Annotated in this window: 99 protein-coding genes and 1 pseudogene (1 of these 100 cut by a window edge); 44 read left to right on the forward strand and 56 right to left on the reverse strand. The window is 73.6% G+C overall.

Annotation, left to right across the window (positions count from 1 at the left end):
* Positions 1–168 precede the first annotated feature (168 nt).
* The 5 genes from OG989_RS02285 to OG989_RS02305 all read left to right on the forward strand — a co-directional run bounded on the left by OG989_RS02285 (position 169) and on the right by OG989_RS02305 (position 5910).
* A complete protein-coding gene (locus OG989_RS02285) occupies positions 169–1773 on the forward strand; it encodes a peptide ABC transporter substrate-binding protein (RefSeq protein WP_151456056.1) in 1605 nt (534 codons plus the stop codon).
* 85 nt (positions 1774–1858) lie between these two features.
* Positions 1859–2797, forward strand: coding sequence for an ABC transporter permease (locus OG989_RS02290; RefSeq protein ID WP_327029548.1), 939 nt, complete (start codon positions 1859–1861; stop codon positions 2795–2797).
* Positions 2798–2860: 63 nt separating this feature from the next.
* Entirely contained in the window at positions 2861–3817 is a 957-nt protein-coding gene (locus OG989_RS02295; RefSeq protein ID WP_151456058.1) for an ABC transporter permease, read from the forward strand.
* A 43-nt stretch (positions 3818–3860) separates the two neighbouring features.
* Positions 3861–4898, forward strand: coding sequence for an ABC transporter ATP-binding protein (locus tag OG989_RS02300; protein ID WP_151456059.1), 1038 nt, complete (start codon positions 3861–3863; stop codon positions 4896–4898).
* Entirely contained in the window at positions 4882–5910 is a 1029-nt protein-coding gene (locus OG989_RS02305) for an ABC transporter ATP-binding protein (protein WP_311410741.1), read from the forward strand. The genes OG989_RS02300 and OG989_RS02305 overlap by 17 nt, the downstream gene beginning before the upstream one ends.
* A 158-nt stretch (positions 5911–6068) precedes the next feature.
* On the opposite strand, the gene purH is transcribed toward OG989_RS02305, so the two are convergent.
* Together purH and purN are read right to left on the reverse strand one after the other, a co-directional pair.
* Positions 6069–7640 carry a bifunctional phosphoribosylaminoimidazolecarboxamide formyltransferase/IMP cyclohydrolase gene (gene purH / locus OG989_RS02310; protein ID WP_151457632.1) on the reverse strand — a complete coding sequence of 524 codons (1572 nt, stop codon included), beginning with the start codon at positions 7638–7640 and terminating at the stop codon, positions 6069–6071.
* Complete coding sequence (gene purN, locus OG989_RS02315; RefSeq protein WP_151457631.1) at positions 7637–8257, reverse strand: phosphoribosylglycinamide formyltransferase; 621 nt, start codon at positions 8255–8257, stop codon at positions 7637–7639. Before purN ends, purH begins: the two co-directional genes overlap by 4 nt.
* A 181-nt stretch (positions 8258–8438) precedes the next feature.
* Between purN and OG989_RS02320 the strand changes: the two genes are divergently transcribed.
* Positions 8439–8738 (forward strand): CD225/dispanin family protein, encoded by a 300-nt coding sequence (locus OG989_RS02320; RefSeq protein ID WP_151457630.1) that lies wholly within the window; start codon positions 8439–8441, stop codon positions 8736–8738.
* A gap of 20 nt (positions 8739–8758) precedes the next feature.
* A complete protein-coding gene (locus OG989_RS02325; RefSeq protein ID WP_151457629.1) occupies positions 8759–9418 on the forward strand; it encodes a DUF4190 domain-containing protein in 660 nt (219 codons plus the stop codon).
* Between the two features lie 61 nt (positions 9419–9479).
* On the opposite strand, the gene OG989_RS02330 is transcribed toward OG989_RS02325, so the two are convergent.
* Positions 9480–10754 carry a cell division protein PerM gene (locus tag OG989_RS02330; protein WP_327029549.1) on the reverse strand — a complete coding sequence of 425 codons (1275 nt, stop codon included), beginning with the start codon at positions 10752–10754 and terminating at the stop codon, positions 9480–9482.
* Positions 10755–10912: 158 nt separating this feature from the next.
* Here OG989_RS02330 and OG989_RS02335 point away from each other — a divergent pair, with 158 nt between their 5' ends.
* Positions 10913–11179 carry a DUF4190 domain-containing protein gene (locus OG989_RS02335; protein ID WP_132230991.1) on the forward strand — a complete coding sequence of 89 codons (267 nt, stop codon included), beginning with the start codon at positions 10913–10915 and terminating at the stop codon, positions 11177–11179.
* Between the two features lie 93 nt (positions 11180–11272).
* On the opposite strand, the gene sucD is transcribed toward OG989_RS02335, so the two are convergent.
* From sucD to OG989_RS02350, 3 genes are all read right to left on the reverse strand, one after another.
* Complete coding sequence (gene sucD, locus OG989_RS02340) at positions 11273–12160, reverse strand: succinate--CoA ligase subunit alpha (protein ID WP_132230990.1); 888 nt, start codon at positions 12158–12160, stop codon at positions 11273–11275.
* Positions 12161–12162: 2 nt separating this feature from the next.
* Positions 12163–13341 carry an ADP-forming succinate--CoA ligase subunit beta gene (gene sucC, locus OG989_RS02345; RefSeq protein WP_151455201.1) on the reverse strand — a complete coding sequence of 393 codons (1179 nt, stop codon included), beginning with the start codon at positions 13339–13341 and terminating at the stop codon, positions 12163–12165.
* A gap of 436 nt (positions 13342–13777) precedes the next feature.
* The gene (locus OG989_RS02350; RefSeq protein WP_132230988.1) at positions 13778–14182 is read right to left on the reverse strand and encodes a cobalamin B12-binding domain-containing protein; all 405 of its coding nucleotides are present in this window, start codon (positions 14180–14182) and stop codon (positions 13778–13780) included.
* A gap of 430 nt (positions 14183–14612) precedes the next feature.
* On the opposite strand from OG989_RS02350, the gene OG989_RS02355 reads away from it, so the two are divergent.
* Together OG989_RS02355 and OG989_RS02360 are read left to right on the forward strand one after the other, a co-directional pair.
* A complete protein-coding gene (locus tag OG989_RS02355; RefSeq protein WP_327029550.1) occupies positions 14613–15329 on the forward strand; it encodes a M23 family metallopeptidase in 717 nt (238 codons plus the stop codon).
* 274 nt (positions 15330–15603) lie between these two features.
* Positions 15604–16362 carry a M23 family metallopeptidase gene (locus OG989_RS02360; protein WP_327029551.1) on the forward strand — a complete coding sequence of 253 codons (759 nt, stop codon included), beginning with the start codon at positions 15604–15606 and terminating at the stop codon, positions 16360–16362.
* A gap of 58 nt (positions 16363–16420) precedes the next feature.
* Here the strand turns inward: OG989_RS02360 and pcrA are convergent, their stop codons facing one another.
* The gene (pcrA, locus tag OG989_RS02365; RefSeq protein WP_327029552.1) at positions 16421–18826 is read right to left on the reverse strand and encodes a DNA helicase PcrA; all 2406 of its coding nucleotides are present in this window, start codon (positions 18824–18826) and stop codon (positions 16421–16423) included.
* A gap of 265 nt (positions 18827–19091) precedes the next feature.
* Between pcrA and OG989_RS02370 the strand changes: the two genes are divergently transcribed.
* Both OG989_RS02370 and OG989_RS02375 read left to right on the forward strand, forming a co-directional pair.
* Positions 19092–20942, forward strand: a complete 1851-nt coding sequence (locus OG989_RS02370) for a bifunctional metallophosphatase/5'-nucleotidase (RefSeq protein WP_327029553.1) — start codon at positions 19092–19094, stop codon at positions 20940–20942.
* 269 nt (positions 20943–21211) lie between these two features.
* The gene (locus tag OG989_RS02375; protein ID WP_327029554.1) at positions 21212–21604 is read left to right on the forward strand and encodes a chorismate mutase; all 393 of its coding nucleotides are present in this window, start codon (positions 21212–21214) and stop codon (positions 21602–21604) included.
* A 137-nt stretch (positions 21605–21741) separates the two neighbouring features.
* Here the strand turns inward: OG989_RS02375 and OG989_RS02380 are convergent, their stop codons facing one another.
* The 5 genes from OG989_RS02380 to OG989_RS02400 all read right to left on the reverse strand — a co-directional run bounded on the left by OG989_RS02380 (position 21742) and on the right by OG989_RS02400 (position 27565).
* Positions 21742–22755 (reverse strand): ABC transporter ATP-binding protein, encoded by a 1014-nt coding sequence (locus tag OG989_RS02380; protein WP_151455195.1) that lies wholly within the window; start codon positions 22753–22755, stop codon positions 21742–21744.
* Positions 22748–23770, reverse strand: a complete 1023-nt coding sequence (locus tag OG989_RS02385; protein WP_132231341.1) for an ABC transporter ATP-binding protein — start codon at positions 23768–23770, stop codon at positions 22748–22750. The genes OG989_RS02380 and OG989_RS02385 overlap by 8 nt, the downstream gene beginning before the upstream one ends.
* A gap of 26 nt (positions 23771–23796) precedes the next feature.
* Complete coding sequence (locus OG989_RS02390; protein ID WP_151455194.1) at positions 23797–24774, reverse strand: ABC transporter permease; 978 nt, start codon at positions 24772–24774, stop codon at positions 23797–23799.
* Between the two features lie 72 nt (positions 24775–24846).
* On the reverse strand, positions 24847–25773 hold the full coding sequence (locus tag OG989_RS02395; RefSeq protein ID WP_132230980.1) for an ABC transporter permease: 927 nt from the start codon (positions 25771–25773) through the stop codon (positions 24847–24849).
* A gap of 148 nt (positions 25774–25921) precedes the next feature.
* The gene (locus OG989_RS02400) at positions 25922–27565 is read right to left on the reverse strand and encodes a peptide ABC transporter substrate-binding protein (RefSeq protein WP_327029555.1); all 1644 of its coding nucleotides are present in this window, start codon (positions 27563–27565) and stop codon (positions 25922–25924) included.
* 430 nt (positions 27566–27995) lie between these two features.
* Between OG989_RS02400 and OG989_RS02405 the strand changes: the two genes are divergently transcribed.
* Positions 27996–28205 carry a PIG-L deacetylase family protein gene (locus OG989_RS02405; RefSeq protein ID WP_327029556.1) on the forward strand — a complete coding sequence of 70 codons (210 nt, stop codon included), beginning with the start codon at positions 27996–27998 and terminating at the stop codon, positions 28203–28205.
* Positions 28206–28355: 150 nt separating this feature from the next.
* Here the strand turns inward: OG989_RS02405 and OG989_RS02410 are convergent, their stop codons facing one another.
* From OG989_RS02410 to OG989_RS02420, 3 genes are all read right to left on the reverse strand, one after another.
* Positions 28356–29516: a Cys-Gln thioester bond-forming surface protein gene (locus OG989_RS02410; RefSeq protein ID WP_327029557.1), complete on the reverse strand. Its 1161-nt coding sequence runs from the start codon at positions 29514–29516 to the stop codon at positions 28356–28358.
* 190 nt (positions 29517–29706) lie between these two features.
* A complete protein-coding gene (locus OG989_RS02415; protein ID WP_132230977.1) occupies positions 29707–30393 on the reverse strand; it encodes a response regulator in 687 nt (228 codons plus the stop codon).
* Positions 30393–31658 (reverse strand): ATP-binding protein, encoded by a 1266-nt coding sequence (locus OG989_RS02420; protein WP_151455192.1) that lies wholly within the window; start codon positions 31656–31658, stop codon positions 30393–30395. Before OG989_RS02420 ends, OG989_RS02415 begins: the two co-directional genes overlap by 1 nt.
* A gap of 171 nt (positions 31659–31829) precedes the next feature.
* On the opposite strand from OG989_RS02420, the gene OG989_RS02425 reads away from it, so the two are divergent.
* The 3 genes and pseudogenes from OG989_RS02425 (at position 31830) to OG989_RS02435 (ending at position 35773) form a co-directional block, all read left to right on the forward strand.
* On the forward strand, positions 31830–33503 hold the full coding sequence (locus OG989_RS02425; protein WP_327029558.1) for a PspC domain-containing protein: 1674 nt from the start codon (positions 31830–31832) through the stop codon (positions 33501–33503).
* A pseudogene (locus OG989_RS02430) lies at positions 33500–33733 on the forward strand (hypothetical protein); the annotation flags it as partial. The gene OG989_RS02425 and the pseudogene OG989_RS02430, both read left to right, overlap by 4 nt.
* 786 nt (positions 33734–34519) lie before the next feature.
* Positions 34520–35773 carry a phosphatidylserine decarboxylase gene (locus OG989_RS02435; RefSeq protein ID WP_151457468.1) on the forward strand — a complete coding sequence of 418 codons (1254 nt, stop codon included), beginning with the start codon at positions 34520–34522 and terminating at the stop codon, positions 35771–35773.
* Between the two features lie 66 nt (positions 35774–35839).
* Here the strand turns inward: OG989_RS02435 and OG989_RS02440 are convergent, their stop codons facing one another.
* The 3 genes from OG989_RS02440 to OG989_RS02450 form a co-directional block, all read right to left on the reverse strand.
* Complete coding sequence (locus tag OG989_RS02440) at positions 35840–36760, reverse strand: CDP-alcohol phosphatidyltransferase family protein (RefSeq protein WP_327029559.1); 921 nt, start codon at positions 36758–36760, stop codon at positions 35840–35842.
* Between the two features lie 362 nt (positions 36761–37122).
* The gene (locus OG989_RS02445; RefSeq protein ID WP_327029560.1) at positions 37123–38043 is read right to left on the reverse strand and encodes an NUDIX hydrolase; all 921 of its coding nucleotides are present in this window, start codon (positions 38041–38043) and stop codon (positions 37123–37125) included.
* Between the two features lie 114 nt (positions 38044–38157).
* Positions 38158–39105, reverse strand: coding sequence for an NUDIX hydrolase (locus OG989_RS02450; protein WP_151456081.1), 948 nt, complete (start codon positions 39103–39105; stop codon positions 38158–38160).
* Positions 39106–39249: 144 nt separating this feature from the next.
* Here OG989_RS02450 and OG989_RS02455 point away from each other — a divergent pair, with 144 nt between their 5' ends.
* A complete protein-coding gene (locus OG989_RS02455; protein ID WP_151456082.1) occupies positions 39250–39567 on the forward strand; it encodes a PspC domain-containing protein in 318 nt (105 codons plus the stop codon).
* Between the two features lie 7 nt (positions 39568–39574).
* Here the strand turns inward: OG989_RS02455 and guaA are convergent, their stop codons facing one another.
* Positions 39575–41131: a glutamine-hydrolyzing GMP synthase gene (gene guaA, locus OG989_RS02460; RefSeq protein WP_151456083.1), complete on the reverse strand. Its 1557-nt coding sequence runs from the start codon at positions 41129–41131 to the stop codon at positions 39575–39577.
* Positions 41132–41424: 293 nt separating this feature from the next.
* On the opposite strand from guaA, the gene OG989_RS02465 reads away from it, so the two are divergent.
* The gene (locus tag OG989_RS02465) at positions 41425–42123 is read left to right on the forward strand and encodes a bacteriorhodopsin (RefSeq protein WP_192581494.1); all 699 of its coding nucleotides are present in this window, start codon (positions 41425–41427) and stop codon (positions 42121–42123) included.
* Positions 42124–42148: 25 nt separating this feature from the next.
* Positions 42149–43183 (forward strand): Brp/Blh family beta-carotene 15,15'-dioxygenase, encoded by a 1035-nt coding sequence (locus tag OG989_RS02470; RefSeq protein WP_327029561.1) that lies wholly within the window; start codon positions 42149–42151, stop codon positions 43181–43183.
* A 14-nt stretch (positions 43184–43197) separates the two neighbouring features.
* Here OG989_RS02470 and OG989_RS02475 read toward each other — a convergent pair whose 3' ends face one another.
* Positions 43198–44895 carry an FAD-dependent oxidoreductase gene (locus OG989_RS02475; protein ID WP_151456086.1) on the reverse strand — a complete coding sequence of 566 codons (1698 nt, stop codon included), beginning with the start codon at positions 44893–44895 and terminating at the stop codon, positions 43198–43200.
* A 136-nt stretch (positions 44896–45031) separates the two neighbouring features.
* Here OG989_RS02475 and OG989_RS02480 point away from each other — a divergent pair, with 136 nt between their 5' ends.
* Positions 45032–46156 (forward strand): LCP family protein, encoded by a 1125-nt coding sequence (locus OG989_RS02480; protein ID WP_327029562.1) that lies wholly within the window; start codon positions 45032–45034, stop codon positions 46154–46156.
* A 6-nt stretch (positions 46157–46162) separates the two neighbouring features.
* On the opposite strand, the gene OG989_RS02485 is transcribed toward OG989_RS02480, so the two are convergent.
* The 4 genes from OG989_RS02485 to guaB all read right to left on the reverse strand — a co-directional run bounded on the left by OG989_RS02485 (position 46163) and on the right by guaB (position 51953).
* The gene (locus OG989_RS02485) at positions 46163–47620 is read right to left on the reverse strand and encodes a M1 family metallopeptidase (RefSeq protein ID WP_327029563.1); all 1458 of its coding nucleotides are present in this window, start codon (positions 47618–47620) and stop codon (positions 46163–46165) included.
* 155 nt (positions 47621–47775) lie between these two features.
* Positions 47776–49185: a M1 family metallopeptidase gene (locus OG989_RS02490; protein WP_327029564.1), complete on the reverse strand. Its 1410-nt coding sequence runs from the start codon at positions 49183–49185 to the stop codon at positions 47776–47778.
* A 49-nt stretch (positions 49186–49234) separates the two neighbouring features.
* Positions 49235–50353, reverse strand: coding sequence for a GuaB3 family IMP dehydrogenase-related protein (locus OG989_RS02495; RefSeq protein ID WP_327029565.1), 1119 nt, complete (start codon positions 50351–50353; stop codon positions 49235–49237).
* A 37-nt stretch (positions 50354–50390) separates the two neighbouring features.
* Positions 50391–51953 (reverse strand): IMP dehydrogenase, encoded by a 1563-nt coding sequence (gene guaB, locus OG989_RS02500; protein WP_327029566.1) that lies wholly within the window; start codon positions 51951–51953, stop codon positions 50391–50393.
* Between the two features lie 185 nt (positions 51954–52138).
* Between guaB and OG989_RS02505 the strand changes: the two genes are divergently transcribed.
* On the forward strand, positions 52139–52549 hold the full coding sequence (locus OG989_RS02505) for a DUF5319 domain-containing protein (RefSeq protein ID WP_132230961.1): 411 nt from the start codon (positions 52139–52141) through the stop codon (positions 52547–52549).
* A 158-nt stretch (positions 52550–52707) separates the two neighbouring features.
* On the opposite strand, the gene OG989_RS02510 is transcribed toward OG989_RS02505, so the two are convergent.
* Positions 52708–53532: a helix-turn-helix transcriptional regulator gene (locus OG989_RS02510; protein WP_327029567.1), complete on the reverse strand. Its 825-nt coding sequence runs from the start codon at positions 53530–53532 to the stop codon at positions 52708–52710.
* A 252-nt stretch (positions 53533–53784) separates the two neighbouring features.
* Here OG989_RS02510 and OG989_RS02515 point away from each other — a divergent pair, with 252 nt between their 5' ends.
* Entirely contained in the window at positions 53785–54168 is a 384-nt protein-coding gene (locus OG989_RS02515; protein WP_089003203.1) for a WhiB family transcriptional regulator, read from the forward strand.
* Positions 54169–54352: 184 nt separating this feature from the next.
* Here the strand turns inward: OG989_RS02515 and groL are convergent, their stop codons facing one another.
* Both groL and groES read right to left on the reverse strand, forming a co-directional pair.
* A complete protein-coding gene (gene groL, locus OG989_RS02520; protein WP_151456655.1) occupies positions 54353–55999 on the reverse strand; it encodes a chaperonin GroEL in 1647 nt (548 codons plus the stop codon).
* Between the two features lie 70 nt (positions 56000–56069).
* Positions 56070–56384 (reverse strand): co-chaperone GroES, encoded by a 315-nt coding sequence (gene groES, locus OG989_RS02525; RefSeq protein WP_088998427.1) that lies wholly within the window; start codon positions 56382–56384, stop codon positions 56070–56072.
* A 249-nt stretch (positions 56385–56633) separates the two neighbouring features.
* On the opposite strand from groES, the gene OG989_RS02530 reads away from it, so the two are divergent.
* The 7 genes from OG989_RS02530 (at position 56634) to OG989_RS02560 (ending at position 64100) form a co-directional block, all read left to right on the forward strand.
* Positions 56634–57857, forward strand: a complete 1224-nt coding sequence (locus OG989_RS02530; protein WP_151456654.1) for a THUMP-like domain-containing protein — start codon at positions 56634–56636, stop codon at positions 57855–57857.
* A gap of 63 nt (positions 57858–57920) precedes the next feature.
* Entirely contained in the window at positions 57921–58400 is a 480-nt protein-coding gene (gene ybaK / locus OG989_RS02535; protein WP_327029568.1) for a Cys-tRNA(Pro) deacylase, read from the forward strand.
* A gap of 193 nt (positions 58401–58593) precedes the next feature.
* Positions 58594–59691, forward strand: coding sequence for a sugar ABC transporter substrate-binding protein (locus OG989_RS02540; protein WP_151456652.1), 1098 nt, complete (start codon positions 58594–58596; stop codon positions 59689–59691).
* Positions 59692–59796: 105 nt separating this feature from the next.
* Positions 59797–60621, forward strand: a complete 825-nt coding sequence (locus OG989_RS02545) for an ATP-binding cassette domain-containing protein (RefSeq protein WP_327029569.1) — start codon at positions 59797–59799, stop codon at positions 60619–60621.
* Positions 60618–61877 (forward strand): sugar ABC transporter permease, encoded by a 1260-nt coding sequence (locus OG989_RS02550; RefSeq protein ID WP_151456650.1) that lies wholly within the window; start codon positions 60618–60620, stop codon positions 61875–61877. The genes OG989_RS02545 and OG989_RS02550 overlap by 4 nt, the downstream gene beginning before the upstream one ends.
* Before the next feature lie 28 nt (positions 61878–61905).
* Entirely contained in the window at positions 61906–63087 is a 1182-nt protein-coding gene (locus OG989_RS02555; protein WP_151456649.1) for an ROK family protein, read from the forward strand.
* 275 nt (positions 63088–63362) lie between these two features.
* Positions 63363–64100 (forward strand): DUF4142 domain-containing protein, encoded by a 738-nt coding sequence (locus tag OG989_RS02560; RefSeq protein WP_327029570.1) that lies wholly within the window; start codon positions 63363–63365, stop codon positions 64098–64100.
* A 665-nt stretch (positions 64101–64765) separates the two neighbouring features.
* On the opposite strand, the gene OG989_RS02565 is transcribed toward OG989_RS02560, so the two are convergent.
* From OG989_RS02565 to OG989_RS02630, 14 genes are all read right to left on the reverse strand, one after another.
* A complete protein-coding gene (locus tag OG989_RS02565) occupies positions 64766–66346 on the reverse strand; it encodes a Na+/H+ antiporter (protein WP_327029571.1) in 1581 nt (526 codons plus the stop codon).
* Positions 66347–66516: 170 nt separating this feature from the next.
* Positions 66517–68298 (reverse strand): ABC transporter ATP-binding protein, encoded by a 1782-nt coding sequence (locus OG989_RS02570; protein ID WP_327029572.1) that lies wholly within the window; start codon positions 68296–68298, stop codon positions 66517–66519.
* Positions 68298–69998, reverse strand: a complete 1701-nt coding sequence (locus OG989_RS02575) for an ABC transporter ATP-binding protein (RefSeq protein WP_327029573.1) — start codon at positions 69996–69998, stop codon at positions 68298–68300. The genes OG989_RS02570 and OG989_RS02575 overlap by 1 nt, the downstream gene beginning before the upstream one ends.
* 103 nt (positions 69999–70101) lie before the next feature.
* The gene (locus tag OG989_RS02580) at positions 70102–70356 is read right to left on the reverse strand and encodes a hypothetical protein (RefSeq protein ID WP_091627865.1); all 255 of its coding nucleotides are present in this window, start codon (positions 70354–70356) and stop codon (positions 70102–70104) included.
* Between the two features lie 18 nt (positions 70357–70374).
* Positions 70375–71421: a tRNA (adenosine(37)-N6)-threonylcarbamoyltransferase complex transferase subunit TsaD gene (gene tsaD / locus OG989_RS02585; RefSeq protein ID WP_327029574.1), complete on the reverse strand. Its 1047-nt coding sequence runs from the start codon at positions 71419–71421 to the stop codon at positions 70375–70377.
* Positions 71414–71869 carry a ribosomal protein S18-alanine N-acetyltransferase gene (rimI, locus tag OG989_RS02590; protein ID WP_327031099.1) on the reverse strand — a complete coding sequence of 152 codons (456 nt, stop codon included), beginning with the start codon at positions 71867–71869 and terminating at the stop codon, positions 71414–71416. The genes tsaD and rimI overlap by 8 nt, the downstream gene beginning before the upstream one ends.
* A gap of 120 nt (positions 71870–71989) precedes the next feature.
* Positions 71990–72667: a tRNA (adenosine(37)-N6)-threonylcarbamoyltransferase complex dimerization subunit type 1 TsaB gene (tsaB, locus tag OG989_RS02595; protein ID WP_327029575.1), complete on the reverse strand. Its 678-nt coding sequence runs from the start codon at positions 72665–72667 to the stop codon at positions 71990–71992.
* A gap of 151 nt (positions 72668–72818) precedes the next feature.
* On the reverse strand, positions 72819–73748 hold the full coding sequence (locus OG989_RS02600; protein WP_327029576.1) for a maleylpyruvate isomerase family mycothiol-dependent enzyme: 930 nt from the start codon (positions 73746–73748) through the stop codon (positions 72819–72821).
* Between the two features lie 49 nt (positions 73749–73797).
* Positions 73798–74499, reverse strand: a complete 702-nt coding sequence (gene ung / locus OG989_RS02605; protein WP_151455727.1) for a uracil-DNA glycosylase — start codon at positions 74497–74499, stop codon at positions 73798–73800.
* A gap of 60 nt (positions 74500–74559) precedes the next feature.
* Positions 74560–75042 carry a tRNA (adenosine(37)-N6)-threonylcarbamoyltransferase complex ATPase subunit type 1 TsaE gene (gene tsaE / locus OG989_RS02610; protein WP_151455726.1) on the reverse strand — a complete coding sequence of 161 codons (483 nt, stop codon included), beginning with the start codon at positions 75040–75042 and terminating at the stop codon, positions 74560–74562.
* Complete coding sequence (locus OG989_RS02615) at positions 75039–76130, reverse strand: alpha/beta fold hydrolase (protein WP_327029577.1); 1092 nt, start codon at positions 76128–76130, stop codon at positions 75039–75041. Before OG989_RS02615 ends, tsaE begins: the two co-directional genes overlap by 4 nt.
* Positions 76127–77245 carry an alanine racemase gene (alr, locus tag OG989_RS02620; protein WP_327029578.1) on the reverse strand — a complete coding sequence of 373 codons (1119 nt, stop codon included), beginning with the start codon at positions 77243–77245 and terminating at the stop codon, positions 76127–76129. Before alr ends, OG989_RS02615 begins: the two co-directional genes overlap by 4 nt.
* Before the next feature lie 97 nt (positions 77246–77342).
* The gene (locus tag OG989_RS02625) at positions 77343–78812 is read right to left on the reverse strand and encodes an NAD(P)H-hydrate dehydratase (RefSeq protein ID WP_151455724.1); all 1470 of its coding nucleotides are present in this window, start codon (positions 78810–78812) and stop codon (positions 77343–77345) included.
* Positions 78813–78864: 52 nt separating this feature from the next.
* Positions 78865–79233, reverse strand: a complete 369-nt coding sequence (locus OG989_RS02630) for a holo-ACP synthase (RefSeq protein ID WP_132230942.1) — start codon at positions 79231–79233, stop codon at positions 78865–78867.
* A gap of 175 nt (positions 79234–79408) precedes the next feature.
* Between OG989_RS02630 and OG989_RS02635 the strand changes: the two genes are divergently transcribed.
* Together OG989_RS02635 and OG989_RS02640 are read left to right on the forward strand one after the other, a co-directional pair.
* Positions 79409–79705, forward strand: a complete 297-nt coding sequence (locus tag OG989_RS02635) for a type VII secretion target (RefSeq protein WP_327029579.1) — start codon at positions 79409–79411, stop codon at positions 79703–79705.
* Positions 79706–79827: 122 nt separating this feature from the next.
* Positions 79828–81642 (forward strand): alpha/beta hydrolase, encoded by a 1815-nt coding sequence (locus OG989_RS02640; RefSeq protein WP_327029580.1) that lies wholly within the window; start codon positions 79828–79830, stop codon positions 81640–81642.
* 67 nt (positions 81643–81709) lie between these two features.
* Here the strand turns inward: OG989_RS02640 and glmS are convergent, their stop codons facing one another.
* Positions 81710–83623, reverse strand: coding sequence for a glutamine--fructose-6-phosphate transaminase (isomerizing) (gene glmS, locus OG989_RS02645; protein ID WP_151457587.1), 1914 nt, complete (start codon positions 83621–83623; stop codon positions 81710–81712).
* 204 nt (positions 83624–83827) lie between these two features.
* On the opposite strand from glmS, the gene OG989_RS02650 reads away from it, so the two are divergent.
* The gene (locus OG989_RS02650; protein ID WP_327029581.1) at positions 83828–85018 is read left to right on the forward strand and encodes a pyridoxal phosphate-dependent aminotransferase; all 1191 of its coding nucleotides are present in this window, start codon (positions 83828–83830) and stop codon (positions 85016–85018) included.
* Between the two features lie 59 nt (positions 85019–85077).
* On the opposite strand, the gene OG989_RS02655 is transcribed toward OG989_RS02650, so the two are convergent.
* The gene (locus OG989_RS02655) at positions 85078–85683 is read right to left on the reverse strand and encodes a PadR family transcriptional regulator (RefSeq protein WP_151454576.1); all 606 of its coding nucleotides are present in this window, start codon (positions 85681–85683) and stop codon (positions 85078–85080) included.
* Positions 85684–85780: 97 nt separating this feature from the next.
* Here OG989_RS02655 and OG989_RS02660 point away from each other — a divergent pair, with 97 nt between their 5' ends.
* Together OG989_RS02660 and OG989_RS02665 are read left to right on the forward strand one after the other, a co-directional pair.
* The gene (locus OG989_RS02660; RefSeq protein WP_327029582.1) at positions 85781–88615 is read left to right on the forward strand and encodes an FtsX-like permease family protein; all 2835 of its coding nucleotides are present in this window, start codon (positions 85781–85783) and stop codon (positions 88613–88615) included.
* A gap of 2 nt (positions 88616–88617) precedes the next feature.
* Entirely contained in the window at positions 88618–89364 is a 747-nt protein-coding gene (locus tag OG989_RS02665; protein ID WP_151454578.1) for an ABC transporter ATP-binding protein, read from the forward strand.
* Between the two features lie 217 nt (positions 89365–89581).
* Here OG989_RS02665 and glmM read toward each other — a convergent pair whose 3' ends face one another.
* The 7 genes from glmM to OG989_RS02700 all read right to left on the reverse strand — a co-directional run bounded on the left by glmM (position 89582) and on the right by OG989_RS02700 (position 94970).
* A complete protein-coding gene (glmM, locus tag OG989_RS02670) occupies positions 89582–90937 on the reverse strand; it encodes a phosphoglucosamine mutase (RefSeq protein WP_151454579.1) in 1356 nt (451 codons plus the stop codon).
* 110 nt (positions 90938–91047) lie between these two features.
* Positions 91048–91515, reverse strand: a complete 468-nt coding sequence (gene rpsI / locus OG989_RS02675) for a 30S ribosomal protein S9 (protein ID WP_121399850.1) — start codon at positions 91513–91515, stop codon at positions 91048–91050.
* Between the two features lie 20 nt (positions 91516–91535).
* Complete coding sequence (gene rplM / locus OG989_RS02680; RefSeq protein ID WP_088998398.1) at positions 91536–91979, reverse strand: 50S ribosomal protein L13; 444 nt, start codon at positions 91977–91979, stop codon at positions 91536–91538.
* Between the two features lie 192 nt (positions 91980–92171).
* The gene (locus tag OG989_RS02685) at positions 92172–93557 is read right to left on the reverse strand and encodes a nitrate/nitrite transporter (protein ID WP_327029583.1); all 1386 of its coding nucleotides are present in this window, start codon (positions 93555–93557) and stop codon (positions 92172–92174) included.
* A 125-nt stretch (positions 93558–93682) separates the two neighbouring features.
* Positions 93683–93976 (reverse strand): hypothetical protein, encoded by a 294-nt coding sequence (locus OG989_RS02690; RefSeq protein ID WP_151454581.1) that lies wholly within the window; start codon positions 93974–93976, stop codon positions 93683–93685.
* Positions 93966–94223 (reverse strand): DUF6364 family protein, encoded by a 258-nt coding sequence (locus OG989_RS02695; RefSeq protein ID WP_132230932.1) that lies wholly within the window; start codon positions 94221–94223, stop codon positions 93966–93968. Before OG989_RS02695 ends, OG989_RS02690 begins: the two co-directional genes overlap by 11 nt.
* A gap of 51 nt (positions 94224–94274) precedes the next feature.
* Complete coding sequence (locus OG989_RS02700) at positions 94275–94970, reverse strand: methyltransferase domain-containing protein (RefSeq protein WP_151454582.1); 696 nt, start codon at positions 94968–94970, stop codon at positions 94275–94277.
* Between the two features lie 233 nt (positions 94971–95203).
* Here OG989_RS02700 and OG989_RS02705 point away from each other — a divergent pair, with 233 nt between their 5' ends.
* The 5 genes from OG989_RS02705 to OG989_RS02725 all read left to right on the forward strand — a co-directional run bounded on the left by OG989_RS02705 (position 95204) and on the right by OG989_RS02725 (position 102796).
* A complete protein-coding gene (locus OG989_RS02705; protein WP_442791938.1) occupies positions 95204–97237 on the forward strand; it encodes a molybdopterin oxidoreductase family protein in 2034 nt (677 codons plus the stop codon).
* A gap of 37 nt (positions 97238–97274) precedes the next feature.
* A complete protein-coding gene (locus OG989_RS02710; protein WP_327029585.1) occupies positions 97275–98714 on the forward strand; it encodes an FAD-dependent oxidoreductase in 1440 nt (479 codons plus the stop codon).
* Between the two features lie 76 nt (positions 98715–98790).
* Positions 98791–101316, forward strand: a complete 2526-nt coding sequence (gene nirB, locus OG989_RS02715) for a nitrite reductase large subunit NirB (protein WP_151454585.1) — start codon at positions 98791–98793, stop codon at positions 101314–101316.
* Positions 101317–101362: 46 nt separating this feature from the next.
* On the forward strand, positions 101363–101707 hold the full coding sequence (gene nirD / locus OG989_RS02720) for a nitrite reductase small subunit NirD (protein ID WP_151454593.1): 345 nt from the start codon (positions 101363–101365) through the stop codon (positions 101705–101707).
* Entirely contained in the window at positions 101708–102796 is a 1089-nt protein-coding gene (locus tag OG989_RS02725; RefSeq protein WP_151454586.1) for a uroporphyrinogen-III synthase, read from the forward strand.
* Positions 102797–102824: 28 nt separating this feature from the next.
* Here OG989_RS02725 and OG989_RS02730 read toward each other — a convergent pair whose 3' ends face one another.
* The 4 genes from OG989_RS02730 to OG989_RS02745 all read right to left on the reverse strand — a co-directional run bounded on the left by OG989_RS02730 (position 102825) and on the right by OG989_RS02745 (position 107459).
* Complete coding sequence (locus OG989_RS02730; RefSeq protein WP_088998389.1) at positions 102825–103448, reverse strand: GTP-binding protein; 624 nt, start codon at positions 103446–103448, stop codon at positions 102825–102827.
* Positions 103429–103794 (reverse strand): DUF742 domain-containing protein, encoded by a 366-nt coding sequence (locus OG989_RS02735; protein WP_151454587.1) that lies wholly within the window; start codon positions 103792–103794, stop codon positions 103429–103431. The genes OG989_RS02730 and OG989_RS02735 overlap by 20 nt, the downstream gene beginning before the upstream one ends.
* Positions 103795–103881: 87 nt before the next feature.
* On the reverse strand, positions 103882–104289 hold the full coding sequence (locus OG989_RS02740; RefSeq protein ID WP_067359650.1) for a roadblock/LC7 domain-containing protein: 408 nt from the start codon (positions 104287–104289) through the stop codon (positions 103882–103884).
* Positions 104286–107459 carry a sensor histidine kinase gene (locus OG989_RS02745; RefSeq protein ID WP_327029586.1) on the reverse strand — a complete coding sequence of 1058 codons (3174 nt, stop codon included), beginning with the start codon at positions 107457–107459 and terminating at the stop codon, positions 104286–104288. Before OG989_RS02745 ends, OG989_RS02740 begins: the two co-directional genes overlap by 4 nt.
* Positions 107460–107904: 445 nt before the next feature.
* Between OG989_RS02745 and OG989_RS02750 the strand changes: the two genes are divergently transcribed.
* Entirely contained in the window at positions 107905–109086 is a 1182-nt protein-coding gene (locus OG989_RS02750) for an ABC transporter substrate-binding protein (RefSeq protein WP_151454589.1), read from the forward strand.
* A 109-nt stretch (positions 109087–109195) separates the two neighbouring features.
* Here OG989_RS02750 and OG989_RS02755 read toward each other — a convergent pair whose 3' ends face one another.
* The gene (locus OG989_RS02755) at positions 109196–110041 is read right to left on the reverse strand and encodes an ABC transporter permease (RefSeq protein ID WP_151454590.1); all 846 of its coding nucleotides are present in this window, start codon (positions 110039–110041) and stop codon (positions 109196–109198) included.
* Positions 110042–110142: 101 nt separating this feature from the next.
* A complete protein-coding gene (locus OG989_RS02760) occupies positions 110143–111174 on the reverse strand; it encodes an ABC transporter substrate-binding protein (protein ID WP_327029587.1) in 1032 nt (343 codons plus the stop codon).
* A 265-nt stretch (positions 111175–111439) separates the two neighbouring features.
* Between OG989_RS02760 and OG989_RS02765 the strand changes: the two genes are divergently transcribed.
* From OG989_RS02765 to OG989_RS02780, 4 genes are all read left to right on the forward strand, one after another.
* The gene (locus tag OG989_RS02765; RefSeq protein WP_151454592.1) at positions 111440–112225 is read left to right on the forward strand and encodes an ABC transporter ATP-binding protein; all 786 of its coding nucleotides are present in this window, start codon (positions 111440–111442) and stop codon (positions 112223–112225) included.
* A gap of 2 nt (positions 112226–112227) precedes the next feature.
* A complete protein-coding gene (locus OG989_RS02770) occupies positions 112228–113178 on the forward strand; it encodes an LLM class F420-dependent oxidoreductase (RefSeq protein ID WP_327031100.1) in 951 nt (316 codons plus the stop codon).
* Positions 113175–113477 (forward strand): cupin, encoded by a 303-nt coding sequence (locus OG989_RS02775; RefSeq protein ID WP_088998381.1) that lies wholly within the window; start codon positions 113175–113177, stop codon positions 113475–113477. The genes OG989_RS02770 and OG989_RS02775 overlap by 4 nt, the downstream gene beginning before the upstream one ends.
* 76 nt (positions 113478–113553) lie before the next feature.
* On the forward strand, positions 113554–115343 hold the 5' portion of the coding sequence (locus tag OG989_RS02780) for a hypothetical protein (protein WP_327029588.1). It continues 994 nt past the right edge of the window; 1790 of the gene's 2784 nt are visible here — the first part of the coding sequence; it begins with the start codon at positions 113554–113556; the stop codon falls past the right edge of the window.

A 115343-nucleotide genomic window follows, 5' to 3' on the forward strand; every position in this document is an offset into this window, starting at 1 on the left:
CATTAGCAGACCCGGCCCGCCGCGGCAAGGCCCGGACGGTGACTCCGTTATTCGTTCGTGACCCGCCCGTTGTCGATCGCCGGCCGACGACCTACCGTTGCCCAACGTTGCGCAGCGTAAACCCAGCGCCGGGCCTGACTGCGCAGCGTGAGGAGATGAGGAGGCTACATGCGTGTTCGTAGGCTCGCTGCCTGGACCGCCCTCCCGCTCGCGGTGACCCTGGGCCTGGTGGCCTGCGGCTCGGGCGGCGACGGTGGATCCGGCGAGAGCAACCCCGACGCGGCCGTGCGGATCGAGATCGCCGAGCCGCAGCACCTGGTGCCCACCAACACCAACGAGACGAGCGGCTCGCAGGTGCTCGCCGCCCTGTTCAGCCCGCTGGTCGACTACGACGAGGCCAACAAGCCCCACGAGGTGGCGGCCGAGTCGGTGACGTCCGAGGACAACACGACCTGGACGGTCAAGCTGAAGGACGGCTACACCTTCCACAACGGCGAGAAGGTCACCGCCGACAACTACGTCGACGCCTGGAACTACGGCGCCTACGCCCCGAACGGCCAGAACTCCAGCTACTTCTTCGAGAAGATCGCCGGCTACGAGGACATGCAGGGCGAGACCCCGAAGGCCAAGACGCTCAGCGGGCTGAAGAAGGTCGACGACCTGACCTTCACCGTGACGCTGTCGGAGCCGTACAGCGAGTTCAAGTCCGTGCTCGGCTACACCGCCTTCTACCCGATGCCGAAGGCCGCGTTCTCCGCGCCCGGCGTACTGGCCGAGGGCTACGAGCAGGCACCGGTCGGTCAGGGCCCGTTCAAGATGAAGGGCGCCTGGCAGCACGACGCCAAGGTCGAGGTCGAGAAGTACGACGCCTTCCCCGGCGAGAAGCCGAAGGTGGCCGGCGTCGAGTTCCGGATCTACCAGCAGCCGACCGCCGCGTACGCGGACGTGCTCTCGGACAACCTGGACGTCATCAAGACCATCCCGACCGAGAACCTCTCGACGGCCGGCACCGACCTCGGTGACCGGTTCAAGCAGAGCTCCGCCTCGTCGCTCCAGGTGCTGGCCTTCCCGACGTTTCAGGAGGAGTTCAGCAACCCGGACGTGCGCAAGGCCATCTCGATGGCGATCGACCGGGACGAGATCACCAAGTCGATCTTCAAGGACTCGCAGCAGCCGGCCCGCTCGTTCGTCTCGCCGGTCGTCGCGGGCTACCGCGACAGCACCATCGGCGAGGCCGGCGAGTTCGACCCGGCCAAGGCCAAGAGCCTGTACCAGGCCGCGGGCGGCCCGGCGAGGATCGAGCTGTCCTACAACGGCGACGGCGGCCACAAGGACTGGATCGACGCGACCTGCAACCAGCTCAAGACCAACCTGGGCGTGGACTGCGTGGGCACCGCCGAGCCGAAGTTCGCGGACCTGCTGACCAAGGTGAAGGCCAAGCAGCCGGTCGGCCTGTTCCGGATGGGCTGGGTCATGGACTACCCGTCCATGGAGAACTACCTGGGCCCGCTGTACAGCAGCAACGGCTCGTCGAACTACTACGGCTACAGCAACCCGGAGTTCGACAAGCTGCTCGCCGAGGGCGCCAGCGCCGCGAACGAGGACGAGGCGATCAAGAAGTACCAGGCGGCCGAGGACCTGCTGGCGGAGGACCTGCCGGTGATCCCGCTGCGGTACGGCCAGAACAACTTCGGCCACTCCACCAAGGTGACGAACGTGGAGATGGATCTCTTCGACCGGATCGACCTCGTGAAGATCGAGGCCGTCAAGTAACACCACGGCAGGACGGGTCGGGCCATCGGCGGACGGTGGCCCGACCCGCCTTCCTCTTCGCACTTTTTCCGCCAGACTGCCAAGTATGTTCCGCTTCATCCTGCGGCGTCTGCTCCAGATGGTCCTCGCGTTCTTCGGGACCACGCTGATCGTCTACGCGCTGATGTTCGCCGGCCAGGGCGATCCCATCCAGGCGCTCGCCGGCGAGCGCCCGGTCACGGCGGCCCAGCGGGCATACCTGACGGAGAAGTTCCACCTCGACCGGACCGGGGTCGGCGGCTTCTTCTACCGCTACTTCGACTACCTCAAGAACCTGCTCCAGGGTGACCTCGGGCAGTCCCTCACCGGACGCTCGATCGGCGACATCCTGGCCGCCGCCTGGCCCGTCACGGTCAAGCTGGCGCTGATCGCCATGGCGGTCACCGTCCTCTTCGGGGTCACCGCGGGCGTGCTCGCCGGCATCCGGCGGGCCAGCATCTTCGACAACTCGACCCTGCTGCTGACCCTGCTGGTGCTCGGCATCCCGACGATCGTGCTCGCGCCGCTGGCGCAGTACCTCCTCGGCGTCAGGTGGCAGCTCTTCCCGGCCACCGCCGGCGCCGACCCGGACCTGTACGCGCTCCTGCTGCCGGGCATCGTGCTCGGCTCGCTCTCGCTGGCCACCGCACTGCGGCTGACCCGGACGTCCGTGGCCGAGAACCTGCGCGCCGACTACGTCCGCACCGCCCGGTCGAAGGGGCTCGTGAGGCGGCGGATCGTCAGCGTCCACGTGCTGCGCAACTCCCTCATCCCGGTGGTCACCTTCCTCGGCGTCGAGCTGGGCAACCTGATGAGCGGCGCGATCATCACCGAGGGCGTGTTCAACATCCCCGGCGTCGGCTTCAACCTCTTCCGCGGCATCCGCACCGAGGACGGCCCGCTGGTGGTGGGCATCGTCAGCGTGCTCGTCGTGGTCTACCTCGTCTCCAACCTGGTGGTGGACGTCCTGTACGCCGTACTCGACCCGAGGATCCGCTATGAGTGAGCGCAGCGAACGAATCGGCAGCGCAGTGTTTCGTGCCGGCGCCGAGCGCAGCGAGGTGCGGGCATGAGTGACTTCGAGACCGTCGCGGCGAGCGAGAACCAGGCCGCGCGGCGGGGGCCGTCGGGTGAGCCCGGCGCGCCGAACCAGGTCGGCGTACCGCAGAAGCCCCGCAGCCTGGCCGGCGACGCCTGGCGCGACCTGCGCCGCAAGCCGATCTTCTGGATCAGCCTCGCCCTGGTGCTGCTGGTCGCCGCCATGGCCGCCGTGCCGGGGCTGTTCACCGCGAACGATCCGCGCGACTGCGTGCTGGCCCGTCAGCACGCCGGGCCGTCCGGCGGGGCGATCTTCGGGTACGACTTCCAGGGCTGCGACACGTACGCCCGGGCGGTCTACGGCGCCCGCGCGTCGCTGCTGGTCGGCGCGCTCTCCGCCCTGCTCACCGGCCTGATTGCGCTCGCCGTGGGGATGCTGGCCGGCTACTTCGGCCGCTGGGTCGACGCGGTGCTCTCCCGGGTGATCGACGTGGTCCTCGGCATCCCGCTCCTGCTCGCCGCGATCGTGCTGCTCAAGCGGGTCAACAGCGACAGCTCGGCGGTCCGGATCGGCGCGGTCATCTTCGTGCTGGCGATCCTCGGCTGGACCACCGCCGCCCGCGTCGTCCGCTCCTCGGTGATCACCGCCAAGGAGCAGGACTACGTCGCGGCGGCCCGGATGCTCGGCGCCGGCGACGGCCGGATCATGCTGCGGCACATCCTGCCCAACGCGCTCGCCCCGGCGATCGTGGTGCTGACGATCGCCCTCGGCTCGTTCATCGCCGCCGAGGCCACGCTGAGCTTCCTCGGCATCGGGCTCAGGGCGCCGACCATCTCCTGGGGCATCGACATCGACGCGGGCCGGGTGCACATGCGGGAGTCGGTCACCCCGCTGCTGGTCCCCTCGACGTTCCTGGCGCTGACCGTGCTGGCGTTCATCATGCTCGGCGACGCGATCCGCGACGCCTTCGACCCGAAGCTGCGATGACGAGCCCCGTGCGCCCCGTCGTCGCGAGCGAGAGGCAGGGACCATGAGTCAGTCCGCCGTCCGACCCACGCCGGCCTCACCCACCCCCGAGGGCGGGCACCTGCTGGACCTACGGGACCTGCACGTCGAGTTCCGCACCAGCGAGGGCGTGGCCAGGGTGATCAACGGGGTCTCGTACCACCTCGATCCCGGCGAGACGCTCGCCGTGCTCGGCGAGTCGGGCTCCGGCAAGTCGGTCACCGCCCAGGCGATCATGGGCATCCTCGACACTCCCCCGGCCGTGATCCGCTCCGGCGAGATCCTCTACCAGGGGCGGGACCTGCTGAAGCTGCCGGAGGAGCAGCGCCGGCAGGTACGCGGCAAGGAGATCGCGATGATCTTCCAGGACGCCCTCTCCGCGCTGAACCCCGTCTTCGGAGTGGGCTGGCAGATCGGCGAGACGCTGCGCCAGCGCGAGGGCATGTCGAAGGCGGACGCCCGTGCCCGCGTCGTCGAGCTGATGGACCTGGTACGGATCCCCGCCGCCGCCAGCCGGCTCGGCGACTACCCGCACCAGTTCTCCGGCGGCATGCGGCAGCGCGTCATGATCGCGATGGCGCTGGCCATGAACCCGAAGGTGCTGATCGCCGACGAGCCGACCACGGCCCTGGACGTCACCGTGCAGGCCCAGATCATGGACCTGCTGGCCGACCTGCGCCGCGACCTCGACATGGCGATGATCCTGATCACGCACGACCTGGGCGTGGTCGCCGGCGTCGCGGACCGGATCGCCGTCATGTACGCCGGCCGGATCGTCGAGCACGCCGACGTCCGCTCGCTGTACCGGGCGCCGGCCCACCCGTACACGAAGGGGTTGCTGGAGTCGATCCCTCGGATGGACGTCCGGGGCCAGGAGCTCTCCACGATCAGGGGGCTGCCGCCCAACCTGATGCGGATCCCGTCCGGCTGCCCCTTCCACCCCCGGTGCCCGTACGTGCAGCAGGTCTGCGTCGACGTGGTGCCGCACGACCTGGTCCTGGGCGACGGCCGGACCAGCGAGTGCCACTTCGCCCAGGAGGTCCGTGATGACAGCGCCCGCTAGCCCGACCAAGGTGCGCGGCGAGACGATCCTCGCCGTCGACAACGTGGTCAAGCACTTCCCGATCCGCCAGGGCGTGCTCTTCCAGCGGCAGGTCGGCGCCGTCAAGGCCGTCGACGGGGTCAGCTTCGAGCTGCGCCGGGGCGAGACCCTCGGGGTGGTCGGCGAGTCGGGCTGCGGCAAGTCGACGCTGGCCCGGCTGCTGATGCGGCTGGAGACGCCGACCGCCGGCCGGGCCACCCTGGAGGGCCGGGACCTGTTCTCCGCCTCCGGCGCCGAGTTGCGCCGGCTGCGGCGCAACATGCAGATGGTGATGCAGGACCCGTACACCTCGCTGAACCCGCGCATGACGGTCGGCGACATCATCGGCGAGCCGTTCGAGATCCACCCGGACGCCGCGCCGAAGGGCAGCCGGCGGGGCCGGGTGCGGGAGCTGCTCGACGTGGTCGGCCTCAACCCCGAGCACATCAACCGGTACCCGCACCAGTTCTCCGGGGGCCAGCGGCAGCGCATCGGCATCGCCCGCGCGCTCGCCCTGCGGCCCGAGATCATCGTCTGCGACGAGCCGGTCAGCGCCCTGGACGTGTCGATCCAGGCCCAGGTGATCAACCTGCTGGAGAAGCTCCAGGACGAGTTCGGCCTGTCGTACATCTTCATCGCGCACGACCTGTCGGTGGTCCGCCACATCTCGGACCGCGTCGCGGTCATGTACCTCGGCAAGATCGTGGAGATCGGCACCGAGGACGAGATCTACGAGCGCGCGACCCACCCGTACACCCAGGCGCTGCTCTCGGCCGTGCCGGTGCCGGACCCGGAGGCCCGCGACCGGCGCACCATGATCCGGCTCACCGGCGACGTGCCGAGCCCGGCCGACCCGCCGAGCGGCTGCCACTTCCGCACCCGCTGCTGGAAGGCCCAGGAGGTCTGCGCCACCCAGGAGCCCCACACGGTCCTCCGCGCCGCGGACCCCCACCCCTCGGCCTGCCACTTCGCCGAACTCCGCCCCACCCCCTGACCCGCCCCCCTGACCCGCCCCGCCCTCCCCGCCTCCCTTTCGCGTCGATCATGCAGTTGTGGTGGGCGGATCGCCCGCCTTCGCCCCTTTCGCAGGGCACCACAACTGCATGATCGACCCCGAAGGAGGGGGAGGGAGGGGAGGGGAAGGAGCGGGGGTTAGTGGAAGAAGTGGCGGGTGGAGGTCAGGTACATGGTGACGCCGGCCTGCTTGGCGGCGGCGATGACTTCCTCGTCGCGGATCGAGCCGCCCGGCTGCACGATCGCGCGGACGCCGGCGTCGATGAGGATCTGCGGGCCGTCGGCGAAGGGGAAGAAGGCGTCCGAGGCGCACACCGCACCACGGGCCCGGTCCGCTCCGGCCCGGGCGACCGCGAGCTGCGCCGAGTCGACCCGGTTGACCTGGCCCATCCCGACGCCGACCGTCGCGCCGTCCCTGGCCAGCAGGATCGCGTTGCTCTTCACCGCGCGTACCGCCCGCCAGGCGAAGGCCAGGTCGCGCAGGGTCGCCTCGTCCGCCGGCTCGCCGGTGGCCAGCCGCCAGTTGGCCGGGTCGTCGCCCTCGGCGTCGATCCGGTCGGCCATCTGCACCAGTACGCCGCCGGTGACCTGCCGCCACTCGGCCGGCAGCGGGGCGTAGGCCGGCGCGTGCAGCAGCCGGATGTTCTTCTTCGCCTGGAGGACCTCCACCGCGCCCTCGTCGAAGCCGGGCGCCACCAGCACCTCGGTGAAGATCTCCGACACCTGCCGGGCCAGCTCGACCGAGACCGGCCGGTTGACCGCGATCACCCCGCCGTACGCGGACACCGGGTCGCAGGCGTGCGCCTTGCGGTGCGCCTCGGCCACGTCGGCGCCCACCGCGATCCCGCACGGGTTGGCGTGCTTGATGATCGCCACCGCCGGCTGGTCGGCGAAGTCGTTGGCCGCCCGCCAGGCCGCGTCGGCGTCGACGTAGTTGTTGTAGGACATCTCCTTGCCGTGCAGCTGCTCGGCCTGGGCGAGCCCGGCCGGGCTGGACGGGTCGACGTAGAGCGCCGCCGGCTGGTGCGGGTTCTCGCCGTAGCGCAGCACCGCCTGCCGGCGCAGCGACAGCCCGGCGAAGTCCGGCCAGCCGTCCTCCTCGGGCGCCAGCGTGGCGGCGCACCACTCGGCCACCGCCACGTCGTACTCGGCGATGACGGCGAAGGCGCGGGCGGCCAGCACGCGCCGCTGGGCCAGCGTGAAGCCGCCCTCGCCGAGCGCGGCGAGCAGGGCCGGGTACGCGGCCGGGTCGGTCACCACGGCGACCGAGGCGTGGTTCTTGGCGGCCGCCCGGACCATCGCCGGACCGCCGATGTCGATCTGCTCGACGCACTCCTCGACGCCCGCGCCGGAGGCGACAGTGGCCTGGAACGGGTAGAGGTTGGACACCAGCAGGTCGATACCGGCGATGCCGTGCTCGTCGAGCTGGGCGACGTGGGAATCCTTGCGCAGGTCGGCGAGGAGTCCGCCGTGCACCTTCGGGTGCAGCGTCTTGACCCGCCCGTCGAGGATCTCCGGGAAGCCCGTCACCGTCTCGACCGGGGTCACCGGCACTCCCGCGCCGGCGATGGCCGAGGCGGTGCTGCCGGTCGAGACGATCTCCACCCCGGCCGTGTGCAGCGCCCGGGCCAGCTCGACCAGGCCGGTCTTGTCGTAGACGCTGACCAGCGCCCGCCTGATCGGGCGGCGTTCGTCCTGAGTGGAACTCACGGGACCGTGACCTTTCTTCCGGTGATCGTCCAACCTTCGCGGACCAGGCGGCCCACCTGCTCGACGAGCTGGTGCCGCTCGGCTTCCTTGATGCGCTCGGTGAGCGTCTCGACGTCGTCGCCGTCGTGCACCGGCACGGCGACCTGCGCGACGATCGGGCCGGTGTCCATGCCGGCGTCGACGAAGAAGAGCGTCGCCCCGGTGACCTTCACGCCGTAGGCGAGGGCGTCACGCGGGCCGTGGATGCCGGGGAACGCCGGCAGCAGCGTGTTGTGCGTGTTCAGGTAGCGGTCGCCGAAGGCGGCCAGGAAGCGCGGGCCGACCAGCTTGAGGAAACCCGCGGAGACGACCAGGTCGGGCCGGTGCTCGGCGACGCGGGCGGTCAGCGCGGCGTCCCAGTCCTCGCGGCCAGGGTGGTCGGCGACCCGCTCGACGAAGGTCGGCACACCTGCCGCGGCGGCCCGGTCCAGACCCGCGATGCCGTCGCGGTCGGCGCCGACGGCCACCACCCGGGCCCCGTACGCCGGATCGACGCTCGCATCGAGCAGGGCCTGGAGGTTGCTCCCGGAGCCGGAGACGAGGACGACGATGCGGGCGACGGGCGCGGGCTCGGTCACCGGGCCACCCTATCGGGCCTGCCGCCGCTTCCATCCGCTGGGCATTGCGACATTCACCGACGACGCGAATGGTCCGGACCAGGTACGCTGCCGGTCGCTCGGGCCCGGCGCGCGTCGGCCCGCACCCGTCAGTGATCCGACGCCCCGCGGGGGTGTCGAGTGGAATGAGGAGTACGCCGAGATGCAGCCCGGATACCAGCCGCAGCAGCCGCAGATCAACAACAACATGACGATGTCGATCGTCGCCATCTTCCTCTTCTGGCCGCTGGCCATCCCGGCGATCATCAACGCCTCCAAGGTGAACCCGCTGCTCCAGCAGGGCGACTACGCCGGGGCCCAGGCCGCCGCCGCCGAGTCGAAGAAGTGGTCCAAGTGGGCGCTCATCGTCGGCATCAGCTGGTACGTGATCGTGCTGGTGTGCTGCCTGCTCGGTGGGCTCGCCGGTGTGATGGGCGGCGACACCTCCACCAGCAGCTACTGACAGATCGGACGAGGAGTCGCATGCAGCCCGGTTACCCCGGACAGGATCCGTACGGCCAACAGCCGCACCAGGATCCGAACGCGCCGCACCACGACCCGTACGCCCCGCCGCCGGCGGCGCCGTACGGTCAGCAGCCCGCCTCCGGGCAGCCGAACGACCCGTACGCCGCGCCGCAGGATCCGTACGGCCAGCAGAACCCGTACGGCCAGCAGGACCCCTACGGCCAGCAGGACCCGTACGGCCAGCCGCCGACCTCGGGCCAGCCCTACGGGCAGCCGCCCACCTCGGGCCAGCCCTACGGGCAGCCGGCGCCGGGTCAGCCGTACGGGCAGCAGCCGTACCAGGACCCGTACGGCCAGCAGGCGTACTCGCAGCCGCCCATGTACCCCAACGCGGGATTCGCCGCGAAGGGGCCTGGGCAGCAGCAGAACACCCTCGGTCTGGTGTCCATGATCCTCGGCATCGCCTCGATCCCGATGGTCTGCTGCTACCTCGGCATCCCGCTGGGCATCGGTGCGCTGGTGACCGGGTGGATGGGCAAGCAGAAGGCCGCCCAGGGGCTGGCCGACAACAACGGTCAGGCCCTCGCCGGCCTGATCTGTGGCGCCATCGGCGTCGTGCTCGGCCTGCTCCAGATCATCTTCCTGGGCTTCAGTCTGACGCTGCCCAACCAGCCCTGACCGTCATGCGACAGGGGCGTCCCGGCCCGTCCGGGGCGCCCCGTCGGCGTCTTCCGGCCCCTCAGCGGGGCGCGCGGGACAGCACCCGGGTCGCGGCGGCGCCGATCAGCGCCCCGACCGTGACGACCGCGGTCGCCACCGCCGCCACCTGCCAGGCGACGGGCCCCACCTGGACCAGCCGGCCGCCGCCGAGCGATCCGGCGGAGGCGGCCGCGGCGGCGCCCAGCAGCAGACCGGCCACCGGGCCGGCGAGCGCCGCCGCCCCGAGCAGCGGCCCCCAGCGCAGCGGTGCCCGGTCGTCGGCGGCGAGCCGGAGCAGCCGGCGGGCCAGCAGCCAGCCCGCGGCCATCCCGGCGAGGACCGGCACCGCAAGCAGCCCGGCGCCGAGCCCGTCGACCGGCCCGCGCGGCAGCCCGGCCAGCAGCGGTACGGCCGGCAGCGCCCCCACGGAGACCTCGCTGGTGCGTACCGCCGTGTCGGTGCCGACGGCGAAACCCGGGCCGAGCAGGTAGCTGACCGACCAGATTGTGGCGTTGGGCGCGTAGGCGAGGCTGACCAGCGTGATCCCGGCCTGGCCGGCGACCCCGGTGCGGTAGGCCCCGATCAGGTCGGCGGCGTCCCCGCCCCCGGTGGCCACGGCGAGCCCCGCCGCGCCGGCCCCCGCGCCGAACAGCAGCAGCCCGGCGACGAGCCCGGTGCGGATTCCGTCGCGCAGCGCGTCCGGGGACCGCGCGGCGAGCAGGCCGGCCACGCGCGTCGTCCGGGCCGAGCCCACCAGGGCCCCGATCGTGCCGAGCACCAGGAGGGTCAGCCCGGCGCGCACCGGTGACGCGCCGGCCAGCACCGCGCCGAGGACCCCGAGCAGCGCGTACGCGACGCCGACCGCGCCGGCGGCGAGGAGCGCCTGCCGGGGCGACCGGCCGCCCCGCGCGCCGATGGCCCGGCTGGTGTGCACGCCCGCCCGGGTCAGCCGCCAGACGACCAGGGCGGTCAGCGCCAGCGGGGCCAGCCCGAGCGGGCCGGCGGCGGTGTCCAGCGGCACGCCGTGCCCGAGCAGCCAGCCGGCCAGCCCGGCGCGCAGCGCACCCGGCACGGAGGCGGCACCCTCACTGAGCTGGAACAGCCAGAGCACGACCACGACCGGCAGCCAGGAGGTGAGCGCCGCCCACCCGGCGGCGACCCCGGCGGCGACGACGAGCGGGGCGCGACTGCGGCGCGGCTCGCCGGCGCGCGGCGCGGGCACCCGCCGGCTCCGCCCGACGGGCGCGGCCGGCCGGGCGCCGGGGCCGACGTCGGCGCCGGGACGGCTGGGCTGATCAGGGGTGACGGAGGACATCGCGTCTACTCTGGCATGCCGGGCCGGCGGTGGCAGTCCGATACCGCCCCGCAGCGGCGACGAGTTACGTGATCCACCATCTCCGGCCCCCGATCCGGTCTAGCCTCGGCGCAGGGACGCGACCGCTGGGTCGCGGCACCGACGTCCGGAGGAGAGCCGTGAACACTCCGTATCCGCCGCCCCCGCCGGCACCGTCCGCGGCCGGTCGCGACCGCACGACGCTGTGGGGCGTGCTCGGCATCATCCTCGGCCTGCTCTGCTGCGGCATCCTGGGGATCGTCTTCGGTTACCTGTCGATCCGGGACGCCAAGCGCTTCGGCCAGTCGCCCGTGCTCGGCTACCTGGCGATCGCGTTCGGCGTGCTCAACATCATCGGCAGCGGCGTCCTCTGGGCCGGCGGCAACTACCCGCTCTACAACGACTGAGGCCGCCCGCGCCAAAACGACCGGGGCCGCCGCGACACGACGGCGGAGGGCCGACCGCGAACGGTCGGCCCTCCGGTCGTACGTCGCTCGGGCTCAGCCCGCGGACATGATCTCCCGCATGAGCTTGGCGGTCTCGGTCGGGGTCTTGCCGACCTTGACGCCGACCGCCTCCAGCGCGTCCTTCTTGGCCTCGGCGGTGCCCGCCGAGCCGGAGATGATCGCACCGGCGTGGCCCATGGTCTTGCCGGGCGGCGCGGTGAAGCCGGCGATGTAGCCGACCACCGGCTTGGTCACGTTCGCCTTGATGAACTCGGCGGCCCGCTCCTCGGCGTCGCCACCGATCTCACCGATCATGACGATCGCGTCGGTCTCCGGGTCGGCCTCGAACGCGGCGAGCGCGTCGATGTGGGTGGTGCCGATGATCGGGTCACCGCCGATGCCGACGCAGGTCGAGAATCCGATGTCACGCAGCTCGTACATCATCTGGTAGGTCAGCGTGCCGCTCTTGCTGACCAGGCCGATGCGGCCGGTGCCGGTGATGTCGGCCGGGATGATGCCGGCGTTGGAGGCGCCCGGCGAGGCGATGCCCGGGCAGTTCGGACCGATGATCCGGGTCCGCTCCCCCTTGGCGACGTTGTACGCCCAGAACGCGGCGGTGTCGTGCACCGGCACGCCCTCGGTGATCACCACGGCCAGGTCGATCCCGGCGTCGATCGCCTCGACGACCGCGCCCTTGGTGAACTGCGGCGGTACGAAGATCACGGTCACGTCCGCACCGGTCTGCGCCATCGCGTCCGCGACGCTGGCGAAGACCGGCAGCTCGGTGCCGTCGAAGTCGACCGTCTGGCCCGCCTTGCGCGGGTTGACGCCGCCGACGACGTTGGTGCCCGCGGCGAGCATCCGCCGGGTGTGCTTGGAACCCTCGGAACCGGTCATCCCCTGGACGATGACCTTCGAGTCCTTGGTCAGCCAGATAGCCATTGTCAGACCCCCGCAGCCGCCAGCTCGGCGGCCCGCTCGGCCGCGCCATCCATCGTGTCGACCCGCTGGACCAGCGGGTTGTTCGCGCCGTCGAGGATCGCCCGGCCAGCCTCGGCGTTGTTGCCGTCGAGGCGGACGACCAGCGGCTTGGTGACCTGCTCGCCGCGCTGCTCGAGCAGGGCCAGCGCCTGCACGATGCCGTTGGCGACCTCGTCGCAGGCGGTGATGCCGCCGAAGACGTTGACGAAGACGCTCTTCACCGACGGGTCGGACAGGACGATCTCCAGTCCGTTCGCCATCACGGCGGCGCTCGCGCCACCGCCGATGTCGAGGAAGTTGGCCGGCTTGACGCCGCCGTGCCGCTCACCGGCGTACGCGACCACGTCGAGGGTCGACATGACCAGGCCGGCGCCGTTGCCGATGATCCCGACCTCGCCGTCGAGCTTGACGTAGTTGAGGTCCTTCTCCTTGGCGGCCTGCTCCAGCGGGTCCACCGCGGCCTGGTCGACCAGCGCCTCGTGGTCCGGGTGCCGGAACCCGGCGTTCTCGTCGAGGGTGACCTTGGCGTCGAGCAGCAGCAGCTTGCCCTCGCGGGTCTTGGCCAGCGGGTTCACCTCGACCAGCGTGGCGTCCTCGGCGACGAAGGCCTTCCACAGCCCCACGGCGGCCTCGACGACCTGGTCGGCGACCTCGGCCGGGAAGTTGGCGGCGGTGACGATCTCGCGCGCCTTCGCCTCGTCGACGCCGGTGTTGGCGTCGATCGGGGCCTTGACGACCTTCTCCGGGGTCTCGGCGGCGACCTGCTCGATGTCCATGCCGCCGGCGACGCTGGCGATGCAGAGGAAGGTGCGGTTCGCCCGGTCGAGCAGGTAGGAGAAGTAGTACTCCTCGGCCACGTCCGCGGTCACCGTGATCATGACCTTGTGGACGGTGTGGCCCTTGATGTCCATGCCCAGGATGTCGGTGGCGCGGGCCACCGTCTCCTCGGCGCCCTCGGCCAGCTTCACGCCGCCGGCCTTGCCTCGGCCACCGACCTTCACCTGTGCCTTGACGACCACCCGACCGCCTAGGCGTTCGGCGATCGCGCGGGCCTCCTCCGGGGTCGTGGCGACGCCGCCGGCGAGCACGGGCAAGCCGTGCCGTTCGAACAGGTCCCGCCCCTGGTACTCGTACAGGTCCACGTTTGCGCGTCCCGTCCCGTCTCCGCGGCGCGCCGTCGCGCCGCCACCAGCGTTATGGAAAACAGTTTGACGCCTGTCATCACTCGAAACAGGCCATTGGGCGCAGCCTAGCGAGGTGGACACCGCCGGCAACCGAGCGGGTGCACGTTGTGTGGTAATGCACAATCGGCGGCGTCGCGCGGCCTTTCCGCGACTTCGGCCCGATGTCAGCCGTCCGGGCGATGTTGCCGGGGGCGCGTAACCCGTCCGTGGGGGCGTCGTTGAGTCAGGTGTCGGAGCGCTGATGCAGCGCGACGACGGGAGCGGCCGATGCCCTGTCGGTCGAGGGGTGGCGGCGGGGCATCGTGCATAGAGGGGCCGGACGTGTGAGGGGTGCGTCCGGCCCCTCCCCCTGCCCGGATTCGGCCGCCGAGCGGCCCCGAGCCCGCGACCGCCGTCAGGCGACCGGCTGGGCGACGTTCTGCCGGACCCACTCGACGATCGACTGGGTCGTCGCACCCGGCGTGAAGATCTTGGCGACCCCGAGCCGCTGGAGCTCCGGGATGTCGGCGTCGGGAATGATGCCGCCGCCGAACACGACGATGTCGCGGGCGTCGCGCTCACCGAGCAGCTCCACCACCCGCCGGAACAGCGTCATGTGCGCCCCGGACAGCACGGAGAGCCCGACCGCGTCGGCGTCCTCCTGGATCGCGGTCTCCACGATCTGCTCCGGGGTCTGGTGCAGGCCGGTGTAGATGACCTCCATGCCGGCATCCCGCAGGGCACGCGCGACGACCTTTGCGCCACGGTCGTGGCCGTCCAGGCCCGGCTTGGCGACGACGACCCGTACACGAGAGCTCATCAGCGCATCCCTTTCACCGGCTCCGCGGCTTCACTGAACGAACGGTAACCCGCCCGACCCTGCCCGGGAAATCCGGGCGGTGAACCTCACCCCCGCGAACCCGGCCGGACTCCCGTCGGCGCCGGTACGGCGGACCGCGCCGACCCCCGACGTCAAGCCGGACGACTCCGCCGTTCGGTCACCCTGCGCGACGAACGGGCAGTTAAGGGGGCACCGTTCGAGGGGTACGACCCATGACAATCACGGACGGAAACGGACAGAACGCGGTAGCAATTCGGCGCTTCGGCTTGTGACGGGACTGGTGGTTGGCTAACGTGTCCACGGTTGTCATCAGGTCCACGGACGGGTGACGACGCGGCCAGCCGGCGTTCACCCGAGCTTCACGGGCGTCGAGGAAGCCGCTTCGGATCCCCGACAACGGAGGGTGTGCGTGCGCCAGCGCCTGTCGTCTGAGCCCGATCGATATCGCGGTCGCCGCCGCGTACCCACCCCCCCGCGTAGCCGCTACGCAGCGGTGGTCACCACCGCGTTCGTCGGTGCCGGCATCGTCGCGATCGGCGCCGGCGCCCTGCCGGACGCCAAGAGCGTCAGCCCGTCGGTCCTCGACGAACTCAAGGCCGCCTCGGCCGTCAACCAGGACGCCGCGGCCCGTGGCGACAACGCCGACCGCGCCAGCCGCGACAGCGACCGCGCCGGAGGCGCCGAGTCCGCCGAGCCCGAGGTCTGGCTGCTCCCCCTCCAGGGCTACGAGTTCAACTCGCCCTACGGCATGCGCTGGGGCAAGCTGCACACCGGCGTCGACCTGGTCGCCCCCGAGGGCACCCCCTACGTCGCCATCCACGAGGGCACCGTCACCAAGGCCGGCTGGTTCGGCGGCTACGGCCACACCGTGATCGTCCGGCACGCCGACGGCAGCGAGGCGATCTACGGGCACTCCTCGGCGCTGAGCGTCAAGGAGGGTCAGCAGGTGAAGGCGGGCGACCAGCTCGGCCTCGTGGGCAACACCGGCCACTCCTACGGCTCCCACCTGCACCTGGAGGTGCATGTCAAGGGCGAGCCGCTCGACCCGGTGCCGTGGCTCAAGGAGCGCGGAGTGGACATCAAGCTACAAGTCGAGGTGTACTACAGCGAGGTAGCCGCGTCCTGACGCTGCGTATCGCCCGTCGACCGCCCGGATCTGCCGATCCGGGCGGTTTTTCGTGTGCCACCGGAGTCGAAAGTGAGCCGGGTCACGCCGCCGACTGTGACCGGCGCCATCGCCACACATGATCACTTTTACGGTCGAACAACCCCGAACGGGGACGCAACGGGCGGATGCGGCCGTCACCGGTCCGCCCGGCCCCCGTCCCACTACCCGTCACGCCGCGTGTCGACACCAGTATTTCGAGGTCAAGTGCCCCCTCGATCAGTGAAGGTCCGCCGTGCAGGAAGACATTCGGAACGAGAACACCCCCGACGCCCCCGTCCGGCCCCGGAGGCGGATCGGCGGCCGCACCCGCGTGATCATCGCCGCAGCGGCCCTGACCGGCCTCGGCCTCGGCGGCGCCGCCTTCGCGGCCACCGGGAACGACGAGCCCTCCGTCCCGGCCGCCGCCGTGGACACGCAGGCCCGCACGGAGGCCGCCGACCGCGCCGACCGCTCCGCCCGCGAGACGACCGCCCCGGCCACCCCCTCGGCGAGCCCGACGCCCAGCCCGACGAAGGCCAGCCCGTCGGCGAAGCCCAGCCCGAAGGCGACCACCGCCAAGCCGAAGCCGAAGAAGACCAGCAAGCCGAAGCCCAGTTGGGTCATCCCGATGAAGGGCGCGGCCATCACCTCCTGCTACGGCCCGCGCTGGGGCGCCCAGCACGCCGGCATCGACTTCGCGCTGCCCGCCGGCACCCCGGTCCGCGCGGCCTTCGGCGGCACCGTCACCAAGGCCGGCGACGTCGGCGACGGGTACGGCATCTCCGTCTTCGTCGACCACGGCAACGGCTACCTGACCCACTACGCCCACCTGAGCACCACCAAGGTGGGCGTGGGCGACAAGGTCGCCGCCGGGCAGACCATCGGCCTGGAGGGGTCCACCGGCGACTCCACCGGCCCGCACCTGCACTTCGAGGTGCACCAGGGTCAGATGTGGAACCAGATCGACCCCGCGCCGTTCCTGCGCGCCCGGGGCATCGACGTGGCCTGCTGACCCGCAGCGACCGGCGCGGCCCGGTCCGGCGTGCTGCCGGGCCGGGCCGCGCCGCCGCTCATAGCTTGTCGATCGGGGCGTGCCGGAGCACCAGCCACATCGTCTGGTCGCCGAAGTCGATCTGCGCCCGCGCTCCCGGGCCGTGCCCCTCGACGGCGAGCACCCGGCCCAGGCCGTAGCGCTGGTGGTTGACCCGGTCGCCCGCGGACACCTTCGGCCCCTGCGGCAGCTCGCTCGCCGTGGTCAGGCGGCTCGCGTCGACCCCCAGCCGCTTCGCCAACTGCGCCGCCTTGGGCGTGCCGCCGTTGAAGCCCCCACGCCCGCCGGACACCCGGTCCGCGCGGCCACCCACGCCGCCGCCCCCGCCGGCCCACGAGGTGTACGACCCCTCGGTGCGCTCCCAGCGGACCAGCTCCGGCGGCAGCTCCTCCAGGAACCGCGACGGCGGGTTGTAGGCCGGCTGCCCCCACGCCGAGCGGGTGACCGCCCGGGAGAGGTGGAGGCGCTGGCGGGCCCGGGTGATGCCGACGTACGCCAGCCGACGTTCCTCCTCCAGCTCCCGGGTGTCGCCCAGCGAACGCAGGTGCGGGAAGACGCCGTCCTCCAGGCCGGTCAGGAAGACCACCGGGAACTCCAGGCCCTTCGCGGTGTGCAGCGTCATCAGGGTGACCACGCCCTGGTGGTCGGGGTCGTCCGTGGGCACCTGGTCGGCGTCGGCGACCAGCGCGACCTGCTCCAGGAAGCCGGCCAGGGTGGCCCGCTCGCCCTCCTCGCCGACCGCCTCGATCCGCTCGGTGTACTCCCGGGCGACGCTGACGAGCTCCTGGAGGTTGTCGACCCGCCCCGCGTCCTGCGGGTCGAGGCTCTCCTCCAGCTCGGTGAGGTAGCCCGAGCGGGTCAGCAGCGCCTCCAGCACCTCCTCCGGGGTGCCCGTCTCGGCAATCTCGCGGGCGCCGTCGAGCAGGGCCACGAAGTCGGCGATGCCGTTGGCCGCCCGGCTGGAGATGCCCGGGGCGTCCTTCGCCCGCCGCAGCGCCGCCCCGAAGGAGATCCGGTCCCGGCTGGACAGCGCCTCCACGCACGCCTCGGCCCGGTCGCCGATGCCCCGGCGCGGGGTGTTGAGGATCCGGCGCAGGCTGACCGTGTCGTCGTCGTTGACCACCGCGCGCAGGTAGGCCAGCGCGTCGCGGACCTCCTTGCGCTCGTAGAAGCGCACCCCGCCGACCACCTTGTAGGGCAGGCCGACCCGGATGAACACCTCCTCGAAGACCCGGGACTGGGCGTTGGTGCGGTAGAAGACGGCCACGTCGCCGGGGCGGGTCTCGTCGGCGTCGACCAGCCGGTCGATCTCGCGGGCCACCCAGTCGGCCTCGGCGTGCTCGGTGTCGGCCACGTAGCCGACGATCGGCTCACCGGCGCCCGCCTCGCTCCACAGCCGCTTCGGCTTGCGCGACGTGTTCCGGTCGATCACCGCGTTGGCGGCGTTGAGGATGGTCTGGGTGGAGCGGTAGTTCTGCTCCAGCAGGATCGTCCGGGCGTCGCTGAAGTCGCGCTCGAACTCCAGGATGTTGCGGATCGTGGCGCCCCGGAACGCGTAGATCGACTGGTCGGCGTCACCGACCACGCAGAGCTCCGCCGGCTCGATCCCCTCCGTGCCGGAGACCAGCTCCTTGATCAGCGTGTACTGGGCGTGGTTGGTGTCCTGGTATTCGTCGACCAGCACGTGCCGGAACCGTCGGCGGTAGCTCTCCGCGACGTGCGGGTGGGACTGGAGCAGGTGCACCGTCGTCATGATCAGGTCGTCGAAGTCCAGCGCGTGCGCCTCGCGCAGCCGTCGCTGGTAGAGCGTGTAGGCCTCCGCCAGCGCCCGCTCGTTGGGGCCCTTGGCGCGGCCCGCGAACGCCTCGGGGTCGACCAGCTCGTTCTTCAGGTTGGAGACCTGGGCGGCCAGCCCGCGCGCCGGGTAGCGCTTCGGGTCGAGGTCCAGCTCCCTGGCGACCATCTGCATCAGCCGGCGGGAGTCGTCCGCGTCGTAGATCGAGAAGGTCGACTTCAGCCCGGCGTGCTCGTGCTCGGCGCGCAGGATGCGCACGCACGCGGAGTGGAACGTCGACACCCACATCAGGCGGGCCCGGGGACCCACCAGGTGGGCCACCCGCTCCTTCATCTCGCCGGCGGCCTTGTTGGTGAAGGTGATCGCGATGATCTCGCCGGGGTGCACGTCCCGGGCGGCCAGCAGGTAGGCGATCCGGTGGGTGAGCACCCGGGTCTTGCCCGAGCCGGCACCGGCCACGATCAGCAGCGGCGAGCCGGCGTGGGTGACGGCGTCGCGCTGCGGCCCGTTCAGGCCCTCGACCAGGGCCTGCGGATCGAGATGGACGGCCGCCGGCCTGGGCCGGTGCGGCGAGGTCGGGGCGGACGCCGGCGCGGGTGGGGACGCGGGGATGTCGAAGAGAGGATGCATCGCACGGCGAGTCTATGCCGCCGGGCGGACACTTCCCCCGCCGCGCGTGCCCCGGCTCGCCCGAGCCGTTCCCCGGGCCGGTCGATCCAGCCGGTCCGGGCCGCCGCCGGCCGCCCGCCGCAGCGCGTGGTGGAGGAAATCGTGCCCCGACTCGTCCGGTCGAGACGAAGATGTCACCCTGTCGTGTCTGGTGCCGCCGTCCCCCGTACAGAACGATGACGGTGAAAATCCGGCTCCTCCCCCGTACACGACTGGGAGAACGACCATGACTCAGCCGCGTTCGCGCGGTCGGGCGGCGCTGCGCCACCTCGCCGCGCCCACCCTCGCGCTGGCCGTCGTCGCCACGCTGTCCACCGCTTCCCGGCCCGCGCCGGCCCCCGCCGACGACCAGCAGGCCGGCCTCACCCCCGTCTCGGTCTCCTACGCCGCGCCCAGCGGCGGGGAGGTCAAGGGCAACTTCCTGAGCTACAACGACTTCCACGGCGCCATCGACCCGCCCGGCGGCAGCGGCGCGGCCGTCAACGGCACGCCCGCCGGCGGCGTGGAGTACCTCGCCACCTGGCTGAAGAAGCTGCGCGCCGAGGCCAGGGCCGAGGGCCGCGCCACGACCACCGTCGGGGCCGGCGACCTGATCGGCGCCACCCCGCTCGTCAGCGCCGCCTTCCACGACGAGCCGACCATCGAGCTGATGGACCAGATCGGCCTGGACGTCAGCTCCGTCGGCAACCACGAGTTCGACGAGGGCGTCGACGAGCTGATCCGGATCAACAGGGGCGGCTGCCACCCTGTCGACGGCTGCCAGGACGGGGACGGCTTCGCCGGCGCGAAGTTCACCTACCTGGCCGCCAACACCGTCAGCAGGAAGACCGGCCTGCCGATCCTGCCCCCGGTCGACGTGCGCTTCGTCGGCGGCGTCCCGGTCGGCTTCGTCGGCGTGACCCTGGAGGGCACCCCGGGCATCGTCAACCCGGCCGGCATCGCCTCCGTGCGGTTCACCGACGAGGTGCAGACCGCCAACAAGTGGGCCGGCGTGCTCAAGCTCTTCGGCGTCAAGGCGATGGTGCTGCTCGTGCACGAGGGCGGCGCCCAGTCGCCGCCGCCGGCCACGCCCGGCGTCTCGGACTGCGCCAACTTCTCCGGCCCGATCGTGGACATCGTCCGTGGCCTGCGGCCGGAGTTCGGGCTGGTCGTCTCCGGCCACACCCACCGCTTCTACTCCTGCTCCCTGCCGAACTCCTCGGGCGCGCGCAGCGTGGTCACCAGCGCCGGCAACAACGGCCAGCTGATCACGGACGTGGACTACTCGCTGGACCGGCGCACCGGCCGGTTCACCGGGATCACCGCCCGCAACGTCGTCGTCGAGAACGGCGTACGCAACCCGGACGGCACCTGGCGGGAGAGCGCGCCGGGCACGTACGTGCGCAACCCCGACCTGGTGGACCCGGGCGCGAAGGCACTGGCCGACAAGTACCGGGCGGCCGTCGCACCCATCGCCAACCGGGTGGTGGGCCGGATCTCGGCCGACATCGTCCGCGACGTCCGGCCGAACGGGGAGAGCCCGCTCGGTGACGTGATCGCCGACGCGCAGCTCGCGTACACCCGCTCCAGCGGGGCACAGATCGCGCTGATGAACCCGGGCGGCGTCCGGGCGTCCCTGTCGTACGCGGCCTCCCCCGGCGACGAGGACCCTGGCGAGATCACCTACGGCGAGGCGTTCACCGTCCAGCCGTTCAACAACCTGGTGGTCACCCAGACCCTCACCGGCGCGCAGCTGCGCAACGTGCTGGAGCAGCAGTTCGTGGGCTTCAACGGGCAGACCACCCAGCGCATCCTCCAGGTCTCCGCCGGGCTGACCTACTCCTACGACAGCACCGCCCCGGTGGGCTCGCGGGTGAGCGCCCTGGCGTTCGACGGCGCGCCGGTCGACCCGGCCGCGAGCTACCGGGTCACCACGAACGACTTCCTGGCCAACGGCGGGGACGGCTTCACCGAGCTGCGGGCCGGCACGGACCGGGCCACCGCCCCCGGCTTCGACGTCGACGCGCTGATCGCCTACCTGGGCGCCGGCGCTCCGGTCGCCCCCGGACCCGCCGACCGGATCACCCGCCTCGGCTGAGGCGCGGGCGGTCCCGGCGTCACGACGGCGCCGGGCCCGCCCGGCCGGGCACGGGTCGCGCCGAATCCTTGCGCCGGCCGGTCCGAGGTCGGCATACTCGACGACATGTTCGGGCAGCGCTTCTACTTTTACTACGGCACCGGGAGTCCGGCAGCCGTAGGTCGCGCCTGATCGATCAGACCTACGAGAAAGCCCCGGGCTCCTGGAGCCCGGGGCTTTCTTCCGTCCCGGGATCCGGGCACCGGGCACCTGACGGCGAGGGGTACCCGATGATGACAGACGTGGTGGAGTCCAGCGGCAGCGTGACGCGACCCGAGGCAGGCCGGCCCGACCCCGGTGCCCCCAGCCTCCCGGCCGACGTGCCGGGCGGTGACGACGACGCGAAGCCGGCGGCGGGAACCGGCACCCCGGAACCGGCCGCGGCCGCCCGGATCGTCGAGATCCGGGAGCGGATCGACGAGATCGACCGGGCGCTGATCGAGCTGTGGCAGGAACGGGCCCGGCTCTCCCAGGAGGTCGGCGTGACGAGGATGGCCTCCGGCGGCACCCGGCTGGTCCTGTCCCGGGAACGGGCGATCCTGGAGCGCTTCCGGGCCGCCCTGGGCGCCGACGGCACGCAACTCGCGCTGCTGCTGCTCCGCGCCGGCCGCGGCCCCCTGTGAGGCGTACGCCGGCAACGGACCCCCGCGCGGTCCACGCCCGGCCCCGGCCCCCTGCACGGGCGGGGGCCGGGCCGGGGCGGAAACGACGGAACCGCCTGCCGTCGTCGCGATGACGTCGGCAGGCGGTTCCGTGGGGGTCACGCCTCGTGCGTCTGCACGATCTCGCGCTTCTCCGCGAAGTGGCAGGCGCTCGGATGGTCCGAGCCCGAGCGGATCTCCAGCAGCGGGACCTGCTCGGCGCAGACGTCCTGCGCCTTCCAGCAGCGGGTCCGGAACCGGCAGCCCGACGGCGGGCTGACCGGCGACGGCACGTCACCGGTCAGGCGGATGATCGCCTTGTTGTCCCGCACGGTCGGGTCCGGCACCGGCACGGCCGAGAGCAGCGCCTGGGTGTACGGGTGGGTCGGCCGCTCGTAGATCTCGTCCTCGGAGCCGATCTCGGCGATCTTGCCGAGGTACATCACCGCGACCCGGTCCGACAGGTGCCGGACCACCGACAGGTCGTGCGCGATGAAGATGTACGACAGGCCGAGCTCGCCCTGGAGCTTCTCCAGCAGGTTCATCACCTGGGCCTGGATCGACACGTCCAGGGCGCTGACCGGCTCGTCGCAGACGATGATCTCGGGCCGCAGGGCGAGCGCCCGGGCGATGCCGATGCGCTGCCGCTGACCGCCGGAGAACTGGTGCGGGTACCGGTGGATGTGCTCCGGATTGAGGCCCACCAGGTCGAGCAGTTCCCTGACCTTCTCCCGGCGGCTGCCCTTCGGCGCCACCTCCGGGTGGATCTCGAACGGCTCGCCGATCAGGTCGCCGACCGTCATCCGCGGGTTCAGCGAGGTGTACGGGTCCTGCATCACCAGCTGGATCTGCCGACGCAGCCGGCGCAGCGCCGGGCCGGAGAACTTCGAGATGTCCTGGCCCTTGTAGTGGACGCTGCCACCCGTCGGCTTCTCCAGGTTCATCAGGACCCGGGCCAGCGTCGACTTGCCGCAGCCCGACTCGCCGACCACACCCAGGGTCTCGCCGGCCTTGAGCTCGAAGGAGACCCCGTCGACCGCCTTGACGTGACCGATGGTCTTCTTGAACACCACGCCCCGGGTCACGGGATAGTGCTTGACCAGGTCACGGACCTCGAGGATGTTCTCAGTCACGGTTCACCAGCTCCTCGGCGAAGTGGCAGGCGCTGGCCCGGCCGGCGCCGACCTGCAGCAGCGGCGGGACCTTCTCCCGGCAGACCGGCTGCGCCATGGGGCAGCGCGGGTTGAACGGGCAGCCCGGCGGGATGTTCATGAGGTTCGGCGGGAGCCCCTTGATCGTCCGGAGCTCCTGCCCCTTCTCGTCGAGCCGCGGGATCGAGTTGATCAGGCCGATCGTGTACGGGTGCGCCGGCTTGGCGTACAGGTCGTAGACGTTGGCTTCCTCGACGATCCGGCCCGCGTACATCACCGCGATCCGGTCCGCGACGTCGGCGACCACGCCGAGGTCGTGGGTGATCAGGATCATGCCCATCTGCCGCTCGCGCTGGAGTTCAGCGAGCAGGTCCATGATCTGCGCCTGCACCGTCACGTCGAGCGCGGTGGTCGGCTCGTCCGCGATCAGCACCTCCGGGTCCAGGGCGAGCGACATCGCGATCATCGCGCGCTGCCGCATACCGCCCGAGAACTGGTGCGGGTAGCTGCTGAACCGGCCCTTGGCGTTAGGGATCTTGACCTGGTCGAGCATCTCGATCGCACGCTTCTTGGCGTCGGAGCGGCTCATCCCGCGCCGTACCCGGAACTGCTCGGCGATCTGGAACCCGACGGTGAAGACCGGGTTCAGCGCGGAGAGCGCGTCCTGGAAGATCATCGCGATGCCCTCGCCGCGGATGCGGCGCCGCTCCTCGAAGGACATGCCGAGCATGTCCTTGCCCTGGAAGCGGACCTGACCGCCGGTGACGAAACCGGGCGGCGTGTCGAGGATGCCCATGATGGTCTGCGCGGTGACGCTCTTACCGGAGCCGGACTCGCCGAGCACGGCGAGGGTCTCCCCCGCGTCGACGTGGTACGTGACCCCGTTGATGACCTTGGCGACGCCGTCCCGGGTGCGGAACTCCACCCGGAGGTCTTCCACCTCGAGCAACCTGCCCGAGGGGCGGCCGGACGCGCCGGCCGCGGACTGCTCGGACACCAGAATGTCGGACAACTGAATCTCCCCTAGCGGAGTTTCGGATCGAGGGCCTCGCGGACCGCCTCACCGAGCATCACGAAGCTCAGTACGGCGGCGACGAGGAACGCGGCGGGGAAGAAGAGCAGGTAGGGCGCGACGCGGAGGAGGTTCTGCGCCTCGTTGATCATGATGCCCCAGGAGACCACCGGGCTCTTCAGGCCGACGCCCAGGAAGGACAGCGTCGCCTCGGCGCCGATGTACGAGCCGACCAGGATCGTCCCGTAGACCAGCAGCGGCGCGAGGCAGTTCGGCAGCAGGTGCTTGAGGATGATCCGGCCGGTGCCGGCGCCCAACGCGCGGGCGGCGACGATGTAGTCCGCCTCCTTGGTGGCCAGCACCGAGGAACGCATCAGCCGCATCACGACCGGCCAGCCCAGCACGATCAGCGAGATGCTCACCAGCGCCATGATCTCGGCCTTGCTGTTGCTCGTGCCCGACCCGTTGAAGGTCGTCAGGATGACGATGGCACCCAGCACGAACGGCAGCCCGAAGAAGACATCGGCGATGCGGGAGAGCAGTGCGTCCACCCAGCCGCCCCGGTAGCCCGCCACGATGCCCATCGCGCCGCCGAAGAGCAGCACGCCGAGCACGGAGAGCAGGGAGACCACGATCGACGCGCGGGCGCCGTAGATCACCCGGGCGAAGACGTCCCGGCCCTGGAAGTCGTAGCCGAACCAGGCGTCCGACGACGGGCCGACGAGGCTGTTCTGCAGGTTGCCGTTCTCCGGGTCGCCGGAGGTGAACAGCGAGGGGAAGGCGGTCATCAGCATGAAGAGGACGATGAACCCTGCGGAGATCCAGAACAGCGGCTTGCGGCGCAGGTCACGCCAGGCGTCGCCGAGCAGACCGCGCGGCTTCTCCTTGCGGGCGTTCTCCGGCAGGCCCGCGTTGGTCGGCGCGCCGATCTCGTCGGGAGCCTGCGCGGGCGGCGTGCTGACGATCGAGGCGGCACTCGGGTCACTCATGCCCGCACCCCACTCCGCTCGGCGCGGGCACTGGTGCCCGCGCACGCTGCAATGATGATTCGTTCGCTGCGCTCACTCATAGCGGATCCTCGGGTCCAGGGCGGCGTAGAGCAGGTCGACCAGCAGGTTCATCAGCAGGTAGACGAGCACCAGGACCACCACGATGGAGACAACGGTAGCGCTCTCCTTGGTGATGATCGCGCGGTAGACCTGTCGGCCGATCCCGTTGATCTGGAAGATGCCCTCGGTGACGATCGCGCCGCCCATCAGGGCGCCGAGGTCGGTCCCGAGCAGCGTCACCACCGGGATGAGCGAGTTGCGCAGCAGGTGGATCCCGACCACCCGGCGCATCGGCAGACCCTTGGCGATCGCCGTACGCACGTAGTCGGCCCGCCGGTTCTCCGCGATGCTCGTGCGGGCCAATCGGGCGATGTACGCCATCGAGGCGCTACCGAGCACGAAGCCGGGCACGATCAGCTCGGAGAGCCGCATCTCGCTGGAGACCGTCGGCTTGACGATGCCCCACTGCACGCCGAGCAGCCACTGGGCCACGAAGCCGATGACGAAGATCGGCAGCGCGATCAGGAAGAGGCTGGAGACCAGGACCAGGTTGTCCAGGAAGCCGTTGCGGCGCAGGCCCGTCAGCACGCCCGCGGTGAGTCCGATGACCGCCTCGATGGCCAGCGCCACCAGGGCCAGCTTCAGGGTGTTCGGGTACGCCGTGGCGATGATGTCACCGATCTCCCGGCCACCGAACGTCTGCCCGAAGTCGCCCTGGAAGAGGTTCTTCATGTAGTTGCCGTACTGCACGATGAGCGGCTCGTCGAGCTTGAACTTCTCGGTCATCATGTTGACGAAGCTGTCGGGGCAGGGACGCTCGCCACACTTGCCCGCGAACGGGTCACCGGGCACCGACCACACGAGCCAGTAGATCAGGAACGTCGTCCCGATGAAGACCGGGATGAGTTGGAGCAGCCGTCTCAACAGATAACGGCCCATGGGGTGGTCCTCCAGACAGGGGGCGCGCGTCGGACGGCCGACACGGGGATGACAGACGTGGCGAGGCGGTGTGGTGACACCACCTCACGGAACGGCCCGGGTCGGGCTCACCGGTAGGTGAGCCCGACCCGGGGTCAGACCGTTCGGATCAGAGCTCGACCGAGGTGAGGTCGAGTTCACCGACGTTGGAGAGCTCGATCTTCTTGATCTTCTCGGAGTGGCCGGACTGCTGACCACCGAAGTAGACCGGGATCGAGGGGACGTCCTGGTCGATGAGGGCGACCGCCTCGGCGTACTTGGCGTGCGACGCCTCCAGGCTCGGCGCGGAGGCGGCTTCCTTGGCCAGCGCGTCGACCTGCGGGTTGCTGTACTTGCCGTCGTTCGAGGAACCGCCGGTCACGTAGAGCGGGCCGATCCAGTTCTCCACGTCCGGGTAGTCCTGCTGCCAGCCGGCGCGGTACATGCCGGTCATCTTGCCGGCGTTGATGTTCTGGCGGAACACCGCGAAGGTCGGCACGCCCTCGGCGCGAGCGTTGATGCCGAGGTTCGTCTTGACCTGCTGCGCGACGGCCTCCATCCACTCCTTGTGGCTGGCGTCGGCGTTGTAGAACATGACCAGCTCACCGGTGAAGCCACCGGCCTCGGCGAGGAGCTTCTTGGCCTCGTCGACGTTGAACTGGCAGGCGGTGCAGTTGCCGGCCTTGGCGCCCGGGGTCAGCGGGTTGGCCCAGCTGTCGGCCGGCTTGCGCGAGCCGAAGAAGATCTTGTCGCTGATCTCCTGGCGGTTGATCGACATCGAGACCGCGCGACGCAGCTTCGGGTTCTGGAAGCGCTTGTCGTAGATCGGGAAGGCGATGATGCCGGTCGACGGGGTGGTGGAGGAGATCGCCCGCTCGCCCAGGTCGTTCTTCCACTTGTCGCCCGCGATGGCGGAGACCGGAACCTGCTGCTGGAAGTCCAGGTTGCCGGCGAGCAGGTCGTTGTAGGCCGCCGTGTCGTCCTGGTACAGCTTGATGTTGACGTCCTTGATCTTCATCTTGTCGTTCAAGGAGTAGTCATCGAAGCGCGTCAGCTTGATCTGGACGTCGTCTTCCCACGACACGAACTTGATCGGGCCGTTGCCGATCGGCTTCTTGCCGAACGCCTCGGCGCCCTGGGTGAAGAACGCGTCCGGCAGCGGCATGAAGGTGCTGTAGCCGAGCTTGGTCGGGAACACCGCGGTCGGCGCGGCCAGGGTGACCTCGAAGGTCCAGTCGTCGACGACCTTCAGGCCGGACATCTCCTTGGCGGCGGGCTCGGGGGCCTTCTTCGGGCCCTCGGCGCCGTCCGGGTCCTCGGTGTGGACCTGGTCGAAGCCCTGGATGTCGGCGAAGAAGCTGCCGTTCTGCGCGCCGTTGGGCGAGTAGGCGCCCCAGTTCCAGGCGTCCACGAAGTTCTTGGCCTTGACGACGGTGCCGTCGTGGAACTTCGTGTCCTTCTTGATCTTGACCGTGTAGACCTTGGAGTCCGACGTCTCGATCGACTCGGCGACCGCGTTGCGCGGCGCGCTGCCGTCGTTCGGGTACTCGACCAGACCGGTCCAGATCCAGTCGATGATCGCCCCACCACCGGTCTCGGTGGTGTTCGACGGGACCAGGCCGACCTCCGGCTGAGTGCCGTCGATGGTGATCGCGCCGTCGCTGCTGGCGCCGGCGTCGCCACCGTCGCTGTCGCTGCTCGAGCAGCCGGACGCGACGAGCGCGAACGCCGCGCCCAGCGCGACCGCGCTACTTGCCCGCTTCGAGACTCTCATTCCGAGGGGCCTCCTCTTTCTGAACCTGGATCCGTCGTGGGTTTCACGCACGTATGGGGGGTGACACGTCCGGCGCCCGCAGTGCGGGAGCCGGTTTCACCGCAGTGAATTCGGGACAAGATTGATGTACCGATCCGCCGGGCCACCTCGCCCGTCGCGCTCGGCACCGCGCACACGAGACCACCACGGAGCACCGTCAACAGGCGGGTCCATGGTCGTCAGGCCGTACGGAGTGCCTCACATGAGGGGTGAGGTGCTGCCACTGTGACACCCACCGGCCCGTTCCGTGAAGGTGCCGTTATCAAGCCGTTAGTTGGTCGCCACGTTGCCGATACCCGAAAAAAGATCATGATGTACGCGGGTCGTACCGCTCTGAGCAGGAAAGACACGGTTCGGAGGGGGTCCGCCCCCCGGCGCGGGGTCGGCGGCTGTGAGCTTCCCCGCGCCCCCTCCGACGCTGTCCGAGGTCGGCCGGGCGTTGGCCGTTTTTGCCCATCCGGACGATGCCGGCTTCGGCTGTGCGGGCACCATCGCCACCTGGGTGGCGGAGGGTGTCGACGCCTCGTACCTGCTCGTCACCCGGGCGACTGCGGAGAGTGCCCAGCACCCGCGCGCCAAGGTGAGCCGACCCTGGGAATGAGAGCAGCGGGCGACGTGCGGCAGGTCGGTCTCCGCGACGGCGCTGGCATCCACGCCCGGGGCGTGCGCCGGCTGGCCCGGCGGCGAACGACTCCGGCCCCGGCACCGCGCGGGGCGGTACCGGGGCCGGGGCCGTTGAAGCGGGCGTCGATCAGGCGGTGAAGCGCAGCTTGCGACGACGGAACAGCAGCACGGCGACCGCGCCGGCGGCCAGCAGCGCCACGCCGGCGGCGATCGCGGCGGCGATCGGGGAGCCGGTCAGCGGCAGGTCACCGCCGCTGCTCGCGGGCGAGGTCGACGGGGCCGGGCTGTCGACCGGGGCGCTCGGCGACGGGGACTCCGCCGGGGCGCTGGGCGACGGCGACTCCGCCGGGGCGCTCGGCGACGGCGACTCGGCCGGCGCGGCGGCGAACGCGGCCTCGGCCTTGGCGCTCACGGTGGCGCCGGTGCTGCCACCCAGGATGAGCTTCTGCGCGGCGCGCTGGCCGGTGAAGAGGAACACCCGGCCGAAGGAGACCGAGTCCTGTGCGGAAACGGTCACCTTCACCTCGCCGGCGCCGTCCGCGGCCAGCCAGAACTGGCCGCCGTTGGTGGTCTTGGTGACCGGCTTGCCCTCGGCGTCGACCGCCGAGCCGCCGTCGACCGCGACGGTGATCTCGCCCGCCGGGCCCTTGACGGTGAACGGGCCGGCCTTCTCGCCGACGGTGGCCTTGGCGCTGGCCGGGTCGACGCTCAGCTCGGCCTTCGGCTCGGGCTGGTCGGTGGCGTTGGCCACCAGGTAGTCGTGGACCTTCTTGACCACGTCGTACTGCTTCTTGCCGAGCAGCTTCGGGTTGTCGACCCAGTCACCCAGCTTGACGCCGTCGCTGAAGTTCCAGATGGCGGTCTGGGTGCCGAAGTAGAGCAGCTTGTCGGCGTCGGCCTTCGCCGGGGCGGTGGCGCCGGCGGCGGCCAGCAGCTTGGCGGCGTCGGCGTTCGGGTAGCCGTGGGTCAGCACCCACTGCACCTTGCCGAGGTTCTTCACCTGGGACTCGTCCCAGGTGCCCTCCTTGTACTTGCCGTCGATCGCCACGTTGGTGTGGTAGTCGATGCAGAAGGCGGGGACGAGCTTTCCGTCGATCTTGAGTGCCAGGGCACCGGTGCTCTTCGGCTGCCCGTTGAGCACGAGCGTGACGTTGCTGCCCTTGACCGACTTGGCGACGCCGGTCTTGTCAGCGGCGGCGGCCGGCGCCACCGCGCCGAGTGCCAGCGCGCCGCCGGCGACGGTCGCCAGGGCGATCCGCGCCCAGCGCCGTCCTCGTTGTCCGAACATCAGAATCGTGCACCTCTCCCCAGGGGTGACCCGCGCACGGCGGGTTGCGTGAAGCCGCCGTTCCCGCGGGATGTGCACCACCCGCACGCGAGAACGCGACGGGGCATTATGTGACGGGAGTTGATCGCTTGTCAGCCCCTGTGGGCCGCATTCGTCGGTTCCGTCCCATATGACGGGGAAAAGAATTGGATCACACGAGCCGACGGTCGGCCGCCCAGCGGGACAACTCGTACCTGTTGGACATCTGGAGCTTGCGAAGCACGTTGGACACGTGCGTCTCCACCGTCTTGATGGAGATGTAGAGCTCCTTGGCGATCTCCTTGTAGGCGTACCCCCGGGCGAGCAGCCGCAGCACCTCGCGCTCGCGGTTGGTGAGCTGGTCCAGCTCCGGGTCGGCCACCGGGGCGTCGGGACGGGCCGCGAACGCGTCCAGCACGAACCCCGCCAACCGGGGGCTGAACACGGCGTCGCCGTCGGCCACCCGGCGGACCGCGGCGGCCAGCTCCTCGGGAGAGATCGTCTTCGTGACGTAGCCCCGCGCGCCGGCCCGGATCAGCCCGATCACGTCCTCCGCCGCGTCCGAGACGCTCAGCGCCAAGAACCTGACCTGCGGGTGGGTACGCCGCATCGCCTCCAGCACCGCCCGGCCGCCGCCGTCGGGCATGTGCACGTCGAGCAGCACCACGTCGGGCAGCGTGGCGGCGATCCGGGTGACCGCCTCGGCGACGGTGCTCGCCTCGCCCACCACCTCGACGTGCGCGCCCAGCTCGGCGCGGACCCCCGCGCGGAACATGGCGTGGTCGTCGACGAGGAAGACCCGCAGCCGCTCGGCGCGGGCAGCCGCCCCCTCGACCGGTTCCATCGACTGCTCGGTCATCACTTGTCCCTCTCCGCCGTTGCCGGGTCGCGGGTGATCGGCAGGATCAACCGGACCTCGGTCCCTTCCCCCGGCTCGGAGCGGATCTCCGCCCGGCCGCCGTGCCGCTTCATCCGCCCGATGATCGAGCCCCGGACCCCGTGCCGGTGATCCTCCACCGTATCCGGGTCGAAGCCCTTCCCCCGGTCCCGGACGAAGACGCTGACCTGATCCGGCTCGACCTCGGCGTAGAGCGAGACGGTCTGCACCCCGGCGTGCCGGGCGGCGTTCACCAGCGCCTCGCGGGCGGCCGCCACCAGCGCGCCGACCCGCTCGTCGGTCTCCCGGTCGCCGACCACCACCGCCTCCACCGTGATCGCGAACGTGTCCTCGACCTCGGCGGCGGCCTGCTCCAGGGCGGCGGCGAACCGCTCGGTGGGCGAGCCGGTGGGCTTGTAGAGCCAGTTGCGCAGCGAGCGTTCCTGCCCCCGGGCGAGCCGCTGGACGGTCTTCACGTCGCTCGCGTTGCGCTGGATCAGGGCCAGGGTGTGCAGCACCTGGTCGTGCACCATGGCGGCCAGCTCGGCCCGTTCCTGCTCCCGGATGCGCCCCTCGCGCTCCGACCGGAGCTGGTTGTACGTCCGCCACAGCACCGGCGCGGCCACCACGCCGACCCCGGCGAGCCCGACCAGGGCGAAGATCACGCCGTTGAGCACGGCGTCGAAGTTCTGCGCCGGGGAGTACACCGCGGCGACGCCGATGATGCCCACCGCGACCAGCACCCCGCCGCCGATGAACCGGAGCACGAAGGCCCGCCGGTCGCTCTCCTCCACCACCGCGCCCAGCCAGGGCACCGGCATGGAGTCGCCCCACTGCCGCCGCCGCTCCGGCGCCGACTGGTGCCAGATCACCCCGGCGCCGACCGCGATGATCGCGACCAGCCAGCCGGCGGTGCCCGCCGCCCCGACCGAGTCAAAGACCATCACCTGCACCAGCAGCACGCCGAGGCCGATCGCCACGAACGGCAGCAGCTGGGCGACGTCCCTGCGGGCCGGTACGGCGGTGTCGCCCGGGCGCAGCGGCACGACCGCCCAGAAGGCCGCGTAGAGCAGCAGGCCGAGCCCGCTCAGCCCCAGCAGCACCATGAAGGCGACCCGTACCCGCAGCACCGAGATGCCGAGGTGGTCGGCGATGCCGGCGGCCACCCCCGCGGCCATCCGGTGCTCGGGGGCGCGGTAGAGGCGGGGTGGCTGGGTCACGGCGCTGATCGGAGACTCCCTGGTCACGGCGGGCACGGAGCGGGCGACGGTCCGTTTCCGGTGTCGGATCGATCGTCACACGACGCACCGGGGCCCGACCACGGGGACGCCCCCGACATTCGGGCCACCGGGATCTCAGGGTGGGGTCAGGGTCGGGTCCTGAGGCCGTCCGGCGGGTCGGGGCAGCAGGATCGAGGCATGACCGAGGAAGCTGCCCAGCCCGCCGACCCCGGGGCCGCTCAGCCGGGCGGGCCACCGCCGACCGCGCCACCGCCCGCCGGTTCCGCGCCACCGCCCGCCGGTTCCGCGGCGCCGCCCCCCGTGGCCGCGCCGCCCCCCGCCGGGGACGCGGGCGGGACGCCACCACCCGGCGCCGGGCCGGGCCCCGGACCGCAGCCGTCGTTCGGCGGCGCCGGCTTCACCTCGCGGTACGGCCTGGTGCGCCCCCGCGACGGCCGCTACCTGGCCGGCGTCTGCGCCGCCATCGGCCGGGCCACCAACACCGACCCGGTCCTCTGGCGGGTGCTGCTGGCGGTGCTCGGCTTCTTCGGCGGCATCGGCATCCTGGTCTACGTCACCGCCTGGCTGATCATCCCGGGCGAGGGGGACAGCGCCTCTCCCGTCGAGTCCATGCTGGGCCGGGGCCGGTCCAGCATGTCCCCGGTCACGGTGATCGTGCTGAGCATCCTGGTCGCGATCAGTTTCGGCTACATCGTCACGGACGCGTTCCGGGCGGTGCTGCTCGGCGCCGCGATCCTGATCGGCGGCGCGCTGCTGCTGAACCGCGACAACAGGGCCGCCCAGGGCGCGCCGGTCGGCCCCGTCCCGCCCGTTCCGCCCACCGCCCCGCCCGGGCCGGTGCCACCCGTCGGCCATCCCGCCCCGGTCGCGTACGCGGCCCCGCCGACCGTGGCCGTGGCCCCCGGATCGGGCCCGGTCCCGGCCCCGCCGGCGACCGTCGCCCAGCCCGCCTGGAGCGCCCCGGTCTCCCCACCGACCGCCGAGCTGCCCGCCTGGCCGCCGGCCGCCCCGGCCCCGCCCGCCCGTCCACCCGCGGGTACGCCGACCGTCGGCTGGCCCCCGGCAGCGCCCACGTCCGGCTGGCCCGCCGCGACCTCGGGCGCACCGGGACCGGGCCACCCGGTGCCCCCGCCCCGGCCCCCGGGCTACCGGCCCCCGTTCGCCCCGCACGGCCCGTACGCCGGGCAGACCGTCGTGCCGCCCGCACCGCGCAAGCCGCCGAAGCCGCCGAAGCGACCGAAGGAGCGCTCCCCGCTCGGCGCGGTGACGTTCTCGCTGATCTTCCTCGCCCTGGGCGTGGTCGCCGTCGTCGACCTGCTGGACGTCTACGCCATCGGGGCGTCGGCCTACTTCGCGGCCACGCTGGCCACCATCGGGCTCGGCCTGCTGGTCGGCACCTGGTTCGGACGGGCCCGCTGGCTCATCGCGCTCGGCGTGGTGGCCGCCGCCGCGCTCGGCGTGGCCACCGTGGCCGAGTCCTACGACCGGATCCGGGGCGTCGACGGCAACGTCACCTGGGCGCCCACCGACCACCGCGACCTCGCCCTGCGGTACGAGAACAGCTTCGGCGACACGGTCCTGGACCTGCGCGCGGTCGACTTCGACAAGAAGAACACCGAGATCACCGTCTCCGTCAACTTCGGCGAGTGCACGGTGGTGGTGCCGCCGAACGTCGACGTCACCACGGTCGCCGACGTCAACGCCGGCGACGCGGTCGTCTTCGGCAAGCACTCCGGCGGGCTGGCGGGCGAGCTGCGGGAGACGACCGACCTGGGTCCGGACGGCCCCGGCGGCGGCACGCTGCGCCTCTACATCCACGTCAACGCCGGCAACCTGGAGGTGACCCGGTGAAGGCCCACCGCACCGACATCGTGTCCTTCGCCTTCGGGCTGATCTTCCTCGGCCTCGCCGCGTGGTGGCTGCTCGCCCAGTTGCTCGGGCTCGCCCTCCCCCCGGTCGGCTGGTTCCTGGCCGGCGCGCTGATCCTGATCGGCCTGCTGGGCCTGCTGGGCGCGTTGCGCTCCGGGCGGTCCGGCGCCGCGCCCACGCCCGGCGACGCCCCCTCCGGCGACGCCCCCTCCGACGCCGCCCTCACCGACGCCACCGCCTCCGACGCGGTCGCCCCGGACACCGTCGCGCCCGTCTCCACCCCGCCGGGCGCGGAACCGGCGGGCCGGGCCACGGACCGACAGGCCACCGGGATCGACCCGACCCGCTGGGACCTCGACCGGCCCGCGCCGGCCGACGAGCCGACGGCGTGGGGCGGCCGGCGCTCCGACTGGGGCGAGCCGACCGACTGGGGCACCCGGTCCGAGTGGGACGTCTCCGCGCCGACGACCGGCGCACCGACGACGGCCGGGCTGCCGCCGAGCGGACAGCCGGCGGAGGAACCGACGACCGCCGGGCAGACGGCGGAGGTGCCGACAACCGGCGGGGCGACCACGGAGACGCCGGCGACGGTCGGGCAGACGGCGGAGGTGCCGACGACCGGCGGGGCGACCACGGATACGCCGGCGACGGTCGGGCCGACGACGGGTGGCCTGCGGACCGGGGACGAGGCCGACGAGTGGCCGACGGAGGCCGTCACCGACGTCCGGCCCGAGGCGGTCGAGGACCGCGCCGCCGACGAGGACGCCCTGTCCCGGCGGACCGACGGGCCGTCGGCCGGTGGGGAGCACCCGCGCGGCTGACCACAGCGGTGCGGCCGTCGTCGGCGGCGGCCTATGCTGGCCGTGGAGAACTCGCCTCCGCCGGCCGGCCCGCGCCGACCTGGCCGCCGCACCGACCTGGCCGCCGCGCCGGCCGGACGCGCCGCCGTGGCGGTCCCGCCGCGATTCCCGTCTCTACCCGTCAGGAGTCCGTCCGACATGACGCAGTCCCCCGCCGTGCGCACCTTCGGCCGGTCCGGTCCGGTCCGCATCGGCGAGCGAGCCGCCCGTACCCTCGTCTCCGAGCTCGCCCGGATCAACGATCCGAAGGCCGCGCTGCTGGTCGGCGCGACGCCCGAGTCCGCGGTGCTGACCGCGGCGATCGACGCGCTGCTGCCCGGCGACACCCTCACCCTGGTGCCCGCCGGGTCGGCCTCCCCGGCGGCCCTCCGGGAGCACGTCACCGCCCAGGGTCGCTGGGTGGCCGACCGGGTCCGCGTGGTCGACACCCTCGCCGAGGCCGAGCCGGCCGCGGTGGTCGTCGCCGCGGAGCCGCTCACCGGCACGGCCGACGAGACCCGCGCCGCCGTCGAGGGCCTGACGAAGTACCTCGCCGACGGCGCGGTGCTGAGCGTGGCCACGACCGCGACGCCGGGGCGTACCGCGGGCGCCGCCGCCGAACTGGACCGGCAGGGCGCGTTGTACGGCGTCGGGGTCGACCTGGTGCTGCGCAACACGCCGCCGCTGCGGGTGTACCGGCTCCGCTACACCCCGGCCGACGCCGCGTCGGCGGCCCGGCTGGCGCCGGCGTACCGCCCGTCCAGCGTCCCGCTGACCCGTGGGATGCACATCGACTCCAACGGGGTGGCCGCGGCCGGCATCGCGCTGGGCCTGGCCGCGGTGGCCCGGGCGACCCGGCCGAAGTCGAAGCTCTGGCTGCTCCCGGCCCTGGCCGCCGCTCCCGTGGCCGCCTTCTTCCGGGACCCGGAGCGCGACGTGCCGGAGGACCCGTCGGCGGTCGTCGCCTCGGCCGACGGTCGGGTGCTGTCCGTGCAGCGGCTGCACGACGAGCGTTTCGGCGAGGGCGAGTGGCTGCGGATCGCGGTCTTCCTGTCGGTGCTGGACGTGCACGTCAACCGTGCCCCGGTGGCCGGCAAGGTGGTCGACTACTTCGTCGCCGACGGTGGCTTCGCCAACGCGATGAAGCCGGCGGCGGAGCACAACGTGGCCGCGTACACGGTGCTGGACACCGCGCGCGGCACGGTGGTCGTGGCGCAGCGCACGGGCCTGATCGCCCGGCGGATCGTGCAGCGGGCGCCGATCGGCGCGCTGCTGGCCCGGGGCGAGCGCTTCGGCCTGATCCGGTTCGGCTCGCGCACCGACGTCTACCTGCCGGCGGACGCGGCGGAGCCGCTGGTCGGCCCCGGGGACAAGGTCGTCGGGGGCTCGACCGTCATCGCCCGCTGGCGCTGAGGCCCGGCCGGACGACACGAAGAAGGGGCGCCGCGAATGCGCGGCGCCCCTTCTCGCGTACGTGTGTCAGGCGGTACGACGCTGACGCAGCCAGAGCACCGGGCCGCTGACCAGGTAACCGACCACGATCAGGGCGAAGGTGAGCCGGATGTCGATCAGCGCGCCGATCACCGGGGCCAGCCACAGCCACGGCGGCAGCTTCAGCAGCCGGGCGAGCTTCGCGTAGGGGAAGCTGGAGACCATGGCGAAGGCGAGCAGCGCCACGCCGGCGACCAGGACGATGCCCGGCACCGGCAGCCCGATGGCGACGGTCAGCGCGAGCACTGCGGCGGCCATGGTGGTGGGCACGCCGCAGAAGAACCGGCCGTCCTTCGGCGAGACGTTGAACCGGGCGAGCCGGATCGCCGCGCACGCCGCCACGAGGGCGCAGGCCACCGCGGCGGCCGGCGTGGAGACCGAACCGGCCAGCGAGGCGTAGACCACCACGGGGGCGGCGAGCCCAAACGAGCACATGTCGGCCAGCGAGTCCATCTGCGCCCCGAACGGGCTGGCCACGCCGAACTTGCGGGCGAGCGCGCCGTCGAGGCCGTCGAAGACGACGCAGGCGATCAGGCAGAGCGCGGCGACGCGCACCTCGCCCTGCATGGCCAGGAAGATGGCCAGCATGCCGAGCATCAGGCTGCTGAGTGTGCAGGCGTTGACCACCGCGAACTTCATCCGGCGGGCGACCGTCCGCTCGCCCGGAAGCAGCGGGATCGACATCGCCGAGTCGTCGTCGACCGGGGTCGTGGGGCCGAGCGCGGGGCTGACCGGGACGATCGAGGCGACGTCGGCGCGCTCGACCCGGGTGAGTCCGTAGCGGCGTCGCGGCCGGTCGGCGTAGCGGTGCTCGGGCATCGAGAGGTCGCTGGTCGCGTGCAGGTCGCCGTCGCGGCGCCCCACCCGGACCAGCAGCACCTGCCGGGCGAGCGTGCTGCTGCGGCGCAACGGGCCCGCCCAACGACGCCCTGCGGGACGCGGACTGTCAGTGGTACGACGCCGGCGCCATGGGGCTCTCGGCACGTTTCCTCCATCACCGGATCGGTTTACCGTCGCGAGGGCGGCTGTCCGGCTGTCTCGTGCCGGACCTTTCTGGCCCGGCAGCCGTTTTGCGGAGTACACCATCGCATAGGGGAACGGGGATTGGCGATAGCTGCCGGCGGTACTTATATCTGGTCTAACCGCGCGTACCGCTCTCTTATTCCCATCTCGGGCTCCATCGCCCGTTTCCTCCACCAACCCCACATCGAATGTACCGGACCCCGTCTCCGTCGGCTCGGTGAGCGGGTGCCGGGGACACCGATGTCCGGTTACGGACGCTCGTCGGTAGGGGCATTGGCCAGCGCCAGTGCGGCGATCCCGCTCAGCGGCAGCCCGGCGAGCTGCTCCGGCGTGAACCAGCCCGCGCGGGCGGTGGAGCCGCCGGCGAGTTCGGTCACCCGTGGCTCCGTGGGCGCGTCCACCGCCACCCGGTAGAGCACCCGGATGCCGTGCCAGTCGAGCGGGCGCCCCTCCGGGCCCAGCGCGGCCGGGTTGTGCAGGTTGTCGACGCCGATCAGCTCGACCACCCGACCGAGCTGGCCGGACTCCTCGACCAGCTCGCGCAGCAGCGCGGCGACCGGCTGCTCGCCGTGGTCGGTCCCGCCGCCGGGCAGGTGCCACCGGCCGGCGCCCGGGTAGCCGTCGGCGATCATGGTGAGCAGCACCCGGCCGGCAGGGTCGGTGACCAGGCCGTACGCCCCGAAGCGCTGCCTCCGGTCGGACGGGGTGGCCGGACCTTCCGCCGGCGAGCGGGGCAGATCGGACGGCAGGGGCGACACGGGCACGCCGAGCAACTCGGCGGTGAACGGCATGAGCGGCACCGCCGCCGCCTCGTCGGTCGTGAACCAGCCCAGCTCGTCGGTGCCGCCGGCCGGCTCCGGCCGGGGTTCACCGGCCCGCACGGTGACGTCGAAGACCACGCGATCGGTGTGCACCGCGACGTCGGCGGCACGGAAGGTCGTGACGTCGGCGGACACCGCCCGCAGCCCCGTCACCTCGATGGTGAGGCCGGTCTCCTCGGCGAACTCGCGGACCACCGCGTGCGCCGGATGCTCGGCGTGCTCGAGGCCTCCGCCGGGCACCTGCCAGACGCCCGGGACCGGGCACAAGGCGGAACCCCGGACCAGCAACACCCGCCCGTCCGCGCCCCGACACACGCCGTACGCGCCGACCCGCCGCCGCTGTTCCACCCGCCCGCACTCCCCCGCCCGCGCCGACCCGTTCCGTCGATCATGAGGTTAGCCGCAGCGGGTCCGGCGTGCCGCCCGGTCGACCTCGTGATCAAGGAACAGGGGGCCGGGCGGTCAGGCCAGGCGGGCGGCCTGGACGGCTTCCGCCGTCACCTCGGTCAGGCGGTCGGTGGGGAGGGCGCCCAGTTCCTCGCGGCCGAACCAGCGGGCCTCACAGGTGGAGCCGCCGACGTCGGCGACGGTGGGCGGGGCCGGCTTGTCGACCACGACCCGGTAGAAGGCGCGGACGCCGTGCCAGTCGATCGGGTAGCCCTCGGGGCCGAGGGAGGCCGCGTCCCGGTGGCTGGCCACCCCGAGCAGCTCGACGAGGCGCCCGGTCTGCCCGGTCTCCTCGACCAGCTCCCGGATCAGGGCCGCGCCGGGCTGCTCGCCGTAGTCGGTGCCGCCGCCGGGCAGGTGCCAGCAGCCCGCGCCCGGGTAGCCGTCGGAGACCCGGGTGAGCAGCACCCGGTCGTCCGGGTCGGTCACCACGGCGTACGCGGCGAAGCGCTGGGCCCGGTGCAGCCCGTCGGGGCCGGGCACGGCGTAGAACGAGGGGAACTCCGGCGCCTCGTCCGGAACGATGTCGGCGGACGAGGCGGGCAGGCCCAGGGCCCGCGCGGTGAACGACCGCAGCGGCAGCTCGCGGGCCTCCGCCGGGGTGAACCAGCGAACCAGGTCGGTCGGCCGGTCGACCCGGTCGGCGAGCGTCCCGCCACGGACCGAGACCTGGTAGATCAGGCGGTCGGTGTGGATGGTGATGCCCCGCTCCGGCAGCGCCCGCATGTCGGCGAGCACGTCGTGCAGGCCGGCGACGGTGACGGAGAGGCCGGTCTCGGCGGCGGTCTCCCGGACGACGGTGTGGTGGGGATCCTCACCGTGGTCGACCGCCCCGCCGGGCAGCGACCACGTGCCGGGGGTGCCGGAGCGCTCCGATGCGCGGACCAGCAACACCCGGCCGACTGAATCAGCACAAACTGCGTATGCCGCGATCCTGCGGAGCGGCTCCAGCATGGTGGTCACGGGGGCAAATTCTCCCCGGCCCGGGTTACCTCCATCGAAAAGAGTCAGATTCCTGACTGAATGCTCGCGCCTCAGGGGCGGGTCAGGGTAGGGATCCGGGCGGTCACCGAGGACGGCCCGACGACGGGCGCGGACCGTGGAGACATGACCTACACCGCCCCTCCCCAGCCCCCGTACAAGCAGCTCCGTCGCCCCGTCACGGACCGGATGGTCGCCGGAGTGGCCAGCGGCCTCGGCCGGTACTTCGCCGTCGACCCCACCCTGGTCCGGGTGGTCTTCGCGGTCACCGGCCTGCTCACCGGCGGGCTCGCGCTGCTCGCGTACCCGATCATGTGGTTCCTGATGCCCGAGGAGCCGGCCGACGCGCCCGCCTGGCCGCACCCGGCGCAGGCCCCGCCGCCCACGGTGGCGCAGCCGACCGTGGCGCCGCCCACGCAGCCGACCTATCCGCCGGCGGCGTGAGGCGGGATCACTCCCACTCGATCGTGCCCGGCGGCTTGCTCGTGACGTCCAGCACCACGCGGTTGACCTCGGCGACCTCGTTGGTGATCCGGGTGGAGATCCGCGCCACCACCTCGTAGGGCAGCCGGGACCAGTCGGCGGTCATCGCGTCCTCGCTGGAGACGGGCCGCAGCACCACGGGATGCCCGTAGCTGCGGCCGTCGCCCTGCACGCCGACGCTGCGCACGTCGGCCAGGAGCACCACGGGGAACTGCCAGACGCCCCGGTCAAGGCCGGCGGCGGTGAGCTCCTCGCGGGCGATCAGGTCGGCCCGCCGGAGCAGGTCGAGCCGCTCCTGGTCGACCGCGCCGATGATCCGGATGGCCAGGCCCGGGCCCGGGAACGGGTGCCGCCAGACCATCGCCTCGGGCAGGCCGAGCTGGAGCCCGAGCGCCCGGACCTCGTCCTTGAACAGCGTGCGCAGCGGCTCGACCAGCGCGAACTTCAGGTCCTCCGGCAGGCCGCCGACGTTGTGGTGGCTCTTGATGTTGGCGGTGCCGGTGCCGCCGCCGGACTCCACCACGTCCGGGTAGAGGGTGCCCTGGACGAGGAACTCGACGTCGCCGTGGGCGGCGACCTCCCGCGCCGCGGCCTCGAAGACCCGGATGAACTCCCGACCGATGATCTTGCGCTTCTGCTCGGGGTCGGTGACCCCGGCCAGGGCGCCGAGGAACCGGTCGGCCGCGTCGACCACCTTGAGCTTGATGCCGGTGGCGGCGACGTAGTCCTTCTCCACCTGCTCGGCCTCGCCGGCGCGCAGCAGGCCATGGTCGACGAAGACGCAGGTGAGCTGGTCGCCGACGGCCTTGTGCACCAGCGCGGCGGCGACGGCCGAGTCGACCCCGCCGCTCAGGCCGCAGATGACCTCCTTGTCGCCGACCTGCTCGCGGATCCGGGCGACCTGCTCGTCGATGATGTTCTCGGGCGTCCAGGTCGGCGCGATGCCGGCGATGTCGTGCAGGAAGCGGCGCAGCATCTCCTGGCCGTGCGCGGTGTGCCCGACCTCCGGGTGGAACTGCACGCCGGCCCGGCGGCCGGCCACGTCCTCGAACGCGGCGACCGGCGCCCCCGCCGACTCGGCGGTGACCGTGAAGCCCGCCGGGGCCTCGGTCACGCAGTCGCCGTGGCTCATCCAGACCGGCAGGTCGGCCGGCAGGTCGCGGAGCAGCACGCCCGGGTCGAGCAGGCGGGGACGCAGCGGGGTGCCGCCGTACTCGCGGTTGCCGGTGCGGGCCACCGTGCCGCCGAGCGCCTGGGCCATCGCCTGGAAGCCGTAACAGATGCCGAAGACCGGCACCCCGGCCTCGAACATGCCGGCGTCGATCTGCGGGGCGCCCGGCGCGTAGACGCTGGACGGGCCGCCGGAGAGGATGATCGCCGCCGGGTCCTTCGCCAGCATCTCGGCGACCGGCATCGAGTGCGGCACGATCTCGGAATAGACGTTGGCCTCACGCACCCGACGCGCGATGAGCTGGGCGTACTGGGCTCCGAAGTCCACCACGAGGACGGGGCGAGGCGTGCTCATGGCAGCAAATCCTACCGACGACGCCGCCGCGCCCCCCGCCGGTCCGCCCCCACGCCGCCGTCGCGGCGGAGGTGACGTCGCCCACCGTACGGGGGATCCGGCGCGCCACCGCCCTTCCGGCGGAAGCCATTAGGCCTGTATGCCCTTTTTGACCTGTATACGGTGTTCGTACCGCCCGCCGCCTGCGCACGCACGGGACTCGACGGGTCCGGGCGGCTGCCCGGCCGTACGCCCGGGTCGTCAGCAGCGGCAGCCGGCGGGCGCGGGGTGCCGGGAGCCGGCCGGGGGTGGGCATGACCGAGTGGTGGCTGTGGATGTACGTCGCCGCCATGGCGGGCGGGGTCGTGCTGTTCAGCCGGTGGCGCGCGGACCCGCGGGGCGTTCCGCGCAGCGAGTACCGGGTCGCGATCGCCATCCCGCTCTGGTCCGGCTCCTGGTACCTGCTCATGGCGCTGGGCGGCGGGCGCACGGAGGTGGCCGGCCACACGCTCTACTGGGCGCGGTACGTCGACTGGGTGGTAACCGCCCCACTGTTGCTGGTGGCCCTGATGCTGACCGCGACGCACTCCCTGCCCGGACGCTGCTGGCGGCTGATGGGCGTCCTCGCCGGGGCGAACGTGGTGGTGATCCTCAGCGGCCTGTTCGCCGACCTCACGGCCGACGGCGCGGCCCGCTACACCCTGTACGCGATCGGGGTGCTGGCCCTGCTCGCGGTCTACGCCCTGATCTGGGGACCGCTGCGCGCCCACGCGCACCGCCAGCCGGAAGAGATCGCGGGGGTCTACACGGAGGCCGCACTGCTGCTCAGCGCGCTCTGGGCGGGCTATCCCGTGTTCTGGATCCTCGGCCCATCCGGGGTCGGCCTGTTCAGTTCCGCCACCACCAGCCTGCTCCTCGTCGTGCTGTCCATCGTGTCGAAGGTGGGCTGGAGCATCCTCGATCTCGGCCGGCTACGCGCCCTGTCAAACCGTGGTCACCTCACCGTCGTCTGACCCGGCCACCGGAGCCGGCTCCCGGGTGCCGGCGTCGGACGACCGGGCGCCCGCCCGGACCCGACGACCGCCGGCGGGCACGACAACCGGCGCGGCGGAGGGCCCGGGGCGGCCGGACCGGCTGCTGCGGCGCGCCGGGACCGCCTCGCAGCTCGCGCTCGGCGGGCTGCTGGCGATGTCGCCGCTGATCGACGCCGCCGGGCCGGGCGGCTCGCCGGCCTTCCTGGTCGCGGGACTGCTCCTCGGGCTGCCGCACGGCGCGGTCGACCATCTCGTGCCCGCTCGACTGTCGGAGCGCGCCCGGCCGCTGGCGGCGCGCGTGGCGCTGCTGGTGGTCTACACCGCCGTGGCCGGCGCCGGGCTGGCGGCCTTCCTGGCCGCGCCGGACCTGGCGCTAGTCGGTTTCCTCCTCGTGTCGGTCGTCCACTTCGGCACCGCCGACGTGGCGTTCCACGCCGAGCGGGACCGCCGGCCGGTCCGGGCGAGGGTGACCGCCGTGCTCGCGCACGGGGGACCGCCGGTGGTCGTCCCGTTGGCGCTGTGGCGGGACCAGGTCGACCCGTTGCTGGCGGCAGTGGCACCTCGGGCACCGGCGCTGCTCACCGTCGAGGTGCGGGCGCTGGCGCTGGCCACCGTGCTGGGCGCGGTCGCGGTCACCGCGATCCGGTACGCCCGCGCCGGACGCGCCCGCGACGCCGTCGAACCCGTCCTCCTCGCCGGGCTGTTCGGCACCGTGCCGCCGGCCCTGGCCGTGGGGGCGTACTTCGCGGCCTGGCACTCCTGCCGCCACGTCGCCCGGTTGCTGCGGCACGACCCGCGTAACACGGCCGACCTGGCGGCCGGACGGGTCGGGCCGCCGCTGCGGCGCTTCGCCCGGCAGGCGGCAGCTCCCACGGCGGTGGCCGTCGCCGCGTTGATCGCCCTGGTCGCCTGGCCCGGCCACCGGTCGGACCCGCTGCCCGCGACGTTCGCCGTGCTGGCCGCGCTGACCCTCCCGCACGCGGTCCTGGTCGCCTGGACGGAGCGACGCGGGCCGGAGCCGTCAGGCTGGACAAGGTGACCACCGGGCCCTGGTCAGCTGCGCAGGGCGCCGGGGGCGTCGGCCGGCACCGCCGGGAGGCGCGGTGGCACCGGCTCCAGCCGGCGGTACGGCTCACCCAGCGGCGGCCTCGGGTCCGCGTCGCCCCTGTTGGGCCAGAAGGACATCGCGCGTTCCGCCTGGGCGGTGATGGTCAGCGACGGGTTCACCCCGAGGTTCGCCGAGACCGCCGCGCCGTCGACCACGTGCAGCCCCGGGTGGCCGAACACCCGGTGCCACGGGTCGATCACGCCGTCGGCCGGGGTGGCGCCGATCACCGCTCCGCCGAGGATGTGGGCGGTCATCGGGATGTCGAACGGCTCGGTCAGGGCGCCGCCGGGCGTACCGCCGATCTCCTCGGCCAGCAGGCGGGCCGCCTGGTTGCCGGCCGGGATCCAGGTCGGGTTGGGCGCGCCGTGGCCCGGCCCGGAGACCAGGTGCCGGCCGAACGGGCCGCGCCGCAGCCGGGTGGTCAGCGAGTTGTCCACCGACTGCATGACCAGGGCGATCACCGTCCGCTCCGACCAGCCACGCACCGACAGCAGCCGGGCCGCCGTGCCGGGCTGGCGCAGCAGGATCCCCAGCCAGCGGCGGACCCGGCGCGGCCCGCCGTCGACCAGCAGCGACTGGAGCAGGCCCATCGCGTTCGAGCCCCGGCCGTAGCGGACCGGCTCGACGTGGGTCTGCGGGTCGGGGTGGAACGAGCTGGTGATCGCCACCCCCTCGGTGAAGTCGAGCCCCTGGGCGCGGGCCTGCCGGCGGGGCACCGAGGCGCCGAGGATCGCCTCCGAGTTGGTCCGGGTCAGCTCGCCGAGGCGGGGCGAGAGCGCGGGCAGGGCACCCTCCGCCTTCATCGCGTGCAGCAGCCCCTGGGTGCCGAGCGCGCCGGCCGCGAAGACCACCTGGTCGGCGTGGATCACCTGCCGCCGCGCGCGCAGCCAGGCCCCCGTGCGCACCGTGTGCACCGCGTATCCGCCGTCGCCGGCCGGGCGGACGGCCGTGACCGTCGTCAGCGGGTGCACCCGCGCGCCGAGTCGCTCAGCCAGCCAGAGGTAGTTCTTGACCAGCGTGTTCTTCGCACCCTGCCGGCAGCCGGTCATGCACGCGCCGCAGTGCGTGCAGCCGGTGCGCTCCGGCCCGGCGCCACCGAAGTAGGGGTCGGTGGCCCGCTGGCCGGGGCGGCCGATGAACACGCCGACCGGGGTGGCGTGGTGGGTGTGCCCCACCCCCATCCGGTCGGCCACCGCCCGCATCGCCCGGTCCGCGCGGGTGACGAGCGGGTACGTGGTGGCGCCGAGCATCCGCTTCGCCTGGTCGTAGTGGCCGGCCAGCTCGTCGCGCCAGTCGGTGACGTCCCGCCACTGCGGGTCCGTGTAGAAGGCGTCCAGCGGCTCGTAGAGGGTGTTGGCGTAGACCAGTGAGCCACCGCCGACCCCGGCGCCGGAGAGCACCAGGACGCCGCCGCCGGCCTTCCGGTCGGCCGGGCGCAGCAGGGTGAGCCGCTGGAGGCCGTAGCAGCCGAGGCGGGGCGCCCACAGGAAGCGCCGCAGCCGCCAGGAGGTCTGCGGGAACTCGTCGTCGGCGAAGCGACGCCCGGCCTCCAGCACCCCGACCGAGTAGCCCTTCTCGGCCAGCCGGAGCGCGGTGACGCTGCCGCCGAAGCCGGACCCGATGACGAGCACGTCGTACCGCATGACCGCATCATTACCGCTCGGTAGCCATCGCGCCAGCGCCCGATTTCGCGGGATCATGCTCCGGTCCACGATCCCGGAGGCGCCCGCCCACAACTCGGCGCCCCCGTCGAGGCGTTGTCATCACCGGGGGTGTCGCATGACTCAGCGGACAGGGGCGCCACGCCCGCGATGGGTGCTGGGGCTGGCCGCCCTGGCGGTCGTGGTCCTGGTGGCCGTGGGCGCCCTCGTGGTCACCCGGCTCGTCCGCGACGACGGGCCGCGGCGCGCGATCGGGCCGACGGGCGCCACCGGGACGCCGCAGGCGAGCCCCACCCCGAGCCCGAGCCCGACCGCGACGCCGGGCGCCGGCATCACCGGCCCGCTCAACCTCCTGCTCGTCGGGGTGGACACCCGGGTCAGCGTGCCGGGCTGGGAGCCGCACGGTGACGCCGTGCTGGTGCTGCACGTGCCGAAGGGACTCGACCGGGCGTACCTCTTCTCCCTCCCCCGCGACCTGCTGGTCGACATCCCGGCCTTCCCGAAGGCCGGCTACCGCGGCGGCAGGACCAAGCTCACCCACGCGATGAGCTACGGCAGCCGGGTGCCCGGCAGACCGAAGCAGCCGAGCACCGCCCAGGGGTACGAGCTGCTGCGCAGCACGGTCAGCGGCTACACGGGGCTGCGCTTCGACGCCGGCGCGGTGCTCACCTTCAACGGCTTCGACCGGCTGGTGGACAGCCTCGGCGGGGTGGACCTCTACGTCGACCAGCGGGTGGTCTCGCTGCACCGCCGCCCCGACGGCCGGCACCGGGAGCCCGCGCCGGGCGGTGGCGGCTACACCGGGCCGCAGATGGTCTACGAGAAGGGCGAGCGGCACCTCACCGGCTGGCAGGCGCTGGACTACGCCCGGCAGCGCTACGTCACCGGCGGCGGCTACGCCCGGCAGCGCCACCAGCAGCAGCTGGTCAAGGCGCTGGCCACGAAGATCCTCGGCGAGGACCTGGCCCGGCAGCCGGAGCGCGTCCAGCAGGTGGTCGACGCGCTCGGCGACACCCTGGTCTACGCGGGCGGGCCGCGCGTCGTGGACGTCGCGTACGCCCTCGGCGGGCTCACGCCGGAGAGGTTCGTGCTGGTCGACCTGCCCGGCGCGGGCGTCGGCAGGGGCAGCGCCTACCGGGGCGAGGAGCTCACGCAGACCGGGCGGAAGTTCCTCACCGAGCTGCGCGCCGGCCGGGCCGACGCCTACCTCGCCGCCAACCCGAAGCTGCGCGTCACGCGCTGAGCGTCGTCACACCCGCTCGGGACGGTCCGGCCGCTGCTTGCCGTACAGCCACGCCTCGAAGAGGTCGTCGAGCTGCTTGCCCGAGACCCGCTCGGCCAGCGCGACGAACTCGGCCGTGGTCGCGTTCGCGTCGCGCTTCTGCGCCGCCCAGGTCTTCAGGATCTCGAAGAACGCCTTGTCGCCGACGGCCACCCGCAGCGCGTGCACGGTCATCCCGCCACGCTGGTAGACCGACTCGCTGAACAGGTTCGCCACCCCCGGCTCGCCCGGCGGCGTCCGCCACACCTGGCCTGAGGAGCCCGCGTACCGGGCGTCGAACTCCTGCTGGGCGGTGCGCCCGCCGTCGTGCTCGGCCCACAGCCACTCGGCGTACGTGGCCAGGCCCTCGTTGAGCCAGATGTCCTGCCACCTCGCCAGCGACACGCTGTTGCCGAACCACTGGTGCGCCATCTCGTGGGCGACCACGGCCGTGTTCTCGCCGCGGGAGAAGAAGCTCGCGGAGTAGACCGGGCGGCTCTGCGTCTCCAGGGCGTACCGGATCCGGGCGTCGGAGATCACCACACCGCCGTACGCCTCGAACGGGTACGGCCCGAAGACGCTCTCCAGGTAGTCGGTCACCTTGACCGTGTCGGCGATCGACCGGTCCGCCGCGCCCGAGGGCAGGTCGGTGGTGACCGCGTGGAACACCGGCCGTCCCTTGTGCTCGCCCTCGGTGATCCGGAACTTCCCGATGACCACGGTGCTCAGGTAGCTCGCCATCGGGCTGCGCTCCGCCCACTTCCAGGTGGTCCAGTCGCCGGTCGTGCTCTTTCCCGCCGGCACACCGTTGCTGACCGCCGTAAGCCCCTTCGGCACGGTGATCTCGAAGTCGTAGGTGGCCTTGTCCGAGGGATGGTCGTTGACGGGGAACCACGTGCTCGCCGACTCGGGCTGGCCGAGCGCGATCGCCCCCTCGTCGGTGTGCAGGAAGCCGCCGCTGCCGAGGACCTCGTTGCGCAGGGGCTCCGGCTTGCCGTCGTACGCGACCTCGACGACGAAGCCGTTGCCGGCGATCAGGCCACGGGCCGGAGTCACCACCAGCTCGTCGCCCTTGCGGCCGTGCTTCGCCGGGGCCCCGTCCACCGTCACGGACCGCACGGTCAGCCCGGCCAGGTCCAGGTTGAACGCGGACAGGTCGCCGGTCGCCGCCGCCTGCACGGTGGTGGTTCCGGTCAACCGGTCCTCCGCCGGGTCGTAGCGCACCTTGACCGTGTAGCGGCTGACGTCGTACCCGCCGTTGCCGTAGGTCGGGAAGTAGGCGTCGCCGACGCCGGCCGCGCCGAGGAGGAGCTGGCGCGGCGCGGCCGGCGCGGCGGTGCTCGGGGCCGGAACCGGTTCCTCGGCCGACCCGCAGCCGGCCAGCCCCAGCATCCCGGCCAGTAGCAGGCCGGTGCCCGCGCACAGCGTCCGCCGCGACAGCGTCATCGCCTCTTCTCCTCCCTGCGTCGCCGGCTGCCCCACCGGCGAGCGTGGTGGACCCGCGCCGGCCGGTGCCGCCAGCCCCGCCGCACGGGGGCGGGCGGGCAGGCGGTGCCGCGCCGGGTCCGGCCGCAGCCTACCGATCGCCGACGCGAGCCGCGTCAGGGCAGTGCGGGGGCGCTCCCGCCGACGAGCCAGGCGTCGAAGAACGGGCGCAGGGGCTGCCCGGCGACCCGCTCGGCCAGGGCGATCAGGTCGTCGGTGGTGGCGTTGCCGTCGCGCCGCTCGGCCGTCCAGGTCCGCAGGACGCGGAAGAACGCCTCGTCGCCGACCGTGCGGCGCAACGCGTGCACGGCGAGCGCGCCACGCTTGTAGACGGCCGCGCCGAACAACCGGGACCGTCCGGGGTCGACGGACGGCCGGGACCAGTCGGTCGCGGCGTACTCCAGCTCGAAGTTGCGCTGCGCGGTACGACCGCCGTCGTGCTCCTCCCACAGCCACTCCGCGTAGCTGGCGAAGCCCTCGTTGAGCCAGATGTCGCTCCACCGGCTCAGCGCCACGCTGTTGCCGAACCACTGGTGGGCCAGCTCGTGCGCGACCACCCCCGGGTTGGGTCGCCCGCCACGGAAGAAGCCCGGCCCGTAGACCGGTCGGGACTGGGTCTCCAGCGCGTAGCCGATCCGGGCGTCGGTGACCACGACACCGCCGTAGGAGTCGAACGGGTACGGCCCGAAGCGGCTGGCCAGGAAGTCGGCGATCTCGCCGGTGCGGGCCAGCGAGGCGGCCTCCGGCCCGTTCTCCGGCAGGCTCGCCGGCACCGCCGTGACCATCGGCCTGCCGGCGTGCGTGCCGCTGCGCACCCGGTAGTCGCCGATCACCAGGGTCGTCAGGTAACTGGCCATCGGCGACCGCTCGGCCCAGCGCCAGGTGGTCCAGCCGCCGGCGCTGGTCTTCTCCCCCGGCACCCCGTTGCTCAGCGCGGCCAGCCCGTCCGGGACGGTCACCTCGATGTCGTACGTGGCCTTGTCGGACGGGTGGTCGTTGACCGGGAACCAGGTGGCCGCCGACCAGGGCTGGCCGAGGGCGATCGCGCCGTCGTCGGTGTGCAGGAAGCCGCCGCTGCCGAGCTGCCCGTCGGCCTTGGCCGCCGGCACGCCGGAGTAGTCCACCTCGACGACGAACCGGGCGCCCCGGGGAAGGCCGTCGCGCGGGGTGACCACCAGCTCGTCGCCGTCGCGGGCGGACCCGGCCGGGTGGCCGTCGACGGCCACCCGCGACACGTCCAGCCCGGCGAGGTCCAGGTTGAACCGGGACAGCCCGGTGGTCGCGGTGGCCGTCAGCGCGGCCCGCCCGGCGAGCCGGTCGGTCGCCGGGTCGTAGCGCACGGCGAGCCGGTAGCCCGCCACGTCGTAGCCGCCGTTGCCGGCCCCCGGCACGTACGGGTCGCCGAGGTCGGTCGCCCCGGGCCGGAAGCCGCCCCGCTCGTCGCCGCTCGTGCAGGCCGGGGACACCAGGGCCGCGACGACGGCGACGGCGAGCGCGGGGCGGATCCGACGGCGGGTACGACGCACCGGCCGAGCCTATCGGCGCGGCCGGTGCGGGTGGTGCTGCTTGCGCAGGTCAGCGGTCGAGGACCAGGCCGACCTTCTGGAACTCCTTCAGGTCGCGGTAGCCGCACTTGGCCATCGCGCGGCGCAGGCCACCGAAGAGGTTGAGCTGGCCGTCCGGCTCGTCGGCCGGGCCGAAGAGCAGCTGCTCCATCGAGCCGAGCGGCTCGCCGGCGGTCTCGAAGGCGCCCCGGGGCAGCGACGGGTGGCTGGCGGCGGAATGCCACCAGGCGCCACCGGCCGGCGCCTCGGCGCAGAGCGACAGCGGCTCGCCGAGCATCACCGCGTCGGCGCCGCAGCCGAGCGCCTTGGCGATGTCGCCCGAGGTCTCGATGTCGCCGTCGGCGATCAGGTGCACGTACCGGCCGCCGGTCTCGTCGAGGTAGTCCCGGCGGGCCGCCGCCGCGTCGGCGATCGCGGTCGCCATCGGCACCCGGATGCCCAGCACCGACTCGGTGGTGGACCACTCGTCGCCGCCGATGCCGACGATGACGCCGGCCGCGCCCGTACGCATCAGGTGCAGCGCGGTCTTGTAGTCGGTGCAGCCGCCGACGACGACCGGGAGGTCCAGGTCGGCGATGAACTCCTTGAGGTTGAGCGGCTCGTCGGTGGTCGAGACGTGCTCGGCGGAGACGATGGTGCCCTGGATGACGAGGATGTCGACGCCGGCGTCGAGGATCACCGGGGCCAGCGCCAGGGTGTGCTGCGGGGAGACCCGCACCGCCACCGTGCCGCCGCCGGCGCGCAGCTCGCGGACCCGCTCGGCGATCAGGTCGGGGCGGATCGGCTCCGCGTAGACCTCCTGGAGCCGCTTCGTGGTGCGGGCGTCCTCGTCGAGCCCGGACAGCTCCTCCAGGACCTTGGTCGGGTTCTCGTAGCGGGTCCACAGGCCCTCGACGTTGAGCACGCCGAGGCCGCCGAGCTGACCGAGCCGGACGGCGGAGGCCGGGCTCATCGTCGCGTCCGACGGGTGCCCGACGCAGGGGATGCCGAACTGGTACGCGTCGAGCTGCCAGGCGGTGGAGACGTCGTCGACGTCCCGGGTCCGGCGGCTCGGCACGATGGCGATGTCGTCCAGGTGGTAGCCGCGCTGCGCGGTCTTGCCCAGCCCGATCTCGACCACGTCACGCATGGGGGACTCCAGTTGTCGCAGGGGGGATGGGGGATGGTCAGCGGGAGTGGTAGTTGGGCGCCTCGACCGTCATCTGGATGTCGTGCGGGTGGCTCTCCTTGAGCCCCGCCGCGGTGATCCGGATGAGCTGACCGCGGCGGTGCAGCTCGGGGATGCTCTCCGCGCCGACGTACCCCATCGCCGCGCGCAGCCCACCGGTGAGCTGGTGGGCGACCGCGGACAGCGGGCCACGGTAGGGCACCTGGCCCTCCACGCCCTCGGGGACCAGCTTGTCCTCGGCGAGCACGTCCTGCTGGAAGTAGCGGTCCTTGGAGTAGGACTTGGCCTGGCCCCGGGACTGCATCGCGCCGAGCGAGCCCATGCCCCGGTAGGCCTTGTACTGCTTGCCGTTGATGAAGATCAGCTCGCCGGGGCTCTCCTCGCAGCCGGCCAGCAGGCTGCCGAGCATCACCGTGTCGGCGCCCGCGACGAGCGCCTTGGCGATGTCGCCCGAGTATTGGATGCCGCCGTCGCCGATGACCGGGACGCCGGCCGGCCGCGCGGCGCGCGCGGCCTCCATGATCGCGGTGATCTGCGGTACGCCCACCCCGGCGACGATCCGGGTGGTGCAGATCGCGCCCGGCCCGACGCCGACCTTCACGCCGTCGGCGCCCGCCTCGACCAGCGCCCGGGCGCCGGCGTAGGTGGCGACGTTGCCGCCGACGATGTCGATGGTGACGTCCTTCTTGAGCTGGGCGACCATCTCCAGCACCGCCCGCTGGTGGCCGTGCGCGGTGTCCACGATCAGCACGTCGACGCCCGCGTCCACCAGCGCCCGCGCCCGCTTGTAGGCGTCGTCGCCCACCCCGACGGCGGCGGCGACCCGCAGCCGGCCGGCGTCGTCCTTGGTGGCGTTCGGGTACTGCTCGCTCTTGGTGAAGTCCTTGACCGTGATCAGGCCGCGCAGCCGGCCCGAGTCGTCGACGATCGGCAGCTTCTCGACCTTGTGCTGGCGCAGCAGGTCGAGCGCGTCCTCCTTGCGCACCCCGACCGGGGCGGTGACCAGCGGGGTACGGGTCATGATCTGGTGGACCGGGGTGGCCGGGTCGGAGACGAACCGCATGTCGCGGTTGGTGACGATGCCGACGAGCTGGCCCTCGCCGTCCACGACGGGCACCCCGGAGATGCGGTAGCGACCGCAGAGGGCGTCGACGTCGCGCAGGGTGTCGTCGGGGCTGGCGGTCACCGGGTTGGTGATCATGCCGGACTCGGAGCGCTTCACCAGGTCGACCTGGAGCGCCTGGTCCTCCAGGGAGAGGTTGCGGTGCAGCACGCCGATGCCGCCCTGGCGGGCCATGGCGATCGCCATCCGGGCCTCGGTCACCGTGTCCATCGCGCTGGAGAGCAGCGGGATGCTCAGGCTGATGTTGCGGGTCAGCTTCGTCACCGTGTTGACCCGGCTGGGCACCACGTCCGACTCGCCCGGCTGGAGCAGCACGTCGTCGAAGGTCAACCCGAGTGGGACCACCCGGGCGGAGCCGGCGGGCAGCTCCGGCAGGTGGCCGCCCAGCTCGCCGTTGTCGGCGCCGGCCGGTAGATCGGTGCTGGGCGAAAATTCCACGATTGCTCCCCTGAGCTGCTCGGACGGGCTTCAGCGAGGTGGCGCGGGCGGGCACCGGCACACGCCGGGTGACGGGCGCGTCGTCCCATCGTACCCACCGGCACGGGCCGTCCCCGGGCGGTGGCAGCCCAGGTCACCGGTGGCGGGGGCGGACGCGGCCCTGGCGTTGGGTCTACGGTGAGGGGGTGCACGACGAGCCCATCGACCCCTTCAACGGCGACCCGGCAGATCCGGCCGCCGGCCTGCACGATCCGGGCGACGACGCCCCGCTCGACCCGCTGACCGACGTCGAGCGTCAGGACGTGCTGGAGGATCTCGCCGACCTGGAGATCTACCAGGCGCTGCTGGCGCCGATCGGGGTGCGCGGGCTGGTCATCGAGTGCGAGGACTGCCGGGAGCCGCACTACTTCGACTGGGACCTGCTGCGGGGCAATCTGCGCCACCTGCTCAGCTCGGGGCGTCCCCGGGTGCACGAGCCGGCCTACGACCCGGACCCGGACCACTACGTCACCTGGGACTACGCCCGTGGCTACGCCGACGGGGTGCACGACACCCTGACCGAGGGCGCCGACGAGGAACCCGACGCCGAACGCTGAGGCGGGCCGGGGCCGCACCGGCGGGGCCCGGGCCGCCCGCCCGGCTCCACGCCCCGAGGCCCCCGGCTCCACGCCCCGAGGCCCCCGGCTTCACGCCCCGAGGCCCCCCGGCTCCCGCTCCGAGGCCTTCCGGGCGGCCGGGCGGCCGGGGGTGCGGTTCAGGCCACCAGGCCGGCGCGGAAGCCGGCCGCCACCGCGTGCGCGCGGTCCCGCGCGCCGAGCTTGCGGAACAGCCGCCGCGCGTGGGTCTTCACGGTGTCCTCCGAGACGAACAACTCCCGGCCGATCTCGGCGTTGCTCTTGCCCTCCGCCATGCCCAGCAGCACCTGGAGTTCGCGTTCGGTGAGCCCGACCTGGGACCGGCCGCCGCGCGGGCCGGGCCCGGACCGCCGACCGGGGGGCGTGGCCTCGACCGGCTCGTCGGCGGGCTCGGCCGGGTCGTCGCCGCGCTGCGACGGCACCACCGTCGGGGTGCCGCCCGGGCCGTCGGGGGCCGTCGCCTGCCAGCCGGGTCCCGGTTCGGCCGGCGGCCGGCCGGCCGGGCCGGTACGGGCGGGACCGCCGACCGCCGCGGTGTCCCGGGCCGGGTCGGTGGCCGGGCGTCGGGCTGCCCGGCCGGGCGAGGAGAGCAGCAGCAGGGCCTTGGCCACCGCGCTGGTCAGGTCCTGGTCGACGCCCTGGATGAGGCCCCGGGCACCCGCGCTGATGGTGGCCGCGGCGGCCTCCGACTCCTCCGTGCCGAGCAGCAGCACGGAGGCCTGCGGCGCGCGGGCGAGCACCCGCCGGACGAAGCCCGCGCTGTCCGGCCGGGTGAGGGCCGTGTCCGCGAGCACCACGTCGGCCGGGCGCTCGGCCAGCCGCAACATCACCTCGGAATCGGAGACGGCCGTCCGCACCACGGCGGACAGCCCGAGCCGTGCCGCCGCGGACGCCAGATGCTGCGCCGCGAGCGGTGTCCGAACGCACACGAGAACCGTACGCACAGTGGTCTCCTCTCCGTCCAGAAGCAGACCATGACCGGGTCGGGTCGCGAGGGGGTTCGGGCAATCCTCCGAACTTTTCCGACAAGTGGGGCATATGCCGCTAGTTGCCGGAAGTTTTCGATCACAGGTGTGTGAGCCGGCGACGGCCCGGGTACGGAGGTCCCAGGCCGGAAACGGCGCGCCTGCGCGGACCGTCGCCCGGACGCCGATTCACCAGGATCTGCGCGGTGCCGCGCGGGAGGAGGGGTGCTGATGTCGAACGTACGCAGACTGCCCGGACCCATCGTCGACCTCTGGGACTGGCAGCGGCTCGGTGCCTGCCGGGGCCGGGACAGCGCGCAGTTCTTCCACCCGGACGGCGAGCGTGGCTCGTCCCGCCTGCGCCGGGAATCCGGCGCGAAGGCCGTCTGCCGCGCCTGCCCGGTACGGGCCGAGTGCGCCGCCCACGCCCTCGCCGTACGCGAGCCGTACGGCGTCTGGGGCGGCTTCAGCGAGTCGGAGCGGCTGCGGCTGCTCGCCGTCGGCTGGGAGGACCTGGCCGACCGCCGGCAGAGCCGGGTCGACGTGGCCCGGCTGGAGGCCCGCCTGGGCCAGCCGCACCGGTCGACCGTCCCCGCCCAGCGCAAGATCGCCTGAGCCGGCAACCTCCGCGATAGACCACACCGACGCCGCGTCCCCGCCCGGGGACGCGGCGTCGCGGCGTTCCCGGCCCGGGGGGCGTGACCACCGACCGGCCGGTGGCCACGCCCCCGGCCCGTTGAAAGGCGTCGGGGCGCACCGCCACAGGGACGGTGCGCCCCGACTGGGCGTACGGCGAGGGTCAGAAGCCCGGGCCGTGCTGGTGGCCGTGGCCGTGGCTGTGGCCGTGCCCACCGGCGGCGGCCGGCTCGGCCTTCTCCGGCTTCTCCACCACGAGGCTCTCCGTGGTGAGCAGCAGGCCGGCGATCGACGCCGCGTTGGTGACCGCGTTGCGGGTCACCTTCACCGGGTCGACGATGCCGGACTTCGCCAGGTCGACGTACTCGCCGGTGGCGGCGTCGAGGCCGTGGCCCCACTCCTTGCCGGCGACCTTCTGCACCACGACGTAGCCGTCGTGGCCGGCGTTCTGGGCGATCCAGCGCAGCGGCTCGACCAGCGACTTGCGCACGATCGAGACGCCGACCTTCTCGTCCCCGGTGAAGCCGAGGTCGTCGTCGAGCGCCGGCAGGATCTGCACCAGGGCGGCGCCGCCGCCGGGGACGGTGCCCTCCTCGACCGCGGCCTTGGTGGCGGCGATCGCGTCCTCGATGCGGTGCTTGCGCTCCTTCATCTCGACCTCGGTCGCGGCGCCGACCTTGATGACCGCGATGCCGCCGGACAGCTTGGCCAGCCGCTCGGCGAGCTTCTCCCGGTCCCAGTCGGAGTCCGAGGCCTCGATCTCCTTGCGGATCTGCGCGACCCGGTCGGCGACCTCGCTCGACTTGCCGCCGCCGTCGACGACCGTCGTGTTCTCCTTGTCGACCACCACGCGCCGGGCGGTGCCGAGCACCTCCAGGCCCACCTGGTCGAGCTTGTAGCCCAGCTCGGGCGCGACCAGCTCGGCGCCGGTGAGGATCGCCATGTCCTGGAGCATCGCCTTGCGCCGGTCACCGAAGCCGGGGGCCTTGACCGCGCAGACCTTGAGGGTCTTGCGGATCGAGTTGACCACCAGCGTCGACAGCGCCTGGCCGTCGACGTCCTCGGCGATGATCAGCAGCGGCTTGCTGTTCTGGAGGACCTTCTCCAGCAGCGGCAGCAGCTCCTCGATCGCCGAGATCTTCTGGGTCGTGATCAGGATGTACGGGTCCTCCAGGACCGACTCCTGCGACTCCATGTCGGTGACGAAGTTGGGCGAGATGAAGCCCTTGTCGAACTGGAGACCCTCGGTCACGTCCAGCTCGGTGTGCAGGGCGGAGCCCTCCTCGACGGTGATGACACCGTCGCGGCCGACCCTCTCCATCGCCTCGGCGATCAGCTCGCCGATCGTGGCGTCCTGCGCGGAGATCGTCGCGACGTGCGCGATCGACTTCTTGTCGGCGACCTCGACCGCGCGGCCGAGCAGCGCCTCGGAGACCTTGGCGGCCGCCGCGTCGATGCCCCGCTTGAGGCCGGCCGGGTTGGCGCCGGCCGTGACGTTGCGCAGGCCCTCGCGGACCATCGCCTGGGCCAGCACGGTGGCGGTGGTGGTCCCGTCGCCGGCGACGTCGTTGGTCTTGGTCGCCACCTCCTTGACCAGCTGCGCACCGAGGTTCTCGTAGGGGTTGGTGAGCTCGATCTCCTTGGCGATGGTCACGCCGTCGTTGGTGATCGTGGGCACACCGAACTTCTTGTCCAGGACGACGTTGCGCCCGCGCGGGCCGAGGGTGACCTTGACCGCGTCCGCGAGGGCGTTGACACCGTGCTCGAGCAGGTGCCGGGCGTCGTCCGAGAAGCTCAGGATCTTCGCCATGAATGTCCCTTCGAAGCGACGTCGCCCCGGCCCGGCGAGCCGGACCGGGGCGACGACACTGATCGGTTGCTTACTTCTCGATGACCGCGAGGACGTCGCGGGCGGAGAGCACCAGGTACTCCTCGCCGGCGTACTTGACCTCGGTGCCGCCGTACTTCGAGTAGAGGACGGTGTCGCCGACCTTCACGTCGACCGGCACGCGGTTGCCCTTGTCGTCGATCCGGCCCGGGCCGACAGCGAGGACGGTGCCCTCCTGCGGCTTCTCCTTGGCGGTGTCGGGGATCACGATGCCGGAGGCGGTGGTGGTCTCGGCCTCGTTCGCCTGGACCACGATGCGGTCCTCGAGCGGCTTGATCGCAACCTTGGTCGCGGTAGTCACGGGCATACCCTCCCGGGTACTTGGTTTCGTTACCGGCCGGCATGCCGACCAGCGTCAATCTGCCACATGCCACCGGGCGGGGCCGTCGTCGCGGGTGCCGGTCCGCCTGGCGTTCAGCAGCCGGACCATGGGGCCCGGAAGCTGGCACCCTCGGGGTGAGAGTGCTAATCGCAGGTTATTCCTCGGCTAGCACTCCGTCAAGGAGAGTGCCAACCCGCCGGCCGGCGCGTCGGGTCCGCCGACCACAATGAACGGGTGGATCTCGACCAACTCGCCGCCCTGCGTACGCCCGAGGGGTCGGCCGCGCTCGCCGCCGCCGCGCGGGTGGCCGGCGGTGATCCGCTGACCGCGGCGGCCGCGCTCCGCTCTACGGGGCTGCCGGCCGACCTGGCGTCGGCCGCCCTCACCCAGGCCGAGCTGCGCCGCCGGGCAGTCGGCAAGTTCGGGCCGGCGGCGGCCGGGATGTTCCTCACCCGGGCCGGGCTGGAGCAGGCCACGCGGGGCGTCGTCGCGGCACGGCGGGCCGAGCGGCTGCGGGCCGCCGGGGTGCGCGTCCTCGCCGACCTCGGCTGCGGCCTCGGCGCGGACGCGCTCGCCGCCGCCCGCGCCGGCATCCGGGTGTACGGCGTGGAGGCCGACCCGCTGACCGCCGCGATGGCCGCCGCGAACGCCGAGGCGGCCGGGCTGGCCGAGCTGTTCACGGTGGAGTGTGGCGACGCCACGGCGTTCGACGTGGACCGGGTCGACGGGGTGTTCTGCGACCCGGCGCGCCGGAAGGCGGGCACCGGGCGGCGGATCTTCGACCCGAACGCCTACTCGCCGCCCTGGGACTTCGTCGTCGGGCTGGCGGAGCGGGTGCCGCACACCGTCGTGAAGGTGGCGCCCGGCATCGACCACGCGCTGGTCCCGGCGAGCGCCGAGGCGGAGTGGGTGAGCGTCGACGGCGACCTGGTCGAGGCGGCCCTGTGGTGCGGCGAGCTGGCGCAGGTCCCCCGCCGCGCCACCCGGCTGCACGGCAAGGAAGGGCCCCCTGTCGACGCCTCCGGCAGCGGAAGGGTCCCCTGCTGGCAGTTGACGGGCTCCGGGGACGCCGAAGCACCGGTCGGCCCGGCGCGCCGCTTCCTGTACGACCCCGACCCGGCGGTGGTCCGCGCGCACCTGGTCGCGGAGCTGGCCGAGACGCTGGGCGCGACGCTGGCCGACCCGAGCATCGCCTACCTCTACGCGGACGCGCCGACGCCGACGCCGTTCGCCCGCTGCCTGGAGGTCACCGACGTGCTGCCGTTCTCGCTCAAGCGGCTGCGGGCGCTGCTGCGGGAGCGCCGGGTCGGGCGGGTGGAGATCCTCAAGCGCGGGTCCGCCCTGGAGCCGGAGAAGCTCCGCCGGGACCTGCGGCTGACCGGGGGCGAGGCGGCCAGCCTGGTGCTGACCCGGGTCGCCGGGGCGCCGACGGTGCTGGTCTGCCGGCCGGTCGGGTAGCGCGCGAGGGCGTCCGGCCTTTTCGGCTCGCGGGTCGTACGGGGCCGGGTTAGCTTGACCGTCATGGCGGGACAGGGCACTCCGGCGACCGCGCTGCTGACCAAGCGGAAGATCGCCCACAGCACCCATCCGTACGACGTCTCCCCGGACGCGCCCCACTACGGCGCGCTGGTCGCGGCGGCCCTGGGGGTGCCGCCGGAGCGGGTCTTCAAGTCGCTGGTCGCCGAGGTCGACGGCGCGCTGACGGTGGCGGTCGTGCCGGTCACCGGCGAGCTGGACCTCAAGGCGCTCGCGGCGGCGGTCGGCGGCAAGCGGGCCGCCATGGCCGACCGGGCGGTCGCCGAACGGGCCACCGGCTACGTGCGCGGCGGGATCAGCCCGCTCGGCCAGCGCCGGCGACTGCCCACGGTGCTCGACTCGTCGGCGCTCGACCATCCCACCGTCTACGTCTCGGCGGGCCGGCGCGGGCTTCAGCTCCAGCTCGACCCGCAGGATCTCGTCGCCCTCACCGGGGCGGTCACGGCCCCGCTGTCGGCCCGCTGAGCTGCACCGCTCCCGTCAGCCCCGAGAGAGCGCTCCCCGGTGGACGACGGCCGGGTGTCAGGGACGTTGCTGAATTGTTACTGCCGACAACAAACTCGCCACCTCGGCGCTCTTGTGCCCACGGCGCGAACCGGAATACGTTGCCGGACACAACAAACCAACATCATCCCCCACCCCCGAAAGGACCCTGCTGATGCGCAAGGGCTTCCTCACCTTCGCCGCCGTGGGCCTGCTGGCCGCCGGCGGCCTGACCGCCTGCGGCGACGACTCCGGTTCCGATGCCGGCGGCTCCACCGAGAAGAAGCCGAAGATCGGCGTGATCCTTCCGGACAGCAAGTCCTCCGCCCGCTGGGAGGGCGCGGACCGAAAGTTCCTGACGGAGGCGTTCCAGGCGGCCGGCGTCGACTTCGACATCCAGAACGCCCAGGGCGACAAGACGGCGTTCCAGACCATCGCCGACCAGATGATCACCAACGGCGTGACCGCCCTGATGATCGTCAACCTGGACTCCGGCACCGGCAAGGCCGTCCTCGACAAGGCGAAGTCCCAGGGCGTGGCGACCATCGACTACGACCGGCTCACGCTGGGCGGCTCGGCCACCTACTACGTCAGCTTCGACAACGAGGTCGTCGGCAAGCTCCAGGGCGAGGGCCTGAGCAAGTGCCTGACCGACAAGGGCGCCAAGAACCCGGTGGTGGCGTACCTCAACGGCTCGCCGACCGACAACAACGCCACCCTGTTCAAGAACGGGTACGACTCGGTGCTCAAGCCGAAGTTCGACTCGAAGGAGTACACCAAGGGCCCGGACCAGAACGTGCCGGAGTGGGACAACACCCAGGCGGCCACGATCTTCGAGCAGATGCTGACCCAGCAGCGGGGCAAGATCGACGGCGTGCTCGCCGCCAACGACGGCCTCGGCAACGCGGCCATCTCGGTTCTGAAGAAGAACAAGCTCAACGGCAAGGTCCCGGTGACCGGCCAGGACGCCACCCCGCAGGGCCTGCAGAACATCCTCTCCGGCGACCAGTGCATGACCGTCTACAAGGCGATCAAGGAGGAGGCTAAGGCCGCCTCGGACCTGGCCATCGCGGTCGCCAAGGGTGAGAAGAAGGAGACCGGCCAGACGGTCAAGGACCCGGAGGGCGGCCGGGACGTCCCGTCGGTCCTGCTGACCCCGAAGCTGATCTTCAAGGAGAACGTCAAGGACGTCATCGCCGACGGCTTCGTCACCAAGGACGAGGTCTGCGCCGGGGCGTACGCCAAGCTCTGCGCCGACGCCGGCATCAGCTGACCCGTACCCGATTCCACGCGCACGCCGCCCGGCACGGACCCTGTGCCGGGCGGCGGTTCGCGCCGGACGGGATCCGAGACCTCCCCTCCACCTGAAGGAGCCCCCGTGTCCGCAACCCCCCTGCTGGAACTACGCGGGATCGACAAGAGCTTCGGTCCCGTCCAGGTCCTGCGCGACGTCGCCTTCACCGCCCACCCGGGCGAGGTGACCGCGCTGGTCGGCGACAACGGCGCCGGCAAGTCGACCCTCGTCAAGTGCATCAGCGGCATCCACCCCACCGACGCCGGCGAGTTCCGCTTCGACGGCCGACCGGTGACCATCAACAGCCCCCGCGACGCCGCCGCGCTCGGCATCGAGGTCGTCTACCAGGACCTCGCGCTCTGCGACAACCTCGACATCGTGCAGAACATGTTCCTCGGCCGGGAGAAGCGCAGCGGCATCGTGCTCGACGAGCCGACCATGGAGCAGATGGCCGCCGACACCCTCGCCGGGCTCAGCGTACGGACCGTGAAGTCGCTGCGGCAGCACGTCTCCAGCCTCTCCGGCGGCCAGCGCCAGACCGTCGCGATCGCCAAGGCCGTGCTCTGGAACAGCAAGCTCGTCATCCTCGACGAGCCGACCGCCGCGCTGGGCGTCGCGCAGACCGCCCAGGTGCTCGAACTGGTCCGCCGGCTCGCCGACAACGGCCTCGCCGTGGTGCTCATCTCGCACAACATGAACGACGTCTTCGCCGTCTCCGACCGGATCGCCGCGCTCTACCTCGGCCAGATGGTCGCCCAGGTGAAGACCACCGACATCACCCACTCGCAGGTGGTCGAGCTGATCACCGCCGGTCGCTCCGGCGGGCTCGGGCTCGCCGCCGAGCCGACCAACGGCGGCAACGGGAACGGCGCAGGGCGGGCCGGCAGCAACTCAGGAGGCGTCCGATGACCACCACCGTCGTGCACAAGGACGGCCCGGCGGCCGTCACACCGCCGGCCACCCTCGCCAGCCACGTCCGCAACTACGTCGGTCGGGTCCGTGGCGGCGACATCGGGGCGCTGCCCGCCGTACTCGGCCTGGTCGTGCTCTGCACGGTCTTCTCGATCATGCAGCCGACGTTCCTCAGCGCCGGCAACTTCGCCAACCTGTTCACCCAGGGCGCCGCGGTCACGCTGATCGCCATGGGGCTGGTCTTCGTCCTGCTGCTCGGCGAGATCGACCTCTCCGCCGGCTTCGCCAGCGGCGTCTGCGCCGCCATCCTCGCCAACGTGGTCACCGTGCTCGGCTACCCGTGGTACGTGGCCGTGATCGCCGCGATCGTCACCGGCGTGGCGATCGGCACCACCCTCGGCTTCCTCGTCGCGAAGATCGGCATCCCGTCGTTCGTGGTGACCCTCGCCGGGTTCCTCGCCTTCCAGGGCATCGTGCTGATGCTGATGGAGGAGGGCGCCAACATCTCGGTGCGCGACGAGGTGCTGGTGGCCATCGCCAACCGCAACCTCCCGCCCGTCCTGGGCTGGCTGCTGGCCGCGGTGGCGGTCGCCGGCTACGCGGCCGTGCAACTGCTCCGGCACCGTACGCGGGTCGCCCGGGGTCTGGTCACCGACCCGATCGCGGTGGTCTTCGCCCGCATCGGCGGGCTGGCGCTCGTCCTCGGCGTCGCGGTCTTCATCCTCAACCTGGAGCGCAGCCGCAACGTCGTGATCAGCTCGCTCAAGGGCGTGCCGATCGTGGTGCCGATCATCGCGGTGCTGCTGGTCTTCTGGACCTTCGTGCTCCAGCGCACCAGCTACGGCCGGCACGTCTACGCGGTGGGCGGCAACAAGGAGGCGGCGCGCCGCGCCGGCATCAACGTGGACCGCATCCGCATCTCGGTCTTCGTGATCTGCTCCTCGATGGCGGCCGTCGGCGGCATCGTCGCCGCCAGCCGGGCCAACTCGGTGGACCCCAACACAGGCGGCAGTGATGTACTGCTCTACGCGGTCGGCGCGGCCGTCATCGGAGGCACCAGCCTCTTCGGCGGCAAGGGCCGGGTGCTGGACGCCGTCCTCGGTGGCGCGGTCGTCGCGGTCATCGACAACGGGATGGGCCTGATGGGATACAGCTCGGGGGTGAAGTACGTGGTCACCGGCGTGGTGCTGCTGCTCGCCGCGAGCGTGGACGCGTTCTCCCGCCGGCGTTCCACCGCCACCGGCAACCGCTGACCGCGCGGCACCGGAAGTGACGACGGCGATGCGCGCAGGACCGAGCCAGGACGAGATCCGCCGGCAGAACCTGGGCGCGTTGCTGCGGTACGTGCACGTGCACGGGGCCACCACCCGTGCCGAGCTCACCACCACGCTGGGGCTCAACCGCAGCACCATCGGCGCGCTGACCGCCGACCTGGCCGGCGCCGGGCTGGTCAGCGAGGGGACGCCGAAGGAGACCGGTCGGGCCGGGCGACCGTCGCTGGTCGTCCGGCCCGAGTCGGACCGGGTGCACGCGTACGCGTACAGCATCGAGGTGGACCGGCTGCGCGCCGCGCGGATCGGTCTCGGCGGCGCGGTGCTCGACCGCCGGGAGCTGGACCGCCCCCGGGGTCTGACCGCCGCGGAGGCCGCCCCGCTGCTGGCCGGGGCGGTCAAGGACATGCAGCAGAGCGCGCCGGCGGACGCCGTCTGCGTCGGCGCGGGCGTCGCGGTCTGCGGCATGGTCCGCCGCGACGACGGGCTGGTCCGGCTGGGCCCGACCACCGGATGGGTGGACGAGCCGATCGGCGCGGCGCTCGGCGCCGAGCTGGGCTGCGACGTGCCGGTCACGGTCGGCAACGTGGCCGACGTGGCGGCCTTCGCCGAGCACGCCCGGGGCGCGGCGGCCGGCTGCGACAACGTCATCTACCTGTACGGGGACGTGGGCGTCGGCGCCGGCATCATCGCCGGTGGGCGGCGGCTGACCGGGCACGGCGGCTACGGCGGCGAGGTCGGCCACATGGTGGTCGTCCGCGACGGCGCGCCCTGCGAGTGCGGCTCCCGGGGCTGCTGGGAGACCGAGATCGGCGAGCACGCGCTGCTGCGCGCGGCCGGCCGCTCCGACGCGCGGGGCCGCGACGCGCTGCTGGCCGTCTTCGACGCCGCCGACCGGGGCGACCTGCGGGCGCAGACGGCGGTACGCCAGGCCGGCGACTGGCTCGGCTTCGGGGTCGCCAACCTGGTGAACATCTTCAACCCGGAGATGGTCATCTTCGGCGGCGGCATGCGGGACCTCTACCTCGCGGCGGCGGCCCAGGTCCGCAGCCGGCTCAACTCGATGGCCCTGCCCGCCTGCCTGGAGCACGTCCGGCTGCGCACCCCGAAGCTCGGGGACGACGCGGCGCTGATCGGCGCCGCCGAACTGGCCTTCGAACGCCTGCTGGCGGACCCCCTCGACGTCGGCTGACCGGCCCCGCCCCGCCCGCCCCGCCACCTGCCCCGTCCCGTGCGGTGCCGTCCCACCTGCCCCGTGCCGTGCCGTGCCGTGCCGTGCCGTGCCGTGCCGTGCCGTGCCGTGCCGTGCCGTGCCGTGCCGACGAATGGTGGACGGGTGCCGGAGCCGGTGGGCCGGTCCGGTGAACCGATCGGTCGGTCCGTCCGTACCAGTGCGCGGACGGGCGAAGGCGGAGGCGTCGCCCGGCCCGGACTCGTTTCGGACCGGACCGAGGAGACAGCACGGACATGACACCGCTCAGATCCGCCCGTCGCCGACAGGGACACCGCAGCAGTCGCCTGGCGGCGCTGCTCGTCACGATCGTCGCCGGGCTCGGGGTGCTGCCCGGCGTGGCCGTCGCCGCGCCGGGCGGTCAACAGCTCAACGCGGCCGACGCCGCCCTGCTCAACGGGGTACGCCTGGCCGGTCTCTGGGAGATGCCGGCCGGGCAGCTGGCCGCCGACAAGGGGCAGAGCGCGAAGGTGCGCGAGATCGGCGCCGGCATCGCCACCGAGCACGAGGAACTGGACCGGCTCACGGTCGAGGCGGCCAACAAGCTCGGAGCGAGCATCCCGAGCGACCCGACGGCCGAGCAGAAGGGCTGGCTGACGGAGATGCAGAACGCCTCCGGCGCCCGCTTCGACCAGATCTTCGTCACCCGGCTCCGGGTCGCCCACGGCAAGATCTTCCCGGTCATCGGGGCGGTCCGCGCCAGCACCCGCGACCCGGTGATCCGCAAGCTCGCCGACGACGCCAACCGGTTCGTCCTGCACCACATGCAGATGCTGGAGAGCACCGGGCTGGTGCGCTGGCCGGAACTGCCGCCGGCCGCCCTGCCCGCCCCCGGCGACGACGGCCTGCTCGCCGCCGCCTCCGCCAACTCCGGCCCGCCGATCGGGGTCAGCAGCACGGTGGTCTGGCTGGTCTTCCTCGCCGCGCTCGGCACGGGAGGCGTCGCCACGTACCGCATCCTGCGCCGCGCCTGACCACGGCGGTCCTCCCGGCGGCCACGGGCCGGGAGGCCGTCGAACCGCAGGGAATCCTGCCGCTGGCGGCCTGGCGGCCTGGCGGTGCGGCGGCCTGGCGGTGGGCGGCCTGGCGATGTGGCGGCCTGGCGGCTGGGCGGTGTGGCGGCTGGGCGGTGTGGCTGCCTGGCTGCTCGTGGCCCTGCTTTCACGGCCCTGCCGTCCGCAGCCGCCCACCGTCGTTACTTTCGGTAATCGTCAGGGGTGTCACGCCGTCGCCACCGGGCACCCGCCTCGGTCCCTTTGCTCTGCAGCCATCCACGCACCAGCTACGGACGGTGGCTGGTGCGTCGGCGGCTGCAGAGCAAAGGGGGCGTGAGGGCATTCGGCCGGCTCGGCGATCGCGAGAAGAAACCGCTGGTCAGCCTGGCTAAGCGCTGAAACGAGGCCGCTCACGCTTGGAAGCCAGGCAAATTCGACTACCGTGCGTGACATTAGCGGCCCTCCGCAAGCATCGTCACGATGAGTTACCGGCGACGGGATCCGCTCAGCGGTCGGCTGCGTGCCGGCACGACGGCGCGGCCCGCGGGCCCACACGCCCGGCACGCCCGCGCGCCCCGCACACCCGGCAGGCCCGCGCGCCCGGCCCGCACGCACGCCCGGCCCGCCCGCACGCACGGCCACGGCTACTCGTTGACCTCCGGGCCCAGCAGGCGAATCTCCTCGATGTCGAGGACGGCCTGCAGCTCCCGCAGGACGATGTCGTCGATCTCGTTCGTGTCCCGCAGCCTGGTGATCTCGCGCCGCTTGTGTTCGAGCACGGCCAGCCGCAGTCGCCGGTCGAGGTCCCGGGCCTGCTCCGCCGACCGGCTCTCCTCGTCGGTGGAGCGGACGTCGTCGAGGTGCTGCTCGTAGTCCGCCCGGATCCGGTCGACCGCGGCCGGCGCCGCGCCGAGCCGGTCCGCGACCTCGGGCAGCACCGCCAGCGCGGCCTCGGTGGCCCGCATCCGGGCCAGCCGCAGCTCGCCGACCCGCCGGGTGTCGCCGACCAGACCCGCCCACCCGACGACGGCGGGCAGCGTGGTGCCCTGGATCAGCATCGTCAGCAGGATGACCACGGCGGTGGTGAAGATGATCAGATCACGCTCGTGCACACGGGTGCCGGCGGGCGTGGTCACCGGCACCGCGAGGGCGGCCGCGAGGGAGACCGCGCCCCGGAACCCCGCCCACCCGGCCGCCGTGCGCACCCGCCAGTCGACCCGCTCGTCCTGCTCCGCCGCCCGGCGATCGACGACGAGAAAGGCGAACGCCGCCAGGTGGACCCACAACATCCGGGTCAGCACGACCACGCCTGTCACCACCACCGCGATGACCAGCGCCCGCATCACCGACAGGCTGGTCACGTCGCGCAGGGCGCGCGGGATCTGCATCCCCAGGAGCACGAAGAGTCCGCCGTTGATCAGGAACGTGGCGAGGTCCCAGAAGCCGTACGCCAGCACCCGGGAGCGGGCCCGGATGACCCGGGGGGCGGCGTACGCCAGCACGAGGCCCGCGACCACCACCGCCAGGACGCCACTGGCGTGCACGAGCTCGGCGAGGAGGAACGCGACGAACGGCGTGAGGACGCTCAGCGCGCCCTCGCGCAGCGGGTCGTCGAGCCGCCGCCGGAGCAGGATCACCGCCCAGCCGACCAGCAGGCCGGCGGCGATGCCACCGGTCGACGCAAGGACGAACCGCTCGGTCAGCCCGAGCAACCCCGGCTCGGTGCCGCCCACGATCAGGCCCAACCCGACGGAGAAGAGCACCAGCGCGGTGCCGTCGTTGATCAGGCTCTCCGCGTGCAGGGTGGTCAGGATCCGGCGTGGCATCCGCTTGGCCAGGCCGGCGACCGCCGCCGCGTCGGTCGGCGCGAGCACCGCGCCGAGCACCCAGGCGGCGGCCGGGTCCACGCCGAACCGCTGCACGACGAGCGACACCGCGACCATCGTCGCCACCACCAGCCCCACCGCGAGCAACGCGATCGCGAGCAGGTTCGTGCGGATCTCGCGCAGGCTGGTGGTGATGCTCTCCTTGTAGAGGATCGCCGGCAGGAACAGCAGCAGCACCACGTCGGGCTCCAGCACCACGTGGGACAGCGGCGGCAGGAGCGCGAGCAGCGCGCCCATCGTGATGAGCAGGACGGGGGGCGCCACGCTGTACCGTCCGCCGAGGGTCGTGCCTACCAGCACCGTGACGCCCAGCACCACGATCAGTTCGAGACCGCCCACGTCGCACCCCCGTCACCGGCCGACGGCACGGTGACGGGTACGCGCCGGTCGCCTGCCGCTCCACCATCGTGGTACGGCGGTCCGGCGCGGCACCCACGAACCCGGAAACAGACAACATGCCCGCCGGTGTCGACGGCGGCGGCCTCGGGCACGGCACGCCGCGCGGCGCGTCAGGGGCCGGTGCCGTGCCAGGAGCGCCAGAGGGCCGCGTAGGAGCCGTCGGCCGCGACCAGTTCGTCGTGCGAGCCGATCTCGGCGATCCGGCCGTCCTCCACCACCGCCACCCGGTCGGCGTCGTGCGCCGAGAAGAGGCGGTGCGCGATGGCCACGACCGTACGGCCCTGGAGGACGGCCGCGAGGGACCGCTCCAGGTGCCGGGCGGCGCGGGGGTCGATCAGCGAGGTGGCCTCGTCCAGCACCAGGGTGTGCGGGTCGGCCAGCACCAGCCTCGCCAGCGCCAACTGCTGCGCCTGCGCGGGCGACAGCGGGTGCCCGCCGGCGCCGACCACGGTGTCCAGCCCGTCCGGCAGCCCGTCGGCCCACTCCAACGCGTCGACGGCGGTCAGCGCCGACCTCACGGCCATCTCGTCGGCGCCCGGTCGCACCATCGCCACGTTCTCCCGCAGCGTGCCGATGAAGACGTGGTGCTCCTGGGTGACCAGGGCGACGTGCGTACGCAGCTCGGACAGGGGCAGCTCGTCGAGTCGCCGGCCGGCCACCGTGACCGAGCCGGTACGGGGCGCGTGCACCCCGGCGAGCAGCCGGCCGAGCGTGGACTTGCCGGCGCCCGAGGGGCCCACCATGGCCAGCTTCTCTCCCGGCTCCGGCAGCAGGGTCACCCCGTGCAGCACGTCCCGGCCCTCCCGGTACGCGTACCGGACGTCCCTGGCGGCGAGCCGCCGCTCCCCCGGTGGCGGAGGATCGGGCGGGCCCGCAGAGCCCGCGGCGGGCCGGGTCGGGGAGCCGGCCGGCGGGTCGGCGTCGGCCACCCCGAGCAGGCGCGCCATGGAGGCGCCGCCGACCTGCAACTCGTCCAGCCAGGAGAGCAGCCGGTCGACCGGGTCGATCAACGCCTGCACGTAGAGCGTGGCGGCGGTGACCTCGCCGAGGCTCACCCAGCCCTTCAGGTGGAACCAGCCGCCGATGATCAACGTGGCCACCACCGGCAGCACGTAGCCGATCTCGGCGATCGGGAAGAACACCGTGCGCAGCCGCAGGGTGTAGCGCTCGGCCGCGTACGACCGGCGGATGTCGGCGTCGGTGCGGGCCCGGCGGCGCGCCTGCTGCCGCAGCGCCTCCGTGGTCCGCGAACCCTCGACGGTCTCGCTGATGCCGTCGGTGATGTCGGAGTAGGCGGCGTTCTCCCGCAGGTAGCCGGCAGGCGCGCGGCGCAGGTACCAGCGGGTGCCCGCCCACAGCAGCGGCACCGCGAGCAGGCAGGGCAGCGCGAACAGCGGGTCGACGAGGAGCAGCGCGCCGACGATGAAGCAGCCGGTGACGATCGCGATCAGCGTCTCCGGCACCGCGAACCGGACCGTCCGCGACAGCGCGGAGACGTCCCGGGACGTCCGGGTGAGCAGGTCGCCCGTGCCGGCCCGCTCCACGGTGGCCAGCGGCAGCGCCAGGATCCGGTCGACGAACTCCTCGCGCAGCTCGGCCAGCACCCGCTCGCCGAGCCGGGCCGACGCCAGGTGGGCGAAGCGGACCAGCACCGACTGCACCAGCACGAACCCGGCGATCAGCAGGGCGATCCGGTCCACGGTGACGCCGGACGTGCCGCGGGAGATCCCCTCGACCAGGTCGCCGAGCAGCCACGGCGCGACCAGGCCGGCGGCGGCGGCCAGCGCGTGCAGGCCGAGCGCGGCTCCGAGCGCCCTCGGATGCCGGCGGGCCAGCGTGCGGGCGTAGCGGCGCACCTGGCGCCCGTCGGCGACCGGCAGAGCGGTGGCCATCAGTCCTCCCCCCGGCTGACCGTCGCCCGGTAGCGCGGCTCGCCGTCGAGCAGTGCGGTGTGCGACCCCTCGGCCACCACCTTGCCGTCCTCCACGAAGATCACGTGGTCGGCGCGGTGCAGCACGAGCGGGCTGGTGGTGCAGACCAGGGTGGTCCGGCCCGCCCGGGCGGCGCCGAGCCGGTCCGCGATGCGGGCCTCGGTGTGCGCGTCCACGGCGCTGGTCGGCTCCACCAGCAGCAGGATCTCCGGGTCGGCGACCAGCGCCCGGGCCAGCCGCAGCCGCTGCTGCTGGCCGCCGGAGAACTCCCGGCCGCGCTCGGCGACCGCGCTGTCCAGCCCCGCCGGCAGGGCCTCGACGATGTCGGTGGCGCTCGCCGCCGTCAGCGCCGCTTCGAGCGTCGCGTCGTCGGCCCGGTCGCGCGGGTCCAGCTCCGCGCGGAGCGGGCCGGTGAACAGGTGCGCGTCGTTGTCGGCCACCAGGATCCGCTCCCGCACCGTCGCCAGCGCCACCTCCCGCAGCGGTACGCCGTGCAGCGTCGCGTCCGAGTCGACGTACCGGCCGAGGCGGTCCACGACCGCCGCCGCGTCCTCGGGGGCGGTGGCGGCGAGCGCGGTGAACCGGCCCGGCCGTACCGTCACGCCGGAGGCCACGTCGACCAGCTCGCCGGGGCCGTCCGGCAGGGCGGTCGGGCGGGCCGGGTCGAGCAGTTCCGGGGTGAGCCGCAGCAGCCGCACCACCCGCCGGGCGGCGACGTGCCCCCGGGTCAGCTTGTCCACCGCCTCGGTGAGCTGCCGCAGCGGGCTGACCAGGAACGCCGTGTAGCCGTAGAACGCCACCAGCTCACCGGCGCTGATCTCGCCGCGCAGCGCGAACCGGGCGCCCAGCCAGGTGACCAGCACCAGGAACGCCCCCGGGAGCAGCACCTGGGCCGCCTCCAGCAGCGACTCGACGCGGGCCACCCGCAGGCCGTCGGCGCGCAGCGCCTGCGACCGCGACCGGTAGCGGGCGGAGAGCACCGGCTCGCCGCCGACGCCGCGCAGCACCCGCAGCCCGGAGACGATGTCGCCGGCCCGGGCGGTCAGCGCCCCCTCCGAGTCCCGGTACGCCTGCTGCTGCCGGTGCAGCGGCCGGATGAGCAGCCCGACGACCGCCATCAGCAGCGGCACCCCGAGCACCACGACCAGTCCGAGCGGTACGGAGGCGCCGAGCAGGAGCACCCCGACGGTCACGATCGCCACGATCGCGCCGGTGCCCCGGGCGGTGATGTCGATGGCCGCACCGATCTGGCTGATGTCGGCCGTACCGATGCTCACCACCTCGCCGGCGGACACCCGCCGGGGCAGCGCGGCGCCGAGCCGGTTCGCCGCGCCCACGGTCAACTGCACCGTCCGGTACGCCCCGGCGAGGAAGTTGTGCACCGCGCAGTAGTGCCGCAGGATCCCCGCGGCCGCCTGGAACACGCCCAGCCCGAGCAGCACCAGCCCCCAGGTGAGCAGCGCCTCCTCGTCCCGGCGGGTGAGCCCGTCGACGGCCCGGCCGACGGCCGCCGGCACCAGCGCCTGGGCGACCATCCAGACGACGCCCAGCAGGATGCCGACGGTGAGCAGCGCCTTGTGCCGCCCGGCCAGCCACACGAGGTAGCGGGTCGCCGAGCGGATGTCGGGTACGCCGGGGTCACCGGCCGGTGAGAAGCGCATGGCCCACCGACGCTAGGTGGCGGGCCGGTCACCCCGCCAACCAATTACCGCCTCGGCGTGCCGTGGCTCACGTGTCCTCCGCCCTCGGCCGGCCGGCCCGGGCTCAGCGGTCGACCTGCGTGAAGTCCCAGGAGTGCGGCGGGCGGGCCAGCAGCGTCGCCGGGGGCTCCGGCAGCGGACGCGGGTTGCTGCGCCACTTGGAGATGACCACCACCCGGTGGTCGGTGGAGGAGAACACCTCGCTGGACAGGTGCATCGGGTCGTGCTCGAACTCGGGCAGCGCGGTGTCGCACACCCAGGTGATCAGGTCCGCGGCGCCGTACGGCTCCGCCCGCGCCTCCCACATCCGCACGATCACGTCAGCCATCCTCGGGGTTCAGACGCTGACTGTCGTCAGCGGCATGGCGGAGTCGGCGGGCAGGTCCAGCCGGCTCGGCGCGACACCCGAGGCGACCAGGTGCGAGCCGAGGGCGGCGACCATCGCGCCGTTGTCCGTACAGAGCCCGGGTCGGGGCACCCGGACCCTGATGCCGTACGCGGCGGCGCGGTCCTCGGCCATCACCCGCAGCCGGGAGTTGGCCGCCACGCCCCCGCCGATCACCAGCGTCTCGACGCCGGTGGACCGGCAGGCGTCCAGCGCCTTGCGTACCAGCACGTCGCAGACCGCCTCCTGGAAGGACGCGGCCACGTCGGCGACGGGCACCGGCTCACCGGCGCGCTGCCGCGCCTCGACCCACCGGGCCACCGCCGTCTTCAGTCCGGAGAAGGAGAAGTCGTAGCGGTGGGCGGCGAGGTCCTTGGGGGCGGTCAGGCCGCGCGGGAAGCCGATGGCCGCCGGGTCGCCGGCCCGGGCCTCCCGGTCGATGTACGGGCCGCCGGGGAACGGCAGCCCGAGCAGCCGGGCCACCTTGTCGAACGCCTCGCCGGCCGCGTCGTCGATGGTGGCGCCGAGCGGGGTGACGCCCCGGGCCAGGTCGTCGACGAGCAGCAGGGAGGAGTGCCCGCCGGAGACCAGCAGGGCGATCGCCGGCTCGGGCAGCGGGCCGTGTTCCAGGGTGTCCACGGCGACGTGCGCGGCGAGGTGGTTGACGCCGTAGACCGGCTTCTCGGCGGCGAGCGCGTAGCCCTTCGCGGCGGCCACCCCCACCAGCAGCGCGCCGGCCAGTCCCGGGCCGGAGGTGACCGCGATCGCGTCGATGTCGGCGAGGGTCACCCCCGCCTCCTTCAACGCCCGGTCCATGGTCGGCACGATGGCCTCCAGGTGGGCCCGGCTGGCCACCTCGGGCACCACGCCGCCGAAGCGGGCGTGCTGCTCGACGCTGGAGGCGAGCGCGTCGGCCAGCAGGGTGTGCCCGCGTACGATGCCGACCCCGGTCTCGTCGCAGGAGGTCTCGATGCCGAGGATCAGGGGCTCGTCACTCATCGCTCACATCCTGCGTGCGCTGCATGACCAGCGCGTCGGTGTTGCTCGGTTGGTAGTAGCCGCGCCGTACGCCGATCGGCTCGAAGCCGTACGTCGCGTAGAGCTTCTGGGCGGGGGCGTTGTCCGCCGCGACCTCCAGCAGGACGCTGCGGACGCCGAGCCGGGCGGCCTCGGCGAGCAGCGCCTCCAGCAGGAGCCGGCCGACGCCGCGCCGCTGGGCGTCCCGGCGCACCGCGACGTTCTGCACCCACGCCTCGTCGGGCGGGGCCACGGCGAGCCCGGCGTAGCCGAGCAGGTCGCCGTCGTCGCCGGTGGCGACCAGGTAGAAGTGCCCGTTGGCCAGCTCGTTCCAGAACATCGCCGCCGACCACTGCTCGGCGCCGAACAGGTCCGCCTCGATCGGCAGCACCTCGTCGACGTGCCACCACCGCAACCGCCCCAGCCGCACGCTCACGGCAACACCTCGGCTCGCGACTGCGGGGCTCGCAAACCCGGCTCACTCCTCGCGCTCACGGCGCCACCTCGGCTCGCGACTGCGGGGCTCGCAAACCCGGCTCACTCCTCGCGCTCACGGCAGCACCGGCTTGCGGGCCGTCGCCGCCACGGCGTCCGGGCGGCGCAGGTAGAGCGGGGTGAGCGCCTCCGAGGGGACGCCGGCCCGGATGCGCTCGGCGGCCAGGGTCGCCAGCACGGCCGCGTCCGGGTAGCGGGGCTCGTCCCGCACGGGCAGGCCCAGCGCGTCCGCGTACCGGTGCGCGCCGTCGCCGACCGCGGCAGTGACGGCCAGACCGCGGGCGCGCCCGGCGGCGACCGCCGGCGCGGACACCTCCGGGCCGACGATCCGCTGGCCCGCGCCGTCGTAGACCGCCCAGTAGATCTCCCGGCGGCGCGCGTCGCTCGCCGCCAGCACCGGCTCGCCGGCGGCCGCCGGGTGACCGATGGCGTCCAGCGAGCAGACACCGTACGTCGGGACGCCCAGCACCTGGCCGATGGTGGCGGCGGTGACCAGCCCCACCCGCAGCCCGGTGAACGGGCCGGGGCCGAGCCCGGCGACGATCGCGCCCAGGTCGGCCGGGCGGGCGCCCGCCTCGGTGAGCACGGCGTCGACCTGCGGCGCGAGCAGTTCACCGTGGGCGCGGGCGTCGACCGTGCAGCGGTGCGCGCGGGTCGCGACACCGTCCGCCGCGACCTCCACCAGCGCCGCGGTCACCGCGGGGGTCGAGCTGTCCACCACCAGTACGAGCACGGTGAGCCAGCCTAGTCGCCCCCGCGGTCACCCCCGGTCACGCCCCGGCCGGGTGGGATGAGCAGCGAGGCCGACGGCGCGGGCGGCGGGCCGGGAACCGGGGACCGGTGGCACGGGCGACGGGACCGGCGGGCGGGACGAACGGCCGGGGTCAACTCGGGGTGCGGAACTTGCGCAGGAAGGCCGGCAGCAGCCAGGGGCGCCGCCCGCTGACGCGCACCTTGCCGGTGAGCACCGCCCGGGCGCGGCTGACCCGGCCGAACATCATCAGGTTGAGTGTGCCGGGGTCGTGGTCGATCCGGGCGTCCGCCCGTGCTCCGGGATCGGCGAACGTCATCCGCCCCCGGTGCAGCAGGAGCCGGACCGGGGCCGCGTACGCCGAGCGGAACTCGACCACGACGGGGCGTTCGCTCGGCGGCGCGCCGCCGTCGATGAGCCGCCCGTAGCCGTGCCGGACCACGCCGGCCACGAACAGCTCCATGAACAGCGCGGCGTCCCGGCCGGGGAGCGACCACGGCCGCCCGGCGACGCGGGCGACGTCGTGACCGTGGATGAGCAGCTCGTTGACCAGGTGCGCGCAGAGGCCGGCGAGGGGCACCCGGGCCCCGCCGAGCCAGGGCACCGTCTCGTCGGGGCGCTGCCCCTCGCAGACGGCCAGGAGCCGCCCGACGTCGGCCCGCAACCGGTCGGCCAGGGCCTGCGGCTCGCGCTCGGTGAGGTGCCGCAGCAGCACGTCGTTGAAGTCCGCCACCGTGTCGACGGTGACGTCCGGGAGCTGCCGGTGCAGACCCGGCACCGGCAGGGGCGGGTGGTCCGGGTCCACGAGGCACGCGTAGTACCACGCCAGGGAGCCCACGTGGGCCAGCGTGTCGGCCACCGACCAGTGGGCGGTGGCCATGGCCTCGGGTGGGGTGGCGCGGACCAGGTCGAGGAAGCGGTCGGTCTGCTCCGCCAGCGCCGTCCGCGCCACCCGCCACCGCTGTTCGCTGACCGTCGCCGCCATCGCCGCCTCCCGGCTCGCGTCGCTGCTCGGCGAGGTCGACACGCCACGGCGTACGCGCCGACCGACCGCTCGCAGCACAGGCTACAACGGACGGTCACCGCGCGGTGACCGCGAAAGTGCGCAGCTGTCAGCCGGCGGAGCGCTCCCAGTCGACCGTGGGCAGGCCGGCGTCGGCGAGCGCCTTGTTGGCCGCGCTGAACGGGCGGCTGCCCAGGAAGCCGCGCGGGTTCATCGGGCTGGGGTGCCCGGCCTCCAGCACCACGTGCCGCGGGTTGGTCACCAGGGCCGCCTTCTTGCGCGCGTAGCCGCCCCAGAGCAGGAAGACCACCCGCGAGTCCATCGCGTCGAGCGCCCGGATGGTGGCGTCGGTGAACTCCTCCCAGCCCCGGTTGGCGTGCGAGCCGGGCGTCGCCTCGCGGACGGTGAGCACGGCGTTGAGCAGCAGCACGCCCTGCGCCGCCCAGCCGCTCAGGTTGCCGCCGCGCGGCTTCGGCACGCCGAGGTCCTCGCCCAGTTCCTTGAAGACGTTGCGCAGCGACGGCGGCACGCTCACGCCCTCCCGCACGCTGAAGCTGAGCCCGTGGGCCTGCCCCGCCTTGTGGTAGGGATCCTGCCCGAGGATCAGCACCCGGCAGTCGGCCGGCGCGCAGAGCCGGTAGGCCGAGAAGAGGTCCTCGACCGGCGGGAAGACGGTGCGGGTCGCGTACTCGCCCGCGACGAACTCGGCCAGCGCGGCGGTGCGGGCCGGGTCGAGGTGCGGGGTGAGCACGGCACGCCAGTCCTCCGGCAGCAGCGCCGGCAGGTCCAGGGTGGGGGCGTCGTCGGGCATCGGCAACCTTTCGCCTGTCGGGTCCGTCCCGCGCACTCTAGGCAGCCGGTACGACAGCGCTCACCCGAGGGCGGTCAGGCGCTGCGCCCAGTCGCCGCCGACCGGTTCCAGCTCGACCACCCGGGTGTCGTCGTCGCGCCGGTCGACGCGTACCCGCAGGTGGGCGTCGACGAGCTGCTCGACCAGGCCCTCGCCCCACTCCACCACGGTCACCGACTCGTCCACCGAGGCGTCCAGGTCGAGGTCGTCGATCTCGGCGCGCGGGTCGGCGGCGTCCCCCAGCCGGTACGCGTCGGCGTGCACCAGCGCCACCGTGCCGCCCCGGGCCGGGTCGGGCCGGTGCACCCGGGCGATCACGAAGGTGGGCGAGGTGACGTCCCCGAGCACCCCGAGCCCGGCCCCGAGGCCCCGGGTCAGCGCGGTCTTGCCGGCGCCGAGCGGCCCGGTCAGCAGCAGCAGGTCGCCGGCGCGCAGCAGCCCGGCCAGCCGCCGCCCGAACTCGTGGGTGTCGTCGACGGTCGGCAGCTTCACGACGTGGCTCACAACGCCTCCAGGAACCGGACCAGCGCCTCGTTGACCTCGTCGGCGTGCTCCAGCATCACCACGTGCCCGCTGTCGGAGATCTTGACGAACTCGGCGTGCGGCAGTCGCCGGACGATCTCCTCGGAGTGCGTCACGGGGGTGATCATGTCCTTGTCGCCGACGACCACCAGCACGGGGGTGTCCGCCAGCGCGGCGAGCGCCGGGAACCGGGAGTGCGTGGCCAGCGTCCGCAGGTAGCGCGTCACCGTGTCGGCGGAGGTGCGGGAGTTCATCGTCTCGACGTACGACACCAGGGCCGGGCTGGGCTGGCGGGTGCCGAAGCCGTACTTGCGGGTGAGCAGCCAGGCCATGTTGGTGGTGGACCTGCGCGCCCGGTCGATCACCGGCCCGCCGTAGCGGGTGACGTTGCCGACCATGTGCAGCACCGGCGCGCCGACCCGGCCGAGCAGGGCGGGCGCGACCAGCTTGGTCTCGGCGATCAGGCCGCCCGAGGTGGCCATCAGCACGGTGCCCACGACCCGGTCGCCGAACAGCTCCGGAAACAGCTCGGCGAACGCCATGATGGTCATTCCGCCCATCGAGTGGCCGACCAGCACCAGCGGCCCCTCCGGGGCGGTCCGGTCGATCACCTCGCGCAGCGTCCGGCCGAGCGCGGTCAGGTCGTACTCGCCGGTCTCCAGCCGCCCCGACCGGCCGTGCCCGGGCTGGTCGTAGGCGACGATCCGGTGCTCGCCCCGCTCGGCGAGCAGCTCGCGCTGGAAGTGGAAGGTGCCCATGTCCAGGCAGAAGCCGTGCACCAGCACCACGGTCGGGTTGCCGGGCACGGGCCGGGTCGGCTCCACCACCTCGACGTGGATGTCGGTGCCGTCGGGCATCTCCAGCCGGAACGAATCGTCGTACCGCTGCTCGCCGAAGACCTCCCCGGCGTACCGGTCGGTGGGGTCGGCCTTGAGCTTGCGGACCAGGGCGCGTTCGGTGGCGACGCCGGCCGCGAGCCCGGCGGCGGCGACCCCGACGGCGGCCAACGCGCCGATGGCCGCCTTGGCGTGTCCGGTACGCGGCAGCGGGATGCGGGAACGGGTCGTCACGGGCGCTCGCCGTCGTAGACGCGGGGCACCCGGGTGCTGCCGAACCGCGTGACGATCTCGTAGTTGATGGTGCCGACCGCCTCGGCCCAGTCGTCGGCGGTGGGCCCGCCGTCGGCGCCGCTGCCGAAGAGGGTGACCTCGTCGCCGGCGGCCACCGGGTCGTCGCCGCAGTCGAGCACGAACTGGTCCATGCAGACCCGGCCCGAGATCGTCCGGCGCTTGCCGCCGAGCTGCACCGGGCCGCTGTTCGAGGCGTGCCGGGGCACCCCGTCGGCGTAGCCGAGCGGCACCACCGCGAGGTTCGCCGCCCGCTCGGTGGTGTAGGTGTGCCCGTACGAGACGCCGGAACCGGCGGGGACGCGCTTGGTCAGCATCACCCGGGCGCGGGCGGTCATCGCCGGGCGCAGCCCGTAGCGCTCGCCGGCCACCGGGGAGAGGCCGTACACGGCCAGCCCGGGCCGGACCAGGTCGAAGTGGGTGTCGGGCCGGGTCAGGGTGGCCGCCGAGTTGGCCAGGTGCCGGTAGCGCGGCCGAAGGCCGGCCTGTTCGGCCATGCCGATCCCCTCGTGGAAGACGGCGATCTGACGGTCGATGGTCGGGTGGCCGGGCGAGTCCGCGTACACGAAGTGGCTCCACACCCCGACCACCTCGACCAGGCCGTCGGCCTGCGCCTTGGCGGCGGCATCGAGCAGGGCCGGCCAGTCGGCGACGGTCGCGCCGCCCCGGGCCAGCCCGGTGTCGATCTTGAGGTGCAGCCGGGCCGGCCGACCGGCGGCGCGGCCCGCCGCGACCATCTCGTCGAGCTGGGGCAGGCTGGCGACGCCGAGGTCGACCCCGGCGGCGACGCCCTCGTGCAGCGGCAGCCCGGGCGCGAGGAGCCAGGCCAGCACCGGCGCGGTGATCCCGGCCCGGCGCAGCGTGAGCGCCTCGTCCAGCGTGCAGACCCCCAGCCAGTCGGCTCCGGCGTCGAGGGCGGCGCGGGCGGCCGGGACCATGCCGTGGCCGTAGCCGTCGCCCTTCACCACCGCCATCAGCTCGGCGGCGGTGCCGGACCTCAGCCGGCTCACGTTCTCGCGGATCGCGTCCAGGTCCACGCGTACCTCGGCCTGCCACATGCCCCCAGCCTACTTTCCACGCCGATCTCCCCGGCCGAGGCCGGCGCAGCCGGCAGGAGCCACCGCCGGCGCGGCCGGTGCCGCCGGCGCGGCCGGGTCAGCCGAGGCGGGCGAGGACCGGGCGGAGGGCGTCGGCCACGTCGGGCGCCGTCACCGGCCCGCCCCGGGCCGCCTCCCGGCCGGCCAGCCCGTGCAGGTACGCGGCGGCGGCCGCCGCCCGCTCCGGGGGCAGCCCGGCCGCGAGCAGCGAGCCGAGCAGCCCGGCCAGCACGTCGCCGGTGCCGCCGGTGGCCAGCGCCGGGGTGCCGGTCGGGTTGACGTACGCCCGGCCGTCCGGCGTGCCGATCACCGTGCGGTCGCCCTTGAGCAGCACCACCGCGTTCATCCAGGCGGCCAGCCGCAGGGTGGCGGCCACCCGGTCGGCACCCGGCTCCTCCCCGCAGAGCCGGGTGAACTCGCGGTCGTGCGGGGTGACCACGATCGGGGCGTCCCGCGTGCGCAGCCGGCCGGCGAGCGAGCCGTCGACCAGCAGCGTCAGCGCGTCGGCGTCGAGCACCACCGGCACGGGGGCGGCGAGCACCGCCCGCAGCTCCGCGGCCGCCTCCTCGCCGGTGCCCAGGCCGGAACCGCAGACCCACGCCTGCACCCGCCCGGCGTCGGCGACCCGGCCGGTCGCGATCACCGACGGGTGCCGGCGCAGCACGTCGTCCCGGGCCGAGCCGGCGTAGCGGACCAGGCCGGTCGGGCCGGCCAGCGCCCCCGCGACGGAGAGCACGGCCGCGCCGGGGTAGGTCGCCGAGCCGGTCGCGACGCCCACCACGCCCCGGCTGTACTTCTCCGAGGCCGGGCCGAGCCGGGGCCACCAGTCGACGACGTCCGACCACTCGGTCACGCCCAACGCCGGGCTGCCCCGCAGCCACGGCTCCAGCCCGATGTCGACCAGCTCCACCTCACCGGCGAGCGCGGCGGCCGGGCCCACCACCAGGGCGGGCTTCAGCGCGCCGAACGCCACCGTCACGTCGGCCCGTACCGCGCTGGGGCGGCCCGACGCGGTCAACGGCACTCCCCCGGTGTCGACCGCGACCCCGCTGGGCACGTCCACGGCGATCACGGCGGCCGGTGCGCCGTCGCGCCCACGGTGCCGCACGAGGCTGGCGGCGAGTTGGTCGGCGGTGTCCCGCAGCCCGCCGTGCCCGCCGATCCCCACGATGCCGTCCAGCACCAGGTCGACGGTCCCCGGCGGCCGGTCGACGACCCGCCCGCCCGCGGCCCGCAGCGCGGCCAGCCCGGCCGCGTGCGCCCGGCCGGGGGCCAGCAGCAGCGCCGACACGGCGGCACCCCGCCGGGCCAGGTGCGCGCCGGCGAGGAGCGTGTCGCCGCCGTTGTCGCCCGAACCGACCAGCAGCAGCACCCGCGCGGCGTAGACGCCGCCCCGGTCGGCCAGCAGCAGCGCGCAGCGGCGGGCCAGCCCGGCCGCCGCGCGCTTCATCAGCGTCCCGGGCGGCAGCGTGGCCATCAGGCCCGCCTCCGCAGCGCGTACGTCCGCGACCCGCCACACCGATCTCATGCCACCCCGTCCCGTCCGACTCCCGGCGCGCCGCGACCCGGCACGCCCCCGATCACCGCTCCGCGACCACCATCGCCGAGGCGATCCCGCCGTCGTGCGACAACGAGAGATGCCAGCGGTTGACCCCGCGCTCGGTGGCCGCCGCCGCGACCGTGCCGGAGACGGTCAGCCAGGGCCGGCCGTCCGGGTCCGGCACGACCTCGCAGTCGTGCCAGCTCAGGCCGGCCGGGGCGCCGAGCGCCTTGGCGACCGCCTCCTTGGCCGCGAAGCGGGCGGCCAGCGACTCGGGCGAGCGCGGGTTGCCGGAGCGGGTGCACCGCTCGGCCTCCGTGAAGAGCCGGTCGGCGAGCAGCGGTGTCCGTGCCAGGGCCTTGGCGAACCGCTCGACGAGGACGACGTCGATGCCGACAGCGACGATCACCCGCTCACCCTACCGGCGCGGGCGGCCGCAGATTAGCCCTCGGCACCGCGCGCGGCAACGCCTGTGGACGACGCGGCCGTACGCGGGCGGGCCGTCGTCCACAGGCCACGCGCGGGGGTGTGGACGACGCCTAGCGTCGCGGCCGTCGATGTTTTCGCGAGGCGGGGGGCCGAGGATGACCGAGGAGCCGTTGACCGTACGACCGGACGCGCTGCGCCGGGCCGCGCGGGGGCTCGACGACGACGCGTACCGGCTGGCGCACGGGCTGGCCGGGGCGTCCGGGCTGGTGGTGCCGGCCCCGGAGTGGTCGACCGGGGCGGCGTCGGCCGGGCTGGAGTCGGCCGTGCACGCCTGGTTCGGCGGGCTCGGCGCCCGGGTGGCCCACACGGCCGGGGCGGTCCGTTCCGCCGCCGAGGCGTACGAGGCGGTGGACGACCGGGCGGCCGGCCGCCTCACCGCGCTGCCCCGGTGAACGCGCCGGCACCTTCGGCGCCGGGTCGGTCGGCCCCGGCCGGGCACGCGGCGCGCCCGGTCCCGCCGGCGCGCCCGGTCCCGCCGGCGCCCCCGGCACGCCCGACGCCTCCGACGCGCCCGGTGCACCCCGCCGACCGCGCGGCGGACGTCGGCTACCGGCAGCTGTGGGCGGCCGATCCCGACGCGTGGCGGGCGGCCGGGGTGGCCTGGCGGGGGCTGACCGGCCCGGTGGCGCGGCGGGTCGACGAGCTGGCCGCCGGCGCGGCGGTGCTGCGGTCCGGGTGGTCGGGCGGGGCCGGCGTCGCCGCCGACGCCCGGCTCGCGGCCCTGCGCACCGAGCTGACCGCCGTCTCCCCCGCCCTGATCGAGGCAGACCAGGTGCTGGCCGAGTTCGCCGGCCGGCTGGCCGCCGCCAAGGCCCGGCTCGCCGCCGCGGTGGCCCGCGCCGACGCGGCCGGACTGCTTGTCGACCGGCAGGGCCGGGTCACCGCCGACCCCGCCCGCGCACCGGCGACCACACGCTCCGGGACGGGCGCAGCCGGGCCGGGCGCGTCCGGGGCCGGCGCACCCGTGGTCCGCGCGCCCGGAGCCGGCGCGTCCGGAGCCGGCGCGTCCGGAGCCGGAGCGTCCGGAGCCGGAGCGGGCGGGGCTGGCGCACCCGGAGCCAGGGCGGGCGGAGCCGGGGCGGGCGGATCGGTCGGGGCGGGCGGCGCGGCCGGAGCCGGGGCGGGCGAGGTGAGCGCGGCGATCCGGGCGGCGCTGGAGCTGGCCGGCGCGGCCGACCGGGAGGCCGCGGGCCGGCTGGACGCGCTGGCCGACGCCGCCCGCGCGGGGTGGGCCGAGCGGCCGCCGCCCGGCCGCCCGAAGGCCGGCGCCGACCCGGCGTCGGTGCGGGCCTGGTGGGCCGGGCTCACCCCCGCGCAGCGCCGGTGGCTCGTCGCGCACGAGCCGGGGCTCCTCGGCCGCCTCGACGGGGTGCCGGTGGCCGCCCGCGACCAGGCCAACCGGCTGCTGCTCGGGGCGCGGCGGGAGGAACTGCTGGCCGCGCGGCGAAGGCTGCTGGAGCGGGTGCCGCGCGGGCCGCGCGGGCCGGTCGAGCTGGCCGGGCTGTCGCGGATCGGGAAGTCCCTGGCCGGGCTGGACGCGCTGGCCGCCCGCCTGGCGGGCGACGAGCAGCCCCGGGCATACCTGCTGGGGCTGGGCACGGGCGGCGAGGGACGGGCGGTGGTGGCGCTGGGCAACCCCGACCGGTCGGCCCGGGTGCTGACCTACGTGCCGGGGATGACCGCGGGCCTGCACGACGTGCCCGGCGAGTTGGGTCGGGCGGCCCGGGTGCTGGCCCGCTGCGCCGCCCTCGCCCCCGAGGAGGAGGCCGCCGCGGTGCTCTGGCTGGACTACGACGCCCCCGATTTCCTGCACGAGGCGGCGTGGCCGGGCCAGGCCCAGAACGCCGGCCCGGCGCTGCACCGGTTCCAGGAAGGGCTGCGGGAGACCCACGACGGGCCGCCGGGCCGGCAGACCGTGCTCGGGCACAGCTACGGCTCGCTGGTGGTCGGCACGGCCGCCCGCGATCACGGGCTGGCCGCCGACGCGCTGGTCTTCGTCGGCTCGCCCGGGGTGGGGGTCGCCCATGCGGGCGAGTTGGGCGTGCCGCCCGGGCAGGTCTGGGCGAGCACCGCGCCGGACGACGTGATCCGGTGGGCCCGGCCGCCGGACGAGCTGGCCCGCCGGTCCCTGCTGGGCGCGTCGCCGGTCGGCCCGGCGATCGGGGCGCTGCTCGGCGCGCCGGAGCGGGAGCTGTGGTTCGGGCAGGACCCGTCCCACCCGGGCTTCGGCGGGCGTACGTTCCCCAGCGGCCGGCACGGCCACACGGGCTACTGGGCGCCCGACAACCCGGCCCTCGACGGGATGGCCCGGGTGGTGCTCGGCCGCTGACCCGCGCGACGCAGCGGGCCCCGCCCACCGGCGCGGGTGGACGGGGCCCGTCGTGGGGCGGTGCGGCCTACTCGACCGTGACCGACTTCGCCAGGTTGCGGGGCTGGTCCACGTCGTGCCCCCGGGCGGCGGCGATCTCGGCCGCCAGGACCTGCAACGGCACGGTGGTGACCAGCGGCGCGAGCAGCGTCGGCGTACGCGGCACGCGGATCAGGTGGTCGGCGTAGCGGACGACCGCCTCGTCGCCCTCCTCCGCGATCACGATGGTCCGGGCGCCGCGCGCCCGTACCTCCTGGATGTTGGAGACCACCTTGTCGTGCAGCATGCCCCGGCCGACCGGGGAGGGCACGATGCAGATCACCGGGGTGCCCTTGTCGATCAGCGCGATCGGGCCGTGCTTCAGCTCGCCGGCGGCGAAGCCCTCGGCGTGCATGTACGCCAGCTCCTTGAGCTTGAGCGCGCCCTCCAGGGCCACCGGATAGCCCACGTGCCGGCCGATGAAGAGCACGGTCGGCTCGGCCTTCAGGTCGCGGGCCAGCTCGCGGACAGGCTCGATCCGCTCCAGCAGCTCGCGCAGCTTGCCCGGCATCTCCTGGAGCTGGGCGACCACGGCGGCCACCTCGTCGGCGAACTTGATGCCGCGCACCTGGGCCAGGTGCAGGCCGATCAGGTAGCAGGCGACGAGCTGGGTGAGGAACGCCTTGGTGGACGCGACGGCGATCTCCGGCCCGCCGTGGGTGTAGAGGACCGCGTCGGACTCGCGGGGGATCGTGGACCCGTTGGTGTTGCAGATGGCCAGGACGCGGGCCTTCTGCTCCTTCGCGTGCCGCAGCGCCATCAGGGTGTCCATCGTCTCGCCGGACTGCGAGATCACCACGATCAGCGTGGACCGGTCGAGGACCGGGTCGCGGTAGCGGAACTCGCTGGCCAGCTCCACCTCGCACGGGATCCGGGTCCAGTGCTCGATGGCGTACTTGGCGACCAGGCCGGAGTGGTACGCGGTGCCGCAGGCGACGATGAAGATCTTGTCGACGTCGCGCAGGTCCTGGTCGCTGAGGCGGACCTCGTCGAGCATGATCTCGCCGGAGTCGGTGAGCCGGCCGAGCAGCGTGTCGGCGATGGCCTGCGGCTGCTCCTCGATCTCCTTGAGCATGAACCAGTCGTAGCCGCCCTTCTCGGCGGCGGAGGAGTCCCAGTCGATGTGGAAGTCCTTGCCGCTGGCGGGCTGGCCGGCGAAGTCGGTGATCTCGATGGTGTCGCCGGTGATCAGGACGATCTGGTCCTGGCCGAGCTCCACCGCCTCCCGGGTGTGCTCGATGAACGCGGCCACGTCGCTGGCGAGGTAGTTCTCGCCGTCGCCCCGCCCGACGACGAGCGGCGAGTTGCGCCGGGCGCCGACCACCGCGCCGGGCACCGCGGCGTCGACGGCGAGCAGCGTGAACGCGCCCTCCAGCCGCTGGCAGACCACCCGCATGCCGGCGGCGAGCAGCTGCGGCCCGTCGGGGTGGCCGGCGGCGCGCAGGTCGGCCAGCGCGGCGGAGAGCAGGTGCGCGGCGCACTCGGTGTCGGTGTCGCTGGTGAACTGGACGCCGTCGGCCTCCAGTTCGGCGCGCAGCTTGGCGAAGTTCTCGATGATGCCGTTGTGGATCACGGCGACGCGGCCGTCGGGGGCCAGGTGCGGGTGGGCGTTGCGGTCGGTCGGGCCGCCGTGGGTGGCCCAGCGGGTGTGCCCGATGCCGGTGGTGCCGTCCCCGATGCCGATCGGGCTGGCCGCGCAGGACGTGGGATCCTCGGCGGCCCGCTCGGAGAGCACCTTCTCCAGGTTGGCCAGCTTGCCGGCCTTCTTCTCGGTCAGCAGCGCGCCGTCGCAGACGATGGCGACGCCGGCCGAGTCGTAGCCGCGGTATTCCAGCCGCCGCAGTCCGTCGAGCACGATGCCGAGCGCCGGGCGCGCGCCGGCGTAACCAACGATTCCACACATGTCCCGCAGCCTAACCTAGTTCCACTCATCGCGCGTGCGCGAAAGCCGGGTAAACGATCACCCAACTTGAGCGATCGGAGGGGAAGCGGCACTCTCCGTGACATAGCTCCGCCGGGCGACGGTGCTGCCGGCGACGGTTCCGGGCGGTCGGGGCCGCCCTCGGCAGGGGTTGAAGCCGCGCCGGGAGTCCGTAGGCTGGCGGGCGTGACGACCGCCGACGTGGATCCGCTGGTGGCCCGGATGCGCCCGTTCGGGACGACCGTCTTCGCCGAGATGTCCGCCCTCGCCGTGCGCACCGGCGCGGTCAACCTCGGTCAGGGCTTCCCCGACACCGACGGGCCGCCGGAGATGCTGGCCGCCGCCGCGGAGGCGCTGCGCACCGGGCAGAACCAGTACCCGCCGGGCCCGGGCGTCCCGGCGTTGCGCGCGGCGGTGGCGGCGCACCAGCGCCGGTTCTGGGGACTGGAGTACGACCCGGACGGCGAGATCGTGGTGACGGCGGGCGCCACCGAGGCGATCGCGGCGGCCATCCTCGGGCTCTGCGAGCCAGGCGACGAGGTCGTCTGCTTCGAGCCCTACTACGACTCGTACGCCGCCTCGGTCGCGCTGGCCGGCGCGGTCCGGCGCCCGGTCACGCTGCGTCCCGCCGCCGACGGCCGGTACGCCTTCGACCCGGCCGCCCTGCGCGCCGCGTTCGGCCCGCGCACCCGGCTGGTGCTGCTGAACTCGCCGCACAACCCGACCGGCAAGGTGTTCACCCCCGACGAGCTGGCCCTGGTCGCCGAGCTGTGCCGGGAGCACGGCGCGTACGCGGTGACCGACGAGGTGTACGAGCACCTGGTCTTCGCCGACGCGTCCACCCCGCACGTCCCGCTGGCCACTCTGCCCGGCATGCGGGAGCGGACGCTGCGCATCTCGTCGGCCGGCAAGACGTTCTCCTGCACGGGTTGGAAGGTCGGCTGGGTGAGCGGGCCGGCGGCGCTGGTCTCGGCGGTGCTGCGGGTGAAGCAGTTCCTCACCTTCGTCAACGCCGCGCCGCTCCAGCCGGCGGTCGCGGTGGCGCTGGCCCTGCCGGACGCCTACTTCGCCGACTTCCGCGACGACATGCAGGCCCGCCGCGACCAGCTCGTCGGCGGGCTCACCGACGCCGGGTTCGAGGTGCTCCCGCCGGAGGGCACCTACTTCGTCACCGCCGACGTCAGCGCGCTGGGCGGGCGGGACGGGGTGGAGTTCTGCCGGTCCCTGCCCGAGCGGTGCGGGGTGGTCGCCGTGCCGACGCAGGTCTTCTACGACGACGCCGAGGCCGGTCGGCACCTGATCCGCTTCGCCTTCTGCAAGCGACCCGAGGTGCTGACCGAGGCCGTCACCCGGCTGCGCCGGCTGTCCGCGACCTGAGCTTCCCGGCGGCCGGCCGCGCTCGACGCCGTCCGCGCCGGTCCACGCGTACCCGAACGTCAGCCGGCCGCCCGGGTCGGGCCGGTCCCCCGCTCCGGCGGCACCGCCTCGGAGCGGGGCGCCCGGAGCCGGGCGAGCGCCGCGCCGCCGTCGGCGAGCAGCACCTGCTCGGCGTCGTCGACGAAGGCCAGGTCGGCCTCGACGTGTCGACTCGCCGCCGAGAGCAGCAGGCCGACCACCGGGTCGTCGGCTCGGCGGCGCAGCCCGTCGAGGTTGCGCAGCTCCCGCATCAGGTGACCGCGCTGGTTGCCGAGCACCGTGCGCACGGTCGCCGGCTCGCCGGAGCGGGCCGCGGCGGTCACCTTGAGGAAGAAGTCGTCCCGGAACCCACCGCTGCGCGGGCTGGGCTCGCCGAGCCAACGGTCCAGCTCGGCCCGACCCTCCGGGGTGATCTCGTAGACCACCCGGTCGGGCTTGACCGGCTGGGGCTGCCGTTCGGCCACCACCAGGCCGTCGCGGGAGAGCCGGTCGAGGATCTGGTAGAGGTGCCCGATGTTGAGCGGCCCCCACTGCGGGCCGACCGCCTCCTCGAAGGCGCCCTTCAGCTCGTAGCCGTAGCTGGGGCCGCTGGCGAGCAGGGCCAGGACCGCGTGCTGTATCGCCACCGTCTACTCCGATCCGACCCGGAGGCTGACCGCCACCGGGCCTTGCATTGTCACAATGTATCGCGCACAGTGTGCTCAGCACACGGGGAGGCGCGACATGTTCGACATCATCTGGAGACAGCTTCGCGGCCGTGCGGGGCGGTCGGTGGCGCTGCTGCTCGGCGTACTGGTGGCGACCACCGGTTTCGTCGTGCTGACCGGCGCCACCACCACCTCCCGCCTCGACGTCACGGGCTCCGTCGAGCGGAACACCGACGCCGCCTACGACATCCTGGTCCGCCCGAAGGGCACGCGTACCCCGCTGGAGGCCGAACGCAGGCTGGTCCAGCCCAACTACCTCTCCGGCCTGTTCGGCGGCATCACGATGGCGCAGTACGACCAGGTGAAGGCGGTCACCGGGGTGGACGTCGCCGCCCCCATCGCCATGCTCGGCTACTCGACCGCCCCCGTCCCCACCGCGATCGACCTGACCGACGCCGTCGACCGCTCGCTCGACCGGCAGGTCATCCGGATCGACCCGCGCTTCGTCGCCGAGCGCGGCCTCTCCACCGCCCCGGGCCACGCCCGGTACGTGTACATCACCACGCACCCGATCATCCACGCCCGTCCTGACATGCCCTCCAGCAGCGACGCCACCCCCTACACCGACGGCCGGAGCTACCCCTGGGACGACAAGTGTGGTCCCTCCCCGCGCGAGGTCCTGCCCGACGGCCGCACCCACTCGATCTGCGACCGGCGGCATTACATGGGCAGTCTGGGCGCCTACTCGGAGCGGGAGGACTGGACGGTGATGGCTGTGCGGCTGCTGCCCGACGGCCGGTTCGAGGCCCACGTCAACGTCCTCGCGGACGGGGAGGGTCACGGGCCAGGTTACGTGACCACCTCGGACCGGCTCCAGATCAAGTACAACCTGACCGTGCCCTTCCTGCTGGCCGCGGTGGACCCGGCCGCCGAGGACCGACTCGTCGGCCTGGCCGGGACGGTGGTCGAGGGGCGGGCGCTCCGTCCCGACGACTCGGTCGTCGAGGGACGTGGGGGAGGCAACTTCACCGTCCCGGTCCTCACGACCAGCCGTCCCTTCCTCGACGAGGCGCTGCGCGTCGACGCCACGCGGCTGCCCGCCGCACGCCCGGGCGGCGTGCCGTTGGCCGATCTGGAGCGGGAGCTGCGGCGGGGGCCGGCGATCCCCGCCGGGGACGCCAGCGCCGACGTCGTCTCCGGTTGGCGTTCCCGGTTGAGCGGGGGCCTCTCCCCGACCGGCTGCTGCTTCGGCCAGCTCCAGGACATCGTGCAGGCCGGGCCCGCGGAGTACGACCGGTTCCCCGACGGCACCCTGCGGGTCCGTCCGCTCCCGCCGGCCGCACCCGAACTCTACGGTGGGCACCAGGACTTCAACCCGTACCCGCGCCCCTGGCTGACGGAGGACGTCGGTGCCCGCCCGCTGCGCGAGCTGCCGCTGAAGAAGTCGACCCCCAAGAAGCCCCTCTGGCGCGACTGGCGGGCGGTGGGGGTCTTCGACCCACAGAAGCTGACCGGGTTCAGCGACCTGGGCAAGGTCCCGCTGGAGACGTACGAGCCGCCGCGGGCCGCCGGCGCCGACGCCGCCAGCCGGGACGCGCTGGGCGGGCAGCCGCTGGAGCCGAGCGGCAATCCCGCCGGCTACCTCGCCGCCCCGCCGCTGCTGCTGACCAGCCTCGCCAGCGTGCCGAAGCTGCTGGCGGGCGGCGGCAGTCCGCAGCTCGCCGCCCCGATCAGCGCGATCCGGGTCCGGGTCGCCGACGTGGGCGGCTACAGCGACCGCGCCGCCGAGCAGGTCCGGCTGGTCGCCGAGCGGATCGCCCAGGTCACCGGGCTCGACGTCGACATCACCCTCGGCTCGTCCCCCGCCCCGCAGGCCGTGGAGCTGCCCGCCGGGTCGTTCGGCCGGCCGGCGCTGCGGCTGACCGAGGAGTGGTCGGCGCTCGGGGTCGCCTCGGTGATCACGAAGGCAGTGGACCGCAAGAGCGTCGCGCTCTTCGTACTGGTGCTGGTGGTCTGCGCGCTCTTCCTCGGCAACGCGGTCGCCGCCGCCGTCCGGGACCGCAGATCGGAGCTGGCGGTGCTCGCCTGCCTGGGCTGGCCCGCCCGGCGGATCGGCGCGCTGATCCTCGGCGAGGTGGCCGCCCTCGGGCTGGCCGCCGGTCTGCTCGCGCTGGCGCTGGCCGTCCCGCTCGGCGCCGCGCTCGGCATCGACGTGGGGTGGCGGCGGGCGCTGCTGGCCGTACCGGTGGCACTGCTGCTGGCGCTGGTCGCGGGCCTGACGCCGGCCCTGCGGGCGGCGCGCGCCCACCCGGCCGCCGCGCTGCGCCCGGCGGTGGCGACGGCCCGGTGGGTACGCCGGCCGCGCACCCTGGTCGGCCTGGCCCTGGCCAACCTGGCCCGTACGCCCGGCCGCACCCTGCTCGGGGCCGGCGCCCTGGCCATCGGGGTCGCCGCGCTGACCCTGGTCGCCGCCGCCGGCTACGCGTTCCGCGGCGCCATCGTCGGCAGCCTGCTCGGTGACACGGTGTCGCTGAGCGTGCGGGGCGCGGACACCATGGCCGCCGTCGCGACGGTGCTGCTCGGTGCCGCCGCGGTCGCCGACGTGCTCTACCTGAACATCCGGGACCGGGCCGCCGAGCTGGCCACCCTGCGCGCGGTCGGCTGGAGCGACGCCGCGCTGGGCCGCCTCATCGCCTACGAGGGGCTGGCCCTGGGTCTGCTCGGCGCGGTCACCGGCGCCGGCCTCGGGCTGACCGGGGCGGCCTGGCTGGTCGGCGCCCTGCCCGGCACGTTGGTCGCGGTCGCCGCGTCGGTGGCGGCGGCCGGTGTCCTGGTCACCTCGGTGGCCGCCCTGGTCCCGGCCGCGCTGCTGCGCCGGCTGCCGACCGCCCGACTGCTCGCGGAGGAGTGACGATGGAGACGACGACGGGCAGCACGGTCCGGGTCGCCGGGCTGGTCCGGCGCTTCGGGGCCGGCCCGCAGCAGGTGACGGCGGTCGACGACGTCTCTCTGGAGATCCCGGCGGGGGCGGTGGTGGCGCTGACCGGGCCCAGCGGCTCCGGGAAGTCGACGCTGCTGCACATGATCGGCGCGATCGAGCAGGTGGACGCCGGCACGATAACCGTGGACGAGCAGGAGATCACCGCGCTCGGCCGGTCCGCCCTGACCCGGTACCGGCAGCGGGTCGGCTTCGTCTTCCAGCGCTACCACCTGCTGCCCGCCCTCACCGTGCTGGACAACGTGGTCGTGCCGGTGCTGCCCCGCCGGGGGCGGGCCGACCACGCCGCCCGGGCCCGGGAGCTGCTCGACGCGGTCGGCCTGGCCGGGCGGGAGCGGGCCCTGCCGGCCCAGCTCTCCGGCGGCCAGCAGCAGCGGGTCGCGATCGCCCGGGCGCTGATGGGCTCCCCCGGGCTGCTGCTCGCCGACGAGCCGACCGGCAACCTCGACTCGGCCACCGGCGGGCAGATCCTCGATCTGCTACTGGACCTGCGCGACCGGCACGGCATGACGGTCCTGCTCGCCACCCACGAGCGGGCGGTGGCCGCCCGGTGCGACCGGCTGATCCGCCTCGGCGACGGGCGGATCGTCGAGGACGTGGACCTCACCGACGGCGAGGACCCGGCGGCCACCTTCCGGCGGGCCGCCGGCCTGCGCCTGTAGACCCGGCCGGGACGGGCACCGTGGCCGGTCCCGGACGTCGGCGGCGCCATGGCCGGTCCCGGACGTCGGCGTGCCGTGCCCAGTCCCGGACGTCGGCGGCACCGTGCCCGGTGCCGGCACCGCCGACGCGGGGGCTGCGCGGCACCCGGCCGCCGGACCGGTCCGGGAAAGGCGACGGCCCGGGCCGCCGATGGCGAGCCCGGGCCGATGCGAAAGGTCAGGCAGTCGGGCTGGCGGTGCGGACCTGCTCGGCGATGCGCTCCGCGACGCTTCGGGCGACCTGCTCGGTGGCCGCCTCGACCATGACGCGGACCAGCGGCTCGGTGCCGGACGGGCGCAGCAGCACCCGGCCGGTCTCGCCCAGCTCCGCCTCGGCCCGCTCGACCTCGGCCCGGACGGCGGGTGCGGCCGCGCCGACCGTACGGTCGCCGACGGGGACGTTGATCAGCACCTGCGGCAGCCTGGTCACCACGGCGGCCAGTTCCGCGAGGGACTTGCCGGTGGCGGCCAGCCGGGACATCAGGTGCAGGCCGGTCAGCACGCCGTCGCCCGTGGTGGCGTACGCGGGCATCACGATGTGCCCGCTCTGCTCGCCGCCCAGCGCGAGGCCGGACGCACGCAACTCCTCCAGCACGTACCGGTCGCCGACCTTGGTCTCCAGGAGGCGGATGCCCTGCGCGGACATGGCCAGCCGCAGGCCGAGGTTGCTCATCACCGTGGCGACCAGGGTGTCGTCGGTGAGCGTGCCGGCCTCCCGCATGGCGAGCGCGAGGATCGCCATCACCTGGTCGCCGTCGACCTCGTCGCCGTCGGCGGTCACCGCGACGCAGCGGTCGGCGTCGCCGTCGTGCGCGATGCCGAGGTGCGCGCCGTGCTCGACCACCGCGGCCCGCAGTGCCTCGAGGTGGTTGGAGCCGCACTCGTCGTTGATGTTGAGGCCGTCCGGCTCGGCGTAGATGGCGACGACCTCGGCCCCGGCCTCCCGGTACACCACCGGCGCCACCTCGGCCGCCGCGCCGTTGGCGCAGTCGACCACGACCTTGAGGCCGTCGAGGCGGTGCGGCAGGGTGCCGATCAGGTGCTGCACGTAGTGGTCCGCGCCGTCGAGCAGGTCGTGCACCCGGCCGACGCCGGCGCCGACCGGCCGCTCCCAGGCGGTGGTGGCGTTCGCCTCGACGGCCGCCTCGATCCGCATCTCGATCTCGTCCGGCAGCTTGTGCCCGCCGGCGGCGAAGAGCTTGATCCCGTTGTCGGGCATCGGGTTGTGCGAGGCGGAGAGCATCACGCCGAGGTCGGCCTTGGCCTCGGCGGTGAGGAACGCCACGGCCGGGGTGGGCAGCACGCCCACCCGGACCACGTTGGCGCCGGCGCTGGTGAGCCCGGCGACCACGGCGGCCTCCAGCATCTCGCCGCTGGCCCGGGTGTCCCGCCCGACCACGGCCAGCGGGGGATGGCTCCGGTCCGACTCGGCGAGCGTGTGAGCGGCGGCGACCGCCACCGCCAGCGCCAACTCAGGCGTGAGATCCGCGTTCGCCCGCCCGCGTACGCCGTCCGTGCCGAACAACCGGCCCATACCCGCCAACCTCCGATGAAACGGTCCAGGAAAGGCGAACGGCCGGGCCACCTCCCGTCGAGGGGAGGTGAACCCGGCCGTCCGTCAGAAGTACAACGCGCCGCTGATGATCAGCGCTTCGAGTACTGGGGAGCCTTACGGGCCTTCTTGAGGCCGTACTTCTTGCTTTCCTTGACCCGGGCGTCCCGGGTGAGGAAGCCGGCCTTCTTCAGCGCCGGACGGTCGTCCGGCTCGCTGACGATCAGGGCCCGGGCGATGGCCAGGCGCAGCGCGCCGGCCTGACCGGTGGTGCCGCCGCCACGCAGGTTGGCGATGACGTCGAAGGCCTCCGGCTTCTCGGCGGTGACCAGCGGGTCCTTGATCAGCTGCTGGTGCACCTTGCTCGGGAAGTAGGCCTCGAGGTCACGGCCGTTGCACGTGATCTTGCCGCTGCCGGGGACGATGCGCACCCGGACGATGGCCTCCTTGCGCCGACCCACGGTCTGGATCGGGCGGTCACCACGCGGCGCGCGGGCGACGGGCGCCGGCGCCTCGGTGGCCTCCTCGGGGGCAACCTCGGTCTCGGTGATGTCGGTCATGCTGTTTCCTTCGCCCGCGCTCACTGCGCGATCTGCTTGATCTCGAACGGCACCGGCTGCTGCGCGCCGTGCGGGTGCTCGGCACCGGCGTAGACCTTCAGCTTCTTGATGAGCTGACGGCCGAGCTTGTTGTGCGGGAGCATGCCCTTGACGGCCAGCTCGATGGCCCGCTCGGGACGCTTGGTCAGCAGCTCGTCGTAGCCGACCTGCTTAAGACCACCCGGGTAGCCGGAGTGGCGGTAGGCGACCTTGGTGTGACGCTTGTTGCCGGTCAGCGCGACCTTGCCCGCGTTCACGATGACGACGAAGTCGCCCGTGTCGACGTGCGGCGCGAAAGTCGGCTTGTGCTTGCCGCGCAGCAGCGTGGCGGCGTGGGTGGCCAGGCGGCCCAGCACGACATCAGAGGCGTCGATGACGTGCCACTGACGCTCGATCTCACCCGGCTTCGGGCTGTACGTACGCACAGGTATACCTTGTCTCGTCGTCGGTCTGGGGTCGCGCGCCGAGGTTACCGGGCGCGCACGAACGACCAAGCGTACCTCAGGCGGCACGCCTCTGGATGTCGTACAACAGCAGGCAACGATACCCGCCGCCCCGTCGGCAGGTCAAAACGGGGTACCGCCCCCGCCTGGCCCCATGAGGATACATGGCGGCGGTCACACGCCGGTCAGCCGGCGCGGGCCCGGCCGCAGGTAGACCAGCCAGGTCACCCCGAAACAGAGCGCGTACGCGACGATGAAGGCGACGTACGCCGCGTCCGCGCTGCCCCCGGTCAGGAACGACTGCCGGAAGGCGATGTTCACCAGCACCCCGCCGGAGGCCCCGACCGCCCCGGCGATGCCGATCACCGAGCCGGTCATCCGCCCGGCCCGGCGCTGCGCCGCGACCGCGTCCCGCCGACCGGCGGCCACCTCCGCCGTCGTCCGGGCCCGGAAGATCGCCGGGATCATCTTGTAGGTCGAGCCGTTGCCGATGCCCGAGAAGACGAAGAGCGACAGGAAGCCGAGCAGGTAGAGCCCGAAAGACCGCTCCCGGGCGGCGTGGAGCACCAACGAGGCGCCGGCCGCCATCGCGACGAAGTTCCAGAAGGTCACCCGGGCCCCGCCGAGGCGGTCGGCGAGGTGCCCGCCGACCGGCCGGACCAGCGAGCCGACCAGCGGGCCGAGGAAGGTGAGCCAGGCGGCGTCGACCGGGGTCGGGAAGCGCTCGGCGAACTGGAGCTGGAGCACCTGGCCGAAGGCGAAGCAGAAGCCGATGAACGAGCCGAAGGTGCCGACGTAGAGCAGCGACATGATCCAGGTGTGCGGGTCGCGGGCCGCCTCGCGCAGCGCGCCGGGCTCGTTGCGCGCCCCGGAGATGTCGTCCAACCCGCGCGCCGCGGCGAGCGCGGCCAGCACGATCAGCGGCAGGTAGACCGCCGGCACCAGCCGGGGGTACGCGGCCCCCGCCGTCGCCAGCACCGCCAGGCCGACCAGCTGCACCGCCGGCACGCCGAGGTTGCCGCCGCCGGCGTTGAGCCCGAGCGCCCGGCCCTTGAGCCGCTGCGGATAGAACAGGTTGATGTTCGCCATCGAGGAGGCGAAGTTGCCCCCGCCGACGCCGGTCAGGCAGGCCAGCACCATCAGGGTGGAGTAGGAGACGCCGGGCTCCAGCAGCACCGTCATCGGCACGGCCGGGACGAGCAGCAGCAGCGCGCTGACGATCGTCCAGGTCCGCCCGCCGAAGCGCGCCACGGCCAGCGTGTAGGGCAGCCGCAGCGCCGCCCCCAGTGCCGCCGGCACGGCGGTGAGCAGGAACTTCCCCGCCGGGTCGATGCCGTACTCGGGGCCGAGGAAGAGCACCGTCACCGACCAGAGGCTCCACACCGAGAAGCCCACGTGCTCGGCGAAGATCGAGACCCGGAGGTTGCGGCGGGCGACGGGCGCCCCGGTCGTACGCCAGAACTCGGGGTCCTCGGGCCGCCAGTCGTCGATGCGATGCCGGCGGCCGGCGGCCGGCGGAACGACCTCGGCCGGGGGTGTGGTGGGGGCCAGTGTGCTCACGGCGACTCCTCCTCGTCGGGTGCGACCTGGAGGAACGCTAGGAATCCGGGATTACCCCGGGGTGCCCGTCGCGGGTCGGGCGGGAAACGGAGACCGCACCGGGGACGGATGCCGCCGGTGAGATTTCAGAGTTCCTGGAGGATGCGCAGCGCCCGGCCGACCCTGAGCATGGTCCCGGTGTCGGCGACGTCCACGCACTCGGTGAACCACTTCTTCATCGGCGAGGAGATCCGGTCGGGCATCACCACGTACGCGCCCATCGGCACCGCCAGGGGCGAGTCGCGCAGCAGCGCCTCCTCGACCACCTCGACCACGATCACGATCGGCACGTCGGTGGAGTTGTAGACGTCGGAGCTGATCACAAGTCCGAGCCGTTCCCGGGCGCCGTCGATGCGCCAGACCTCGCCCCTACGCAGCACGCGGGCGCCCGCCGAAGAGCGCGTCGTCGACCATGCCCACCTCGCGGGCGTCGGCGAGGGCGGCGGCTTCGAGGTCGAGCCCGGCCCGGCCGACGGCGGCGGCGTGCGCGGTGAAGACCTCGCGCAGCGCCTTCTCCCGGGCCGCCTGGTCCATCCACGCCGACAGGGAGAGCCCTTCGCGCTTGGCGAACCGCCGGGCCTCCTCGATCGTCTCGTCCGAGAACGACAGGGTCACCTTGGCAGTCATGCCGTGGAGACTACCCACCGGTATGACCGGCAGTCATCCCGTCGACCCCGACTATTCGCGACGGCCGCCGAACACGGCAAACCGCCACTGCTTGAAGAAGCAGTCGACGTCGACCAGGCCGGCCTCGGCCAGCCAGCGGCACTGCGCGGCGACCGGCGCCGGCCGGTCGTACGCCATCCGGCCCTCGGCGGCGGCGATCTCGTCGGCGTCGGAGCCCAGCGCCGCGACCTGCCCCAGCCACACCTCGTGGTACCGCCGGTCGAGCGCCGGGGTGGGGCCGGCGACCTGCTCGGCGTTGACGAAGACGCCGCCGGGGGCCAGCGCCGCCGGCACCCGCCGGTAGAGCTCGCGCTTGCCCGCGTCGTCGAGGTGGTGGATGGCCAGCGCGCTGACCACGGCGTCGTAGCGGCCGGCGGGCAACTCCCCCGCCAGGTCGGCCCGGACCGTCCGGTGCGCGACGCCGCGGGAGCGCAGGTGGTCGGCGGCGACGGCGAGCATGGCCGGCGCGGCGTCCACCAGGGTCAGCCGGATCCCCGGCACCGCCGCGGCGAGCAGCAGCGACAGCAGCCCGGTGCCCGCGCCCAGGTCCAGCACCTCCGGGGTACGCCCCGCGGCGAGCGCGGCCCGCAGCGGCGGCGCGGCCACCTCGACGGCGGTGCCGTAGAAGGCGTCGAAGCAGGGCACCAGGCGCCGTCGGGCCTCGTCGTAGCTGCCCGCGACCGCGTCGAAGGCCTCGGCCACGTTCATCGCGCCTCCCAAATGTCAGGATTGTTGTCCCATATTGTAAACGCGAGCCGGCCCGATGCCCGCATGCGGTGTGAGCGGCTCTTGACAGGACCGAAACAGACGGGACCCGGACCGGAAATCGCCCCCCGGCACGCTTTGCCGACATGACAGACGGTGCACACGCGGCGACCGGACCGGGGCGGACGCCCCGGGAGGTGGCGACGCACTGCCCGTACTGCGCCCTCCAGTGCGGGATGACGCTGCGCGAGGAGGCCGGCCGGGCGACGGTGCTCCCCCGGCAGTTCCCCACCAACCGGGGCGGCCTCTGCCAGAAGGGCTGGACCGCCGCCGAACTGCTCGACCACCCCGAGCGGCTGACCACCCCGCTGCTGCGGGACGCGGCCAGCGGCGAACTGCGCCCGGCGAGCTGGGCCGCTGCCCTCGACCGGATCGTCACCGGCCTGCGCACCGTCCAGCAGGGACACGGCCGCGACGCGGTCGCCGTCTTCGGCGGCGGCGGGCTCACCAACGAGAAGGCGTACGCGCTGGGGAAGTTCGCCCGGGTGGCGCTGCGCACGAGGCACATCGACTACAACGGACGGTTCTGCATGTCCTCGGCGGCGGCGGCCGGGATGCGCGCCTTCGGCATCGACCGGGGCCTGCCGTTCCCGCTGGCCGACCTGGGCCGGGCCGACACGCTGCTGCTGGTCGGCGCGAACCCGGCGGAGACCATGCCCCCGCTGGTGCGCTGGCTGACCGAGCAGCGCGAGCGCGGCGGCCGGCTGATCGTGGTCGACCCCCGGGTCACCGCCACCGCCCGCCAGGCCGACCTGCACCTGCAACCCCTGCCCGGCACCGACCTGGCGGTGGCGAACGCGCTGCTGCACGTCGCGCTCACCGAGGGCTGGATCGACCGGGAGTACGTGGCCGCCCGTACCACCGGCTTCGAGGCGGTCCGCCGCAGCGTGGCCAGCTGGTGGCCGGCCCGCGCCGAGGCGCTCTCCGGGGTGCCGGTGGCCGACCTGGAGGCGACCGCCCGGGCCCTCGGCACCGCCGAACGCGTGATCATCCTGACCGCGCGCGGCGCCGAGCAGCACGCCAAGGGCGTCGACACCGTCGCCGCCTTCGTCAACCTGGCGCTCGCCCTCGGGCTGCCCGGCCGCCCCGGCTCCGGCTACGGCTGCCTGACCGGGCAGGGCAACGGGCAGGGCGGGCGGGAGCACGGGCAGAAGGCCGACCAGCTCCCCGGCTACCGCAGGATCGACGACCCGGCCGCCCGGGAACACGTCGCCGGGGTCTGGGGGGTGCCGGCCGACGAACTGCCCGGGCCGGGCGTGCCGGCGTACGAGCTGCTGGACTCGCTGGGCACGCCCGACGGGCCGAAGGCGCTGCTGGTCTTCGGCTCCAACCCGGTGGTCTCCGCGCCCCGGGCCGCCCGGATCGAGGGCCGGCTACGCGATCTCGACCTGCTGGTGGTCGCCGACTTCCTGCTCTCCGAGACCGCCGCGCTCGCCGACGTGGTGCTGCCCACGGCCCAGTGGGCCGAGGAGGACGGCACGATGACCAACCTGGAGGGCCGGGTGCTGCGCCGCCGCGCGCTGCGCCCGCCGCCGCCCGGCGTCCGTACCGACCTGGAGATCCTCGCCGACCTCACCGCCCGCCTCCGGGGTGGTGCCGGTGGGGCGGACGCCAGCGATCCGCGGGTCGTGTTCGCGGAGCTGCGGCGGGCCTCGGCCGGCGGGATCGCCGACTACGCCGGGGTGAGCTGGGAGCGGATCGACGAACGCGACGGGGTGTTCTGGCCCTGCCCGGCCGAGGACGGCCCGGACACCCCCCGGCTCTTCGCCGACCGCTTTCCCACCCCCGACGGGCGGGCCCGGTTCCACGCCGTGGAGCACCGGCCGGCGGCCGAGGAGGTGTGCGCCGAGTACCCGCTGCACTTCACCACCGGCCGGGTCCTCGCGCAGTACCAGTCGGGCACCCAGACCCGCCGGGTCGCCGCACTGCGCCGGGCCGCCCCGGACGCGTTCGTCGAGCTGCACCCCGACCTGGCCGGGTGGCTCGGCATCGACGACGGCGAGCCGGTGCGGGTGGTCTCCCGTCGGGGCGAGTTCTGCGCGCCGGCCCGGTTCAGCACCGCGATCCGGCCGGACACCGTCTTCGCGCCGTTCCACTGGGGCGGCGGCGCGCGGGCCAACTCGGTCACCAACGACGCCGTCGACCCGGTCTCCGGGATGCCGGAGTTCAAGATCTGCGCCGTCCGGCTGGAGAGGGTGGAGCAACCATGAGCGAGCGAATCGTCCGGCAGGGCCCGGTGACGCGGCCGTGAGCGAACGCGTCGTGATCATCGGCAACGGGATGGCCGGCTCAAGGCTGGCCGGCGAGCTGCACGCCCGGGGCGGGGACCGGAAGGTCACCGTGCTCGGCGCGGAGCCGCACCGGGCGTACAACCGGATCATGCTCTCCACCCTGCTGGCGGGCAAGGTCGGCGAGCCGGACGTGGAGCTGGCCGAGGCCGCCGGGCAGGGCGTCGACCTGCGTACCGGCGTGACGGTCACCGCCATCGACCGCGCCGCCGGCACGGTCCACACCGACGACGGCGACCGCGTCGCGTACGACCATCTGGTGCTCGCCACCGGGAGCCGGGCCGTGGTGCCGCCGCTGCCCGGGCTGGACGGGCCCGGGCTGCCGGAGCGGGTGGTGCGGTTCCGCACGCTTGACGACTGCCGCCGGATCCTCGCTGTGGCCGACGGCGCGCGCAGCGCCCTGGTGCTCGGTGGCGGGCTGCTCGGGCTGGAGGCGGCGCGCGGGCTCGCCGCCCGGGGTCTCGACGTCGGGGTGGTGCACCCGGTGCCGTACCTGATGGAGCGGCAGCTCGACCCGGCCGGCGCGGCCGTCCTGGCCGGCACGCTCGCGGGCCTCGGGGTGACCACCCACCTGGCCGTGTCGGCCACCGGGGTGGTCGCGGACGCCGACGGGGTCCGCCTCGACCTGGCCGACGGCCGATCACTCGCCGCCGACCTGCTGGTCCTCTCCTGCGGGGTACGCCCCGACACCGCCCTCGCCCGCGCGGCCGGGCTGGCCGTGGAACGGGGCGTGCTGGTCGACGACCGGTTGCGCACCAGCGACCCGCGCATCTCGGCGGTCGGCGACTGCGCCCAGCACGACGGCAACCTCACCGGGCTGGTCGCCCCGGCCTGGGCGCAGGCCCGGGTGGTGGCGCAGGTGCTCACCGGGGAGGACCCGCAGGCCCGCTACCGGCCCCGGCCGGTGGTGACCCGGCTCAAGGCGACCGGCATCGATCTCGCCGCCATGGGTGACCCGGGCGACGGCGGGGCCGGCGAGGAGCTGACCTTCGCGGACCCGTCCCGGGGCACGTACGCCCGGCTGCGCATCCACGACGAGCGGCTGACCGCCGCGATCCTGCTCGGCGACAACCCGGCGGTCGGCACGGTCATCCAGCTCTTCGACCGGGGCCAGCCGGTGCCGGCCGACCGGCGCTCGCTGCTGCTCGGCCGGGCGTTCGGCGCGGCGGCAGCGGCGCCCGCCGCGACGCCGGCCCTGATGCCGGACGCGGCGACCGTCTGCCAGTGCAACAACGTCAGCAAGGGGGCGCTGGTGGGCTGCTGGCGTGCCGGGGCCCGGACGGTCGACACCGTGGTCGCCGCGACCCGGGCCGGCACGGGGTGCGGCGGCTGCCGGGACGCGGTCGCCGGCATCGTCGGCTGGCTGTCCGAGGTGGATTCGGCGGAGGTGGCGTCATGAACGAGCGAAGCGAGCGAATCAGCAAACTCAGCGCGACGGTGCCTCATGACGGCACGCAGCGGAGCGGAGTGCGGTCATGAGCGGGCGAATCAGCAGGTTGGTCGTCGTCGGCAACGGGATGGTGGGGCAGCGCTTCGTCGACGCGCTGCGCGCCCGTGACCCCGGGGGGCGGTGGCGGGTCACCGTGCTCGCCGAGGAGAGCCGCCCGGCGTACGACCGGGTGCGGCTCTCGGCGTTCTTCGACGGGGTCGGCGCCGAGGAGCTGAGCCTGCACACCCCCGACGACGGGGTGGAGCTGCGCCTGGGTGAGCCGGCCACGGAGATCGACCGGGAGCGGCGGCTGGTGCGCACCGCGACCGGCGAGCACCCGTACGACGCGCTGGTGCTGGCCACCGGCTCGTCCGCGTTCGTGCCGCCGGTGGCCGGCGCGTCCCTGCCCGGGGTCTTCGTCTACCGGACGCTGGACGACCTGGAGGCGATCCGGGAGCACGCGGCGGGCCGGCGGACGGGGGCGGTGATCGGCGGCGGGCTGCTCGGGCTGGAGGCGGCGAACGCGCTGCGGCTGCTCGGGTTGGACACCAGCGTGGTGGAGTTCGCGCCCCGGCTGATGCCGGTGCAGGTGGACACGGCCGGTGGCGCGATGCTCCGCCGGTACGTCGACGAGCTGGGCGTGACCACCCACCTGGGCGTGGCCACCACCGCGATCCGGTCCGGCCCGGACGGCACGGTCGCCGGGCTGGAACTGGCCGACGGGAGCGTGCTCGACGCCGACCTGGTGGTGGTCGCGGCGGGCATCCGGCCCCGCGACGAGTTGGCCCGGGCGGCCGGGCTCGCCCTGGGCCCGCGCGGCGGCGTGCTGGTCGACGGCGCCTGCCGTACCGCCGACGAGCGGATCTGGGCGGTCGGCGAGTGCGCGGCGGTCGACGGCGTCTGCCACGGCCTGGTCGCCCCCGGGTACGCCATGGCCGAGGTCGTCGCCGACCGGCTGGTCGGCGGGGCGGCCACCTTCCCCGGCGCGGACACCGCCACCAAGCTGAAGCTGCTCGGCGTGGACGTGGCCTCGTTCGGCGACGCGCACGGCACGACGCCGGGCTGCCTCGACGTGACGTTCACCGACCCGGCCACCCGGGTCTACGCCAAGCTGGTCCTCTCCGACGACGCGCAGACCCTGCTCGGCGGGGTGCTGGTCGGCGACGCGAGCGCGTACCCGACGCTGCGGGCCAGCGTCGGCGGCCCGCTGCCCGGGCCGCCGCTGGCGTTGCTCGCCCCGGAGGGCGCGGCGGGCGTGGGCGCCGGCGCGCTGCCCGCCACCGCGCAGGTCTGTTCCTGCAACGCGGTGACCCGCGCGGACGTGGACGCGGCGATCGCCGGCGGCTGCGCGGACGTGCCGGCGCTGAAGGCGTGCACCCGGGCGGGTACGAGCTGCGGCTCCTGCGTGCCGATGCTCAAGCAGCTCCTCGACGCGGCTGGGGTGCGGCAGTCCACCGCGCTCTGCGAGCACTTCGACGTCAGCCGGCAGGAACTCTTCGACATCGTCCGGGTACGCGGCATCCGCACCTTCTCGCAGCTCGTCGCCGAGCACGGCCGGGGCCGCGGCTGCGACATCTGCAAGCCGGTGGTCGCCTCGATCCTCGCCTCCCTCGGTACCGGCCACGTGCTGGACGGGGAGCAGGCGTCGTTGCAGGACACCAACGACCACTTCCTGGCCAACCTGCAACGCGACGGCAGTTACTCGGTGGTGCCCCGGATCCCCGGCGGCGAGATCACCCCGGAGAAGCTCATCGTGATCGGCGAGGTGGCCCGGGACTTCCAGCTCTACACGAAGATCACCGGCGGGCAGCGGATCGACCTGTTCGGGGCCCGGGTCGACCAGCTGCCGCAGATCTGGCGCCGGCTGGTCGACGCCGGCTTCGAGTCCGGCCACGCGTACGGCAAGGCGCTGCGCACGGTGAAGTCCTGCGTCGGCGAGACGTGGTGCCGGTACGGGGTACAGGACTCGGTCGGGCTGGCCGTCGCCCTGGAGCTGCGCTACCGGGGGCTGCGCGGTCCACACAAGATCAAGTCGGCGGTCTCGGGCTGCGCCCGCGAGTGCGCCGAGGCGCGCAGCAAGGACTTCGGCATCATCGCCACCGAGACCGGCTGGAACCTCTACGTCGGCGGCAACGGCGGCTTCCGGCCCCGGCACGCCGACCTCTTCGCCACCGACCTGTCGACGGAGGCGCTGGTCCAGCTCATCGACAGGTTCCTGATGTACTACATCCGCACCGCCGACCGGCTGCAACGCACCGCCGCCTGGATCGAGGCGATGGAGGGCGGGCTGGACCACCTCCGCGCGGTGATCGTGGACGACTCGCTCGGCCTCTGCGCCGAACTCGACGCCGCGATGGCCCGGCACGTCGACGCCTACTCCGACGAGTGGCGCGACGTGCTGGAGGACCCGGTCCGGCTGCGCCGGTTCGACTCCTTCGTCAACGCCCCCGGGGTGCCCGACCCGTCCATCACGTTCGCGCGCGAGCGGGGCCAACCGGTCCCGGTGGGCCCGGCGCAGGTCGGCGAGGGCCGGCAGCCGGTCACGCTGGGCATGCCGGAGGTGCGGCGATGACCACCACGACGCCCCGACTGCCGGAGGTACGGCGATGACGATCACGATGCCCAACCCGACGCGCACCTGGACGCCGGTCTGCCCGCTCGACCGGCTGGACCCCGACCGGGGCGTCGCCGCGCTCGTCGACGGCGTGCAGGTGGCTCTCTTCCGCACCGCCGACGGGCTGTTCGCCCTCGACAACCGCGACCCGGTCTCCGGGGCGTACGTGCTGTCGCGGGGAATCGTCGGCAGCCGGGGCGGGGTGCCGACGGTCGCCTCGCCCCTGCACAAGCAGGTGTACGACCTGCGCACCGGGGTCTGCCTGGACCTGCCCGGCGTCGCCGCTCCCCGGCACGACGTGCGCTGCCGGGACGGCCTGGTCGAGGTGCGGCTGCGACAGGAGGAGTGAATGCGCGACGAACTGGCGGGCTTCACCATCGGGGTGACCGCCGACCGCCGGCGGGACGAACTCGCCGCGCTGCTCCAACGGCGCGGCGCCCGGGTGGTGATCGCCCCGGCCCTGCGGATCGTGCCGCTGGCCGACGACACCGACCTGCGGGAGGCCACCCGGGCCTGCCTGGACCGGCCGCCGGACGTCCTGATGGCCAACACCGGCATCGGCATGCGCGGCTGGTTGGAGGCGGCCGAGGGCTGGGGGCTGGCCGAGCCGCTGCGCAACGTCCTGGCGGACGCGTACGTGGTGGCCCGCGGGCCCAAGGCGCGCGGGGCCATCCGGGCCGCCGGCCTGCACGACCAGTGGTCACCCGACTCGGAGAGCTGCGACGAGGTGATCGAGCACCTGTGCCGGCGCGGCGTGGCCGGGCAGGTGGTCGCCATGCAGCTGCACGGCGAGCGGCAGCCCGAGTGCACGCTGGCGCTGGAGGCTGCCGGGGCCACCGTGATCGAGGTGCCCGTCTACCGCTGGGCGCCGCCGACCGACCCGGCCCCGCTGCACCGGCTGATCGACCTGGTCGCCGGCCGGCTGGTCGACGCGGTCACCTTCACCTCGGCCCCGGCGGCCGAGGCGCTGCTGCGCGCCGCCGGGGACCGCTCCGAGGCGGTGCTGGACGCGTTCCGGGGCGACGTGCTCGCCAGTTGCGTGGGCGCGGTCACCGCGGAGCCGCTGCTGCGGCGCGGGGTGCCGGTCAGCGCGCCGGCCAGGGCCCGCCTGGGCGCCCTGGTCCGGACCATCGTCGACGAACTGCCGCGCCGGACGGTCACCCTGAAGGTGGCCGGTCACCTGCTCACGCTACGCGGGCACGCCGCCGTGGTCGACGGCGAACTGCGTCCGCTCGCGCCGGCGCCGATGGCGGTGCTGCGGGCGCTGTGCGGCTCGCCGGGTCGGGTGCTGTCCCGGACCGCCCTGCTGCGTACGCTGCCGCGCGGCGCCGACGAGCACGCCGTGGAGATGGCGGTGGCCCGGCTGCGCGCCGGGTTGCGCGCGCCCCGGGTGGTGCAGACGGTCGTCAAGCGCGGCTACCGCCTCCGGGTCGACTGACGCGACCCGGAGGCGGGAGCCGTCCCGATCAGCCGACCGGCGCCGGGTAGCCCCGGCCGTGCTCGGCCTCGAGGCGGAGCATGGCGTGCTCGACGACGGTCACCAGCACCTGCTTGACCGCGTCCCGGTGCCGGGCGTCGGTCAGCACCAGCGGCACGTCCGGCGAGATGGCCAGCGCCTCGCGGACCTCCTCCAGCTCGTACTGCGGCGCGCCGTCGAAGCGGTTCAACGCCACGACGTACGGCAGCCGACGGTTCTCGAAGTAGTCCAGCGGCGCGAAGGCGTCGGTGATCCGGCGGGTGTCCACCAGCACGGCCGCCCCCACGGCGCCCTTGATGATCTCGTCCCACATGAACCAGAACCGGGTCTGGCCGGGCGTGCCGAAGAGGTACAGGATCAGGTCCTCGGCCATGGTGATCCGGCCGAAGTCCATGGCGACCGTGGTGGTCTGCTTCCCCGGCACCTTGGACGGGTCGTCGATGCCGACACCGGCCGCGGTCATCACCGCCTCGGTTCTCAGCGGGGTGATCTCCGAGATCGCGCCGACCAGGGTCGTCTTGCCCACGCCGAAGCCACCCGCGACCACGATCTTCGCGGAGATGATTCCCCGGTTTCGGCGGGCCCCGGCGGGGTCATAGCCTGCGAAGTCCACTTAGCACCCTTCCAAGGATTTCCATCCGCTCCTCGAACCCCTCGGCGGGAGCGGCAGTGTGTAGCGTCAGCAGGCTCTCGGCCACCATGTCGGCGACCAGCACCCGGGTGACGCCCAGCGGCATCCGGGTGTACGCGGAGATCTCGGCCAGCGACTGCGCCCGGCCCTCACAAACGTTGGCGATGCGGTGCTTGTCGTGCCCCGCAAAGCGGGCCTCCGCAGCCTGGGTCGCGCTGGCCGTCAGGACCGCCTCCAGGGCGATGTCCATCCGGGCCTCGGTCCGGCCGCGGGTGACCGCGTACGGCCGTACCAGCGCACCACGTGGGTCCACGCGCCGTTGGTCCATCGACGATCACCTCCTCTCCCGGCCGGGCCCCTGGTCGGGCACCGGATCCTCTCGTTCCTGGCGACGCACGTCCGCGCGTCGCGCCCGCTAGGACCGCACCGCGTCCCGGGGCAGCGGCACCAGCGCCGCACCGACCCGCTCGACCAGCAGCGCCATCTCGTAACCCACCTGACCGACGTCGCAGCTGCGGGCCGCCAGCACGGCCATCGACGAGCCGTCGCTGATCGACATCAGGAACAGGTAGCCGCTGTCCATCTCGATGACCGTCTGGAGCACACCGCCGGCGCTGAACATCCGGGCGGCGCCCTCGGTCAGGCTGACCACGCCCGAGGTGATCGCCGCGAGCTGGTCCGCCCGGTCCGCGGGCAGGTCCCGCGAGGAGGCGAGCAGCAGCCCGTCGGCGGACACCGCCACCACGTGGGCGATCCCCGCCACGCTGTCGGCGAAGTTGGTGAGCAACCAACTCATGTCCTGCATGGCCGCTGGCCTGTTCATCGACTCGTCTCCTTGGTCGAGGTGCTGTCCTGGTCCGTGCCGGCCGCCCGGCCGCGCTGCACGCCGCGGTGGTAGGCCGACAACAGGCCCCGAACTTCGTCCGGGGTACGCCGGCTGCGGTCGCGGCCGCTCCGGGGTTCGATCCCGCCGGGCACGAGCTGTGCCTGCGGCTGCCGCTTGGGCAGCCCCGAGCGGGTGGTGCCGGCGGTGGCGGGGGCCGCCGCCCGGCTGGCCCGGGTCCAGCCTTCGTCTGCCGCCGTCCGCCAGGCGTCCGTGTCGGACGCGGGCGCCGCCGGGGGCGGGTCCGCGACCGGCGCGGCGGGGGGCGCCGCAGGGGGCGCGGCGGGAGGTGTGGCCGGCGGGGCGGGTCGCGCCGCGGCCGGCGGGGTGTACGACGGCGGTGCCGGCTGCACGGGCAGCGGAGCGGTGTCGGTGCTGCCCGGCGTACGCGTGGGCAGTCGGGGCGCGCGGGGCTGTGCCGGTGCCGGCTGGGCGGCGGCCGGCTGGGCGGCGGGTGCTGCGGCGCTGGGCGCCCCGGCGGCCTGCTGGGCCGCGGCCGACTGGCTGAAGTCGGGGCGGGTGAAGATGGCCGTGGCGTCGTTACCGTGCGACCGGAACCACACCGCCTCCATCTCCCGGAAGATCGGTGCCTCGGCCGGCAGTTCGGCGCGCGGGGTGATCGGCGCGGCGGGGGCGGGCGGGGCCGTGGCGGCCAGGCCGGCCCCGAGGCCGCGGCCGGCGCCCGGGTCGGTGCCGAAGCCGGTCTCCCGGGCGGAGCCGGCGAACCCCGCCGACAGCCCGGTGGCCGGCGAGCCGGCGATCGGGCCGACCGGCAGCGCCGGAGCGCCCGGCGCTTGCGCATCCCCGCCGGGGACGCGCTTGGGCAGCGCGTCGACCGTGGGGTACGCGACGGTCGGCGTACCGACCGAGGGGCCTCCGCCGGCGAAGGAAGGCCGGGTCGGGGGTGCCGCCGGGGGCGGCGACATCAGGCCACCGGCCTGCACCGGGGCTGCGGTGTCCCGCGCCTGCTCCGGGGCCTGCCACGGCGTCGGGGCGGCGGACCGCCACTGGTCGGTGAGGGTGGCCGAGGCGGTACGCCCCGCGCCGGCCGGCTCGCCGAGGCCGGCCGGGGTGAGCGGGTTCTGCTCGACCGCGAGCGGCTGCCGGGGGCGGGTGATCTGCTGGTCCCGGCTGTGTACGGGCGGCAGCACCACCGTCGCGGCGGGGAGCGTCACCTGGGCGACGGTGCCGCCCTCCACGTTGCGGCGCAGCTCCACGCGGATGCTGTAGCGGGAGGCCAGCCGGCTGACCACGGCCAGACCCATCAGCCGGAACGCCGCGACGTCGACGCTCGGCGGGGCGGCCAGTCGCCGGTTGAGCGAGTCGAGCTGGTCGTCGGTCAGGCCGAGGCCCCGGTCCTCGACCTGGATCAGGACGTAGTCCCGGATCCGTCGGGCGTCGGCGACCACGGTGGTGGTCGGCGGCGAGAAGCGGGTGGCGTTGTCGAGCAGCTCGGCGACGAGCCGCACCACGTCGTTGACCGCGTGTGCCGCCACCGAGATGTCGGTGTCGACGGTGCCGAACTCGATCCGGTTGTAGAGCTCCACCTCGGACTGCGCGGCCCGCAGCACGTCCACCAGGAGGGCGTCGTCGCGGCGCGGCACGGCGGAGTCGGCGCCGGCCAGGACGAGCAGGTTCTCGTCGTTGCGGCGCATCCGGGTGGCGAGGTGGTCCAGCTCGAAGAGCTGCGCGAGCCGCTTCGGGTCCTCCTCGCCGCGCTCGATCGCGTCGAGCTCGCCGATCATGCGGTCGACCAGGGTCTGACTGCGGCGGGCCAGGTTGAGGAACATCGCCGAGACGCTGGTACGCAGCGCGGCCTGCTCGGCCGCCACCCGGACCGCCTCGCGGTGTACGACGTTGAAGGCGAGCGCGACCTGGCCCACCTCGTCGCGGTTGTTGAGCTGGATCGGGTCGCGTACCTGCCGGACGATCTCCTCGACGCCGCCGTCGCCGACGTTGCCGACGTTCTGCAGCCGCTTGACCGCGTCCGGCAGGTCGTGGTTCGCCACCGAGAGGGCGCCCTCCCGCAGCCGGCGCAGCGAGTGGTTGAGCGAGCGGGCCAGCACCACGGCGAGGGTCACCGCGACGATGAGGGTCAGCAGCACCAGCGCCGTCTCGATGAAGGCCTGCCGGATGACGTCCGACCGGGCCTGGTCGGCCTGGCTGAGCAGCCGGTCCTGGAGCCGGATCTCGGCCCACCGCATGAGGTCGTTGACCGCGCCGATGGCGGCGGTGGCGTCCTGGGCGGTCACCGGCGAGGTCTGCCCGACCGAGCGGGTGATGTCGGCGGCCACCCGGTCGGCGAGGGTGACCGCGTCACCGGAGACCGTGCTGTCGACCAGGGCGCGCTGGGTCGGGTCGGCGGCCAGGGAGAAGGCGACCAGTGCCTCCTGCTGGCTGGTCAGCGTGGCCACGAAGGAGGAGAACTGCTCCTCGTCGAGCTTGCCGGCGACGAGGGCGGTGTAGACGACCGACTGCTCCTCGGCGACGGCCGCCTTGGCGCGGGCGAACGCGGCGACCGCGCGCCGGGCGTCCGAGAGCCGCTCGTCGCCGGGCAGCTGGGCCAGCCCGTCGCCGTACGCGACCAGGTCGGTGATGATGACCCCGTAGCGGAGCGCCGCCTCGGCGACCGCCATCTGCTGGCGGTCCAGCACCTCCTGCCGGGTGCTGGCGAGCGTCTCCAGGTGCTCGTCGATGGTCGCCAGCCGCTCCCGTACGGCGGCCGGCACCTCGCCGACCCGTCCGCGCTCCGCCCGGTACGCCTCGACCCGCTCGTCGGTGCTGCGCACCCGCAGGTTGTAGGCGTCGGCCTTCTGCTGCGGCGTCGACAGGAAGGCGGCGGCGGCCATCCGCTCGGCGTGCAGGTCCTGCGTCAACGCGGAGACGTCGATGGAGAGCGCCGTCAGCGCCCGGGCCTGGTTGGCGTCGAAGGTGTTCTCACCGACGGCGACGAGTCGGACCGTGGCCAACGCGAGCACCGCGGCGACCGGCACGACCAGGATCAGGGCGAGCTTGGAGCGGATCCGCACGTCGCGGAGCCGGGGCAGCCGACGCCGCTTGGGCTGTTCGGTGTCGCCACTCGCGGGCAGGGTCGTCGGTCCGGTGCTCACGACATCGCCTCCGTCGTTTCTTCCACGCCTGCCCCGCCGACTCGCGCCCGGTGCAGCGGACTGCGCCACACGCGGCACGGCCGCGATTTCATCAGAACTGATCCTGTTTGGGAAGTCGCGGCGGGGTAGGAAACGGTCTGAGGGCTCGCATCCCGTGATCCGGTCAACTAATACCTTCAATTCTCCATGCCCGTGAACAGGGCATGTAACTCCAGAGTGGTCATCCGTGTCGTATTAGTAAGCGTTTGCAAACTTCCCGTTGCCCCACCATGTGGGATACGTGTCCCGAAACGCATCCGAGGCTCCGCTTGACCGCGGGGCGCGGCGTTGGCAAGGTTTTGCAGGCTTCGCGCACACCGTACGGCAGACCGATCCCGTTCCTCTACTGAGGACGGACAACCCGGCGGTGACCGGGTACCGCCCGGGCCGCATCTGGAGGACTGAGTTGAGCCCCATCCGCTCCGCGACCGCCGCGGCGCTCGCATCGGCCGTGCTGGCCACCACGCTCACCGGCTGCCAGTTCGGGGCGGACGAGCAGGACACGAGTCCCATCGTCATCGCCGCGGACCTCGAGCTCTCCGGCGCGGCCGCGCCCGTCGGCAAGGCGTACCAGCGGGCGCTGGAACTGAAGGTCGAGCAGCTGAACTCGTCCGGCGCGCTCAACGGCCGGAAGGTCGAGCTGCGGGTGAAGGACAACCGGTCGGACGCGAGCGAGTCGCTGCGCAACATCGGTGACTTCAGCGCTGATTCCCAAGTCAGCGCCATCATCATGGGCGGCTGCAACGAATGCGCCGTCGGTGCCGTCCGCACCATCAACGAGAAGCGAATTCCCACCATTGCGCTCGCCGCCTCCAGCGCCGTGTCCACCCCGGTCGCCGACCGGCGGTACGTGTTCAAGCTCTCCCCGAACGCGGCCGACAGCGCCGCCGCCCTCGCCGGCGAGATGCGCCGCAAGGGCGTCCGCAAGGCGGGCGTGCTGCACAGCGACGACGCCTACGGCCGCGAGGGGTTGACCGCGCTGCGCGCCGAGTTCGCGAAGGCCGGCGTCAAACTGCTGCGCGAGGAGGCCGTGCGCACCACCGCCACCGACGTCGCCAAGCCGGTCAAGGACCTGATCGACAAGAAGCCGGACGCGCTGGTCGTCTGGACCCCGGCGGAGCAGGCGACGCTGGCCGCCACCGCCGCCCAGCAGGCCAAGTACAAGGGCGAACTCTTCTTCGACGCGACGGCGGCCGGCGACCTCTTCCTCGGTGCCGCGTCCGGGGCGACCGAACGCACCACGCTGGTCTTCACCCAGACCATGGTGATCGACGACGTCATCGCCACCACCCCGGCCAAGGCGGCCCGCCGCCAGTGGTTCCAGGACTACACCGCCCGCTTCGGCGGCTACAACGGATCCTCCTCGTTCGCGGCCGACGCGGTGCAGCTCATCGCCGACGCCGAACTCCGCTCGGGCGGCGAGCCCGGCGAGGTCGACCGCGACGGCGTCCGGAACGTGCTGGAGACGACCCAGCTGGACGGTCTCTCCGGGCCGATCCGGATGACCCCGGACAACCACTCCGGCCTGATGCCGCAGGCCCTCACCACCCTGGTCGCGCGCAACGGGCGCTGGCGCCTCGCGGGCTGACCGGCCGGTCGGTGGTGGACGGGCCCCGACGCACGGGACCGCGTCGGACCAGCGCGCCGGTGTGGCCCGCCGTACCCCGGCGGGCCACACCATCGACCGTCCGAGCGGGTCAGCGGGCCGACGTGGTGGCGCGGACCCACGGCAGGGCGAGCCGCTCGACCAGGGACAGTGCGCTGTAGAGCAGGATGCTCATCAGCGCGATCAGCACGATCGCCGCCCAGGCGGTCGCGGTGTCCCCCACGCCGTTGTACTGCAGGATCTGGTAGCCCAGCCCCGGCTTGTCGGAGTAGAACTCGCCGATCACCGCGCCGATCGCGGCCAGCGGCATCGCCACCTTGAGCCCGACGAAGATCTGCGGCAGCGCGGCGGGGAGGCGCACCTTGCGGAACGCCTGCCACCACGAGGCGTTCAGCGACCGGGCCAGCTCGGCCAGGTCGTTGGGGGTGGTGGTGAGACCGGTCGCCGTGGAGAGCACGACCGGGAAGAAGCAGAGCAGGAACACCATGGTCAGGATCGGCTTCGTACCCCAGCCGACCGAGACCACCAGCAGCGGCCCGAGGGCGATCTTCGGCACCGCGTTGACCGCCACCAGCAGCGGCGCGAACATCCGCTCGACGCGGCGGGAGCCGGCCAGGGCCATCCCGATCAGCACCCCGGCCACCGCCGACAACAGGAAGCCGACCACCGTCATCGTGGTGGTGACGCCCAGCGCCGGCATCAGCACGTCGGCGCCCGCGACCAGCGCCTTCCACACCGCCTGCGGCGGGGGCAGCGACACCGGGTGCACCAGTTGCAGGCCCGACGTGACCAGCCACCAGGCGGCCACCGTGATCACCGCGCCGAGCAGCGGCAGCCCGACGGCTGCCGGGCGTACGCCGGAGCGGCGCGGGGCCGTGGGCCGGTGCGCGGGCTCCGTTCCGGTGCGGACGGACCGGGTACCGGTCGTCTCCGTCACGGATTTCTCCTCTCCTGCCGGCCGGGCCGGCACGCGACGGGGGGTGCGGTCGACCGGGTCGCCCCGGTCGACCGCACCCCCCGTGCCACGGTGGGCGGCTGTCAGGCCTTCGGCGCGAGGCTGAAGTCGATGATCTGGTCGGGGGTGATGTTCTGCTTGAGCGCGCCGGCGCCCTGCAGGATCGCGATGCTCTTGGCGACCCGGCCGCTGTCCAGGGTGCCGAGCTGGGTGCCGGAGTTGCTGGAGCGCACGTAGCCGGCCATGAGCTGGAGCTCGGCGGCGGCCGCGGCGGGGTTGGCGGCGTCGACGTTCTTCTTCAGCAGCTCGCCCGCCTCCTGCGGGTTGGTCAGCGCGTAGTCCAGGCCCTTCAACAGGGCCCCGGTGAACCGCTTGACCATCTCCGGCTTCTCCTTGGCGATCTTGGAGGAGGTGATCAGCACGTTGCCGTAGAGGTCCTGCATCACGTTGCTGTAGGGCAGCATGACGGCCTTCTGCTTGGTCACCGTCTCGATCGTGGGCTGGCCGACCACGAACTGGCCGATGCCGTCCACCGTGCCGGAGCCGAGCATGCCCATCAGGGCCTGCGCCTGGCCGGGCACCCACTGCACCTTGCTGGCGTCCACGCCGGCCATCCGGGCGTACGTCGGGAAGAGGTTGCGCACGACGGAGCCCTCGGTGTCGGCGAGCTTCTTGCCCTCCAGGTCCTTCGGCGACGCGATGCCCTTGCCCTCGACGGTGGCGATGGCGGCCATCGTGCGCTGCTGGATCGCGGCGACCGCGACGAAGTCCTTGGCCTGGCCGCCGCCGAGCTGGAGCAGACCGCCGGTGAGGTCGATCGGGCCGAACTGGGCCTGGCCGCCGACGATTGTCGAGATCACGGCGTTGGTGCCCTGACCCGGCTTGATGTCGACGTCGAACCCGGCCTCCTTGAAGAAGCCCTTCTCCTTAGCGACCCAGGCGTAGGAGTCACGGCCGAAGTTGCCGAACGAGGTGAGGTAGGTCACCTTCTCCAACGCCGCGCCGTTGCCGCCCTTGGCGTCGGCGCCGGAGTCCGAGTCGCCGCTGCACCCGGAGACCAGGGCGAGGGCGGTGGCCAGCGCAGCGGCAGCGACCGTACGGGTCAGCCTTCTCATCAGTGCACCATGTCCTTTCCGACCGGAGCGGCACGCCGCCGCCGGAGGGGGTTGTCTGGCGGGCCGGCCGAGGGGTTGGGCCGGCAAACCGTCGTGAGGGGACTCTTAGCTGGCACAGCGTACGAGAAACCGGCCCTGACAATGCCCGGCGTATGGGTTTCGTTACGGAAAAATCCTCGCTTCCACCCCGGACGTCGTGTCGTCCACACCAGGCGGTTACCCTGGGCCGCGATCGCTGATCGCCGACTCAGGAGGTCCGCCGGAGATGATCAAGCTTTCCGGGGTGTCCCGCACCTTCGACGGCCGCAGCGGCCGGGTCGAGGCGCTGCGCGGCATCGACCTCGACGTGGCGGCGGGCGAGTTCGTCGCCGTACTCGGCCGCTCCGGTTGCGGCAAGTCCACGATGCTGCGTCTGATCGCCGGCCTGCTCCCGGTCAGCGAGGGCAGGATCACCGTGGCCGGTGCGCCGATCACCAAGCCCCGCCCGGACATCGCGATGCTCTTCCAGCGGCCGGCCCTGCTCCCCTGGCGCACCGTCCTGGACAACGTCCTGCTGCCGGTCGAGATGTTCGGCTGGAAGCGGGCCAAGCACCGCGACCGGGCCCGGCAACTGCTGGAACTCGCCGGACTGGGCGGCTTCGAGAAGCGGCTGCCGCACGAACTCTCCGGCGGCATGCAGCAGCGCGTCTCGCTGTGCCGGTCGCTGATCGGCGAGCCCCGGGTGATGCTGATGGACGAGCCGTTCTCCGCGCTCGACGCGCTCACCCGCGAGGAACTCTCCGGCGAGTTGCAGCGCGTGCACATGACGTCCGGGGCCACCGTCGTCTTCGTCACCCACTCGATCGACGAGGCGGTGCTGCTGGCCGACCGGGTGGTCGTACTCAGCCCTCGCCCCGGCCGGATCCGCAAGGTGGTCGACGTGAACATCCCGCGACCGCGCACCCTCGGCCGCAACGCGCACCTGGCGGACGTCGCCCGGGTCAGCGCCGACCTGCACGAACTCCTCATGGAGCGGGACCTGCCGGTGACAGCCGGCGCGGAAACACGATGAGCATGCGGGTCACCGTCTTCACCGAGCCGCACCGGGGCGCCAGCTACGACGACCAGCTCCGCTTCGCCCGGCTGGCCGAGGACGGCGGCTTCGAGGGCTTCCTCCGCGCCGACCACTACCAGGCGATGGGTGACGAGCCCGCGCCCCCCGGCCCGACCGACGCCTGGCTGACGCTGGCCGCGCTGGCCCGCGAGACCAGCCGGATCCGGCTCGGCACCCTGGTCACCTCCGCCACCTTCCGGCTGCCCGGCCCGCTGGCCGTGATGGTGGCCCAGGTGGACCAGATGAGCGGCGGCCGGGTCGACCTCGGCATCGGCGCCGGCTGGTACGAACGCGAGCACACCTCCTACGGCATCCCGTTCCCGGGCATCGGCGAGCGCTTCGACCGGCTCGCCGAGCAGTTGGAGATCATCACCGGGCTGTGGCGGACGCCGCCGGGCGAGACGTACAGCTTCACCGGCGACCACTACCGGCTGGTGGACGCCCCCGCCCTGCCGAAGCCGGTGCAGGCGCCCGGCCCACCGGTCATCGTGGGCGGACGCGGCCCGAAGCGCACCCCCGACCTCGCCGCCCGCTACGCCGACGAGTTCAACATGCCGTTCAAGACCGTCGCGGAGACCGCCGCCGCGTACGAGCGGGTGCGGGAGGCCTGCGACCGGGCCGGCCGGGCCGAGTCGGGACGCGCCCCGCTCACCCTCTCCGCCGGCATCGTGGTGGCGATCGGCCGCACCGACGCCGAGGCGCAGCGCCGCGCCGCCCCGCTGCACGCCACGAGCGCGCTGCCGCCGGAGGACGCGGTGGTCGGCTCGCCCGCGCAGCTCGTCGACCGGATCGGCGAGTTCGCCGCCGTCGGCGCCACCCGGGTGCACCTGCGCCTGATCGACTTCGCCGACCTCGACCACCTGGAGCTCATCGCCGCCGAGGTGCTCCCCCGACTGGACGGAACCCGATGACCGACGCACACCTCGAACTCGGCCCGGTGGGCCAGGAGATCGTGTACGAGAACGACCGCGTCCGCGTCTGGCACATCCGGCTGGAGCCGGGCGAGCGGCAGCCGCTGCACCGGCACGACCACCCGTACCTCGTGGTGGCGATCCAGGGCGCGAAGAACGTCGTACAGACGATCGACGGCACCCTCATCGACGCCGACGAGCCGACCGGCGGGGTGGTCTACCGGGATCCGGGCGCCGTGCACATGCTGACCAACGTGGGCGACACGACGTACCTGGCCCGGCTGGTCGAACTGAAGTAACCGCCGGCCGGCGGGTCGCCCCCCGCTCGCGGCGCGCCGGTGGCGGCCTGGTCAACAGGTGCGTAACGTGCCGGACATGGCCTTTCGGACCTGGGGCAGACTGCTGCTCACCGCGCTCGGGGTGAGCCTGCTGGCCGGGGCCGGTCAGCTCGGCATCGCCTTCGGCTTCGGCATCGTCCGGCTCTCCGGCACCTTCACCGGCGCCACCGTCAACCAGTGGCCGGCCCAGCTCGTCTGGGCGGGCTGGTTCGCGGCGAACGCCGCCGTGGTGGGCGCGGTGCTCACCGAGCGCCTGGCCCGCCGGGACGGCGGGCTGGCCGGCACCGGGCGCCTGCTCGCCGTCGCCGGCGCCGCCGCGCTGGGCGCCACCGTCGTCGCGCCGCTCTGCATGCAGCCGGCCCGGGCGGCCGAACTCGTCTCGATGGACCCGGTCTGGGCCGTCGGCATCTGCGCGGTCCTCGGTGCGCTGGTGGGCGCGGGTGCCGCCGTCGCCGTCCTGCTCCAGCCGCCGGTGGGATGGAACGTGGCGGCGATCGCGGGCGCGCTCTGGCTGCTGGCCCTGGTCTCGGTGGCCCCGTCGCTGGTCTCGACCGGCCCGCTGGGCGCCGTACGACTGGGGGTGCTGGAGCCGGCGTCCCTCGACGCCGGCGCGGTGCAGGGGCTGGCCCTGGTGGTCCTGCCGCTGGTGGCCCTGCTGGCCGGCGCGGCGACCGGCGGACTGGCCCGGTGGCGGGGCCACCCGCCGCTGGTCAGCGGCGCGACGGGGGTGGCGGGACCGGCGCTTGTCGCGTTCGCCTACCTGACCGCCGGTCCGGGCGACACCGCCGACCGCTACCAACTCACGCCGTACTACGCGGCGCTGCTCGCGGTGGCCCTCGGCGCGCTCGGGTCGGCCGCGGCCGCGCTGCTGCGCTGGCCGCTCGTCACGCGCACCGCCCCCACCGGGGCCATCGAGCCGACCGACATCCTCCGGCCCCTGCCCACCGGTCCGGCCCTGCCGCAGACCCCGGCGCCCACCGGCGGGAGCGACGAGCCGGAGACGGTCGACCTGGCCGGCGCCACCCTGGTCGTCGCCGACCAGGCCAGCGGCGGTACGGGCTCCGGCGCGGTCACCGCCGCCACCGGCGACGGCCCGGCGCCCTGGGCCGTGCCCCCGCATTGGGACTGGCCCGCCGACGGAGGAACGGTCCCGGCTCCCGCCGCCGACGTCCGGGCGGGCGCGGTTCCCGCGTGGACGGCCGAACCGCCGGCTTCGACTCCCGGCAACCCGCCCACAGTCGACCGGGGCCGCGAACCGGAGCCCACCCGCACCCAGGACAGCACCGACGAGCGCGCCCCGGGCACGTCGTCCGCACCGGGTGCCCCGGCCCCGCCCTTCGCGGCCGCACCGGCCGCACCGGCCGCACCGGTGGCACCGGTCGCACCGACTGTCCCGGCTGCACCGGCTGCTCCGGTCGCGCCGCTGGCACCGACCGGCCCGGCCACCCCGACCGTCCCGGCGGTGCCGGTCGCCGACGAGGCGCCGCCAGCCGGGAAGACGGCCCCCGACGCGCAGCCCGCCGGGGAGGTGACGGCCGCCGCACGGTCGACCGGAGGGGCGACGACTGCGGCACAGCCGGTCGGGGCGGCGGCGCCCGACGGACAGCCGGCCAGCGCAGCGACTCCCGCAGGCCAGCCGGCAGAGGGACCAACACAGCCGGCCGAAAGACCGGCACCCGCAGGACAGCCGGCAGAGGCAGTCGCCGACCAGCGGGTCGTCCCGAACGCGCCCAAGCCCCGCCGCACCCGTAAGCCCCGCTCGACGCGCCAGCCCGCCGCCCCGGTGGCACCGGAGGGTGCGGGCCCGGTACCCGTCGCCACGGGCGC

It is taken from the genome of Micromonospora sp. NBC_01740, from assembly GCF_035920365.1.
Taxonomy (GTDB): domain Bacteria; phylum Actinomycetota; class Actinomycetes; order Mycobacteriales; family Micromonosporaceae; genus Micromonospora; species Micromonospora reichwaldensis.

Excerpts from the sequence above, each read along its gene's own strand:
- OG989_RS02285 (WP_151456056.1), top strand. The coding sequence starts at position 169 with ATGCGTGTTCGTAGGCTCGCTGCCTGGACCGCCCTCCCGCTCGCGGTG.
- OG989_RS02290 (WP_327029548.1), top strand. The coding sequence starts at position 1,859 with ATGTTCCGCTTCATCCTGCGGCGTCTGCTCCAGATGGTCCTCGCGTTC.
- OG989_RS02295 (WP_151456058.1), top strand. The coding sequence starts at position 2,861 with ATGAGTGACTTCGAGACCGTCGCGGCGAGCGAGAACCAGGCCGCGCGG.
- OG989_RS02300 (WP_151456059.1), top strand. The coding sequence starts at position 3,861 with ATGAGTCAGTCCGCCGTCCGACCCACGCCGGCCTCACCCACCCCCGAG.
- OG989_RS02305 (WP_311410741.1), top strand. The coding sequence starts at position 4,882 with ATGACAGCGCCCGCTAGCCCGACCAAGGTGCGCGGCGAGACGATCCTC.
- OG989_RS02320 (WP_151457630.1), top strand. The coding sequence starts at position 8,439 with ATGCAGCCCGGATACCAGCCGCAGCAGCCGCAGATCAACAACAACATG.
- OG989_RS02325 (WP_151457629.1), top strand. The coding sequence starts at position 8,759 with ATGCAGCCCGGTTACCCCGGACAGGATCCGTACGGCCAACAGCCGCAC.
- OG989_RS02330 (WP_327029549.1), bottom strand. The coding sequence starts at position 10,754 with ATGTCCTCCGTCACCCCTGATCAGCCCAGCCGTCCCGGCGCCGACGTC.
- sucD (WP_132230990.1), bottom strand. The coding sequence starts at position 12,160 with ATGGCTATCTGGCTGACCAAGGACTCGAAGGTCATCGTCCAGGGGATG.
- OG989_RS02350 (WP_132230988.1), bottom strand. The coding sequence starts at position 14,182 with ATGAGCTCTCGTGTACGGGTCGTCGTCGCCAAGCCGGGCCTGGACGGC.
- pcrA (WP_327029552.1), bottom strand. The coding sequence starts at position 18,826 with ATGCATCCTCTCTTCGACATCCCCGCGTCCCCACCCGCGCCGGCGTCC.
- OG989_RS02370 (WP_327029553.1), top strand. The coding sequence starts at position 19,092 with ATGACTCAGCCGCGTTCGCGCGGTCGGGCGGCGCTGCGCCACCTCGCC.
- OG989_RS02375 (WP_327029554.1), top strand. The coding sequence starts at position 21,212 with ATGATGACAGACGTGGTGGAGTCCAGCGGCAGCGTGACGCGACCCGAG.
- OG989_RS02390 (WP_151455194.1), bottom strand. The coding sequence starts at position 24,774 with ATGAGTGACCCGAGTGCCGCCTCGATCGTCAGCACGCCGCCCGCGCAG.
- OG989_RS02395 (WP_132230980.1), bottom strand. The coding sequence starts at position 25,773 with ATGGGCCGTTATCTGTTGAGACGGCTGCTCCAACTCATCCCGGTCTTC.
- OG989_RS02400 (WP_327029555.1), bottom strand. The coding sequence starts at position 27,565 with ATGAGAGTCTCGAAGCGGGCAAGTAGCGCGGTCGCGCTGGGCGCGGCG.
- OG989_RS02410 (WP_327029557.1), bottom strand. The coding sequence starts at position 29,516 with ATGTTCGGACAACGAGGACGGCGCTGGGCGCGGATCGCCCTGGCGACC.
- OG989_RS02415 (WP_132230977.1), bottom strand. The coding sequence starts at position 30,393 with ATGACCGAGCAGTCGATGGAACCGGTCGAGGGGGCGGCTGCCCGCGCC.
- OG989_RS02425 (WP_327029558.1), top strand. The coding sequence starts at position 31,830 with ATGACCGAGGAAGCTGCCCAGCCCGCCGACCCCGGGGCCGCTCAGCCG.
- OG989_RS02435 (WP_151457468.1), top strand. The coding sequence starts at position 34,520 with ATGACGCAGTCCCCCGCCGTGCGCACCTTCGGCCGGTCCGGTCCGGTC.
- OG989_RS02455 (WP_151456082.1), top strand. The coding sequence starts at position 39,250 with ATGACCTACACCGCCCCTCCCCAGCCCCCGTACAAGCAGCTCCGTCGC.
- guaA (WP_151456083.1), bottom strand. The coding sequence starts at position 41,131 with ATGAGCACGCCTCGCCCCGTCCTCGTGGTGGACTTCGGAGCCCAGTAC.
- OG989_RS02465 (WP_192581494.1), top strand. The coding sequence starts at position 41,425 with ATGACCGAGTGGTGGCTGTGGATGTACGTCGCCGCCATGGCGGGCGGG.
- OG989_RS02475 (WP_151456086.1), bottom strand. The coding sequence starts at position 44,895 with ATGCGGTACGACGTGCTCGTCATCGGGTCCGGCTTCGGCGGCAGCGTC.
- OG989_RS02480 (WP_327029562.1), top strand. The coding sequence starts at position 45,032 with ATGACTCAGCGGACAGGGGCGCCACGCCCGCGATGGGTGCTGGGGCTG.
- OG989_RS02485 (WP_327029563.1), bottom strand. The coding sequence starts at position 47,620 with ATGACGCTGTCGCGGCGGACGCTGTGCGCGGGCACCGGCCTGCTACTG.
- OG989_RS02495 (WP_327029565.1), bottom strand. The coding sequence starts at position 50,353 with ATGCGTGACGTGGTCGAGATCGGGCTGGGCAAGACCGCGCAGCGCGGC.
- OG989_RS02515 (WP_089003203.1), top strand. The coding sequence starts at position 53,785 with ATGTCGAACGTACGCAGACTGCCCGGACCCATCGTCGACCTCTGGGAC.
- groL (WP_151456655.1), bottom strand. The coding sequence starts at position 55,999 with ATGGCGAAGATCCTGAGCTTCTCGGACGACGCCCGGCACCTGCTCGAG.
- groES (WP_088998427.1), bottom strand. The coding sequence starts at position 56,384 with ATGCCCGTGACTACCGCGACCAAGGTTGCGATCAAGCCGCTCGAGGAC.
- ybaK (WP_327029568.1), top strand. The coding sequence starts at position 57,921 with ATGGCGGGACAGGGCACTCCGGCGACCGCGCTGCTGACCAAGCGGAAG.
- OG989_RS02540 (WP_151456652.1), top strand. The coding sequence starts at position 58,594 with ATGCGCAAGGGCTTCCTCACCTTCGCCGCCGTGGGCCTGCTGGCCGCC.
- OG989_RS02550 (WP_151456650.1), top strand. The coding sequence starts at position 60,618 with ATGACCACCACCGTCGTGCACAAGGACGGCCCGGCGGCCGTCACACCG.
- OG989_RS02555 (WP_151456649.1), top strand. The coding sequence starts at position 61,906 with ATGCGCGCAGGACCGAGCCAGGACGAGATCCGCCGGCAGAACCTGGGC.
- OG989_RS02560 (WP_327029570.1), top strand. The coding sequence starts at position 63,363 with ATGACACCGCTCAGATCCGCCCGTCGCCGACAGGGACACCGCAGCAGT.
- OG989_RS02570 (WP_327029572.1), bottom strand. The coding sequence starts at position 68,298 with ATGGCCACCGCTCTGCCGGTCGCCGACGGGCGCCAGGTGCGCCGCTAC.
- OG989_RS02575 (WP_327029573.1), bottom strand. The coding sequence starts at position 69,998 with ATGCGCTTCTCACCGGCCGGTGACCCCGGCGTACCCGACATCCGCTCG.
- tsaD (WP_327029574.1), bottom strand. The coding sequence starts at position 71,421 with ATGAGTGACGAGCCCCTGATCCTCGGCATCGAGACCTCCTGCGACGAG.
- ung (WP_151455727.1), bottom strand. The coding sequence starts at position 74,499 with ATGCCCGACGACGCCCCCACCCTGGACCTGCCGGCGCTGCTGCCGGAG.
- alr (WP_327029578.1), bottom strand. The coding sequence starts at position 77,245 with ATGTGGCAGGCCGAGGTACGCGTGGACCTGGACGCGATCCGCGAGAAC.
- OG989_RS02625 (WP_151455724.1), bottom strand. The coding sequence starts at position 78,812 with ATGAGATCGGTGTGGCGGGTCGCGGACGTACGCGCTGCGGAGGCGGGC.
- OG989_RS02635 (WP_327029579.1), top strand. The coding sequence starts at position 79,409 with ATGACCGAGGAGCCGTTGACCGTACGACCGGACGCGCTGCGCCGGGCC.
- glmS (WP_151457587.1), bottom strand. The coding sequence starts at position 83,623 with ATGTGTGGAATCGTTGGTTACGCCGGCGCGCGCCCGGCGCTCGGCATC.
- OG989_RS02660 (WP_327029582.1), top strand. The coding sequence starts at position 85,781 with ATGTTCGACATCATCTGGAGACAGCTTCGCGGCCGTGCGGGGCGGTCG.
- OG989_RS02665 (WP_151454578.1), top strand. The coding sequence starts at position 88,618 with ATGGAGACGACGACGGGCAGCACGGTCCGGGTCGCCGGGCTGGTCCGG.
- glmM (WP_151454579.1), bottom strand. The coding sequence starts at position 90,937 with ATGGGCCGGTTGTTCGGCACGGACGGCGTACGCGGGCGGGCGAACGCG.
- rpsI (WP_121399850.1), bottom strand. The coding sequence starts at position 91,515 with ATGACCGACATCACCGAGACCGAGGTTGCCCCCGAGGAGGCCACCGAG.
- OG989_RS02695 (WP_132230932.1), bottom strand. The coding sequence starts at position 94,223 with ATGACTGCCAAGGTGACCCTGTCGTTCTCGGACGAGACGATCGAGGAG.
- OG989_RS02700 (WP_151454582.1), bottom strand. The coding sequence starts at position 94,970 with ATGAACGTGGCCGAGGCCTTCGACGCGGTCGCGGGCAGCTACGACGAG.
- OG989_RS02705 (WP_442791938.1), top strand. The coding sequence starts at position 95,204 with ATGACGCTGCGCGAGGAGGCCGGCCGGGCGACGGTGCTCCCCCGGCAG.
- nirB (WP_151454585.1), top strand. The coding sequence starts at position 98,791 with ATGAGCGGGCGAATCAGCAGGTTGGTCGTCGTCGGCAACGGGATGGTG.
- nirD (WP_151454593.1), top strand. The coding sequence starts at position 101,363 with ATGCCCAACCCGACGCGCACCTGGACGCCGGTCTGCCCGCTCGACCGG.
- OG989_RS02725 (WP_151454586.1), top strand. The coding sequence starts at position 101,708 with ATGCGCGACGAACTGGCGGGCTTCACCATCGGGGTGACCGCCGACCGC.
- OG989_RS02735 (WP_151454587.1), bottom strand. The coding sequence starts at position 103,794 with ATGGACCAACGGCGCGTGGACCCACGTGGTGCGCTGGTACGGCCGTAC.
- OG989_RS02740 (WP_067359650.1), bottom strand. The coding sequence starts at position 104,289 with ATGAACAGGCCAGCGGCCATGCAGGACATGAGTTGGTTGCTCACCAAC.
- OG989_RS02760 (WP_327029587.1), bottom strand. The coding sequence starts at position 111,174 with ATGAGAAGGCTGACCCGTACGGTCGCTGCCGCTGCGCTGGCCACCGCC.
- OG989_RS02765 (WP_151454592.1), top strand. The coding sequence starts at position 111,440 with ATGATCAAGCTTTCCGGGGTGTCCCGCACCTTCGACGGCCGCAGCGGC.
- OG989_RS02770 (WP_327031100.1), top strand. The coding sequence starts at position 112,228 with ATGCGGGTCACCGTCTTCACCGAGCCGCACCGGGGCGCCAGCTACGAC.
- OG989_RS02775 (WP_088998381.1), top strand. The coding sequence starts at position 113,175 with ATGACCGACGCACACCTCGAACTCGGCCCGGTGGGCCAGGAGATCGTG.